This window comes from Bradyrhizobium jicamae (assembly GCF_018130695.1).
In the GTDB taxonomy this organism is placed as follows: Bacteria; Pseudomonadota; Alphaproteobacteria; order Rhizobiales; family Xanthobacteraceae; genus Bradyrhizobium; species Bradyrhizobium jicamae_B.
The window spans coordinates 1-99835 of record NZ_JAFCJX010000032.1 but is presented as its reverse complement, the minus strand read 5'-3'; the positions used below and the strand labels follow the sequence as shown (position 1 = coordinate 99835).

85 protein-coding genes, 2 tRNA genes, 2 pseudogenes and 1 riboswitch are annotated in these 99835 nt (G+C 64.2%); of the genes and pseudogenes, 48 read left to right on the top strand and 41 right to left on the bottom strand.

The window, feature by feature from the left end; all coding sequences use genetic code 11:
* The first annotated feature begins 430 nt into the window (after nucleotides 1-430).
* From JQ604_RS34190 to JQ604_RS34150, 9 genes are all read left to right on the top strand, one after another.
* On the top strand, nucleotides 431-1585 hold the full coding sequence (locus JQ604_RS34190; protein WP_212365130.1) for an iron-containing alcohol dehydrogenase: 1155 nt from the start codon (nucleotides 431-433) through the stop codon (nucleotides 1583-1585).
* Between the two features lie 17 nt (nucleotides 1586-1602).
* Nucleotides 1603-3153: an AMP-binding protein gene (locus JQ604_RS34185; RefSeq protein ID WP_212365123.1), complete on the top strand. Its 1551-nt coding sequence runs from the start codon at nucleotides 1603-1605 to the stop codon at nucleotides 3151-3153.
* Nucleotides 3154-3236: 83 nt separating this feature from the next.
* A complete protein-coding gene (locus JQ604_RS34180; RefSeq protein WP_212365122.1) occupies nucleotides 3237-3935 on the top strand; it encodes a DUF2270 domain-containing protein in 699 nt (232 codons plus the stop codon).
* A 33-nt stretch (nucleotides 3936-3968) separates the two neighbouring features.
* Nucleotides 3969-4856, top strand: a complete 888-nt coding sequence (locus tag JQ604_RS34175) for a TauD/TfdA dioxygenase family protein (protein WP_212365121.1) — start codon at nucleotides 3969-3971, stop codon at nucleotides 4854-4856.
* A gap of 199 nt (nucleotides 4857-5055) precedes the next feature.
* The gene (locus JQ604_RS34170) at nucleotides 5056-6651 is read left to right on the top strand and encodes an ABC transporter substrate-binding protein (protein WP_212365120.1); all 1596 of its coding nucleotides are present in this window, start codon (nucleotides 5056-5058) and stop codon (nucleotides 6649-6651) included.
* Nucleotides 6652-6746: 95 nt separating this feature from the next.
* On the top strand, nucleotides 6747-7694 hold the full coding sequence (locus JQ604_RS34165; RefSeq protein ID WP_212365119.1) for an ABC transporter permease: 948 nt from the start codon (nucleotides 6747-6749) through the stop codon (nucleotides 7692-7694).
* Between the two features lie 4 nt (nucleotides 7695-7698).
* Nucleotides 7699-8592 (top strand): ABC transporter permease, encoded by an 894-nt coding sequence (locus JQ604_RS34160; protein WP_212365118.1) that lies wholly within the window; start codon nucleotides 7699-7701, stop codon nucleotides 8590-8592.
* Nucleotides 8592-9605, top strand: a complete 1014-nt coding sequence (locus tag JQ604_RS34155; RefSeq protein WP_212365117.1) for an ABC transporter ATP-binding protein — start codon at nucleotides 8592-8594, stop codon at nucleotides 9603-9605. Before JQ604_RS34160 ends, JQ604_RS34155 begins: the two co-directional genes overlap by 1 nt.
* Nucleotides 9602-10597, top strand: a complete 996-nt coding sequence (locus tag JQ604_RS34150) for an ABC transporter ATP-binding protein (protein ID WP_212365116.1) — start codon at nucleotides 9602-9604, stop codon at nucleotides 10595-10597. Before JQ604_RS34155 ends, JQ604_RS34150 begins: the two co-directional genes overlap by 4 nt.
* A gap of 102 nt (nucleotides 10598-10699) precedes the next feature.
* Here JQ604_RS34150 and JQ604_RS34145 read toward each other — a convergent pair whose 3' ends face one another.
* The 9 genes from JQ604_RS34145 to JQ604_RS34105 all read right to left on the bottom strand — a co-directional run bounded on the left by JQ604_RS34145 (nucleotide 10700) and on the right by JQ604_RS34105 (nucleotide 22330).
* On the bottom strand, nucleotides 10700-12676 hold the full coding sequence (locus JQ604_RS34145; protein WP_212365115.1) for an acetyl/propionyl/methylcrotonyl-CoA carboxylase subunit alpha: 1977 nt from the start codon (nucleotides 12674-12676) through the stop codon (nucleotides 10700-10702).
* Nucleotides 12673-14289: an acyl-CoA carboxylase subunit beta gene (locus JQ604_RS34140; protein ID WP_212365114.1), complete on the bottom strand. Its 1617-nt coding sequence runs from the start codon at nucleotides 14287-14289 to the stop codon at nucleotides 12673-12675. Before JQ604_RS34140 ends, JQ604_RS34145 begins: the two co-directional genes overlap by 4 nt.
* On the bottom strand, nucleotides 14290-15888 hold the full coding sequence (locus JQ604_RS34135) for an AMP-binding protein (protein WP_212365113.1): 1599 nt from the start codon (nucleotides 15886-15888) through the stop codon (nucleotides 14290-14292).
* A gap of 141 nt (nucleotides 15889-16029) precedes the next feature.
* Nucleotides 16030-16896, bottom strand: coding sequence for a 3-keto-5-aminohexanoate cleavage protein (locus JQ604_RS34130; RefSeq protein WP_212365112.1), 867 nt, complete (start codon nucleotides 16894-16896; stop codon nucleotides 16030-16032).
* Nucleotides 16897-17001: 105 nt separating this feature from the next.
* Nucleotides 17002-17808, bottom strand: a complete 807-nt coding sequence (locus tag JQ604_RS34125; protein ID WP_212365111.1) for a helix-turn-helix domain-containing protein — start codon at nucleotides 17806-17808, stop codon at nucleotides 17002-17004.
* 131 nt (nucleotides 17809-17939) lie between these two features.
* Nucleotides 17940-18596, bottom strand: a complete 657-nt coding sequence (locus JQ604_RS34120) for a glutathione S-transferase family protein (protein WP_212365110.1) — start codon at nucleotides 18594-18596, stop codon at nucleotides 17940-17942.
* A gap of 14 nt (nucleotides 18597-18610) precedes the next feature.
* Nucleotides 18611-19822, bottom strand: a complete 1212-nt coding sequence (locus JQ604_RS34115; protein ID WP_212365109.1) for an acyl-CoA dehydrogenase family protein — start codon at nucleotides 19820-19822, stop codon at nucleotides 18611-18613.
* Nucleotides 19823-19858: 36 nt separating this feature from the next.
* A complete protein-coding gene (locus JQ604_RS34110) occupies nucleotides 19859-21019 on the bottom strand; it encodes an acyl-CoA dehydrogenase family protein (RefSeq protein WP_212365108.1) in 1161 nt (386 codons plus the stop codon).
* 156 nt (nucleotides 21020-21175) lie between these two features.
* Nucleotides 21176-22330: an acyl-CoA dehydrogenase family protein gene (locus JQ604_RS34105; protein ID WP_212365107.1), complete on the bottom strand. Its 1155-nt coding sequence runs from the start codon at nucleotides 22328-22330 to the stop codon at nucleotides 21176-21178.
* A gap of 202 nt (nucleotides 22331-22532) precedes the next feature.
* On the opposite strand from JQ604_RS34105, the gene JQ604_RS34100 reads away from it, so the two are divergent.
* The 3 genes from JQ604_RS34100 to JQ604_RS34090 all read left to right on the top strand — a co-directional run bounded on the left by JQ604_RS34100 (nucleotide 22533) and on the right by JQ604_RS34090 (nucleotide 26684).
* Nucleotides 22533-23732 carry an ABC transporter substrate-binding protein gene (locus JQ604_RS34100; RefSeq protein ID WP_349631179.1) on the top strand — a complete coding sequence of 400 codons (1200 nt, stop codon included), beginning with the start codon at nucleotides 22533-22535 and terminating at the stop codon, nucleotides 23730-23732.
* A gap of 65 nt (nucleotides 23733-23797) precedes the next feature.
* A complete protein-coding gene (locus tag JQ604_RS34095) occupies nucleotides 23798-25342 on the top strand; it encodes an acyl-CoA synthetase (protein WP_212365105.1) in 1545 nt (514 codons plus the stop codon).
* A 121-nt stretch (nucleotides 25343-25463) separates the two neighbouring features.
* Nucleotides 25464-26684, top strand: a complete 1221-nt coding sequence (locus tag JQ604_RS34090; RefSeq protein WP_212365104.1) for an ABC transporter substrate-binding protein — start codon at nucleotides 25464-25466, stop codon at nucleotides 26682-26684.
* 183 nt (nucleotides 26685-26867) lie between these two features.
* Here JQ604_RS34090 and JQ604_RS34085 read toward each other — a convergent pair whose 3' ends face one another.
* Nucleotides 26868-27635 carry a helix-turn-helix domain-containing protein gene (locus JQ604_RS34085; RefSeq protein WP_212365103.1) on the bottom strand — a complete coding sequence of 256 codons (768 nt, stop codon included), beginning with the start codon at nucleotides 27633-27635 and terminating at the stop codon, nucleotides 26868-26870.
* 201 nt (nucleotides 27636-27836) lie between these two features.
* On the opposite strand from JQ604_RS34085, the gene JQ604_RS34080 reads away from it, so the two are divergent.
* From JQ604_RS34080 to JQ604_RS34070, 3 genes are all read left to right on the top strand, one after another.
* Nucleotides 27837-30116 carry a marine proteobacterial sortase target protein gene (locus JQ604_RS34080; protein WP_433996311.1) on the top strand — a complete coding sequence of 760 codons (2280 nt, stop codon included), beginning with the start codon at nucleotides 27837-27839 and terminating at the stop codon, nucleotides 30114-30116.
* A gap of 125 nt (nucleotides 30117-30241) precedes the next feature.
* Complete coding sequence (locus JQ604_RS34075; RefSeq protein WP_212365102.1) at nucleotides 30242-30811, top strand: class GN sortase; 570 nt, start codon at nucleotides 30242-30244, stop codon at nucleotides 30809-30811.
* A 161-nt stretch (nucleotides 30812-30972) separates the two neighbouring features.
* Nucleotides 30973-33195, top strand: coding sequence for an acetate--CoA ligase family protein (locus JQ604_RS34070; RefSeq protein WP_212365101.1), 2223 nt, complete (start codon nucleotides 30973-30975; stop codon nucleotides 33193-33195).
* Nucleotides 33196-33433: 238 nt separating this feature from the next.
* On the opposite strand, the gene JQ604_RS34065 is transcribed toward JQ604_RS34070, so the two are convergent.
* Nucleotides 33434-34195: a S1 family peptidase gene (locus JQ604_RS34065; protein ID WP_212365100.1), complete on the bottom strand. Its 762-nt coding sequence runs from the start codon at nucleotides 34193-34195 to the stop codon at nucleotides 33434-33436.
* A 111-nt stretch (nucleotides 34196-34306) separates the two neighbouring features.
* Between JQ604_RS34065 and JQ604_RS34060 the strand changes: the two genes are divergently transcribed.
* The 8 genes from JQ604_RS34060 to JQ604_RS34025 all read left to right on the top strand — a co-directional run bounded on the left by JQ604_RS34060 (nucleotide 34307) and on the right by JQ604_RS34025 (nucleotide 44067).
* Nucleotides 34307-34939: an HAD-IA family hydrolase gene (locus tag JQ604_RS34060; protein WP_212365099.1), complete on the top strand. Its 633-nt coding sequence runs from the start codon at nucleotides 34307-34309 to the stop codon at nucleotides 34937-34939.
* A 74-nt stretch (nucleotides 34940-35013) separates the two neighbouring features.
* Nucleotides 35014-35328 carry a hypothetical protein gene (locus JQ604_RS34055; protein ID WP_212365098.1) on the top strand — a complete coding sequence of 105 codons (315 nt, stop codon included), beginning with the start codon at nucleotides 35014-35016 and terminating at the stop codon, nucleotides 35326-35328.
* A 149-nt stretch (nucleotides 35329-35477) separates the two neighbouring features.
* Nucleotides 35478-36425: an AAA family ATPase gene (locus JQ604_RS34050; RefSeq protein ID WP_212365097.1), complete on the top strand. Its 948-nt coding sequence runs from the start codon at nucleotides 35478-35480 to the stop codon at nucleotides 36423-36425.
* Between the two features lie 7 nt (nucleotides 36426-36432).
* Nucleotides 36433-37809, top strand: coding sequence for a vWA domain-containing protein (locus JQ604_RS34045; RefSeq protein ID WP_212365096.1), 1377 nt, complete (start codon nucleotides 36433-36435; stop codon nucleotides 37807-37809).
* 116 nt (nucleotides 37810-37925) lie between these two features.
* Complete coding sequence (locus JQ604_RS34040; protein WP_212365095.1) at nucleotides 37926-39149, top strand: DUF2235 domain-containing protein; 1224 nt, start codon at nucleotides 37926-37928, stop codon at nucleotides 39147-39149.
* 143 nt (nucleotides 39150-39292) lie between these two features.
* On the top strand, nucleotides 39293-41161 hold the full coding sequence (gene recQ, locus JQ604_RS34035; protein WP_212365094.1) for a DNA helicase RecQ: 1869 nt from the start codon (nucleotides 39293-39295) through the stop codon (nucleotides 41159-41161).
* 141 nt (nucleotides 41162-41302) lie between these two features.
* Complete coding sequence (locus tag JQ604_RS34030) at nucleotides 41303-43051, top strand: flavin-containing monooxygenase (protein WP_212365093.1); 1749 nt, start codon at nucleotides 41303-41305, stop codon at nucleotides 43049-43051.
* A 77-nt stretch (nucleotides 43052-43128) separates the two neighbouring features.
* Nucleotides 43129-44067: a metallophosphoesterase gene (locus JQ604_RS34025; RefSeq protein ID WP_212365092.1), complete on the top strand. Its 939-nt coding sequence runs from the start codon at nucleotides 43129-43131 to the stop codon at nucleotides 44065-44067.
* Between the two features lie 120 nt (nucleotides 44068-44187).
* On the opposite strand, the gene JQ604_RS34020 is transcribed toward JQ604_RS34025, so the two are convergent.
* From JQ604_RS34020 to JQ604_RS34010, 3 genes are all read right to left on the bottom strand, one after another.
* The gene (locus JQ604_RS34020) at nucleotides 44188-45402 is read right to left on the bottom strand and encodes a S1C family serine protease (protein ID WP_349631178.1); all 1215 of its coding nucleotides are present in this window, start codon (nucleotides 45400-45402) and stop codon (nucleotides 44188-44190) included.
* A 257-nt stretch (nucleotides 45403-45659) separates the two neighbouring features.
* A complete protein-coding gene (locus tag JQ604_RS34015) occupies nucleotides 45660-45905 on the bottom strand; it encodes a hypothetical protein (protein ID WP_212365090.1) in 246 nt (81 codons plus the stop codon).
* Nucleotides 45906-45992: 87 nt separating this feature from the next.
* The gene (locus tag JQ604_RS34010; RefSeq protein WP_212365089.1) at nucleotides 45993-47009 is read right to left on the bottom strand and encodes a 1-aminocyclopropane-1-carboxylate deaminase; all 1017 of its coding nucleotides are present in this window, start codon (nucleotides 47007-47009) and stop codon (nucleotides 45993-45995) included.
* A gap of 164 nt (nucleotides 47010-47173) precedes the next feature.
* Between JQ604_RS34010 and JQ604_RS34005 the strand changes: the two genes are divergently transcribed.
* On the top strand, nucleotides 47174-47638 hold the full coding sequence (locus tag JQ604_RS34005) for an Lrp/AsnC family transcriptional regulator (RefSeq protein ID WP_212365088.1): 465 nt from the start codon (nucleotides 47174-47176) through the stop codon (nucleotides 47636-47638).
* Between the two features lie 124 nt (nucleotides 47639-47762).
* On the opposite strand, the gene JQ604_RS34000 is transcribed toward JQ604_RS34005, so the two are convergent.
* The 3 genes from JQ604_RS34000 to JQ604_RS33990 all read right to left on the bottom strand — a co-directional run bounded on the left by JQ604_RS34000 (nucleotide 47763) and on the right by JQ604_RS33990 (nucleotide 51390).
* Nucleotides 47763-49325 carry a serine hydrolase domain-containing protein gene (locus JQ604_RS34000; RefSeq protein WP_212365087.1) on the bottom strand — a complete coding sequence of 521 codons (1563 nt, stop codon included), beginning with the start codon at nucleotides 49323-49325 and terminating at the stop codon, nucleotides 47763-47765.
* 156 nt (nucleotides 49326-49481) lie between these two features.
* On the bottom strand, nucleotides 49482-49853 hold the full coding sequence (locus JQ604_RS33995; RefSeq protein WP_249159074.1) for a c-type cytochrome: 372 nt from the start codon (nucleotides 49851-49853) through the stop codon (nucleotides 49482-49484).
* A 547-nt stretch (nucleotides 49854-50400) separates the two neighbouring features.
* Nucleotides 50401-51390 (bottom strand): tripartite tricarboxylate transporter substrate-binding protein, encoded by a 990-nt coding sequence (locus tag JQ604_RS33990; protein WP_212365086.1) that lies wholly within the window; start codon nucleotides 51388-51390, stop codon nucleotides 50401-50403.
* A 178-nt stretch (nucleotides 51391-51568) separates the two neighbouring features.
* Here JQ604_RS33990 and JQ604_RS33985 point away from each other — a divergent pair, with 178 nt between their 5' ends.
* The 5 genes from JQ604_RS33985 to JQ604_RS33965 all read left to right on the top strand — a co-directional run bounded on the left by JQ604_RS33985 (nucleotide 51569) and on the right by JQ604_RS33965 (nucleotide 53453).
* Nucleotides 51569-51751 (top strand): hypothetical protein, encoded by a 183-nt coding sequence (locus tag JQ604_RS33985; protein WP_212365085.1) that lies wholly within the window; start codon nucleotides 51569-51571, stop codon nucleotides 51749-51751.
* Nucleotides 51752-52111: 360 nt separating this feature from the next.
* Nucleotides 52112-52348 carry a hypothetical protein gene (locus JQ604_RS33980; protein WP_212365084.1) on the top strand — a complete coding sequence of 79 codons (237 nt, stop codon included), beginning with the start codon at nucleotides 52112-52114 and terminating at the stop codon, nucleotides 52346-52348.
* Between the two features lie 19 nt (nucleotides 52349-52367).
* Entirely contained in the window at nucleotides 52368-52535 is a 168-nt protein-coding gene (locus JQ604_RS33975) for a hypothetical protein (RefSeq protein WP_212365083.1), read from the top strand.
* 201 nt (nucleotides 52536-52736) lie between these two features.
* A complete protein-coding gene (locus tag JQ604_RS33970; RefSeq protein WP_212365082.1) occupies nucleotides 52737-52907 on the top strand; it encodes a hypothetical protein in 171 nt (56 codons plus the stop codon).
* Between the two features lie 48 nt (nucleotides 52908-52955).
* Nucleotides 52956-53453 (top strand): hypothetical protein, encoded by a 498-nt coding sequence (locus tag JQ604_RS33965; protein ID WP_249159073.1) that lies wholly within the window; start codon nucleotides 52956-52958, stop codon nucleotides 53451-53453.
* A gap of 186 nt (nucleotides 53454-53639) precedes the next feature.
* Here JQ604_RS33965 and JQ604_RS33960 read toward each other — a convergent pair whose 3' ends face one another.
* From JQ604_RS33960 to JQ604_RS33950, 3 genes are all read right to left on the bottom strand, one after another.
* On the bottom strand, nucleotides 53640-54167 hold the full coding sequence (locus tag JQ604_RS33960) for a ParB N-terminal domain-containing protein (protein WP_212365081.1): 528 nt from the start codon (nucleotides 54165-54167) through the stop codon (nucleotides 53640-53642).
* A 415-nt stretch (nucleotides 54168-54582) separates the two neighbouring features.
* A complete protein-coding gene (locus JQ604_RS33955; protein ID WP_212365080.1) occupies nucleotides 54583-56982 on the bottom strand; it encodes an SIR2 family protein in 2400 nt (799 codons plus the stop codon).
* A gap of 172 nt (nucleotides 56983-57154) precedes the next feature.
* A tRNA-Ser gene (locus tag JQ604_RS33950) sits at nucleotides 57155-57244 on the bottom strand.
* 196 nt (nucleotides 57245-57440) lie between these two features.
* Here JQ604_RS33950 and JQ604_RS33945 point away from each other — a divergent pair.
* The gene (locus JQ604_RS33945) at nucleotides 57441-57791 is read left to right on the top strand and encodes a hypothetical protein (RefSeq protein WP_212365079.1); all 351 of its coding nucleotides are present in this window, start codon (nucleotides 57441-57443) and stop codon (nucleotides 57789-57791) included.
* Between the two features lie 752 nt (nucleotides 57792-58543).
* Here JQ604_RS33945 and JQ604_RS33940 read toward each other — a convergent pair.
* The 3 genes from JQ604_RS33940 to JQ604_RS33930 all read right to left on the bottom strand — a co-directional run bounded on the left by JQ604_RS33940 (nucleotide 58544) and on the right by JQ604_RS33930 (nucleotide 62690).
* Nucleotides 58544-59992 (bottom strand): trehalose-6-phosphate synthase, encoded by a 1449-nt coding sequence (locus JQ604_RS33940; RefSeq protein WP_212365078.1) that lies wholly within the window; start codon nucleotides 59990-59992, stop codon nucleotides 58544-58546.
* A 364-nt stretch (nucleotides 59993-60356) separates the two neighbouring features.
* Complete coding sequence (gene otsB / locus JQ604_RS33935; protein ID WP_212365077.1) at nucleotides 60357-61196, bottom strand: trehalose-phosphatase; 840 nt, start codon at nucleotides 61194-61196, stop codon at nucleotides 60357-60359.
* Nucleotides 61197-61202: 6 nt separating this feature from the next.
* Nucleotides 61203-62690, bottom strand: coding sequence for an MFS transporter (locus tag JQ604_RS33930; protein ID WP_249159071.1), 1488 nt, complete (start codon nucleotides 62688-62690; stop codon nucleotides 61203-61205).
* A 184-nt stretch (nucleotides 62691-62874) separates the two neighbouring features.
* Here JQ604_RS33930 and JQ604_RS33925 point away from each other — a divergent pair, with 184 nt between their 5' ends.
* A complete protein-coding gene (locus JQ604_RS33925; RefSeq protein WP_212365076.1) occupies nucleotides 62875-63240 on the top strand; it encodes a DUF3175 domain-containing protein in 366 nt (121 codons plus the stop codon).
* A gap of 174 nt (nucleotides 63241-63414) precedes the next feature.
* Nucleotides 63415-64422 (top strand): annotated as a pseudogene (locus tag JQ604_RS33920) (IS110 family transposase); the annotation flags it as partial.
* Nucleotides 64423-64616: 194 nt separating this feature from the next.
* Here JQ604_RS33920 and JQ604_RS33915 read toward each other — a convergent pair.
* Nucleotides 64617-64814, bottom strand: coding sequence for a Trm112 family protein (locus JQ604_RS33915; RefSeq protein WP_212365075.1), 198 nt, complete (start codon nucleotides 64812-64814; stop codon nucleotides 64617-64619).
* 46 nt (nucleotides 64815-64860) lie between these two features.
* Nucleotides 64861-65403, bottom strand: coding sequence for a TetR/AcrR family transcriptional regulator (locus JQ604_RS33910; RefSeq protein ID WP_212365074.1), 543 nt, complete (start codon nucleotides 65401-65403; stop codon nucleotides 64861-64863).
* A 93-nt stretch (nucleotides 65404-65496) separates the two neighbouring features.
* Between JQ604_RS33910 and JQ604_RS33905 the strand changes: the two are divergent.
* From JQ604_RS33905 to JQ604_RS33875, 7 genes and pseudogenes are all read left to right on the top strand, one after another.
* Nucleotides 65497-65846 (top strand): annotated as a pseudogene (locus JQ604_RS33905) (hypothetical protein).
* Nucleotides 65847-65855: 9 nt separating this feature from the next.
* Nucleotides 65856-66659: a crotonase/enoyl-CoA hydratase family protein gene (locus JQ604_RS33900; protein ID WP_212365073.1), complete on the top strand. Its 804-nt coding sequence runs from the start codon at nucleotides 65856-65858 to the stop codon at nucleotides 66657-66659.
* Entirely contained in the window at nucleotides 66656-67078 is a 423-nt protein-coding gene (locus JQ604_RS33895; protein WP_212365072.1) for a PaaI family thioesterase, read from the top strand. Before JQ604_RS33900 ends, JQ604_RS33895 begins: the two co-directional genes overlap by 4 nt.
* A gap of 24 nt (nucleotides 67079-67102) precedes the next feature.
* Nucleotides 67103-67912 (top strand): SDR family oxidoreductase, encoded by an 810-nt coding sequence (locus tag JQ604_RS33890; protein ID WP_212365071.1) that lies wholly within the window; start codon nucleotides 67103-67105, stop codon nucleotides 67910-67912.
* Nucleotides 67913-68125: 213 nt separating this feature from the next.
* Complete coding sequence (locus JQ604_RS33885; protein WP_212365070.1) at nucleotides 68126-68404, top strand: PepSY domain-containing protein; 279 nt, start codon at nucleotides 68126-68128, stop codon at nucleotides 68402-68404.
* A 57-nt stretch (nucleotides 68405-68461) separates the two neighbouring features.
* The gene (locus JQ604_RS33880) at nucleotides 68462-69049 is read left to right on the top strand and encodes a cytochrome b/b6 domain-containing protein (protein ID WP_212365125.1); all 588 of its coding nucleotides are present in this window, start codon (nucleotides 68462-68464) and stop codon (nucleotides 69047-69049) included.
* A gap of 248 nt (nucleotides 69050-69297) precedes the next feature.
* Nucleotides 69298-71832 (top strand): bifunctional diguanylate cyclase/phosphodiesterase, encoded by a 2535-nt coding sequence (locus JQ604_RS33875; protein WP_212365069.1) that lies wholly within the window; start codon nucleotides 69298-69300, stop codon nucleotides 71830-71832.
* Nucleotides 71833-71849: 17 nt separating this feature from the next.
* On the opposite strand, the gene JQ604_RS33870 is transcribed toward JQ604_RS33875, so the two are convergent.
* Together JQ604_RS33870 and trxA are read right to left on the bottom strand one after the other, a co-directional pair.
* Nucleotides 71850-72524 (bottom strand): LON peptidase substrate-binding domain-containing protein, encoded by a 675-nt coding sequence (locus tag JQ604_RS33870; protein ID WP_212365068.1) that lies wholly within the window; start codon nucleotides 72522-72524, stop codon nucleotides 71850-71852.
* A 105-nt stretch (nucleotides 72525-72629) separates the two neighbouring features.
* A complete protein-coding gene (gene trxA, locus JQ604_RS33865; RefSeq protein ID WP_212365067.1) occupies nucleotides 72630-73553 on the bottom strand; it encodes a thioredoxin in 924 nt (307 codons plus the stop codon).
* Nucleotides 73554-74000: 447 nt separating this feature from the next.
* On the opposite strand from trxA, the gene JQ604_RS33860 reads away from it, so the two are divergent.
* Nucleotides 74001-74075, top strand: a tRNA-Gly gene (locus tag JQ604_RS33860).
* Nucleotides 74076-74140: 65 nt separating this feature from the next.
* Here the strand turns inward: JQ604_RS33860 and JQ604_RS33855 are convergent.
* Nucleotides 74141-75019, bottom strand: a complete 879-nt coding sequence (locus JQ604_RS33855) for an NAD-dependent epimerase/dehydratase family protein (protein ID WP_212365066.1) — start codon at nucleotides 75017-75019, stop codon at nucleotides 74141-74143.
* Nucleotides 75020-75304: 285 nt separating this feature from the next.
* On the opposite strand from JQ604_RS33855, the gene JQ604_RS33850 reads away from it, so the two are divergent.
* Together JQ604_RS33850 and JQ604_RS33845 are read left to right on the top strand one after the other, a co-directional pair.
* Nucleotides 75305-76597, top strand: a complete 1293-nt coding sequence (locus tag JQ604_RS33850; RefSeq protein ID WP_212365065.1) for a PQQ-dependent sugar dehydrogenase — start codon at nucleotides 75305-75307, stop codon at nucleotides 76595-76597.
* A gap of 171 nt (nucleotides 76598-76768) precedes the next feature.
* On the top strand, nucleotides 76769-77356 hold the full coding sequence (locus JQ604_RS33845) for a c-type cytochrome (RefSeq protein ID WP_212365064.1): 588 nt from the start codon (nucleotides 76769-76771) through the stop codon (nucleotides 77354-77356).
* 147 nt (nucleotides 77357-77503) lie between these two features.
* Here the strand turns inward: JQ604_RS33845 and panE are convergent, their stop codons facing one another.
* The 4 genes from panE to JQ604_RS33825 form a co-directional block, all read right to left on the bottom strand.
* Nucleotides 77504-78421: a 2-dehydropantoate 2-reductase gene (gene panE, locus JQ604_RS33840; RefSeq protein WP_212365063.1), complete on the bottom strand. Its 918-nt coding sequence runs from the start codon at nucleotides 78419-78421 to the stop codon at nucleotides 77504-77506.
* Nucleotides 78422-78529: 108 nt separating this feature from the next.
* Nucleotides 78530-79267 (bottom strand): SDR family oxidoreductase, encoded by a 738-nt coding sequence (locus JQ604_RS33835; RefSeq protein ID WP_212365062.1) that lies wholly within the window; start codon nucleotides 79265-79267, stop codon nucleotides 78530-78532.
* A gap of 2 nt (nucleotides 79268-79269) precedes the next feature.
* On the bottom strand, nucleotides 79270-79875 hold the full coding sequence (locus tag JQ604_RS33830; RefSeq protein ID WP_212365061.1) for a 2-hydroxychromene-2-carboxylate isomerase: 606 nt from the start codon (nucleotides 79873-79875) through the stop codon (nucleotides 79270-79272).
* A 76-nt stretch (nucleotides 79876-79951) separates the two neighbouring features.
* A complete protein-coding gene (locus JQ604_RS33825; protein ID WP_212365060.1) occupies nucleotides 79952-80557 on the bottom strand; it encodes a DUF2239 family protein in 606 nt (201 codons plus the stop codon).
* A gap of 139 nt (nucleotides 80558-80696) precedes the next feature.
* On the opposite strand from JQ604_RS33825, the gene JQ604_RS33820 reads away from it, so the two are divergent.
* The gene (locus JQ604_RS33820; RefSeq protein ID WP_212365059.1) at nucleotides 80697-81362 is read left to right on the top strand and encodes a glutathione S-transferase family protein; all 666 of its coding nucleotides are present in this window, start codon (nucleotides 80697-80699) and stop codon (nucleotides 81360-81362) included.
* Between the two features lie 117 nt (nucleotides 81363-81479).
* Nucleotides 81480-81815: a GIY-YIG nuclease family protein gene (locus JQ604_RS33815; RefSeq protein WP_212365058.1), complete on the top strand. Its 336-nt coding sequence runs from the start codon at nucleotides 81480-81482 to the stop codon at nucleotides 81813-81815.
* On the opposite strand, the gene JQ604_RS33810 is transcribed toward JQ604_RS33815, so the two are convergent.
* From JQ604_RS33810 to ggt, 4 genes are all read right to left on the bottom strand, one after another.
* Nucleotides 81743-83209: a serine hydrolase domain-containing protein gene (locus JQ604_RS33810; protein ID WP_349631177.1), complete on the bottom strand. Its 1467-nt coding sequence runs from the start codon at nucleotides 83207-83209 to the stop codon at nucleotides 81743-81745. The two genes, JQ604_RS33815 and JQ604_RS33810, sit on opposite strands and share 73 nt — an antisense overlap.
* A gap of 128 nt (nucleotides 83210-83337) precedes the next feature.
* Nucleotides 83338-84234 (bottom strand): SDR family oxidoreductase, encoded by an 897-nt coding sequence (locus tag JQ604_RS33805; RefSeq protein ID WP_212365057.1) that lies wholly within the window; start codon nucleotides 84232-84234, stop codon nucleotides 83338-83340.
* Nucleotides 84235-84441: 207 nt separating this feature from the next.
* On the bottom strand, nucleotides 84442-85737 hold the full coding sequence (locus tag JQ604_RS33800; protein WP_212365056.1) for an MFS transporter: 1296 nt from the start codon (nucleotides 85735-85737) through the stop codon (nucleotides 84442-84444).
* 196 nt (nucleotides 85738-85933) lie between these two features.
* Nucleotides 85934-87682: a gamma-glutamyltransferase gene (ggt, locus tag JQ604_RS33795; protein ID WP_212365055.1), complete on the bottom strand. Its 1749-nt coding sequence runs from the start codon at nucleotides 87680-87682 to the stop codon at nucleotides 85934-85936.
* A 120-nt stretch (nucleotides 87683-87802) separates the two neighbouring features.
* Here ggt and JQ604_RS33790 point away from each other — a divergent pair, with 120 nt between their 5' ends.
* Entirely contained in the window at nucleotides 87803-89197 is a 1395-nt protein-coding gene (locus tag JQ604_RS33790; RefSeq protein WP_349631176.1) for an MFS transporter, read from the top strand.
* A 103-nt stretch (nucleotides 89198-89300) separates the two neighbouring features.
* Here the strand turns inward: JQ604_RS33790 and purH are convergent, their stop codons facing one another.
* The 3 genes from purH to JQ604_RS33775 form a co-directional block, all read right to left on the bottom strand.
* The gene (gene purH / locus JQ604_RS33785) at nucleotides 89301-90893 is read right to left on the bottom strand and encodes a bifunctional phosphoribosylaminoimidazolecarboxamide formyltransferase/IMP cyclohydrolase (RefSeq protein ID WP_212365053.1); all 1593 of its coding nucleotides are present in this window, start codon (nucleotides 90891-90893) and stop codon (nucleotides 89301-89303) included.
* Between the two features lie 25 nt (nucleotides 90894-90918).
* A riboswitch (ZMP/ZTP riboswitch) is annotated at nucleotides 90919-91000 on the bottom strand.
* 58 nt (nucleotides 91001-91058) lie between these two features.
* Nucleotides 91059-92753 (bottom strand): heparinase II/III family protein, encoded by a 1695-nt coding sequence (locus JQ604_RS33780; protein WP_212365124.1) that lies wholly within the window; start codon nucleotides 92751-92753, stop codon nucleotides 91059-91061.
* Between the two features lie 179 nt (nucleotides 92754-92932).
* On the bottom strand, nucleotides 92933-94279 hold the full coding sequence (locus JQ604_RS33775; protein WP_212365052.1) for an RsmB/NOP family class I SAM-dependent RNA methyltransferase: 1347 nt from the start codon (nucleotides 94277-94279) through the stop codon (nucleotides 92933-92935).
* A gap of 191 nt (nucleotides 94280-94470) precedes the next feature.
* Here JQ604_RS33775 and JQ604_RS33770 point away from each other — a divergent pair, with 191 nt between their 5' ends.
* Together JQ604_RS33770 and JQ604_RS33765 are read left to right on the top strand one after the other, a co-directional pair.
* Nucleotides 94471-94680 carry a DUF1674 domain-containing protein gene (locus JQ604_RS33770; RefSeq protein ID WP_212365051.1) on the top strand — a complete coding sequence of 70 codons (210 nt, stop codon included), beginning with the start codon at nucleotides 94471-94473 and terminating at the stop codon, nucleotides 94678-94680.
* A 111-nt stretch (nucleotides 94681-94791) separates the two neighbouring features.
* Complete coding sequence (locus JQ604_RS33765) at nucleotides 94792-95355, top strand: thermonuclease family protein (RefSeq protein ID WP_212365050.1); 564 nt, start codon at nucleotides 94792-94794, stop codon at nucleotides 95353-95355.
* A 72-nt stretch (nucleotides 95356-95427) separates the two neighbouring features.
* On the opposite strand, the gene JQ604_RS33760 is transcribed toward JQ604_RS33765, so the two are convergent.
* Together JQ604_RS33760 and acs are read right to left on the bottom strand one after the other, a co-directional pair.
* On the bottom strand, nucleotides 95428-95943 hold the full coding sequence (locus tag JQ604_RS33760; RefSeq protein WP_212365049.1) for a L,D-transpeptidase: 516 nt from the start codon (nucleotides 95941-95943) through the stop codon (nucleotides 95428-95430).
* 319 nt (nucleotides 95944-96262) lie between these two features.
* Complete coding sequence (acs, locus tag JQ604_RS33755) at nucleotides 96263-98215, bottom strand: acetate--CoA ligase (RefSeq protein ID WP_212365048.1); 1953 nt, start codon at nucleotides 98213-98215, stop codon at nucleotides 96263-96265.
* 370 nt (nucleotides 98216-98585) lie between these two features.
* Here acs and JQ604_RS33750 point away from each other — a divergent pair, with 370 nt between their 5' ends.
* Nucleotides 98586-99743, top strand: a complete 1158-nt coding sequence (locus JQ604_RS33750; protein ID WP_212365047.1) for a DNA topoisomerase IB — start codon at nucleotides 98586-98588, stop codon at nucleotides 99741-99743.
* The last annotated feature ends 92 nt before the right edge of the window (nucleotides 99744-99835 follow it).

Below are 99835 nucleotides of genomic sequence, written 5' to 3'. Positions count from 1 at the left end.
TGTGCACATGGCGCACGGGACCGCGGGTGCGGCGCGCACCCGGTCTTCCCTGCGCCCTCGCTACAGAGCGAGGGCGGAACGACATGGAAAACTCGGACAAATCATGTCGCGAGAATGCGAAGCTATGTCCTCACACTCCACTGTCATCGCCCGGCTCGCCGCCTCCGCTGAAGCTACGGCGCGCCTGCGAGCGCAAGCCTCGTCGAAGCCTTGGCGTAGACGGGACCGGGCGACCCAGTACGCCGAGACCCATCGATTCCATCGCAAGCGTCTCTGGAATACTGGATCACCCGCATGCGCGGGTGATGACACTGAATTATGAGGCCGGCAAAGGCTGATGACGCCTCGAAATTCCTCCGCTAACCTGCCGCCCAACAAGGCCGGCAACCGGCTCAAGAGACCAAGCAAGATGTCCCGGGAGGACAAAAGCGTGCACAAGGGCCGTGTCGTATTTGGCGCCATGGACGAAGTCGTGTTCGGGCGGCCTGCAACGGAAGCGGTGGTCGAGCAACTGGACCGCCTTGGCGCCCAGCGTGCGTTCCTGATGGTGTCGGGAACTCTGAACCGCAGCACTGACGAGATCGAGAAGGTGCGCCGCGCGCTTGGCGCCCGCTGCGTCGGCACGTTCGACCAGATGCCCGCCCATACCCCACGCGCCGCCGTGATCGCCGCGACCGCACAGGCGCGCAACGCCAGGGCCGACCTGATCGTCACCATCGGTGGCGGCTCGATCACCGACGGCGCCAAGGCGGTGCAGCTTTGCCTCGCCAACGACGTCACCACGACCGACGGCATCGAGCGGATCCGCACCCATGGCGGCGTCTCGCCCGAGATGAAGCCGCCGACCGTGCGCCAGATCAGCGTGCCGACCACGATCGCCGGCGGCGAGTTTTCCTCGATCGCCGGGGTCACCAATGAAGCAAAGAAGCAGAAGGAGATGCTGCGCCATCCGCTGGTGATGCCGCGCGCCACCATCCTCGACCCCGAGCTATCCGTCCACACGCCGGAATGGCTGTTCCTCTCCACCGGCATCCGCGCCGTCGACCATTGCGTCGAAGGCATCTGCTCGCGCGAGGCGCATCCCTACGGCGATGCACAGGCGCTGAAGGGGCTGGAAATGCTGGCGCAGGGCCTGCCGCGGGTGAAGGCTGACCCGAAGGATATTTCCGCGCGGATGGATTGCCAGATCGGCACCTGGCTCTCGACCGGACCATTGGCCTCGGGCGTGCCGATGGGCGCGAGCCACGGCATCGGTTATGTGCTCGGCGCCGAGTTCGGCGTGCCGCACGGCTACACGTCCTGCGTGATGCTGCCCGCGGTGATGCGCTGGAACAAACGCGACAATGCCGACCGGCAGGCGCTGGTCGCAGCCGCGATGGGTCATTCCGGCCAGGATGCCGGTGATGTGCTCGATCAATTCATTCGTGATCTCGGCATGCCGCGCAGCCTCAGGGCGGTGCAGGTGGGAGCGGAGCATTTCGACCGCATCGCCGCGCAGTCGATGCGTACGCCCTGGGTGCCGCGCAATCCGCGCAAGATCGATGGGCCGGAGCAGATCCGCGAAATTCTCGATATGGCTGCATAGTGAGGAAGTGGAAATAGATGTATCCCGGCAAGCATGCTTACCTGCGTCCGCTGCAACCCGCCTTCATCATGGCGTCGACCGGCGAGATCGTCACCTATCGCGAGCTCGACGCGCGCAGCAACCGCCTGGCGCATCTGTTCCGCAAGCGCGGCCTGCAGCGGCTCGATCACTATTCGATCTTCATGGAGAACAACAACCGCTACCTCGAGGCCTGCGGCGCCGGCGAGCGCTCGGGCCTCTATTTCACCTGCATCAACTCCTTCCTCACTCCGGGCGAGCTCGCCTATCTCCTGACCAATAGCCAGTCGCGCATCCTGATCACCTCGAAGGCGAAGCTCGACATCGCGCGCGAGGCGCTGAAGGAATGCCCCAACGTCGCGCTCTGCGTCGTCGTCGACGGCGCGACCGAAAGCGAGCGCATCGTCAGCCTGCAGGATGCGACTTCAGGGTTACCGTCGACGCCGATCGCGGACGAAGCACTGGGGACCGCGATGCTGTATTCGTCCGGCACCACCGGCCGTCCCAAAGGCATCCTGCGCCCGCTGCCGGAGCAGCCGCCGGTGCAGAACCTGCCGCTGTTCGATTTCCTGATCGGAATCTGGAAATACCGCGAGGGCATGGTCTATCTCTCGCCGGCCCCGCTCTATCATTCGGCGCCGCAAGCCGCGGTCAATCTCACCATCCGGATGGGCGGCACCGCCATCATCATGGAGAGCTTTGATCCCGAGCGTTATCTCGAGCTGGTCGAGAGGTGGGGCGTCACGCATACCCAGCTGGTGCCAACGATGTTCTCGCGGATGCTGAAGCTGCCCGAAGCAGTCCGCAACCGCTACGATCTGTCGTCGCTGGAGATCGCGATCCATGCCGCGGCGCCCTGCCCGGCGCTGGTGAAGGACGACATGATCAAATGGTGGGGCCCGATCATCCACGAATATTACGGCGCCACCGAAGGCCTCGGCTTCACCGCTTGCGACAGCCAGGAATGGCTGGCGCATCGCGGCACCGTCGGCAAGGTGCTGCTCGGCGATCTGCATATCCTCGACGAGAACATGCAGCCGGCGCCGAAGGGCACGCCCGGCACTGTGTGGTTCAAGACCGGTTCGCCGTTTGAATATTTCAACGATCCCGCCAAGACCAGGGAGGCGCGCTCGGCCGACGGCAGCATGAGCACGGTCGGCGACGTCGGCTATGTCGACGACGACAACTTCCTCTATCTCACCGACCGCGCCACCTTCATGATCATCTCGGGCGGCGTGAACATCTATCCGCAGGAATGCGAGAATTTGCTGATCACCCATCCCAAGGTCGCCGACGCCGCGGTGTTCGGCGTGCCCAATGTCGACCTCGGCGAGGAGGTGAAGGCGGTGGTGCAACCGGTCGACGGCATCGCACCGGGGCCTGAGCTGGCCGAGGAGCTGATGGCGTTCTGCGCGACATCGCTGTCGCGCCAGAAGGTGCCGCGCTCGGTCGACTTCGAGGCCGAGCTGCCACGGCTGCCGACCGGAAAGCTCTACAAGCGCCTGCTGCGCGACCGCTACTGGGGCAACAAGACCTCGCGGATCGTGTGATGCAACTTGTGCTGGACTCGCCTCGTGCGGGTGGGCGTGCCTATAGTAGCGAATTGTCAGCCAACTTCGCCGGGAGGCATGTCATGCCATCATCCCAACCGCGCGAGCCGACGCCGCAGGCGGCCCGAAGGCTCGAATTCACCGCTGCAGAGATCGGCGCGATCGCCCATCTCTACCGCGGCGAGGTGTACCGCAGCACTGTCTGGCGCACGCGCCTCGACAGCTCCACCAACTGGGCGGTCGTCACCACGGGCATCGCGCTCTCGGCGACCTACAGCAGCGCGGTCGCCTCGCCCCTGCCGATGGTGCTGGTCGGCCTGCTGGTGACCGTGTTCCTGCTGTTCGAGGCCCGCCGCTACCGCTACTTCAATGTCTGGCGCGCCCGGGCCCGCCTGCTCGAGACCGATTTCTACGCGCCCATGATCCGGGGCGAAGATCTCGCGCTGGATTCGGGCTGGACCGAACTGCTGGCCGATGACTACCGCCACCCGCGCTACCACATCAGCTATGCGCGCGCGATCGGGCGGAGGCTGCGGCGCACCTATGGCTGGATCTTCGCGATCCAGGCCATCGCCTATTACGGCAAGCTCGCGATCCATCCGCTGCCGCTCATCCAGCTGTCGGAGGTGTGGGAGCGCGCCGCGATCGGCCCGATTCCCGGCACGATGGTCGTGCTCGCCGGCGTGGCGTTCCACGCCAGCTGGGCCGTATTCGCGCTGGTCACGCATCGCATCGAAGCGGCCAGCCACAAGCAGCGACAGAATCTGATCGCGATGGGTTAGCAGCAACAAGAAGAAAATCAGGGAGGATATCAGATGGACGTGATCCCGCTGGGTCTGGGTTTCGGCGCGGAGTTGCGCGGCGTGACGCTGAGCGACGTCGCCAATGACGACGCGGCCTATACGGCGGTGCGGGCGGCGTTCGAGGAACACTCGGTGCTCGTGTTTCGCGGCCAGGATGTCACCGACGACATCCAGCTCGCATTCTCACGTCGCTTTGGTCCACCGGAAGTCACAAAAGTCGGCTCGATGGGCACCGGCTCGCATTTCGTGATCCTCTCGACCTTCGGCCCCGACGGCAAGGTGGTGGCAGCCGATCACCGGCAATCGATGCGCGCCAAGGCCAACCAGCTCTGGCACACCGATTCGTCCTTCAAGCGCGTGCCGGCGCTGACCTCGATCCTGTCGGCGCGGATCATTCCCGAGCATGGCGGCGAGACCGAGTTCGTCTCGATGCGGCTGGCGTTCGAGCGGCTCGACAAGGCGCAGCAGCAGCGGCTGGAAAATTCCTTTGCCTGGCACTCCTACGCGCATTCGCGCAGCAAGGTTGCCGCGGGCCTGGCGACATCGGCGGAAGTCGACGCGCTGCCGCCGGTGTGCTGGCGCATGGTGTGGCGCAATCCCGTCAATGGCCGCGGCGCGATCTATCTGGCCTCCCACGCCTATGGCGTCGAGGGCATGGATGCCGCCGATGGCACGGCACTGATCGAGGAGCTGACTGCCGCGGCGACCGCGCCCGGCGTCAGCTATCTGCATCAATGGAAGCAGGGCGACGTCGTGATGTGGGACAACCGCGCCACCATGCATCGCGGCCGCCCCTGGCCCGCGCATGAGGGCCGCCTGATGATCCGCACCACGATCTCGGCAACGGAGGCCGATGGCGTCGGGACCGTGGCACCGCCCTCGTCGCAGGCGGCGGAGTAAACGAGGTCATTCTGTCGCAGTGCCATCAGTCGTTCCAGCCATCGCGAGTTCCGCGCATATTCCCACGATGTGGAAAGTCTTGCGGCGCAAGTCATCCTTATTGCCAATCCCCGCGCGGGCCGCGCGGGTTGCCCGCACCTCTCCCCGTGGTATCGTCGATGCCAATCGGCCATCGAGACCGAACATCGTGGAGGGGACCATGCGGAGCGTGCAAGCGCTGGCCGTCGTGCTGTTGTCTGTGCTGGCAATCGGCGATGCGTCGGCGGCGGGTGAAGGGAAGTCCGGCGGCATCTTCCGGATCTACCACCGCGACAGCCCCGGCAGCGCCTCGATCCACGAAGGCGCGACCTACTCGCTGAACGTGCCGTTCATGCCGATCTTCAGCAACCTCGTGATCTTCGATCAGCACATCGCGCAAAACAGCACCGACACGATCCGGCCTGAGCTTGCCGAAAGCTGGGCCTGGAGCGCCGACAACAAGACGCTGACCTTCAAGCTGCGCAAGGACGTGAAGTGGCACGACGGCAAGCCGTTCACGTCGGCCGACGTCAAATGCACCTTCGACATGCTGATGGGCAAGTCGCAGCAGAAATTCCGGCAGAACCCGCGCAAGAGCTGGTACGACCAGGTCAACGACGTCACCGTCAACGGCGACTATGAGGCCTCGTTCAACCTGAAGCGCCCGCAGCCCGCGCTGCTGTCGCTGCTCGCGTCGGGCTACACGCCGGTCTATCCCTGCCACGTCTCGCCGGCGGAGATGCGCACCAAGCCGGTCGGCACAGGGCCGTTCAAATTCGTCGAGTTCAAGGCCAACGAGTCGATCAAGCTCGTCAAGAACCCGGATTACTTCAAGAAGGGCCTGCCCTATCTCGACGGCATCGAGTTCACCATCATCCCGAACCGCTCGACCGCGATCCTCGGCTTCGTCTCCGGCAAGTTCGACATGACCTTCCCGACCGAAGTGTCGATCCCGCTGCTCAAGGACGTCAAATCGCAGGATCCCAAGGCGATCTGCGTGGTGGAGCCGAACAACGTCTCCACCAACATCATCGTCAACTCGTCGGCAGCGCCGTTCGACAATCTCGACGTCCGCCGCGCGCTGGCGCTGGCGCTCGACCGCAAGGCGTTCATCCAGATCATGTTCGAGGGCCAGGGCGATATCGGCGGCACGATGGAGCCGGCGCCGGCGGGACAGTGGGCGATGCCCAAGGAGATGCTGGAATCCATTCCCGGCTACGGCCCCGACGTGAACGCCAACCGCGAGGAGGCGCGCAAGCTGATGCAGAAGGCGGGCTTTGGCCCCGACAAGCATCTCGCGATCAAGGTCTCCACCCGCAACATCGCCGTCTACCGCGATCCCGCCATCATCCTGATCGACCAGCTCAAGAGCATCTATATCGACGCCGAGCTCGACGTCGTCGACACCGCGCAGTGGTTTCCGAAGGTCGCCCGCAAGGACTATACGCTCGGGCTCAATCTGACCGGCAATGCGGTCGACGATCCCGACCAGTCCTTCTACGAGAACTATGCCTGCGGCTCGGAGCGCAACTACACCAACTATTGCAACAAGGACATCGAGAAGCTGTTCGATCAGCAATCCGAGGAAACCGATCTCAACAAGCGCAAGAAGCTGGTCTGGGAGATCGACAAGAAGCTGCAGGAGGACGTCGCGCGTCCCATCATCTTCCACGGCCGCACCGGCACCTGCTGGCAACCCTATGTCAAGAACATCACGGTGATGTCCAACAGCTCCTATAACGGCTATCGTTACGAAGACGTCTGGCTGGATAAATAGCGTTTTCGAGCGAAGTGGACACCGGTTCGCGTGAAGAAACGCGTCAAAAAATAGATTAGTAAACCAGCCGACGCCGCATCAGGGAGAGAGCCAGGGTGTTTGCCTATATCGTGCGGCGGCTGTTCCTGATGCTGGTGACCCTGTTCGGGATCTCGGTCATCATCTTCGTGCTGCTGCGCGTCGTGCCCGGCAACATCGTCGACATCCTCTTTGATGCGGCCGGCTTCGTCGATCCCGCCGACAAGGCCAATCTGGAGAAGGAGCTCGGGCTGAGCCAGCCGATCGTGCTCCAGTATCTGCACTGGATCGGCGGCCTGCTGCGCGGCGATCTCGGCTATTCCTACGTCTCGGAGAAGCCGGCGCTGGAGGAGATCCTGCCGCGGATTCCGATCACGGCGCGGCTCGCAGGGCTGGCGCTGCTGTTCTCCGCCTCGATCGGCATTCCCTTAGGCGTGATCAGCGCCGTGCATCAGGGCTCGCGGCTGGATTATGCGCTGCGCGTCGTCAGCCTCAGCGGCTTGTCGCTGCCGTCATTCTGGCTCGGGCTTTTGATCCTGATGGCATCGGTGTCGATGTTCGGCACCATGCCGATCTACAATCCGAACCCGCGGACCTGGCTCGAGGCGCTGTCGATCTATGCCGTGCCGGCGATGGCGGTCGGCTTCCGCAGCGCGGCGCTGACCATGCGCATCACCCGCTCCTCGATGCTGGAGATATTGCGGCAGGACTACATCCGCACCGCGCGCGCCAAGGGCGCCTCCGAGGCGTCGGTGAACTATCACCACGCCTTGAAGAACGCGGTGCTGCCCGTGATCACCGTGATCGGCATCGAGGCGGCGTTCCTGATCGGCGGCCTCATCGTCACCGAGACCGTGTTCAACATCCCCGGCATCGCCCGCTTCCTGGTCGAGGCGCTGCGCTGGCGCGACTATCCGATCGTGCAGAACCTCGTGATGTTCATCGCCGTCGTTGTTGTGGTGGTAAATTTCACGGTCGACATGCTCTACGCCGCGATCGATCCGCGCATTCGGTTCGGAGACTGAGCCGATGGCGACGATCAATTTCGACAGCGAACTTCGCAAGGCCGGCGCCAACGCCACCGGCGGCTGGCGCCGGCTGGCCTTCCTGGCGCAGCGCTACATGCTCGGCACGGTCGGCCTCGTCATCATGCTGCTGTTCGTCTGGACTGCGCTGTCGGCCGACCTGATCAGCCGCTACGATCCGCTCAGCGTCGATTCCGCGCATCGGCTGGCGCCGCCCTCGGCGCTGCACTGGTTCGGCACCGATTCCTTCGGTCGCGACGTCTGGAGCCGCATCATCCACGGCGCGCGGATCTCGCTCGCGGTCGGCATCGGCTCGACCACGCTCGGTGCTACGCTCGGCGTCATCGTTGGCCTGACCTCCGGTTACCTCTCCGGCTGGGTCGACCTCGTGTTCCAGAGGATCACCGACATCCTGCAATCGCTGCCGCTCCTGGTGCTTGCGCTGGTGATGACCGCCGCGCTCGGCCCGTCGCTGCCGAACGTGATCATCGCAATCGCGATTCCGCTGATCCCGACGGTGGCGCGCGTGATCCGCGCCAACACGCTGGCGCTGCGCGAGCAGCCGTTCGTTGAAGCCGCCAAATCGATCGGCATGAGCGAGACCCGGATCGCACTGCGCCACGTGCTGCCGAACACGATCGCACCGCTGATCGTGCTCGCCACCGCCCAGCTCGGTTCGACCATCCTGACCGAGGCATCACTGTCGTTCCTCGGCCTCGGCATTCCCGAGCCCTATCCGTCCTGGGGACGCATGCTGTCGGAGTCGGCGGCCGAATATGTCCGCACCGCGCCGTGGCTCGTGATCTTCCCGGGCATTGCGATCAGCCTCGCCGTATTCGGCACCAATCTGTTCGGCGACGCCTTGCGTGACATCCTCGATCCGAGGCAGCGCGGCTGATGAGCGAGACCCGAGCGACCGAGATGGTTCTCGATGTAAAGAACCTTCAGACCGTGTTTTTCACGAATTCGGGTCTGTTCCGTGCGGTCGACGACGTCTCGTTCTCGGTCGGCCGCGGCGAGACGCTGGCGATCGTCGGGGAATCCGGCTGCGGCAAGAGCGTCAGCGCGCTGTCGATCATGCGCCTGGTGCCTGATCCGCCCGGCCGCATCGTCGGCGGCTCGGTGATACTCGAAGGCACCGACCTGCTCGCGCTCGACGACGCCGCGATGCGCGGCATCCGGGGCAACCGCATCTCGATGATTTTCCAGGAGCCGATGACCTCGCTCAATCCGGTGATGCGGATCGGCGACCAGATCATCGAGGCGGTGCGGCTGCACCAGAAGGTGACCAACAAGGAGGCGTGGCAGCGCGCGGTCGAGATGCTGCGGCTGGTGCGGATTCCCGAGCCGGAACGCCGCGCGCGCGAATATCCGCACCAGCTCTCCGGCGGCATGCGCCAGCGCGCGATGATCGCGATGGCCTTGGCCTGCCGGCCGGCACTGCTGATCGCGGACGAGCCGACCACCGCGCTCGACGTGACGATCCAGGCGCAGATCCTGGCGCTGATCGTCGATCTGCAGAAGACACTCGGCACCGGACTGATCCTGATCACCCATGATCTCGGCGTCGTCGCCCAGACCGCGCAGCGCGTGATCGTGATGTATGCCGGCAAGAAGGTTGAGGAAGCGACGGTCGAGGCGCTGTTCGAGAATCCGCGCCATCCCTATACGCGCGGGTTAATGGCGTCGATGCCGGCGGTGATCGCGCTCGGCGCACAGAGCGATGCGCGACTGACCGAGATTCCCGGCATGGTGCCGTCGCTGACGAACTTGCCGCCGGGCTGCGCTTTCGCGCCGCGCTGCAAGCTCGCAGTCGACCGCTGCCGCCAGGCCTATCCGCCGCTGGAGGAAGTCACGCCGAACCATTGGGCCGCCTGCTGGCGCGCGGGCGAACTGACGGGGGCGGTATGAGCGAGCAGCGCCCGCTTCTGGAGGTTACCGATCTCGTCAAGCACTACGCGGTGCGCGGCGGCATCCTGCGTCGGCAGATCGGCACCGTGCATGCGGTCGACGGCGTCAGCTTTGCGCTCGGCACCGGCGAGACGCTCGGCCTGGTCGGTGAATCCGGCTGCGGCAAGTCGACAGTGGCGCGCACCGTGCTGCGGCTGGTCGAGCCGACCAGCGGCGCGATCAGGCTCGATGGCGAGGATATCGCATCGCTCAGCAAGACGGCGCTGCGGCCGCATCGCCGCTCAATGCAGATCGTGTTCCAGGATCCCTTCGCGTCGCTCAACCCGCGCATGACCGCCGGCGATATCGTCGGCGAGCCCCTGAGCGTGCACGGGCTCGCGACGGGCGCGAAGCAGCAGGAGCGCGTCGCGGAACTGTTCCAGCAGGTCGGCCTGCGTGCCGACCAGATGAAGAATTTTCCACATCAATTCTCCGGCGGCCAGCGCCAGCGCATCTGCATCGCCCGCGCGCTCTCGCTCGGCCCGCGCCTGATCGTCTGCGACGAGCCAGTCTCTGCGCTCGACGTCTCCATCCAGGCGCAGGTGATCAATCTGTTGATCGACCTGCAGCGCAGGCAGAATTTCTCCTATCTGTTCATCGCGCACGATCTCGCCGTCGTCGCCCATATCAGCCACCGCGTCGCCGTGATGTATCTCGGCCGCATCGTCGAGATCGCCGACAAGGCCGCATTGTTCGCCAACCCGCGCCATCCCTACACGCAGGCGCTGCTGGCCTCGGTGCCGGTTGCCGATCCCAAGGCAAAGCGCCTGACGCCATTGATCGACGGCGATGTGCCAAGCCCGATCAACCCGCCATCAGGCTGCGCGTTTCATACGCGCTGCCGCTATGCGATGGACCGGTGCAAGGTGGACCGGCCGGTGCTGAAAGACGCCGGCGCCAAACATCAGGTGGCGTGCTGGCTGAATGAGGGGACCGGGCAGTCGGCCACATAACCAGTGCGTAGGGTGGGCAAAGCGAAGCGTGCCCACCATCACGAGCACGACACTTGATGGTGGGCACGGCGCTACGCGCCTTTGCCCACCCTACGCATCCCGTTATGCGGCTGCCTCGATCTCCACCACGATCTTCCCCATGGCCACCTGCTCGCCCTCGACAACGTCGATCGCCGCCACCGTGCCCGCGACGCCGGCGGTGTGGACATGCTCCATCTTCATCGCCTCCAGCGTCATCACCGGCTGACCGGCCGAAACCTTGTCGCCGGCTTTCACCAGCAGCGCGACGACACGGCCGTTCATGGCGGCGCGGACTTTGCCGTCACCGCCCGCAGACGCCGCGCTCTCCGGCGGCGCCAGCGTGAGATCGCGGACCGACAGCGTGACGCCGCGATGCAGGATGTAGAGCCGATCGCCGTCACGAAGGTATCGCGCGGAATCCATCAGTCCGTTGTTCCCGAAGCGGATCACGTCGCTGCCGAGGTCCTCGATTTCGAAGCGATGCTGGTCGCCATTGCCGACGGCATAACGACCGTCGCGCTCGCGAACGACCTCGATCTCCTGCACGCCATGACCGAGATCGATGCGCAGTCCGAGCGGAAATGTCGCGGCGAGCGATCGTCCGCGCCGCCATGGCGGCGCGTGGGGATTGGTGACGTAGAGCAGCAGCGCCGCCAGCGCGATGTCCCTGTCCTGATCGGCACGCGGCGCCAGCAACGCCTCGCGGTGCTGGCCGATGAAGGCCGTGGTCGCCTGGCCCTTCGCAAAGGTGGGATGGCGCAGGCAGTCGATCAGAAACCCCTGGTTGGTGGTGACGCCGAAGGCGGCGACCTGCTCCAGCCCGCAGATCAATTTTCCGCGCGCCTCGTCGCGCGTCGCGCCATGGCTGATGATCTTTGCGATCATCGAATCGTAGAACGGCGGGATCTCCGAGCCTGACTGCAGCGCGTGCTCGGCGCGAACGGTCTCCGGCATCTGCCACAGCGCCATCCGGCCGGATTGCGGCATGAAATCATGGCGGGCGTCTTCGGAGCACAGCCGCACCTCGATGGCGTGGCCGGAGAATTTGACGTCGTCCTGCTTAAGCGGCAGCGGCTCGCCGGCGGCAATGCGCAGTTGCAGCTCGACCAGATCCAGGCCCGTGATCGCCTCGGTGACGGGATGTTCGACCTGCAGGCGGGTATTCATCTCCATGAAGTAGAAATTGCCGTCGCGGTCGAGCAGGAATTCCAGCGTGCCGGCGCCCTCATAGCCAATCGCCTTCACCGCCTGCACCGCAACCGCGCCCATCCGTGCGCGCAGGTCGGCAGAGACCGCCGGCGATGGCGCCTCCTCGATCAGCTTCTGGTGCCGCCGCTGCACCGAGCAATCGCGTTCGCCGAGATGGATGGCGTTGCCGTGGCGGTCGCCGAACACCTGGATCTCGATGTGGCGGGGATCGACGATCGCGCGCTCGAGGATCACGGTCGCATCGCCGAACGCGCCCTGCGCTTCCGAGCGCGCACTACGCAGCGCATCCGGGAATGCCGCGGCATCAACGACCAGCCGCATGCCGCGTCCGCCGCCGCCGGCGACGGCCTTGATCATCACGGGAAAGCCGATCTTGCCTGCTTCCGCCAGCATCGCGGCATCGCCCTGGTCGGCGCCCTGATAGCCGGGCACGCAGGGTACGCCCGCCTTTTGCATGATGTCCTTGGCGCCCGCCTTGTTGCCCATGGCGCGGATTGCATCCGGCGACGGGCCGATGAAGACCAGCCCAGCGTCGCGGCAAGCTTGCGCGAACTCCTCGTTCTCGGCGAGGAAACCGTAGCCCGGATGCACCGCGCCGGCGCCGCTCGCCTTGGCCGCGGCGATGATCGCGGCGATGTTCAGGTAGGACTGCGCCGGCAGCGGCTCGCCGATCCGCACCGCCTGATCGGCCTCGCGGACATGCAGCGCATCGCGATCGGCATCGGAATAGACCGCGACCACGCCGTAGCCGAGCCGGCGCGCGGTGCGCATGATGCGCAGCGCGATCTCGCCGCGGTTCGCGATCAGGATCTTGAAGAACGGCGTTCGCTTCACAATTGCCCCGCTCATGGCCGCGCCACCGAGAACTGCATGCGTTGGGGCTCGCGTGCCCCGGCCTCACGACAGATCGAAAGCACCTCCGAAAGAACGGCGCGGGTGTCGCGCGGATCGATCACGCCGTCGTCGAGCACACGCGCGCTGGTCGAGAACACGTCCATCTGGCCATCAAACACGCCCGTGATCTGGGCCTTCATCGCCTCCAGCTTCTCCTTCTCGATCGGCTTGCCGCGCCGCGCCGCGGCGGCTTCGGTGACGATCGCCATGGTCTCGGCGGCCTGCTCGCCTCCCATCACGGCGGTCTTGGCGTTCGGCCAGGAGAAGCAGAAGCGCGGATGGAAGCCGCGTCCGCACATGCCGTAATTGCCGGCGCCGAACGAGGCGCCGCAATAGATCGTGATCTGCGGCACCGTCGCCGAGGTCACGGCCTGGATCATCTTGGAGCCGTGCTTGATCATGCCGGCCTCTTCATAGGCCTTGCCCACCATGTAGCCGGTGGTGTTGTTCATGTAGAGGATCGGTGTCTTCGACTGGCAGCAGGCCTGGATGAAATGCGTCGCCTTGTTGGCGCCGGGCACGTCGAGCGGGCCGTTGTTGGTGATGATGCCGATCGCCTGTCCCTCGATGCGGGCGTGGCCGCAGACGGTCGCGGGACCGTAATTCGCACTGAACTCGGTGAAGTCGGAATCGTCAATGAAGCGCGCGATCGCCTGCCGCATGTCGACGGGACGCTTGTGATCCATCGGCATGATGCCGAGCAATTCCTCCGCATCATAGCGCGGCGGCTTGAACGAGGCCTCGTCCTTCCGCTGACGATCCCAGGGCATTTTGGCCATGATGTCGCGCGCGATGCGCAGCGCGTCGCGGTCGTCCTCGGCGAGGTAGTCGCCGAGGCCGGAGATCGCGGTGTGCATCTCGGCGCCGCCGAGCTCCTCCTCGGTCGCGATCTCGCCGGTCGCGGCTTTGAGCAGCGGCGGCCCGGCGAGGAAGGCGCGGGTGCGGCCGCGCACCATCACGATGTAATCGGAGAGGCCGGTCTGATAGGCGCCGCCGGCCGTCGAGGAACCATGCGTTACGGTAACGACGGGAAGCCCGGCCGCGGACAGCCGCGCCAGATTGCGGAAGATGTTGCCGCCGCGAACAAAGTCCTCGACGCGGTAGCGCAGCAGATTGGCGCCGGCGCTTTCGACCAGCTGCACATAGGGCAACTTGTTCTCCAGCGCGAGCTCCTGCACCCGCAGCGTCTTGTCGAGGCCGTAGGGCTGCAGCGCACCGGCGTCGATGCCGGCATCATTGGCGCTGACCATGCAGCGGATGCCGGAGACGAAGCCGATGCCGGCGATCACACCGCCGCCGGGCACGCTCTTGTCGGCATCCGGTACATCGAACATGTAGCCGGTCAACGTCGACAGTTCCAGGAACGGCGAGCCGGGATCGAGCACCAGCGCGACGCGCTCGCGCGGCAGCAATTGTCCGCGCTTGTGAAAGCGATCCTTGGCCGCAGCCGAGGCCGCGCGCGTGCGCTCCTCCAGTGCACGGACCCGCGCGATCAGCGCGAGCATGCCGTCGCGATTGGCCTGGAAGGCCGCGCCGCCGGTTGCAATCGTGTTCTCGATGATGGGCACTTACGCACGCTCCGCAAAATACGCACTGTACTTCTGCCGCAGCTCGACCTTGCGCAGCTTGCCGGTCGCCGTCATAGGCATCTCCTCGACGATACGCACCAGTTTTGGCACCTGAAAGCCGCCGAGATGTTTTCGGCAATGCGCCTCGATCCCGGCCTCGTTCGCAATCGCGCCGGGCTTCAGCTTGACGAAGGCGGAGACCGCCTCGCCCCACTGCGGATGCGGCAGGCCGACCACGGCAGCGTTCTGCACGGCCGGATGCGCCAGCAGCGTCTCCTCGATCTTGACGGAAGCAACATTCTCGCCGCCGGACTTGATCATGTCCTTCTTGCGGTCGAGGAACAGCACCTCGCCCGTCTCGTCGATGACGGCGAGATCGCCGGTGTGGTGCCAGCCGAATTTGCGGGCCTCCTCGGTCGATTTGGGATCCTTGTAATAGCCCATCATCACGTTCGGGCCGCGATGCACGAGCTCGCCGATCTCGCCGCGCGGCAACAGGTTGCCGTTGTCGTCCATGATCGCGGTCTCGTTAACGATCAGCGACTCGCCCCAGTAATTGCCGAACCGATTGAGCTGCACCTCCGGCCGCGACATCGTGGTCGCCGGATACATCTCGGTCTGTCCGCTGGAGAGCACGAAGTTCGGGCAGAGATCGGCGATGGCGCGTTCCAGCAGCGGCTTACCCATCGGCGCCATGGTGTAGATGCAGCAGCGCAGGCCGGACAGATCGTAGTCGCGTCGGCGCGGATGATCGAGGATCGCCTGGTACATCAGCGACAATCCGACGAACACGGTAAGCCTGTCGCGCACGATTGCCTCCATGCAGGCGATCGGATCGAAGCCGCGCATCAGCGCCATGCGGCCGCCGACCGAGAGATAGCTCAAGAGCAGCACATGCCCGGCGCAGTGGAACAGCGGGAATTGCCCGGTGATCCCGTCGTCGCGCGACAGCTGCATCTCGATGCAGTTGCTCATCACGGCCATGACCACGGCGAGATGGCAATGCATCGCGCCTTTCGGGCGAGACGTGGTGCCTGATGTATAGATGATCATCGCGAGATCGCGATCGCCGATCTCGATCTCCGGCTCGACGTCAGACTGGCCCTGGAGCAGATCGTTGAAGTCTTGCAGACCCGTCTTTCCGATATTGCCGGTGAGGTCGATCGCGATCATCTGCAGCCCTCGCGCCTCCAGCGCGGCGCGGCGGTCGGGCTGGCCATGCAGATTGTCGTCGATGATGGCAAAGCGAACCTCGGCATGGCTGATGATGTAGTCCATGTCTGATGGTCCGAGCATGGTGTTGATCGGCACCCAGACGAGGCCGGCGCGATGGATGCCGAACAGCGCTTTGACGAACTCGACCGAGTTGTTGCAGACGGTCGAGATTTTCTCGCCCGGCTTCAGTCCGCGCCGCACCAGATGATTGGCAAAACGGTTGGCGTCGCGCTCGAGCTCAGTGAAGGTGACACGGCGGTCCCCGTCGGTCAGCGCGATGCGGTCCGGAAAGCGCCGCGCCGCGCGCTTCAGGAGATCGCCGATCGCGACCCGGCCGATGCGGCCCGGCCCGGTCACGCCGCCAGTTGCTGCGAGGTTGTCCATGCGTCCTCCTATTACGTCACGTGAGGAGCGGAGCGACGAAGCAATTCATCGCTCCGCATATGCTGCCCCATGGATTGCTTCCGCCTTCGCCAAAGGCTTCGGCGGACAAGTCGCTGCGCTCGCAATGACGATGCGGCAGGCTCAGTGCCTGACCCCAAAAATCTGCCGCGCCTCCGCTGGACTCGCGATCTCGCGTCCGGCATTCCGCGCGCACGTCGCCAACGCTTCGACAAGCTGCCCGTTCGACGTCACCTTGGTGCCGTCGCCGAGATAGAAAGTGTCCTCGAGCCCGCTGCGCAGGTGCCCGCCGAGATCGGCGGCGCACTGGTGCAAGGGCCAGATCTCGGCGCGACCGATTGCGGTGACCTGCCAATGCGCCTCCGGCACCTTCAGTTTCAACAGGATCGGCAACAAGTCGGGATCGGCCGGCATGCCCGAGGCGACGCCCATCACGAAATTATATTCGAGCGGCCCGGAATACATGCCGGTCTGCCGGTACATGCCGACACAGCGGACGATGCCGACGTCGAAGCACTCGAACTCAGGGATCGTGCCGGCGACCTTCATCACATCGAGATAGTCCTGCACCTTCTCGACCGCGTTGTCGAACATCATCGGCGGCCAGGCCCAGGTGTTGTCAGCCTTCACCTTCAGATAATTCAGCGAGCCGGCATTGCAGGCGGCGATCTCGGGCTTGGTTTCGCGCACGCAGTTCAGCGCGCCCTGATAGTTCGGGCCAGAGGTCCCCGTGGTGTGGTTGATGATCACGCCCGGGCAGGCTTCGCGGATCGCCTGCTGGATCTCCTTGCTGACGCTGACCTCCCAGGACGGCAGATGGCCCTTGTTCGGCTCCTGCTGGCGCAGATGGATGTGCATGATGCTGGCGCCGGCGTTGAAGGCGGCCCTAGCCTCGCGCGCCATCTGCTCCGGCGTGACAGGCACATTGTGCTGCTTGGGATCGGTCAGCACGCCGTTCAGCGCGCAGGTGATGACGGCCTTGTTGCTCATCAAACGGGTCCTGTTGGCGACGCGCAATGCCTCGCGTCTCGATGACCCATGATGTGAAATTTGTCGTCACGCTATCTTGCGTTGACTGGCTGTTTGCGGCGCTCCTTACGAAGCAGCCGCCTCCGTGGTCACCGCACCAGCCCGATAGATCGCGAGATCGCGCGAGCCGGAGAAGATCGCGCGCGGCTTCAGGCCGTAGAAGCGGCGGATCGAATGGCTGAAATGGGTCGAGTCGGGATAGCCGATATCCTGAGCGAGATGCGCGAGGTTGATGTCCTGGTTGGCGAAGTGCAGCAGATGCCGCGCGCGCTTCCAGGCGCGGAACGAGCGGAAGGAGATTCCCGTCTCTTCCTTGAACAGATGCAGGAAACGCGACGGCGACAGCCCGGCCTCCGCCGCGCAGCAGGCGGCGGTCAGCGGCTCGCCGGAGATCTTTCCGATGCGGCCGATCGCGCGCACCACGCGCGGATCGAGCGCGCGCTGCGGCAGCGCTTCGCCGAAGCACATGGTGTCGAATTCGGCATTGGAGATCGCATCGCGATGCTGCATCTCGGCGAGCGTCGCGTACGCAGCACGGATGCGGGTGACGAACTCGACTCCGTCGGGTCCCTGCAGCCGGCGGGCGAGCGCTTCCAGCACGCCGTCGGGCACGCTCTCCGGCTCGATCGCGACGCAGATCGCCGAGCGATATTCACTGGTGATGGTGTGGCGCTGGTTCGGCATGGTGACAGCAATCTCGCCGTGGGACTGGCGGCCGTCGCTGGTGGAGAGATGCAGGCCGTCGCGGAGCGCGACATAGACATGGCAGGCGCCGGGGCAACGCTCGCGCGGGCGGCCAAGCAGGCCGGCGTAGAACACCCGCTCCGGCGTGATCAGCATGCGATGACCGGATTCCAGGCCTTTATGATCCATGACAGATTCCTCGGCAGGCTCCTCCGCGCGCGCACCTCTTTGGGCCGCTGCGACGGCGAACACCATAGCGCAAATTCAAGACCTGTCACCGACAGCTTCGGTTAATTCCGGGACACATCGCCGCGACCGGATCAGGGCCGCGCGCGCGGCGCAACATTTTGTTCTACCCCGGCTTTTTGCTCCGCGGCGACCGCGCGCCTAAAACCGTCGCGCTGCTGCAGCCGTGCCCAATAAGCCGCCACATTCGGCCCAAAGTCCTTGGAGAGCCCGATGCTGCCGGCGAGCCGGAGCGCATAGCCATTGGCGATGTCGGCGGCGGTGAAGCGTCCCGCGCAGAGGAATTCCGAATTCGCGCTCGCGGCCTCGACCGCGCGCAGCCGGCCGAGGAACCACTTGGCATAGTCGCCGGCGACCTGCGGGTTACGACGCTCCTCCGGCTCGAGCTGGGTGTAGCGGAGCACCAGCGTCTGCGGAAAGGTCAGCGTCGCATCGGAAAAATACATCCAGTTCAGGAACGTACCGTAGGCCGGCTCGTCGGGTCCGACGATCAGCGGCGTCGGGCCATATTTGGTGCCGAGGTAATGGCAGATGCCTGATGACTCCGTCATCTTCGTCTCGCCATCGACCATGAACGGAATGGTGCCGAGCGGATTGATGCCGAGATACTCCTTGGCGAAGACGCGCGGCGGGAACGGCAGCATCTTGAGCTCGTAAGGAAGCCCAAGCTCCTCCAGCATCCAGAGCGGACGGAACGAGCGCGCGGCATCGCAGTGATAGAGCGTGATCATCGGGCGTTTCCTGTTCAACCGTTGCTGTGCTTGCGCAGCTCGAGGCGCGCGATCTGGTTGCGATGAACCTCGTCCGGGCCGTCGGCCAGACGAAGCAGCCGCGCCGTCGCATAGGCCGCAGCGAGGCCAAAATCATTGCCGGTGCCGCCACCGCCATGGGCCTGGATCGCCCAGTCGATCACCTGGCAGGCCATGTTGGGCACCGCGACCTTGATCATCGCGATCTCAGCCTTCGCGACCTTGTTGCCGACGGTGTCCATCATGTAGGCCGCGTTCAACGTCAGCAGGCGGGCCTGCTCGATCATGATACGGGATTCGGCGATGCGCTCCTGCGTCACGGTCTGCTCGGCCACCGCCTTGCCGAAGGCAATTCGGCTGCGGGTCCGCACGCACATCTTTTCCAGGGTCCGCTCCGCAAGGCCGACCAGCCGCATGCAGTGATGGATGCGGCCGGGGCCGAGCCGGCCCTGTGCGATCTCGAAGCCGCGGCCTTCGCCCAGCAGCATATTGCTCGCGGGAACGCGGACGTCAGCGAATACCACTTCGGAGGCGCGATCCGGCACGCCATAGAAGCCGAACACCGGCAGCGGCCGCAGCACCGTGATTCCAGGCGTATCCATCGGCACCAGGATCATCGACTGCTGGCGATGCCGATCCGGATTGTCAGGGTCGGTCTTGCCCATGAAGATGCAGATCTTGCAGCGCGGATCGGTGGCGTTGGTGGTGTACCATTTGCGGCCGTTGATGACGTAGTCATCGCCGTCGCGCACGATCGAGCTTTCGATGTTGGTGGCGTCGCTGGAGGCGACCGCCGGCTCGGTCATGGCGAAGCAGGAGCGGATCTCGCCCGCCAGCAGCGGCTTCAGCCAGCGCTGCTGATGCTCGCGCGTCGCGTAGCGCGCCAGCACCTCCATATTGCCGGTGTCGGGCGCCGAGCAGTTGAAGACTTCAGGCGCCAGATGCGAGCGGCCCATCACCTCGCAGAGCGGAGCATATTCGAGATTGCTGAGGCCAGCACCATGCTCGCTCTCGGGCAGGAACAGATTCCACAGCCCCTCCTGCTGCGCCTTCGGCTTCAGCTCCTCGACCACTGGAAACACCTTCCACGGGCCAAGCTCTTCCGCCTCGCGATAGTAACGCGCCTCGTTCGGATAGATGTGGCGGTCCATGAACGACTGAAGCCGGTGCTTCAGCTCGACGACGCGCTGGCTTTCCTGAAACAGCATCTCGACATCCACCCTGCTTGTACGACGCGCGCAGTCCTATTGCTTCTTGAGTCCGGGCAAGATGCCCATCATCTTGCACAACACCATCAGCATCACCTCGTCGGCGCCGCCGCCGATCGAGGTCAGCCGGCTGTCGCGATAGGCCCGGCTCACCGGCGTCTCGTTGGTAAAGCCCATGCCGCCCCAATATTGCAGGCAGGCATCGGTGAGCTCACGCCCGAGTCGGCCGGCCTTCAGCTTCGCCATGGTCGCAAGCCGCGTCACGTCCTCGCCCGCAACCAGCGCCTCGCCGGCACGATAGATCAGTGAGCGCAGCAGCTCCACCTCGGTCTGCATCTCCGCAAGCTTGAAATGCACCACCTGATTGTCGAGGATCGTGCCGCCAAACGCCTTGCGGTTGCGCGTGTACTCGATGGTCTCGTTGATGATGTATTCATGCGCCTTCAGGCAGGCGGCCGCGCCCCACAGCCGCTCCTCCTGGAACTGGATCATCTGGTAGGTGAAGCCTTGCCCCTCCTCGCCGATCCGGTTGCGCTTGGGCACGCGGACATTGTCGAAGAAGATCTGCGCGGTGTCGGAGGAGCGCATGCCGAGCTTGTCGAGTTTTCGCGCGACTTGAACACCCCTGGTCTTCATGGGCACGCAGATCAGCGACTTGTTGCGATGGACCTGGCCATCGCTGGTGTTGGCGAGCAGGCAGATCCAGTCGGCCTGGGTGCCGTTGGTGATCCACATCTTGCCGCCGTTGATGACATAGTCGTCGCCGTCGGAGCGGGCGTTCGTCTTGATCGAGGCGACGTCGGAGCCGGCACCGGGCTCGGAGACGCCGATGCAGGCGACCTGATCGCCGCTGATTGCCGGCACGAGAAACTCGCGTCGCACCTCATCGGAGCCGAACCGCGCCAGCGCCGGTGTCGCCATATCGGTCTGCACACCGATCGCCATCGGCACGCCGCCGCAGGTGATGGCGCCGAGCTCCTCGGCCATCATCAGCGCGTAGGAATAATCGAGACCCTGGCCGCCGAACTCGACGGGCTTGTTCAGGCCAAGGAAACCGAGATCGCCGAGCTTCTTGAACAGCTCATGCGCCGGAAAGATGTCCGCCTTCTCCCATTCGTCGACATGGGGATTGATCTCGGCGGCTATGAATTTCTGCAGCGCGCGGCGCGGTTCGTCGTGGTCGGCCGTGAAGAGCATTCTCTTTCCTCGTCATCTTCTCTCCTCACCTCCCCCTGAAAGGGGGAGGTCGGCACGCCCGGCAACGCCGGGCGGGCCGGGTGGGGGTCAAACTGTCAGTAGGACTCGCGGCTTGACCCCCACCCTGCCCTCCCCCTTTCAGGGGGAGGAATACCATCACAATCCCATCTGCCTTGACGCGAGATCCTTCATGATCTCCTCGGTGCCGCCGCCGATCGCATTGACCTTGACCTCGCGGTAGATCCGCTCGACCTTGATGCCGCGCATGAATCCGGCGCCGCCGAAGATCTGCACGGCTTCGGAGGCGCAATGCGCCATGGTCTGCGTCGCCTGGTTCTTCATCATGCAGATCTCGGCGACCGGGCTCTCGCCCTGGCCGAGCCGCCACGCCAGCATTTCCAGCATCGCCTGCGAGGCCGCGACCTTCTGCGCCATGTCGACGATCTTGTGGCGGATCACTTGGTGCTGTGCGATCGGCTTGCCGAAGGTCTTGCGCTCCCTGGCGTAGGCGATCGCCTCCTCGACGCAGACGCGGGCATAGGCGGTGCAGCTCGCCGCCATGCCCATCCGTTCGCTGTTGAAATTGTGCATGATGATCTTGAAGCCCTGGCCCTCCTCGCCGATCAGATTCTCGGCCGGCACGCGGCATTCGTCGAAATGCAGGGTCGCGGTGTCGGAGGCCCACCAGCCCATCTTCTTCAATTTCGTCCGCGACAAGCCCGGCGTATTGCCCTCGATCAGGAGCAGGCTGACACCGCCCGCGCCCTCGCCGCCGGTGCGCACCGCAACGGTCAGATAATCGGCGCGCACGCCGGAGGTGATGAACGTCTTCTCGCCGCTGACGACGTAATGATCGCCGTCGCGCCGCGCCTTGGTGCGCAGATTTGCCACGTCGGAGCCGCCGCTCGGCTCGGTGATGGCGAGCGCGGAAATCTTCCGGCCCGACAGCACTTCCGGCAGCACCCGCGCCTTCACCTCCGGCCGCGCCGCGCGGGCGATCGGTGGCGAGCCGATGGTGTGGCTCATCAGGCTCGACGAGACGCCGCCGGCACCGGCGCGCGCCAGCTCCTGCGAGGCCACGATCTTCATGAACTGGTCGGCGGCGACCCCGCCATATTCCTCGGGGAAGCCGAGGCCCAGCAGCCCGATCTCGGCCGCCTTGACATAGAGCTCGCGCGGAAACTCGCCGGCCTCGTCCCATTCATGGGCGTGAGGCTCGATCTCCTTCATCACAAAGCGCCGCATCACGTCGCGAAAGGCTTCATGCTCCGCGGTGTAGAACGGGTTTTGCGGTCGCGTGCGCTCCAGCATGGCATCCTCCTCAGGCGAATCGAAATTGCCCCGATTTGACGCTGGTCCACTTGCGTTAAGCCGCTGTCGAAATCGGCCAACGCGGTAACGCCAGCATGCCACGGTTGGCGGAGCGCCGCAGCCAGCATCTGAACACAAGACCGGTTCCTCGGCCGCGCTAGCATCCCTCCAAAAACTATCTGAATCGGGAGGACTTGCCTTGATCGGATCACGCCGACTTGCCTTCGTTGCCCTGTTGACGCTCGCGGCCTCGACGCCGGCGGCCGCGCAGCAGCCGGGGATCACGGACACCGAGATCAAGTTCGGCAACATCATGCCGTATTCAGGCCCGGCCTCCGCGCTCAGCGTCACCGGCAAGGCCTTTGCCGCCTATTTCGATTCCGTGAACGAGAAGGGCGGCGTCAACGGGCGCAAGCTCAACATGATCTCGCTCGACGATGGCTTCTCGCCGCCGAAGACGGTGGAGGCAACGCGGCGGCTGGTCGAGAACGACAATGTCGCCTTCATGTTCGGCACCATGGGCACCGCGCCGAGCTCGGCAACCGCAAAATATCTCAACGGCGCCAAGGTGCCGCACCTGTTCCTGATCAGCTCGGCCTCGAAATGGAACGATCCGCAGAACCAGCACTGGCTGATGGCGCTGCCCTGGGCGCCGAACTACATCGAGGAAGCCGGCATCGAGGTGCGCTTCGCGCTGTCGAAGAATCCCAATGCGAAGTTTGCGATCCTCTATCAGAACGACGACGCCGGAAAGGATTACCTGAACGGCGTCAAAAAAGCGCTCGGCGCCGACGCCGACAAGGCGATTGCGCTGGCGACGAGCTTCGAGGTCGCCGATCCCACGGTGGATTCGCAGATCCTGACGCTCGCCAACACCAAGGCCGACGTGTTCCTGATCTACAGCGTGACACCGCGCGCCTGCGCGCAAGCGGTGCGCAAGGCCTATGAGACCGGCTGGCGTCCGATGCGCTTCATCTCCTCCGGCTGCGCCAATAAGGAGACCGTGATGGTGCCGGCTGGGCTCGAGGCCTCCACCGGCATCATGTCGGTCGGATCGCTGAAGCCCTATGTGGCGGACTCCAAAGATGCCGACATGATCGCCTATCGCGATTTCATGAAGGCGCGACTGCCCAATGTCGACCCGGCCAATTTCGCCGCCGGCTACGGCTACATGGTGGCGCAGGCACTGGTGGTGGTGCTGCAACAGTGCAAGAACGACCTCTCTCGCGACAACATCATGGCCCAGGCCGCCAATCTGAAGGACGTGGCGCTGCCGCTACTGATGCCCGGCGTCAAGCTCAACACCTCGCCGACCGACTACCGCCCGATCAAGGACGGCTATATGGTCGAATTTCGCGACAACCAGTTCAATGTGATCAGCGAGTTGCTGCGTGGCTCCTGAACGGTTGGCGAGACGACGACGATCCATGACGCAGCGCACGATTGTGGCCTGAGGGAGAGAGCTGAATGTCGTCCGTGCGTTACTATGACTGGATCGCCCATCATTGCCGGCGCACGCCGGACAAGATCGCGATGATCGATCTCGCGTCCGGCCGCCGCTTCACCTACGCGCAGTTCGATGCGCGGGTGGCGCGGCTCGCCGGCCACTTGCGCGATGCGTTGAAGGTCGAGCGCGGCGACCGTGTCGCGGTGCTGGCGCTGAACACGACCGATACGATGGAGGTGCAGTTCGCCTGCTTCCGGATCGGCGCGGTGTTCCTGCCGCTCAACACCCGCCTCACCGTGCCGGAGTTGCAATATATCGTCGGCGACTCCTCGCCCAGGGTGATGATCCATGACGACGACCTCGCCGAGACGGCGCTCGCGGTCGCCAAGCTGTGCAACGTCGCCTCGGCCGTGAAGCTCGGTCCCGGCGGCTCCTATGAAGCGGGCATCGCATCGGCAACGCCGCTCGACAAGAGCGAGATCGTCACGCTCGATGACATCTCGACCATCATGTACACGTCGGGCACCACGGGCCAGCCCAAGGGCGCGATCATCACGCATGGGATGACGTTCTGGAATTGCGTCAATCTCGGCGGCCCCGCTTATATCTCGCCGTCATCGGTGCTGCTCACGGTGCTGCCGCTGTTCCACACCGGCGGGCTGAATTGCTACACCAACCCCGTGCTGCATTCCGGCGGCACGGTGATGATCATGCGCGCCTTCGATCCGGGCGAGGCGCTGCGGCTGATCAGCGATCCCGCCGAGCGCATCAACGTGTTTTTCGGCGTGCCCTCGATCTACCAGTTCATGGCGCAGCATCCGGCGTTCGCCACCGCGGACTTCAGCCGCCTGATCAATGGCGGCGTCGGCGGCGCGCCGATGCCGGTGCCGCTGCTGAAGACCTGGGAAGAACGCGGTGTGGCGCTCCAACAAGGCTACGGAATGACCGAGACGAGCCCTGCGGTGCTGACGCTCGATCGCGAGGATGCCGTGCGCAAGGCCGGCTCCTCCGGCAAGCCGTTGCTGCACACGGAGGTGCGAATCGTGCGGCCTGACGGCAGCGATGCCGCGGTCGGCGAACTCGGCGAGCTCTGGGTCAAGGGCCCCAACATCACGCCAGGCTACTGGAACAGGCCGGACGCCAACGCCGCCTCCTTCACCGACGGCTGGCTGCACACCGGCGACGCCACGCGGATGGACGAGGAAGGTTTTTACTACATCGTCGACCGCTGGAAGGACATGTACATCTCCGGCGGCGAGAACGTCTATCCGGCCGAGGTCGAGAGCGTGCTGCATCAGCTGACCGCCGTCGCCGAAGCCGCCGTGATCGGCATCCCCAACGCGCAATGGGGCGAGGTCGGCATGGCCATCATCGCGATCAAGCCCGGCCATTCGCTTGCGCCCGCCGAGATACATGCCCATTGTGAGGCCAATCTGGCGCGGTTCAAATGCCCGCGCCTGATCGAATTCGTCGAGGCCCTGCCGCGCAACGCGACGGGGAAGATTCACAAGCCGACGCTTCGGCAAACCTTCAGCCAGCCGAAGCCCACCGATACTGCGGCGTGATTTGGCGACAACGTTCGCCGAGCACATGCCGACATTGCGAACTGCCCCGTGGCCGTCTGCCGGGACCGACCATGGGTTTTGTGCCAGTCCCCAACAAGAATAACCCTGAGGAAACGTCTTTATGAACAACAAGAAATTGTCGCTGCTGGCCGCTGCCACGGCGTTCTGCCTGCTCTCCACCCAAGCCGCGTTCGCCCAGAAGAAATACGACACCGGCGCTTCCGACACCGAGATCAAGATCGGCAATGTCGAGGCCTATAGCGGCCCCGCTTCCGCCTACGGCATCATCGGCAAGACCGAAGAGGCCTATTTCAAGATGATCAATGACCAGGGCGGCATCAACGGCCGCAAGATCAACTGGATCTCCTATGACGACGGCTATTCGCCGCCGAAGACGGTGGAGCAGATCCGCAAGCTGATCGAGAGCGACGAGGTGTTCCTGGTGTTCAACGCGCTGGGCACGCCGACCCAGACCGCGGTCCAGAAGTACCACAACGCCAAGAAGGTACCGCAGCTGTTCCTCGCCACCGGCGCCAGCAAGTGGAACGATCCGAAGGACTTTCCCTGGACGATGGGCTTTCAGCCCAGCTACCGCGTCGAGGCGCGGATCTTCGCGAAGTATATCTTGAAGGAGAAGCCGAACGGCAAGGTCGTGATCTTCTACGCCAACGATGATTTCGGCAAAGACTATCTGGTCGGCCTGAAGGAGGTGCTGGAGAAGTCGAACGTCAAGATCGTTGCCGAGGAGAGCTACGAGACCACGGAGCCCTCGATCGACTCCCACATCGTCAAGCTGAAGGACACCGGCGCCGACGTGTTCGTCAACATTTCGACGCCGAAATTCGCAGCCCAAGCGATCAAGAAGATCGCCGAGCTCGGCTGGAAGCCGATGCATGTGATGACCGACGTCTCGATCTCGATCGGTGCTGTGATGAAGCCCGCCGGCCTGGAGGCCTCAGAAGGCGTGCTGTCGGCCGGCTATCTCAAGGACGCCTCCGATCCGCAGTGGAAGGACGACGAGGGCATGAAGAAGTTCATGACCTTCATCGACAAATACATGCCGGGCGCCAACATCTCCGACGCCAACCTCGTCTATGGCTATGCTGCGGCGCAGACCATGGTGCAGACGCTGAAGCAGGCCGGCGACAATCTCACCCGTGAGAATGTGATGAAGCAGGCGGCGAGCCTGAAGGATTTCACGCCGGACACGCTGATCCCCGGCATCAGAGTGAATACGTCAGGCACCGACTTCGCCCCGATCGAACAGCTGAAGATGATGCGCTTCAAGAACGGCCAGTGGGAGCTGTTCGGCGACATCATCAGCGCGGAGACGGGGGGATAGTTTCTTCTAGAGCGGCAATGGAAGTGCACCCTCTCCCCTTGTGGGAGAGGGTGGTTTCGATGCGAAAGCATCGAAACCGGGTGAGGGGTCTCTCCGCATACTCTCACGTTCTGAGTACGGGGATAGATACCCCTCATCCGGCGCTGCGCGCCACCTTCCCCCACAAGGGGGGAAGGAAGAAAGTTACCCCGGCAGGAAAATCGCGAACTGCTCGTCGACCGTGCGGCGCAGATGCTCGCGGTAGGCGGCGTGATTGGGATCGTCAGGCGGAATCCGCCCCAAACTCGGATTGACAATATTCTTCAGCGGCAAAAACGCGATCGGTGCCGCGATCGGCGTCAGCACCGAGCCGCGGCCGGCAAGCAGCGTCGTGATGATGCCGTACATCTCGCCGGAATTTCTTGGCCGCGACACCGTGATGACGCGGTGCTGGCCGTGGCGGTTGGTCACGAGATAGACGAAGCCGGATTCGTTCGGCACCGCCACTTCGCCGAACTGCGTGTAGTCGACGTCCTGCCGCTCGCCCTCGCGAAACACCAGCGATGACACTGCGTCGTCCCAGCTGATCACGGTGCGATAGGCATAGATCGCGTCCCGCTCGCCGAACGACGGCCGGACCGTGATGTAGGTGCCCTCGATCCGCGCCACCGCGCGGCGGGAGTAGGAGCCGAGGCTGTCGGGCGCGATCTCGCCATTGACGGCGGGCGGCGCCGGTGGCGCCGTGACGGGCGTCTTGCGCAGGGAGACACCGAGCGCCTGCTCCAGCCGCACGGTGGTGGCGAGCGTGAACGGACGGCGGCCGCCGAGCACCTTTTCCAGCGTGGACAGCGAGAGCTTGGCCTGCTCGGCCAGGGTCTGCCGCGAGATGCGGCGGCGGGCGATCTCCTCGCGAATCGTCTCCGCCACCTGCCGGCTCTGCTCGGCGGAAAGCTGCTTGTCCGGCGTCGACATCGATACCCCTGCGGCGAGTCCTGAACGAATGGTCCCAGTCTAGCAGACCGGACAATCCATCACAAAACCGCACAAACCCGCCCTGGCGGGCGGCGTGTGGCGCCGGGCGGCGGCCAATCATTGCCGATCATTCTGCTCGCGCCAAATCGCGCGCCGTCAGAGATTTCGGACAAGCGAAAGCCTCGCTTGGGAGCGACTGACATGACGACGATTTGCGATGAGATGGACAACAGCCGGCGGATGCGCCTGTCGCGCAAGGCGCGCATTGCGCTGTTCTTCCTGGTGGAGAGTGTGGTCGCGCTGGCGATCGGGTTCGCCGCGCTTTTTTTGAGCTTTGGACCGGGCTGGTCGGCCGAGCGGCCGCAACCGGCCGTGCTGAAGCCGAGCGACGCGCGCTCCGGCTCGCTGCTGCTCAAGACCGATGACGGTTACACGGATGCGCTGCGGCTCGGCGTCGATGTCGATCTCACCGTGTCGGGCCCGACGGTGCGCGCCCGCGTCACCCAGATCTTCCGCAACCCGACCCAGCAATGGATGGAAGCCACCTACGTCTATCCGCTACCGGCCGGCGGTGCGGTCGACACGCTGAAGATGGTGGTCGGCGATCGCATCGTGGTCGGCGACATCAAGGAGCGTCAGCAGGCCCGCGCGATCTACGAGCAGGCCAAGCGCGACGGCCAGAAGGCTGTTCTGACCGAGCAGGAACGGCCGAACATTTTCACCAACTCGGTGGCCAATATCGGCCCCGGCGAGACCGTGCTGGTGCAGATCGAATATCAGGAGCCGGTGCAGCAGAACGGCAACGAATTCTCGCTGCGGGTGCCGATGGTGGTCGGCCCGCGTTATAATCCTGCACCGGTGGTGCAGAGCGTCGACCTCCGTCCTGATGGCGGCGGCTGGGGCTCGACTGCGACCGATCCCGTTCCGGATCGCAACCGCATCGCCTCGCCCGTGCTCGACCCGGCCGAGAACGCCGCGATCAATCCGACCAACATCACCGTGCGCCTGCAGGCCGGCTTTCCGCTCGGCGAGGTCAAGAGCCACTTTCACCAGGTCAAGATCGATAGCCCGGATAGCACCAGGCGCGTCATCACGCTGGCCGAAGGCCCGGTGCCGGCGGATCGCGATTTCGAGCTGACCTGGAAGCCGGCGGCCGAGAAGGCGCCGTCGGTCGGCCTGTTCCGCGAGCACGTCGGCAATGCCGACTATCTGCTCGCTTTCGTGACACCGCCATCAGTCGAGCAGGCCCGCGAGAGGCCGATGCCGCGCGAGGTGATCTTCGTGATCGACAATTCCGGCTCGATGGGCGGCACCTCGATCATCCAGGCCAAGGCGAGCCTGCTCTATGCGCTCGGCCGCCTGCAACCGAATGATCGGTTCAACGTGATCCGCTTCGACGACACGATGGATGTTCTGTTCCCGACGCCGGTGGCAGCCAACTCCGCCAATGTTGCGAACGCCACCTCGTTCGTCAGCGCGCTGCAGGCCCGCGGCGGCACCGAGATGGTGCCGTCGATGCGCGCGGCGCTCTCGGACAACAATCGCGAGGATGCCGACTATGTCCGCCAGGTCGTGTTCCTGACCGACGGCGCGATCGGCAATGAGCAGCAGCTGTTCGAGACCATCAGCGCGCTGCGCGGCCGCTCCCGCGTGTTCATGGTCGGCATTGGATCGGCGCCGAACACCCATCTGATGACGCGCGCCGCCGAGCTCGGCCGTGGCACCTTCACCCATATCGGCTCGGTCGAGCAGGTCGACGAGCGGATGCGCGGCCTCTTTGCCAAGCTTGAGAATCCGGCCGTCACCGGCCTGACCGCAAAATTCTCCGAGGCCACCGCCGACATGACGCCGTCGGCAATCCCCGACCTCTATCGCGACGAGCCGCTGGTGCTCGCCGCAAAGCTCGACAAGCTCGCAGGCTCCGTCGAGATCAAGGGCCGCATCGGCGATCGTCCGTGGAGCGTGACCCTGCCGGTGGCGAGCGCCGCCGAAGGCAAGGGCCTGTCAAAGCTGTGGGCTCGCCGCAAGATCAGCGATGCGGAAGTGGCGCGCACCACGCGGCAGGCGACGCCGGAAGAATCCGACAAGACCATCCTGGCGCTGGCGCTCGAGCATCAGCTCGTGACGCGGCTGACCAGCCTGGTTGCGGTCGACAAGACGCCGAGCCGTCCCGAAGGCGAGCCGCTGAAGCTCACCGAGCTGCCGCTCAACCTGCCCGCCGGCTGGGACTTCGCAAAGGTGTTCGGCGAGCGTCCGCGCCTGCAGGTCGCGCCGACTGAGCGCCGCGCCGATGGCGGTGACGCCAGGGTGCAGGTGGCGTCGCTCAAGAGGTCGCCGGTCGTCACCACGCCGCCCGCCACCGTGCCGCTGCCGAAGACGGCGACCGACGCGGAGCTGAAGATGATCGCGGGTGTGATCTTCCTCACTGTCAGTTTGCTCCTGATGCTGTTCAACCGACGTCAGATGTCATCACCCCGTTGACGTCGGCTGAAGGGAGGAGGCCGCCCCCTACCTCCTCCTTCAAAGAGCGCGCGCGGCTTCCACCCGTCCCCCAAGGCCGCGCGCGCCATTTTTTCTCAAGACTTGTCACCGCGACACGCAAGCAGATGCCCCGCTTCCTCCCGCCTCTCATCTTCGCACTGATCGGCCTGATCCTGTTCGGCCAGGGCGCCTACATCCACGCCAAGGCACTGCTCGCGCAGGTGCTGCTGGAGCGCGCGTTCACGAAGACCATCGCGACCGGACATCCCGTCAAGCCGTGGTCGTGGGCCGACACGTGGCCGGTGGCGCGGATCGAGGTGAAGCGGCTGCATGTCTCGACCATCGCGCTGGCCGGCAGCAGCGGACAGGCGCTGGCCTTCGGGCCCGGCCATGTCGAGCAGACCGCGGACGCAGGCGAGCGCGGCGTTGCCGTCTACTCCGCGCATCGCGATACGCATTTCCGCTTCCTGAAGGACGTCGCTATCGGCGACGAGATCGACGTCACGCGCGGCGACGGCAAGACGTTCCGCTATCGCGCCGACGCAAGCTCCATCGTCCGTTTCGATCAATCCGGCATCGATCCCGCAGGCCACGGCCATGAACTGGTGCTGTCGACCTGTTGGCCGTTCGATGCGGTGACATCTGGCCCGGATCGCTATCTCCTGCACGCAACGCTCATCCCGGCAGGTTCCTGATCAGGAATTCTCCGCCGCCCGGGATATCGCGCGCGGCGACGGCCTGCCCCGCGTGGGCGTGTGTTGCCAGCCCCTTCCCCTCCTCCTAAAAGCAATCAAAGATCATGGCCCGCCGCGCGCGACGCCGCCGGCCAAAGGAAACAACAACGAGGGCAGGCTCCATGGAAGGTCACGCAAGCACGGCGTCGCATGCATCGCAGAAATGGGCGCCGCCTGCCGACGCCAGCGATGTCGTCAAGAGCATCCATGCGATGCTGCACCCGCGCAACATCGTGCTGGTCGGCGCGACCGATAAGCCCGGCAATTATGCCGAGCGGATCTGGAACAATCTGGTCAAATACGGTTATCGCGGCGGCCTGTTCCCGATCAACGCCAAGCGCGAATCGATCTGGGGCGTCACCTGCTACAAGGATTTCGCCAGCCTGCCCGAGAAGCCCGACCACGTGCTGGTGCTGGTGCCGGCGCGCTTTGCCGTGCAGGTGATCCGCGACGCGGCCGCGGCCGGCGCGCGGTCGGCGACCATCGTGACCTCGGGCTTCAGCGAGCTGCAGGATGAGGAGAGCCAGCGGCTCGCCGCCGAGCTGAAGCAGGCGGTGAAGGAGACAGGATTGGCCGTGACCGGCCCAAATTGCCTCGGCAACCTCAGCGCCGGCGAGAACCTGTTCACCAATATCGACGACCGCATCGTCACCATGGAGCAAGGCGCGGTCGCGATCGCCGGCCAGTCCGGCGCCATCGTGATGGCGATCCGCCAGGCGCTGGAGGATCGCGGTGTCGGTGTCGGCTACATGGTCACGACCGGCAACGAGACGGGCCTCGAGACACCCGACCTGATGGCCTATTTCGCCGCCGATCCCTCGATCCGCGTCATCGTTGTCTATCTCGAGGGCGTGCGGAATACGAAAGTGTTTCGCGAGGCCTGCAAGGCGGCGCGCGCCGCCGGCAAGCCGGTGATCGCGCTCAAGCTCGGCGCCTCCGAAGGCGGCCGCGCGGCGGCGATGGCGCATACCGGTGCACTCGCCGGCTCGATCGAAACGTTTGATGCGATCTCGACCCGCGAAGGCGTGATCCGCGTCCGCGGCCTCGACGAGCTGATCGAGACCACCGAGTGCTTCGTGCATGCCGATCCGCCCAAGGGCAATCGCCTCGCCGCGGTGTCTCTATCGGGCGGCAAGCGCGGCCTGCTGATCGACGCGTTCTATTCCGCCGGCATGAATTTCGCGCCGCTCAGCCCGAATGCGTCCGCGCAGCTGGCGCAGATGCTCGGCCCCGGCAGCATCGTCGGCAATCCGCTGGATGCCGGTTTCGCGGCGGTCGTCGATCCCTCCGTCTACATGAAGTCGATCAAGATCATGATCGACGATCCCGACACCGATATCGTGATCATCGACGCCGAGCTGCCGAAGGCGCCGCATGAATTGCGCGAACGCAATCTGCGCATCGTCAACGACATGGCAGGCCAGGCCAACAAGCCAGTGATCTATATCAGCGCGATGTCGATCGGCTTCACCGAGTTCACGAAATCGCTGCGCAAATCACTGCCTGATATCGCGGTGATGCAGGGCCTCGACCGCGCCGTCGGCGCGATCAAGTCGCTGATCGAATATGCGGGCCTGCGCAAGGAAGTGCCCGACATCGCGTCGAGCTCAAAGGCCTCCGCCCGCGCCGTGCTGGAGAAGACGCTGAAGAGCGCCAATGGCGCGGCGGCGCTCGACGAGGTCGCCTCGAAGAAGCTGCTCAAGGCCTATGGCATCCCGATCTCCAAGGAGGAGATCGCGCAGACGGCGGCTGAGGCTGCGAAGATCGCCAAGAGCATCGGCTTTCCCGTGGTGGCGAAGGTCGTCAGCCCGGACATCCTGCACAAGTCCGATGTCGGCGGTGTGGTGCTGAATCTCAACAGCACCGCCGAGGTGAAGAGGGCTTTCGACGACATCACCAGGCGCGTGGCGAGGCTGAAGGGCAAGCCGAAGATCGAGGGCATTCTGATCGCCCAGCAGGTCAAGGCCGATCTCGAGCTCGTGGTCGGCGCCTCCCTCGATGCCGAGATGGGCCCCGTCGTGCTGTTCGGCACCGGCGGCGTCGACATCGAGCTGCTGAAGGACGTCGCGCTCGCCGGCGCGCCGCTCGATGCAGCCGAGGCCAAGGAGCTGATCGCCAGGACCAAGGCCGGCATCAAGATGAAGGGCTATCGTGGCAAGCCCGCGCTGCATGAGCCGTCGGCGGTAAAGGCGCTGGTCGGGTTGTCCAATTTGATGTCGGATGCCGGCAATCGCATCGCGTCGATCGACGTCAATCCGTTCCTGATCAACAGCAAGGTCGGCGTCGCCGTGGATGGCTTGATCGTGCTGAACAATGCGGCCGCGAAGAAGGCCGCGGGGCATTGATCTCTTTCACCTCTCCCCGCCCTTTTGCGGGGAGAGGTCGACGCCGGAGCGCAGCGCAGGCGGCGGGTGAGGGGCATGGCACAGTGCCTCGACAAGTTCGCGATGCGCCGACTGATCGATCGAGGAGTCGGAGAGGCCAATTGTATGGCACGATCGTGCACGGCCCCTCACCCGGATCGCATCTTGCGATGCGATCCGACCTCTCCCCGCAAAAGGGCGGGGAGAGGTGAAGAGGTACTCAAAAACTCGCGCCCCATTGCCTTGCCGTCTGCATCACCCAATCCCGATACAGCGTCAGCGGGGTAACGCCGGTCATGCCGCCGCAGCCGGCGGTGCCGTTCGGCCCTGTCGACCAGCTCACCACGCCGACAATCGCGGGGCCGCCCTGCTTGTCCTCGTACACCGGCGCGCCGGAATCGCCGGTGCAGGCGCCGAGGCCGTCGCGCGTGCCCTGCCCGACCGGATCGACCAGGCGAATCTGCAACGTGCCGGGCTTGCCGGTTGCGGCCAGGCTCACCACGCGGATGGTGCCGCCGCTCTTGCCGTCGCCGCGGACAGTCACACCGACACCGGCAATGGTGAAGCGGCCGCCGACCTGGATCGGAATATTCGGCATGCCCAGCACCGACGGCGCCTTGCCGGCCGCGGGCGCCGCAAGCTGCAGCAGCGCGACGTCGGCGGTGGCGACATGGTTGATCATCGCCTGCATCTTGAAGGCGGGATGGATCGCGACCGTGCGCACATCCTGCAGCTTCGGCTGCTTGTCCGGACCGTAGTCGACGATCTTGTAATCGGCGCCGGGCTGCACGCAATGCGCCGCCGTCAGCACCACTTTCGGCGCGATCAGCGCACCGGTGCAGAAATTGCCGCGCGAGCCGACGATGGTGACGACGGAGCGCGCCACGCCGTCGGTCTGCGGCGCACCGCCGCCGACGATGGCCGAGGCGGGCGTGGACAAGAGCGACGCCAGCGCCGCCGATATGAGAACCGCTTTCTTCATCCGCGCAGCTTTAGCCCGCGCCGCTGACATCGCCAAGCGCCGGATCGGGCTGGTTTCATGCGCCAATCCATGTTAGCCGCAGCCCAAGCATCTGATACGGGCAGGAACAGAATGATCGAGGCAGTGATCTGGGATTTCGGCGGCGTCTTGACCACCTCGCCGTTCGAGGCCTTCATGCGCTATGAGACCGAGCGCGGGCTGCCGGCCGACATCATCCGCCGCACCAATGCCGCCAACCATCTGGAAAACGCCTGGGCCAAGTTCGAGCGCGCCGAGATCGACATCCACGCTTTTGACGAGCTGTTCGCCGTCGAGTCCAAGGCGCTCGGCGCCGAGGTACGCGGCAAGGACGTGTTGCCGCTGCTGTCGGGCGATCTGCGTCCCGAAATGGTCGAGGCGCTGAAGCGCATCAAGGCGAAATTCAAGACCGGCTGCATCACCAACAATTTGCCGGCCAATGCGATCGGCAGCCACAGCGGCCGCTCGCTCTATGTCGCCGAGGTGATGGCGCTGTTCGACCATATCATCGAGTCCGCCAAGATCGGCCTGCGCAAGCCCGACCCACGCATCTATCAGATGATGGTCGAGACGCTGCAGGTGAACCCGAAGAACTGCGTCTATCTCGACGATCTCGGCGTGAACCTGAAGCCCGCGCGCGAGATGGGCATGACCACGATCAAGGTGCTGAACGCCGCGCAGGCGATCGGCGAATTGGAAGCAGCCACCGGCCTCACGCTGAGGTGAAGCAGGTTCCCCCGGGGTATTCACAGATCGTTCAGGCGCTGAAATTTATGCGTTGACCTCCTCTGGAGGTCCTCATGTCACGCTCGCTCATCGCTCTCGCTGCTGCCGGAGCCATCCTGTTCTCGGCCGCAGCTTACGCGCAGACCACGCCCGCTCCGGCGCCGGCCGCATCGACGCCTGCCGCCGCGCCGGCGACCGCAGCGGCCCCTGCCACCGGTGCCAAGCGCGCCGCCTGCCAGACCACGACCGCGGCGCTGAAGGGCCAGGACAAGCGTGACCAGATGCAGCTCTGCATGGCGCAGGCGCATCTCGATTGCCTGAAGCAGGCGATCGACCAGAAGATCACCGGCCCGCAGCGCAAGGATTTCGTGAAGACCTGCGCGAACTGATCCCACGCTCTGCCCTGTATTGCGTTCAGCGGAAATACGCCGGAACCATGCGCTATCAGGCGGCTGTTGCGGGCCAAACGAGCCTTGTGCTTTGCCCGCAACGGGCGCAGAACAGTTCCAAGTGTTTGAGATATTTGGAGCTAAATCTCGTGGCTGACACCAGGCCCACCGCCTCGATCGAGGCCGTGGAAAGCGGCCTTGCCGCACAGGGCTATATCGCGAGCCGGCAGATCGCCACCGCGGTCTACCTCTCGCAGCAGATCGAGAAGCCGATCCTGGTCGAAGGCCCCGCCGGCGTCGGCAAGACCGAGCTGGCGAAAGCGATCGCCGCGTGGCGCGGCATGAAGATGATCCGCCTGCAGTGCTATGAAGGCCTCGACGAGGCCAAGGCGCTGTATGAGTGGAAATACGCCAAGCAGCTGCTCTACACCCAGATCCTGAAGGACAAGCTCGGCGAAGTCCTCGGCGGCGCGCAGACGCTGGCCGCCGCGCTGGACCAGCTCCACACCTTCGGCGACGTGTTCTTCTCCAAGGAATTCGTCGAGCCGCGCCCGCTGCTGCAGGCGCTGGAGCAGCCGGCCGGCTGCGTGCTCTTGATCGACGAGATCGACAAGTCCGATGCGGAGTTCGAATCGCTGCTGCTCGAAATCCTCTCGGATTTCCAGGTCACGATCCCCGAGCTCGGCACGGTCTCCGCGGTCGCGCCGCCGACCGTGATCCTGACCTCGAACAGCGAGCGCGATCTCGGCGACGCGCTGAAGCGGCGCTGCCTGCATCTGCATATCGGCTTCCCCGAGCAAAAGCTGGAGGAGCGCATCGTCGAGAGCCGCGTGCCCGGCATCTCGCAGACCCTGCGCAAGCAGATGGTCGGCTTCATCCATGAGATCCGCACGCTCGACCTGAAGAAGCTGCCCTCAGTCAGCGAAGCGATCGACTGGGCCAAGGTGCTGGTGCTGCTGCAGGCGAGCGAGCTCGACCACGAGATCGTCAAGGACACGCTCAACGTGCTCTTGAAGTACGAGGCCGATATCGAGGCCGCAATGCCGCAGGTCTCGACCTTCATCGCCAAGGCATCACGCCAGGGCGTGTTCAGCTAGGCCCCCGATGCGCGAGAACCTGCATCGCTTCTTCCGGGCGGCGCGGGGCGCAGGCGTCAGGGTCTCGCCCGCCGAAAGCATCGATGCAATGCGCGCGGTGTCCGCGGTCGGCTTTGCCGATCGCGCCATCCTCCGCGACACCTTCCTGCTGACATTGGCAAAAACCCAGGACGAGAAGCGCGCGCTGGGCGATTGCTTCGACCTGTTCTTCAGCCAGCCCGAGCCGGAGCAGGACAAGCCTGATCTGGACAAGTCCGACGACCAGGACAAGCAAGGCAGTAACCCTTCCGCCGATGCGCATGGCGACAGCGCCGGCGGCGCGCCCAACGACAATATCGGCCCGCTGGCGCAGATGCTGCTGTCGCAGGACCGCAGCGCGATCTCGACGGCAATCGCCAATGCGTCGAACGCGGCGGCGCTGCCTGATATCCGCTACTTCACCCAGCGCGGCATCTTCCAGAACCGCATTCTCGATGCGATGGGTCTGCAACGGCTGCGCGACGACATCGACAATGCGACCGCGAGCAATCCCTCGCTCGCCGAGCGGCTGCAGGACGCACTGAACGGCCTGCGCGGCACCGTGCGCGACGCGGTTTCGCAGGCGCTCTTGCTCTACGGCCGCGAGGAAGCCGAGAATTTGCGTAACGAGATCCTGCGCAACGCGCCGCTGGCACGGATCGAGCCGCGCCAGGTCGAGCAGATGCGCAATCTGATCCGCCAGATCGCGCGCCGCCTGCGCGAGCGCTACTCCAAGCCGCGCAAGCGGCAACGCCGCGGCCATCTCGACGTCCGCCGCACGCTGCGCCGTAACGCGGCCTGGGGCGGCGTGCCCTTCCTCACCGCCTGGAAGCGCAAGCATCGCGACCGACCGAAGATCGTAGCACTCTGCGACGTCTCGGGTTCGGTGGCGCGCGTCTCCGATTTCTTCCTGCTCCTGATCCACAGCCTGCATGAGGTGGTCGACGACGTCCGCTCGTTCGCCTTCTCCGGCCACCTGATCGAGGTCAGCGACATCCTGGAAAAGAAATCGCCGGAGGAGGCGATGAAGGAGATCATGGCCAAGGTCGGCTTCGGCTCGTCCGACTACGGCAATTCCTTCGCCGATTTCGAGGACGACTACATGAGCGCGATCACGCCGCAGACGACCGTGATCGTGCTCGGCGATGCCCGCAGCAACAATCTCGATCCGCGCGCCGACATCCTCAAGCGGATCGGCGAGCGCTCCAAGCGGCTGGTCTGGCTCAACCCCGAGGGCCGCATGGTCTGGGGCTTTGGCGATTCCGAGATGCCGCGCTACGCCACCTTCTGCAGCGTGGTCCGCCAATGCGCCACCGCAAAGCAGCTCGAGCGCGCGGTGTCCGATATCGTGGCGACGTATCAGTAGACCTTTCGCAAAACTGTCAACGCCGTTGTCGCACCCGCTCAATTGAAGATTGAATTTCGATCTCGTTCTGCCCTACGATAGCGTCACAGATTCACGCAACATTCGAGGGGACCGAGATGCCGAAAGACATCGTCATTTTGTGTGACGGCACCGGCAACGAGATCGGCACCAACATCTCGAACGTGCTGAAGCTGTTTCGTGTGCTCGACAAGGATGACCGGCAACGCGTCTATTATCATCCGGGTGTCGGCACCATCGGGCTGCAGAGCACCTGGGGCCGCTTCAAGCAGAAGGTGCGCGGCCTGATGGGCCTCGCCACCGGCGCCGGCCTCGACGAGGACGTCCTCGGCTGCTACCGCTTCCTCTGCAACCATTACGAGAAGGGCGACCGGGTCTTTCTGTTCGGCTTCAGCCGTGGCGCCTACACCGTCCGTGTCCTCGCGGCGTTCGCCCATGTCATCGGACTGCTGCCGGTCGACCAGCTCGACCTCGCCGGCTACGCGCTGACGTCCTACAAGCAGGCCAGTGCGGAGGGCCAGAAGGACGATGGGTCGTTCGACGACACCGCGCTGAAGGAAGCCTGGCATTTCAGCCAGATCGCCGGCGGCCGCAACGTCGATATCGAATTCATCGGCGTGTGGGACACGGTCGCCTCGGTGATCGTGCCGCGGCAGGACAAGTTCTGGTTCGATTTGCAGATGCTGCTGTTCACGCGCACCAATCCGAGTGTGAAGAAATTCCGTCAGGCGATGTCGATCGACGAGCGGCGGCGCATGTTCCGCCTCAACAAATGGATCGAGCCGCAGCAATATCGCACGGATCAATTCGATCCTGCGACCGGCGTGCCGCAGGACATCCGGCAGGTCTGGTTCGCCGGCGTGCATTCCGACGTCGGCGGCGGCTATCCCGAAGCGGAAAGCGGCCTGTCGAAATTCCCGCTGATCTGGATGATCGAGCAGGCGAGACATGCAGGCCTGCGCATGGATCAGGCGATGATCGATCATCTCGCCTGGGGCGTGCCGCTGCCGCCGCATCGGCACGACTATGTGCCGCCGAATGCCGCCGCCGAACTGCACGACTCCCTGACCGGCGCCTGGTGGATTCTGGAATGGCTGCCGAAGTCGGACAAATGGAAGGAGTGGCCGGCGCGGAAATCCTTCCTCGGCTACTATCTGCCGCTCGGTGAGCCCCGCTTCATCAAGGACGGCGTGCTGATCCATCGCTCGGTGCTGGACCGGCAGGCGCAGGTTCCAGACTATCGCCCGATCAACCTGCCCCAGAGCTACCAGATCGAGGAGATGAGCCCGGCGCCGCTGGCCCCGGGCGCGCAGGTCGCCTGATCGTGCGCGCTATCCGGTTGCGAGAAGCCGTTTCGCCGCTCGTATCGCGCTTTGGGCTGTTGTAATCTGCCGGCAGCATCATGCCGCGGACGATTCCGGTTCCACCGGACGCGCCCGGCGCGTCATCGGATACGCCCTCTCGCATGCCCATCTCTGCCGCCCGCGACCAGGAGCCCGATATCGGGGCCCGCGCCCTCTCCGTGCTCAACCACGTCTTCGGTCTGCCGGGCTTTCGGGGCGCGCAGGAGCAAATCATCCGCCACGTCGCCGAGGGCGGCAATTGCCTGGTTCTGATGCCGACCGGCGGCGGCAAGTCGATGTGCTACCAGCTACCGTCGCTCTTGCGCGACGGTTGCGGCGTCGTGGTCTCGCCGCTGATCGCGCTGATGCGCGACCAGGTCGCGGGGCTGGTCGAGGCCGGCGTCAATGCAGCGGTGCTGAACTCGACGCTGTCTTACGAGGAAGCCAACGAGGTCGAGCGCCGCCTGCTCGCCGGCGATCTCGACCTGCTCTATGTCGCGCCCGAGCGCCTCTTGACGCCGCGCTGCCTCAACCTGCTGGGTCAAGCCAACATCGCGCTGTTTGCGATCGACGAGGCGCATTGCGTGTCGCAATGGGGCCACGACTTCCGCCCGGAATATATCGGCCTCTCCGCGCTGGCCGAACGTTTCCCCGACGTGCCGCGCATCGCGCTGACCGCCACCGCCGATGCGATGACGCGCAAGGAGATCGCCGAGCGGCTTTCGTTGACGGACGCGCCGCAATTCGTCGCGAGCTTCGATCGCCCCAACATCCGCTACGAGATCGTTGACAAGCAGAATGCGGTGACGCAGCTGAAGAATGTGATTGCCGAGCGCCATGCCGGCGATGCCGGCGTGGTCTACTGCCTGTCGCGCGCCAAGGTCGAGGACGTTGCTTCTGCCCTGAGCGATGCCGGCATCACCGCCCTGCCCTATCACGCCGGGCTCGACGCTGGTGTGCGCGCCCGAAACCAGGATCGCTTCCTCAATGAGGACGGCATCGTGATCGTCGCCACGATCGCCTTCGGCATGGGCATCGACAAGCCCGACGTGCGCTTCGTCGCGCATCTCGATTTGCCCAAGAGCATCGAGGCCTATTACCAGGAGACCGGGCGCGCCGGGCGTGACGGCAAGCCGTCCACGGCATGGATGGCCTATGGGCTGTCAGACATCGTGCAGCAGCGCCGCATGATCGACGAATCGACCGGCTCCGACGCGTTCAAGCGCGTCTCGATCGGCAAGCTCGACGCGCTGGTGGCCCTGGCCGAAACCGTGCATTGCCGCCGGCAACGGCTGCTCGGCTATTTCGGCGAGACGCGGGACACCGGGAGCTGCGGCAATTGCGACAACTGCCTGACGCCGCCGAAAGTGCGCGACGGCAAGGTGCTGGCGCAGAAGCTGCTGTCCTGCGTCTACCGCACCGGGCAGCGCTTTGGCGCGATGCACCTGATCGACGTGCTGGTCGGCCGCCTCACCGAGCGCGTCCAGCAATTCAACCACGACAAGCTGTCCGTGTTCGGCATCGGCCGCGAGCTCAACGAGAAGCAATGGCGCGCGGTGCTGCGCCAGCTGGTGGCGATGGGTCATCTGCGCGCCGACAGCGAGGCCTTCAACGCGCTGAAGCTGACCGACAGCGCGCGCGGCGTGCTCAAGGGCGAAACGGCGGTGATGCTGCGCGAGCAGCCGGAGGGCGCGCGCAACCGCGCGGTCCGCGGCAAGTCGCGCCGCGGGGAGCTCGCGCCTGCAAGCGGCGCCCACAGCGCCGCGGCCAATCCGGCGCTGCACGCCGCGCTGCGCGCCTGGCGCTCCGAGGTCGCGCGCGAACGCGGCGTGCCGGCCTACGTCGTGCTGCATGATTCCACCATCGACGGCATCGCCGCCGTGCGGCCGGGCACGCTGAACGAGCTGCGCGGCATCGCCGGGATCGGCGACAAGAAGCTCGAGCATTACGGCGATCAACTGCTCACCCTGGTGCGGACGACGGACGGCTGAACCGTCCAGCCCGCGCCCCAATACCGCGGCTTTGCCCATGGCAGCATGGGAGCCATACCCGGCACGGCAGTCCGGTTGCTTGCGAGGGGCGACCTCGTCGCCCTAATCTTCCCGCAACAAACGATAGGGATGAAACAGGCCATGGCCGAGGGACGTGCTGCGCGCGGTCACGCGCGACCTGCCGAAAGCGGAGCGTTCGATGCCGTCGTGGTCGGCGCGGGTTTTGCCGGGATGTACATGCTGCACCGGCTGCGCGGGCTCGGCTTCTCGGCGCGAGTCTACGAGGCCGGCGGTGGGGTCGGCGGCACCTGGTACTGGAATCGCTATCCCGGCGCCCGCTGCGACGTCGAGAGCCTGCAATATTCCTTCTCGTTCTCCGAGGAGCTCGACCAGGAATGGAACTGGTCGGAGAAGTACTCACCGCAGCCGGAGATTCTCGCCTACGCCAACCATGTCGCTAATCGATTCGACCTGCGGCGCGATATCCGGTTCGACACCCGCGTCACCGCCGCGACCTTCGACGAGACGACGAACAGATGGCGGATCGAAACCGATCGCGGCGACGAGGTCACCGCACAATTCTGCATCATGGCGGTCGGCTGCCTGTCGGCGCCGAACCGGCCGGCCTTTGCAGGCATGGACGATTTCCGCGGGCCGATCTACCACACCGGCGAATGGCCGCATGACGGCGTCGACTTCACGGGCCTCCGCGTCGGCGTGATCGGCACCGGCTCGTCGGCGATCCAGTCGATCCCGATCATCGCGCAGCAGGCCAAGGCGCTCACCGTCTTCCAGCGCACCGCGACCTGGTCGGTGCCGGCGTGGAACGAGGCGCTGTCGGCGGAGTACCTGAAGGAAGCCAAGACCCATTATCCGGAGCTGCGCGCGAAAGCGCGGGCGCGGCCGACCGGGTTCTATTTTCCATTCAACATTCAGCCTGCGCTGCAAGCGAGCGCCGAACAGCGCGAAGCGCAATATGAGGCTGCGTGGCAACGCGGCGGGCTGCCGTTCCTCGGCGCCTACGGTGATTTGCTGTTCGAGAAGGCAGCGAACGACACCATCGCCGACTTTGCCCGGGAGAAGATCCGCGGCATCGTGAAAGACTCGGCGACGGCGGAGCTGCTGTGTCCGCAGAACGTCTTCGGCTGCAAGCGGCTCTGTGTCGATACCGGCTATTTCGAGACCTACAATCTGCCGCATGTCAAACTGGTCGATGTGTCGAAGACGCCGATCGAGCGCTTCACCTCCGATGGGATTGTCGTCGATGGCACCGAATACAAGGTCGATGCCATCGTCGCTGCGACCGGCTTTGCCGCGATGACCGGCTCGTTCGACAAGATTGCGATCACCGGTCGCGGCGGGCGGACGCTGGCGGAGAAATGGCGCGCCGGACCGCGGGCCTATCTTGGAATTGCGACCGCAGGCTTTCCGAATCTGTTCATGATCACCGGCCCCGGCAGCCCGTCGGTGCTGGCCAGCATGATCCAGGCGATCGAGCAGCATGTCGACTGGCTTGCCGACTGCCTCAGTCACATGCGCGATGTCGGCGCTGACACGATCGAGCCGGTGCGCGCGGACGAGGATGCCTGGGTCGCCCATGTCAACGACGTCTCGACGGTGTCGCTGCGCTCGACCTGCAGCTCCTGGTATGTCGGCACCAACATCCCCGGCCGTCCCCGCGTCTTCATGCCGTATATCGGCGGCTTCCCGGTCTATGTGCAGAGGTGCAATGAGGTGATGAACGCCGGTTACGAGGGCTTTGTGCTGGACGGTGCGCGAGGCAGCAACGCGCCACCCGCCGTGCGCTTCACCGAGCGCTGGCAGGTGCCGCTCGACATCGAGGTGATCTCGCCGGCCGCAGTCGCGGCCAGGCGCGTGCCCGTCGTCTGAAGCGTTCCGCCGCGATTGCGCGGGCGCGCGTCGCCCATGCTATGGTCGCGCCGGACGCAAGACGCTGACGACTGATCATGACGGACGACAATCTCGACACACTGATCGCGCGGATCGGCCACGATCACGTCGCGCGGCGGCTTGCGGTCGAGACCGAGCACGAGGCGCAGCTGTTCGGCCAGGGCACGCTGGTGTTCAATCTCGAAAACTGGCGCGTGGCGCCTGTGGTGGTCGACACCGCGCTGAAGCTCGCCGGCCTCTACGGCCGGGCGCGGCGCAACGCCGATCGCGTGCTGATCGAGCGGAACACCGTGACGTGCCCGCATCTGCCGCCGGGCTTCGACGGCTTCACCATCCTGCAGATCAGCGATCTCCATGCCGATATCAGCGTCGGCGCGATGCGGCATCTGACCAGTTTCGCCGGCGACATCGCCTATGACATCTGCGTTCTGACCGGCGACTATCGCGGCCGCACCTTTGGCTGGTTCGACAAGAGCCTCCTGCTGATGCAGGAACTGTGCGCGCAATTGAAGCCGCCGCTCTACGGCATCCTCGGCAATCACGACAGCATCCGCATGACGCCGGCGCTGGAGGCGATGGGCATAAGGATGCTGTTCAACGAATCCGAGTCGATCGCGCGCGGCGATGAGACGATCCATCTCGCCGGCATCGACGATGCGCATTTCTACCGCGCTGATGACATTGCGAAAGCTGCAGCGCGAATTCCGCGTGACACCTTCTCGGTCCTGCTCGCGCACACGCCGGAATCCTACCGCGAGGCTGCGGACGCCGGCTTCGACCTCATGCTGAGCGGCCACACCCATGGCGGCCAACTCTGTCTGCCCAGCGGCATCGCCATCAAGCTCGAGGCGCGGCTGCCGCGCCACATGGGTGCCGGCGCCTGGCGCCACGCACAGCTGGCCGGGTACACCTCCCGCGGCGCCGGCACCAGCCTGTCGCCGGTGCGGCTGAATTGTCCCGCCGAGGTGACGCTGCATACGATGCGGCGGGGGTGAGCGCGTCCGATCGCCCCGGAACAGGTGCCGTAGCCCGGATGGAGCGCAGCGTAATCCGGGTTTTGTCAAATGCGGCACGATTCCCGGATTTCGCTTCGCTCCATCCGGGCTACGAAATCCTCAATTCCCCGGCTTCTTCGCAGTCGCGCTCTGCTCGGCGACCTTGCAGGTGATCAGCAGCGTAAACGCACGCGCAGCCTTGGCAATGTCGGCGGTTTCCTTGCGCTCCTGCGTTTCGGCGAGACGATAGGGCACCGCGCTGTTGTCGAGGAAATCGCGCAGCGCGCCGGTCTTGATGGCGAAGTTGATGTTCTCGGGGATGTTGCCGGTCGCACGTGCGAATTTGATCGCATCAAGCTTGCCCGAGACCACGCCGGCAATCGCGCCATTGACATCGAGCAAGGGTCCGCCGCTGTTGCCTGGCTGGACCGCAGCGCTGGTTTGCAGGTAGCGCGTGTCATTGAGGATGCCGCTCAGCGAACTGACGATGCCCGTGGTCACCGTGAAATCCGATGTCAGCAGGCCGTGATAGGGATAGCCGATCGCGACGACGCCCTGGCCAACCTGAATGGAATTGGTCTTGATCACGGCATAGTCCTTGAAAGGGCTCGGCGCCTGCAGCAGCGCAAGATCATTGGTCTCGTCGCCCGACACCAACCGCAGCTTGACCGGCGCTTCGCCGTTCAGATTGCCCGAGATTTCGCTACAGCCATCGATGACATGATGATTGGTGACGATGTGGCCGCTGTTGCTGATCACGAAGCCGGTGCCGAAACCGCCGCCGGACTTGCGTTGGCCCTTGGGTGACGCATCAGGTGTGGCCTGCGACGGCGGCGCGGCCGCCGGCTTCGCCGCCACCGCAAACTCGCCGGCATTGGCGACACCGTTCTTCTTCACGGTCATGACGCAGTTGAGCAGCGCCGGCAGCAGTTGCGCGGTCTGATCCAGATTGAACTGAAACAGCTGCCCCTGGGCAAAGGCTGACATCTGGCGCGCCTTGCGAAACTGCGTGACCAGCGCCGACGTCACGGGCAGATCGACGGCGACGAGCTTTTCGGCAAGGGGCCTGCCGTAAACATTGAAAGCCGGTTGGCCGTCGAACGTCAGCGTCAGCGGAAAGGCTTCGCCGGGCGTCAACCGCCAACTGTCATGAGCAAAGCCCAATTGCCAGCCTCCGTTCTCGCCAATCGAGACCGCGAAATAAATGCCGCTCTGGTAGGACGTGCCGGCCGAGCAGTGGGTGAAGGCGCCGTTCTTGTCGTTGGTGTAGGCGCCGCCTTGCCACTTGCCGACGGTGATCGACCCGTAGGGACCGCGGGCCTCCGTTGCCGTCACGGACAAGACAAGCCACGCGGCCGCAACGACCGCCCAAATTCCAGTTCTCATCACGCGTTACCCCCCGGCCACGGCTCATCTTACGGGGTCACAAAATTCCCGCGCAAGTGGTGAGGCGCCGATTGACCTTCCCTCTTGCGCGAAACATCACCGCGGGACACGGAAGGCACCTGCACCCTAACCTGCACCCTCAGGTTACCGCACAATGTTCCCATTTTGTTCCAAGAATGTCAACGCGCGGTTGTACAGCGCTGAGCCTATTTTGACGGGTCGACTGACGAGGACGCCGCATCCCGCGGGCGCCGCAGATAGTTGAACCAGCACCAGAAGGCGACGGCGTGGGTGCCAACGCCGACCAGGAAGATGCCGACGTACAGTTCAAGCGGCATTTCCCAGGTGCGGACGCGCGAGAGCTGGGAAGGATCCTGGTAGGACCAATAGCCGTGCGCGACGCAGAGCAGCCCGATGCCGAGCGTGACGACAGCCCGGCCGAATGCGCTCATCATCCGCAAATGTTGCTCTCCCCGCCCCGGTTGGCGGAGCGAGGATAGCGACGCAACCTGACGTGGGCCTTACGGACGACGCAGCGGCTAGCCGTTGCGGAACGCGTAGGCGTAGCCGTTGAGCGCGGGCGCGCCGCCGAGATGGGCGTAGAGCACCTTGGAGCCGGCGGGGAAGTAGCCCTTCTGCACGAGGTCGATCATGCCCTGCATCGATTTCCCCTCGTAGACGGGGTCGGTGATCATGCCCTCGAGCTTGGCGGCGAGGCGGATCGCTTCCTTGGTCTCGTCCGACGGCACGCCATAGGCCGGATAGGCGTAGTCCTCGATCAGCACGACGTCGTCGGCGACGAGATCCTGGCCGAGCTCAACGAGCTTGGCCGTGTTCTGGGCGATCGACAGCACCTGCGCCTTGGTCTGCGCGGGCGTGAACGAGCCATCGATGCCGATCACCTTTCGCGCACGGCCGTCGGCGGCGAAGCCGACCAGCATGCCGGCATGGGTCGAGCCGGTGACGGTGCAGACCACGATGTAATCGAACTTGAAGCCGAGTTCCTTCTCCTGCGCGCGCACCTCTTCGGCGAAGCCGACATAGCCGAGGCCGCCGAATTTGTGCACGGAGGCGCCGGCCGGAATCGCGTAGGGCTTGCCACCGGCGGCCTTCACTTCCTCGATCGCCTGCTCCCAGCTCTTGCGGATGCCGATGTCGAAACCGTCATCGACCAGGCGCACATCGGCGCCCATCACGCGCGACAGCAGGATGTTGCCGACGCGGTCGTAGACGGCGTCCTCGTGCGGCACCCAGCTTTCCTGCACCAGGCGGCACTTCATGCCGATCTTGGCCGCGACGGCCGCGACCATGCGGGTGTGGTTCGACTGCACGCCGCCGATCGAGACCAGCGTGTCGGCGTTGGAGGCGATCGCATCGGGAATGATGTATTCGAGCTTGCGCAGCTTGTTGCCGCCATAGGCGAGACCGGAATTGCAGTCCTCGCGCTTGGCATAGAGCTCGACCTTGCCGCCGAGATGCTTGGACAGCCGGTCCAGCTTCTCGATGTGGGTCGGTCCGAAGGTGAGCGGATAGCGCGCGAATTTTTCCAGCTGCATGGCCTTTGCATCCCCGTTGATGGTGGTGTCGGCGGTGAGCCCTATCATCAATGGCGGAAGAGGTGCTCTCGAATTTCGCTCATAAACTTCGCGATCTTTATTCCACTCAGCCAATATGATAACTATTTCTCTCAAGATTTAGCTCAGAGGCGAAAGATTCTTCCATGGCCTCCCGACTCGACCGAACCGACCTCAAGATATTGCGATTGCTGCAGAATAACGGCCGGCTGAGCAACGCCGAGCTGGCCGAGCAGGTCGGCGTCAGCCCCGCCACCTGCCATCGCCGCACGCAAGCGCTGTTTGACGAGGGCTTCATCAGTGGCGTCCGCGCCATGATCGCGCCGCGCAAGGTCGGCAAGGGCACGCTGGTCATGGTCGGCGTCGTGCTCGACCGCTCGACGCCGGAAAGCTTTGCCAGCTTCGAGCAGGCCGTGGCGAAACTGAAATTCGTGCTCGACTGCCACCTCGTCGCCGGCGACTTCGACTATTTCCTGAAAATCCGCGTCGGCGACATGGAGGATTTCAACCGCATCCACGGCAACCCGCTGATCGCGCTGCCCGGCGTGCGGCAGACCCGCACCTTCTTCGTCATGAAGGAGGTGGTCGACAACGCGGCGCTGGAGTTCTAAAGCGCGATGAGGTTAGGTTGAATCGTCATCGCGCTTTAGGTTTTTGTTTGAGCATGATCTCCGCGCAAACGCGTTCCGCGTTTGTCGCGAGGGAAAACCGCTTCACACTTTTCCGGATCATGCTCTAGCCGCCCGACGTCCCGTCCGCCTGCGCCTCGCGTCCGTCCCGCTCCTTGCTGCGCAACGCGACCTTGTCGCCGTCGAAGGTAAGCGTCCATGTCGAGGCGTTGCCGCCGCCGACGAATTGCAGATCGATGACGAACGTGTGCTCGTCCTTCCACGTGCCCTTGGCGGCGCGAAGGCCGAGGATACCCGGCGCGCTCTTGCGGTACAGTCCATCGAGGCCGATCGGCCCGTCGAGGCGGCGGAGCGCGGGATCGCCGGCGGCCGTCTCCACGAGGTAATGCGGATTCTCGCCGGCGAGGTACAGCGTCATTGTCTTGATGCCCGACGCATTGTCGGAGAATTTGTAGGTCTTGCCCGAAATCTCGGCTTCGAGCGTTGGCACAGCGCCGACCGGCGTCGGTTTCTCCGTGGCGACGTCGGCGACCGCCTTGGCCAGTTGCTCCGCTGCGACCGTGTCGGCCGGCAACGCAGACTCGGATTTGACGGCGCCGGAAATCTCATCGGCCAGCCTGCCGAACTCGCAGAAATTGCTCGCCGTCATCACCGCGACGATGTCGCGCTCGGGCAGCACCATGACCACCTGGCAGTGATAGCCGACCGACATGAAGACGGGCTTGTCGGGAAGGGCCCAGAACTGGTCGGCGTAACGCAGCGCGGGCTCAAATCGCGCCTTCATGTCCACGGTGGCATGGTTGACGGCCGCGAGGAAATCCGCCGGCAGCAATTGCTTGCCGTCCCACGCGCCCTTGCGCAGATAGAGATAGCCGATCCTGGCCATGTCCCGCGGCCGCATCGCAAGGCCGAAGCCGCCGGTCGGAACGCCCTGCGGATCGCGCCGCCATGCCGGCCGCGCGATCCCGAGCGGACCGAACAGCTTTTCCTGCGCATAGTCGGCGGTGTTCTTGCCGGTGATCTTGCCGACGATTGCGGACAGCAGCTGCGAGCCGCCGCTGTTGTAATAAAACACCTCGCCCGGCGCATGCGCCATCGGGCGATCGAGGATGAACTGGACCCAGTCCGAACTCGCGGTCATGTCGCGCATCGATTGCTCGCGGCCGCCAACATAACCTTCGTCCCATTCGAGGCCGGACGTCATGTTGAGCAGATGCTGAACCGTGATCGCCTTCTTGCGCTCGTCGAGATTGGCGATGTTGCGATCGGAAAAGAAATCCATCGCCGGGTGATCGAGACGATCCAGGAGGCCATCCTTGTAGGCCATCGCCAGCAAGGTCGCGACCACCGCCTTGGTCGAGGAGTTGATCACATGCGGCATGTCGGCGGTGTACGGCGCGTAATAGGCATCGAGCACGATGCGGCCATGGCGCGTCACCAGCAGGCTGTCGAAGCTGCGCGGGATGCCGGATGCGACCAGTTTTTCCAATGCGGCCGAATCCATGCCCTGCTCTTCCGGCGTCGACGTCTGCCATTGCGCAGTCGGCCAGACCGTCTCGGCGCGCTGTGCGCTCGCGGTGCCGGAATGGATCGACGTGAACAGGATGAGCGCGCCCAACAGGGACTTGCTTCGTGACGAAAAGCCGACGACGAGATCAGCGACCTGCATGCTCTGCCCTGCCTGGGATTGTTGCGCGCAGGCCAATATCACGCGCGGAAATCGCTCGTTTGACAGAAATTGCTGAATTTGGGCGAAGGCCGATCGGCATGATCCACGTGCGGAGACGTCGCCGGCCGTGTTACAGATTGTTGCTGCGACGACCGATCATGGCCCGGACGATTTCAGGAACGCCACGATCTTCGCGCGATCCTCCGCCGAGCGCACGCCGGTGTAGGGCTTCATGCGATTGCCCGACACCATCGCCTCGGGATCCTCGATGAAGCGCGCGAGCTTGTCTTCGTCCCAGACGAAGTCGGCGGATTTCATCGCCTCGGTGTAGGCGAAGTTCGGCACGGTGCCGGCCTTGCGTCCGACGATCGCATGCAGGCTCGGGCCGGCGCGGTTGTCGCCCTCCTTGACCGTGTGGCAGGTGCGACAGGAATTGTTGAAGGCCTGCTCGCCCGCGCGCGGCTCCTGCGCCAACGATGGCGAAGCCATACCCATTGCGTACAACGTCAGAACCAGTGTCCATTTCATGCCGATGTCTCGCCAGGCTCGATTCCGTTCCAACGTCGTCGCGATCCGAAAGGTCCTCCGCAAAACTGCGGCTCAAAGCGTTTTCCGGCGAAGTGGGCACCGGTTCGCGTGAAGAAAACGCGTAAAAAAGAGAAGCTAGAGCTCTGTTCCGATTTCATCGGAACGGAGCTCTAGTGGCACAAAGCGCACAGCCCCTTGCGGGATAAGCATATCAGTTCCGCGAATCTTCGGCAGTTTGTCAAAACATCGGCGAGCAAGCCCGTACTGCTACGGGGCGGGCAAATCACGGTTACGCCGCAATGCGCCGCAGGATTACATTGTGGGGCGTGACTCTGTGGGACGGTAGCGTGGGGAGCGTACGATGCCGACGGGTGAACAGCGAATGCGCGAAGAAGTGACTTGCACATGTGAAGCCTGCGGACATCGCATGAAGCTGCTGGCCGCGTTGCCGGCGACGGCGAAGCACGAAGCGGTGCGGGTGTTTCGCTGCTACGATTGCAATGCCGTGAGGTCGGAGCGCGAGGCCGCCTGAGCGACGCGACGTCGTCTACTCCGGCTTGATGTTGGCCGATTTGACGATCGGCCACCATTTCTCGATCTCCGCCGCCTGATGCGCGCGCAGCGCATCACCACTCTGCTTGTCGGGCGCAGGAATTTCCTGCCCCAGCTCCAGGAAACGCTGCCGCACCGCGGGTTCGGCAAGCGCCGTGCGCACCGCGGCGCCGAGCGTTGCGACGATCTCGGCCGGCGTGCCCTTCGGCGCCCACAGGCCGTGCCAATAGGCGATGTAGAGCCCCGGCAATCCCGCTTCATCGACGGTCGGAATCTCCGGCGCCGATGGCAGGCGCGACGATGAGGTGACGGCATAGGCCTTCACCGTGCCGCTCTTGACCTGCGCCAGCGAGTTCGACGCCTGGTCGAACATGATGTCGATATGCCCGGCCATCAGGTCGTTCAGCGCCGGACCCGCGCCGCGATAGGGCACGAACGAGAAATTGGTATCGGTGAGCTGCTGGAAGAACACGCCGGCGACATGCGCGCCGGAGCCCGGGCCTGCGGTGCCCGCCGTCGCCTTGCTGGCATTGCTCTTCAGCCAGCCGATCAGCTCCTTCAGATTCTTCGCCGGCAGGTCGGGCCGGGCGATGATCAGCTGCGGGCCGCTTGCGATCAGCGCGATCGGCGCAAACTCGCGCACATCATATTGCAGCTGATAGATCGCGCCGTTCAGGCAATGCGTGCCCCAATGCCCGATCGTGATGGTATAGCCGTCCGCCGCCGCACGCGCCGCCCGCAGGCCCGCCACCGTACCCGAGGCACCCGTGATGTTCTCGACCACCACGGGATGGCCGAGGCTGCCGCGCATATATTCGGCGAGGATCCGCGCCAGCACGTCGGTCGGCCCGCCCGCCGCAAACGGCACGATGATGGTGATCGGCCGGGTCGGAAACGTGTCGGCACGCAGGGCACGCGAGACCAGCGGGGCAACGGCGGCGCCGAGCGCGAGTCGCAAGAACGGCCGGCGCGACACGTTGGGCATGTGTTTCTCCCATCAGGCTTTTCTTGGGTTTGTTCCGTATCACTCTACCCCGTCTTCGACGGCGGTCGAGGGCTGCAACGTTGAAAAGATGAGACAAGATCGGCGTCAGCTGCCGGTAAGCCGCAGATGCTATGGCAAATGCGGGGCGGGGCAGGTCCGAGCTGTAACGGAGAATGACATGGAAAGCGCCGCCCTGACGTTCTGCAGCATCCTCGCAGCCGTACTGCTCTATCGCGCCGGCTATCGCAGCGGATTCGAGACCGGTGTCGATGCGGTAACCGAACTCCTCTTTAAGGTGCCGCGACCATCGATTCCGCAAGCCGGCCGCAGTGAGATCAAGACGTCGGAGTCGATTGGCTAAGCCACGGATGGGCGCCGGGCCTGATACCCTCCACTGTGTCGAGCGCCCCACTTCAATCCGGTGCCGCGAGCAGCCAGGCCAGATAGGCGTAGTACAGCGTCGCGGTCAGCGCGATCGCGACCGCACAGCCTGCGATGATCTCCACCTTCGCGGACCTCGACAGTCTCATGCGCGGATAAGGCGAACGCGGCGATTTGGTTCCACGCCGCAACACGCGGCCCCTGTCAATTGCGAGCGTGCCGCGCGTCACACGCGTCCGCGCGTGGCGTGATGTCTCTCACAGCCGGGCGGGAATAAAGCCGGCAACCTGTCTCCCGGTTGCGGGGTGGTCCCGTGCCATCACATCAATGGAGCACTGACATGACGATTGTGAATGAGGATATGGCCCATCGCGAGCTCTCGATCGAGGAACTCGACCCGGTGGCCGCCGGCGAATGGAGCTGGAAGGGCTTTCTCGGAGCCGTCGCGGGCGGTGCCGCGACCGGTGCCCTGGGCGGCGCGGCCGTCGGCGGCGTCGGTGCCGGCCCCGGCGCGGTCGGTGGCGGCCTGACCGGCGGCATCGGCTACTGCATCAGCGCGATCATCGACCTGTTCTGATCGGTCCATGGAGACGGCGATGCAGAACATGATCAAGGAGCTGACCGGCGACGAGCTGGAAACCGTGAGCGGAGGCATGACCAACACCGGCAAGTCCGGATCGGACACGCTCTCCGACATCCTGCAATGGATCATCAAGCACATCACGGTGCCGGCGACGCTCGGTGGTACCAGCCAAAAACACTAGACCTTCTTCCAGCGAAGTGGCTACGAAGCGGGGCTCTCGAAAGAGGCCCCGCTTTTTTCATGCCGGAAGGCGCGCCGGCGCAAATAGTCCCGCGCCTCGCAGCCGGCGTGACCAAGCTCACAGCACGCCGCTCGCCGGCGCGGCATGGTGGCTCCCGGATGACGGGATCCTCCAGTCACCATGACCCCAATGGAGATTGCAATGACCTCGACTGCACACATCGCCCACGAGTTTCGCCTGCTCGCCGACGACGAGATCGCTGCCGCGTCCGGCGGCTGCCGTCCGATCGTCACCGTCGACAAGCACGGCAACATCACCATCACCTCGCCGACCACCGATCGCGGCAAGGGCAAGACCATCTCCGCCGACTAATCAGCGCCGTCTGAACTGACGGCGCGCACGTAAGAGCCGGCGTCGCGAATGACGCCGCTGCCTGGCCGAGCTCGCATCGTCGCGACGTATGCGAGCTCACCGGCGTCTCGACTTAAGTATGGGATCGCCCGACCGCTCCTGTCCGGCGGACATTGGAACCATTGCCGGATTTTCCCGTTGCTCTCGCAGGCTGAATTTCAGCAAGCGAGGTTTCGGATCATGCCGGTTTCCTTGTCCCTTTCCGAGGTGCCCTATGGCGCCGATCAAACCCTTTACCTGGTCATCGACGAGCCACGGCTGATGGAAAGTGTCGCCAGCCCCGCGAAGGTGGAATTCGCCGATCTCGAAGCGGTTCTCAGTGGCATGTTGGACGGCCCGCTGTTCGAACCAATTCAGGTCGTAGCCTTCAACACGCTCGAACACTGGATCGAGGATGTTTCCGCAACGGTCGCGCAGGAGCTACAAAGCCGCTGCGCCACCTACGGCGTCGAGCTGCCCGCCCATCTCGCGGATTTCGTCGAACGAAGTGTGGTTATTGCGCGCTAAAGCATGATCCGGAAAAGTGTGAAGCGGTTTTCCGAAAAGATCATGCTCAAACAAAGAGCTAAAGCGCGATGACGATTCAACCTGATTTCATCGCGCTTTAGCTGACGCAGGAGCCCACGGACGAGGGGGAAGCTTACGCCGCTGGAAGACCGCCGATACGCCGCGAGTCGCTGCATGTCTCAGCGATCAGTAGCGTCCTCCGTCGCGCTTTTGTTGCGTGATCCAATCCGACAGGGTTTTGGGCCTGGAAGCTTCCGACGGCCGCCCTGTCACCTTGAGACTGTCCCGACGCGCCTTCTCCGGTCGACCTTGCAAGCGATCCGACGGATTCGTTGCCTTGACGGCTCGCGCGCCTACGGCCAATTGCTCGGCCGCCTCCCTTTCGAGACGAAGTTTTTTCAATCGCGCGATCTTCTCGCGCTCGGCTTCCACCTCCGCACTTTCATGCAAATGGAGTTTGGTTGGGTGAGTATCCTCGGCCGCGACCAGCAATCCGATGATGGTCGCTTCACCCAGCGCCTTGCAGGCCTCGAACCGATGCAGCCCCTCGATCAGCACGAAGCGCTCCTCGTCGCGCCGGACGAGAATGGGCTCCTGTTGCCCGATCTCCATGATGCTCTCGGCGATCTCCTGAACCAGATCGGGCCTGAGCGCCTTCTTCCGCTTCACGGGAACGTAGATCTTGTCGATCGGGAAGCTTTCGGGTTTGGGCATGGGTGGAGTGTAGAGAGGAAGGGCGGTGAAGCCAAGGTAGTCTGCGCGGTTCCGCGAAAGACGGTGTCGTCGATACTCCGATGCTTCGCTTATTCGTCAACCGCCCGGACCAGGCGCCCCATAACGAAGCCGTACCGAAGACCCGATCCGCGCCGAGGTGAAAAGAAATCTGAATGCGTCGAGCAGCCGGACGAGATCGCCAAGGTGGCGGCGTTCCTGCCCTCGAACAAGGCGTCGTTCTTGGTGGGGATTGCGATGCTGGTGGAGAGAGGCACTTGGCGTGAGAGCGCCAAGTGCACGTCGGGACACTCAACACTGCCCTAGCGGCAACAAGGAATCCATTTCATAGAAGGATGGCAGCATCTACGCCGTCGGCTACATGCAGACCAAGCCGGGTTGAAGGTACATCGAAGGATCAATGCATCTTGGCGCGCACCGCCTCAAACCGTTGCAGCATCCGATCAAGATCGGGATCCATTATGAGCGCGCATCCTTCGCGCATGCGAGCGATGGCTTCATCCATGTATGCCGCGTTCTCTCCGCGCTTGTTGAGTTCAATCGCGACGTGGCATAGCTCCCGATACGAATACTTGTCCAATTTGTGCCGATCAATATTGGTCGTTGCAAGCTCGAAGGCTTTGCGTAGCAAAGCGAGCCTGTCACCAAGAGAAATACCCGGCGTTTCGCTTGATCTCAACACCAACAGTCTGACCCTATATCGATCAATCGGAGAGTCCGCGCCGGCCGCCTCGGCCGCATCTCGAATCAAGTATTCCGTTTCGACGATGTCATTCTGATCTAGCCTTTCCCGGATTAGTCGGTGCCACGGTATCCGTTCAGCAGGAACAATCGAAACAAGCCGTCGATACAGGCGTTCGCGGGTAGCGCCATCTCCGATCCGAGCGATCCCAAACTCTGTGTCGCAGATGGCCCGGATGCTTTGGAGCTCAAGTGGCTCGAGAGGATTGATGTTGTCGATAATTTGGTCGAAGAGCCTTGTTAGCTCGTCAACGTGCGAAAACTTGTATTCCGTAATCTTCTGAGCAATTACGAGATGCCGCGTTGACCATCCGTAGATACCCCGCGACGGCTTGATGTCAAATTCGTCGACAATACCCGACAATCCATTGAGCACCGCCGCGACTTCGCTCGCCGAGATGCCCAGCATCCGGAGTATGAGCTGCCGATGCACGCGTGTACCGACCGCCTCAAGAGCCGCCACAAATCGGTAATACTCTTGCAAGGGCTCAGCTAGGAGATCATACTCCTGCAGAAGAATTGTATCCAAATTCTCATTTGCAAATATGTTCTTCAAACAGACGAACATGTCTGCGCTACATTTTTGACGCAGTCGTTCAAACTGTTTGTTTCTAGTCTCTCGCTTAAATTCGGTCTGAACAAGGTCGGAAATCGGCTTGCTATTCTCCAATAGATTTAGAAGAGACCGCATTTCATTTTCACTCAAGCTCGACAAAACAATGTGCTGGCCACGAGCAAAGAAATTTCGAGTCTTGATGCGCGGCGTCCATTGAGCGGAATTAGCCGTGGCCAATATTTGGAGCGCAGGCTTGTCGATCGTTGATAGGGCATCAAGGAGGTTATTCACCTCCTTCATAAAGTGAGTACATTCATCCAAGACTAGCAGACCTCTTGCTCCGGACGAGCGCAATTGTGCCTCCGTCTCAAGCCAGGCTTTGTGCCTAAAGACGAACTCATTTTTATGCTCCCAAGCCGTATAGCCCAGCTTACGGAATCCAGATGCGATTTTCCTTGCTAGAGTCGTTTTGCCCACGCCCGCCGCTCCCGTTAGAATCGCGACGGCGATTTCAACGCTCGCAAATGCCTCCAAGACAGAGCGCTCGTGATCTCGTTCGAAGGTTAGATTTGCTGTGATATCTGAATAGGTGGCCGGACCACCGTTAAACATACGAACGACATTCGCTGGCTGCTCAACCTCAATGGAAACATCCCTTACGGTGCTGACCAGCCCCAAGGGTAGAAGCGTCTCGTTGTTGTCATCGACCTGCGTTGACGCCGGAATCACACTGCTTCCCTGCGCAAAGGCATGCATTAACTCGTCGATCCCACCAAATGCGACTTTGGCCCCCCGATCTTCCAGCATTTGAGCCCGCAGATCGTCTCGGTCATATGCCAGCAAGTACACCTGTCCTTCCGTGCCTTGGGCCTTCGACTTCAGAACCTCCTTCACCAAGTCTTGCAGATGACGATCTCTTAGCGATTGTCCGATGATCAAAACATCGGACTGTAGCAACGTTCTTTCCAGCTCTACGAAACTGGCCTGACGGAATGCCTTGTGATCGTCATAGTCATCTTCAGTCAAAAGCAGCGATGATTTGTCGCCATTCGACCGATCTTGCGAAATGCAGCCATGAATTTTGTAGAGGCGATGACCCGAAGCATCTTCTTTCCGGGTGAAATCATAATTTGAACGGAAAACCGTTAGCTGCTTATTGTGCCGGCGATATGCTGCCTCGACGAGTTGATCGAAGTCTGTGGTAAAGATTGCTCCCCACTCAACATTTGGGAGGCCAAGCAATCCGCCAGTAGGCCTTAGTGGGCGCAAGATATTCTTGATCTCCTCGACAACAGCTGATCTGCCGTGGCGACGACATAAGATGCTGGTCGTTTCCAAGAGATCGTCGCTGATGGGCTCGGAGTTTGCGACTTTCTTCCAAAGAGTATGTGCAAGAGCCGCACCTGTTGGAGCTCCTGAAGGGATTGAAGCACCGGCGCCAAGTAGGAGGGCCGGATCTTTCCTTAGAAAATCAACGAGTTCACCAAGAGGAATGGGCATATCCAACTTCCCCGCCAATAAAGCACCGCAACAATTTGGTGTCGAACAATCGATCGCAACCTAGGAGGGTATACGGCGAAGCAGCGCCCCTCAACGGGCGAGAACGGCCTACAAACAACTTTGACGATTGTTGGGGCTGTCCGATTGGCTTCCGCCGGACCGGGAGAAAGTCTGGCGGAGAGAGTGGGATTCGAACCCACGGTACGGTTTCCCGCACACACGCTTTCCAAGCGTGCGCCTTAAGCCACTCGGCCATCTCTCCGGAGGGCCTCTCTTGAAGGGCCGGGGCGGATTTTGCAAGGGAGCGCGGGGCTCGGGTCGGAAATTTCCACAAACGATTGAAAATATTGGATAATTATTGGCTACGGCCGGCGCGGCGACGGTCGCGGGTTGAACCGGACGGGCGGTTTGGCCGACGATTGGTCAATCGGCCGGCGCAAATCAGCGAGGGGAATGACATGACCACGATCCGGACGCTCATCGGCGCCATCCTGCTTGGCCTCGCGGCCGCCTCGGTATCCGCACCGGCGCTGGCGCAATCCTGCACCAAAGCGGGGGTCGACGTGAGTTGCGACGACGGGCGGCGCGGCATGCTCGCTGGCGATGCGATCATCTGGAGCGACGGCACGCGCTCGAGCACGGTCTCGCCGCATCCGAGCGTGATCATCGGCAACAAATCCTCCGTCGTGGTCGGGCAAGGCGTGTTTGTCGGCAAAGGCGACGGCAAGGGCATGGCGCCGATGGAGAACCCGAGCGATCCGCGCCGCGCGCGCTGTCCGGTGCTGGACGGGGTGTCGTATTGTTATTGACCCGGAAAGATTCCGTAGGGCGGATTAGCGCCAGCGTAATCCGCCATTCCTTGCCGCGATGCCGGTCGGCGGATTACGCCTTCGGCTAATCCGCCCTACGATTCCTCTTTTATTAGACCGCTGATTTGCCCGACGGCGCAAGGCCTCGACGCAAAAATATTTCGTCTTGTACAAAATTCTGATTATGCTATATATGCCCCATCCCACCCTCTGAGGGGCGTTGCGCAATGTCACGAACGTGGGCCGGGATGCGGTGGACGCTGCGCGTGCAATAGATGTGTGTGCGCAAGGCGTACGGCGAAGTCGTGTGGGCCTGCCGCCCCAATGCTGGTGGCAAGTTCGTGGGGGATGAAAATTCCCCGGGGATGACGGTGACACCCAAGCAGGTCTCGCCGGGGCGAGCACGTATAAGCCGTAAAGCCATCGCGCAGGGGAAGCCGGGATGCCTCCGCTTCGCCTGTATGCTCGTGCGCGCACTTCCTTGAGTTGCCATTGCGCGCGAGACCGCAGGTGCAAGCGTGCACCTGGCTTCCCCTGCGCCCTCTATCTCAAGAGAGGGCGGAACGAGATGGAAAACTCGGGCGGAATGCGCCGCGAGAATGCGGACGCATATGCGCATTGCTGTTTGATAATTGAACCAGAATCGTAGGGTGGGCAAAGGAGCGAAGCGACGTGCCCACCATCTGCGGCGTGATCGTGATGGTGGGCACGGCGCAAGCGCGCCTTTGCCCACCCTACGCAACGCCCTCGCCTCAATGATATCTCGCCGCCAGATCCGTCGCCCGTCGCGGCCACAGCGTCGGTGGTTCGTGCGCCACCGTGCCCGCCACCTGCGTGTCCTGCAGCGCCTCGATGAAACTGGCGAACCATTGCTGGATGGTACTGGTGTTGAGCTTGGCCATCATCGCTTCCCAGCGCATGCGCCGCTCGGTCAGCGGCATCGACAGCGCGGTGGCGATGCTGCGCGCCATGCCGTCGATGTCGTGCGGATTGACCAGCAGCGCCGCATCGAGCTCGTTGGCGGCGCCGGCGAATTTCGACAGCACCAGCACGCCGGGATTGTCAGGGTTTTGGGCGGCGACATATTCCTTGGCGACCAGGTTCATGCCGTCCTGCAGCGGCGTCACCACGCCGACCTGCGCGGTGCGATAGAGCCCGGCGAGCACCGCCTGGCCAAAGCCCTTGTTGAGGTAGCGAATTGGCGTCCAGTCGACCTCGCCGTGAATGCCGTTGACGTCGGTGACGAGCTTGGCGACCTCGCTCTGCAGATTGCCGTAGGCCTCGATCGCGCCGCGCGAGGGCGTTGCGATCTGCAGCAGCGACGTCGTGCGCTTCTGCTGCGGATACAGCGTCCACATCCGGTCGAACGCCTTGATGCGGTTGACCAGGCCCTTGGAATAATCGAGCCGGTCGACGCCGATCGCAAGCTTCTCGCCATTCAGGCTGCGGCGAAGCCGCGACACGTCGGGATGCGTCATCGCCTTGGTGGCCTGCTGGGCGAATTTGTCGGGATCGATCCCGATCGGGAACACCGCCGCGCGGGTCTGGCCCGACGACGAGGAGATCACGCCGTCATGCACGACGAGATCGAGATCGGCCTGCACGTAGCCAAGGAAGTTCTCGCAGTCTTCCTCGGTCTGGAAGCCGATCAGGTCATAGGCCAGCATCGCCTCGATCAGTTCGCGATGATTCGGCACGCCGCTTATCACGGCGCGCGCCGGCCACGGCGTGTGCAGGAAGAAGCCGATCGGCTGGCTGACGCCGAGATCGCGCATCTCCGCGCCGAGCGCGAGGAAGTGATAATCCTGGATCCAGAAAATCGAGTCCGGCTTGCGGAAACGCAGCAACGCGCGCGCCATGAAGGCGTTGACTTCGCGATAGCTGACGTAATCTTCCTGCGAGGCGCGGATCAGATCGGCGCGCGAATGCAGCGCCGGCCACAGCGCCGAATTGGCAAAGCCTTCGTAATAGCCGCCGTAATGCGCGGCCGGCAGATCGAGCATCGCCAGCGCGCCGGCGCCGAGCGCCTCGACTTCGGCGAACGGCTCCCTTGTATTTCCATCACGGACGCGACCACTGGAGCCCACCCAGATCGCTCCGGATTTTTCGACAACGGGCAGCAATGCCGCCGCGAGTCCGCCGGTCATCGGTTCATTTGGTTTTCCGCGCGAGACTCTGTTCGATACGACGACGAGGTTCACCAGGTCCCCTCCTGTTTCACTCGCGTATTAACAACCATTCATCAAGATGGTTCCGAGCGCCCCATTCCGAAGCTCGCGCCACCCTTGCGGCAGGCACTTGCGCGAGCTTCGGAAGGAAAGGGGCGCTCGCAAACTAGAATCTCGAGTGCCGCTGATCGATTTGAAGTTCCTACAGTGCCCGCTGCAGACTCTGAGGAACTTCAAATCGGCGGCACTCGACCAAGGAATCTCCCAATTGAAACCAAATTCTGGCGAATGCGTCAGGAACTCACGGGAACTCGCGAAAAGATAATTCCACGCGAGGTGCGCAAGACGACGCAAAAGAACCGCAATCGAAAATCGCGCGAGGAAACGCGTGAGTCGATTATGGCAATGCTACGACCCTTTCGTCATCGAGCAGATGCGCAAGGAACTCGCGCACATCACTCGGCGCATCGAAATGTCCGGCAACACCGGTGGCGCGGCGACCAACAGAGAAAGAAAGACCGTTGAGATCGGGCATGATCGCAAACACGGTTTCATCCGTGACGTCATCACCGATGAAGAACGGACGGCGTCCCCTGAACGGCGCATGCGTCATCAGTTCGCGCACGCCGCTCGCTTTGGTGAAACCGGAATGCTTGATCTCGCAGACGCTCTTGCCCGGCAGCACCTCGATCGGCGCATTCGGCAGGTCGGCGCGGATCAGCGACACCGCCTCATAGATCGCCTTCTCCGCATGCGGCGCCAGCCGATAGTGCAGCGCCAGCGAGTAGCCCTTGTCCTCGAGCAGAATGCCCGGGCTGAGCTTTGCGATCGCGGCGAGGCGCCGTTTCAACTCCTTGTCCATCGGCGGCGCATGCGCAGCGACCGCCTCGGCCTCCGCAGCAACATCGAGCCGCATCTCGGCGCCGTGACCGCCGACCGCGGGAAACACGTCGGGCGCGAAAATCAGATCGATGTCATTCAAGGAACGCCCGCTGACCAGCGCCAGCGCGCCATTGGTCCGCTCATGCAGCCGCTTCAGCGTCTTCGCCAGCCCCGGCGGCACCCAGACCTCGCGCGGCGTCGGCGCCAGATCGAGCAGCGTGCCGTCGATGTCGAGCAGCACAGCGGTCTGGCTCAGGTGCGGCACCAGCGAGGCCGGCACCGGTACGGCGTCCGGCGTCTGACCATCATCGGGGATTTCGTCATCCATGGGCAATTTGGCCACGCTCTGTTTCATCTCATCTTACTCCACACATGCCAGCGGTCGTGCGACAGTTTCGAGCGATTTTCGCTCTGCCGCCACGGCGTAGCGCCAGGCAACAACAGCCGCGACCATCATGAGCGCCGACCCCAAGAGGTAGCCGGCGAAAACCGAGTTGCGCGATCCGGTATCGATCAGCGCGCCGAACAGCGCCGGACCGATCACGCCGCCGATGCCGGTTCCGATCGCATAGAACAGGGCAATCGCGAGCGCGCGCACCTCCAGCGGAAAGGTCTCGCTGACGGTCAGATACGCGGCGCTCGCGGCGGGCGAGGCAAAGAAGAAGATCACCATCCAGGCGATCGTCTGGCTCTGCGCAGAGAGCACGCCGATCGAGAAGAGATAGCCGGACGCAGCGAGCAGCACGCCGGACACGCCGTAGGTCACCGCGATCATGGTGCGGCGGCCGAGCGTGTCGAACAGGCGGCCGAGCAGCAGCGGCCCGAGGAAATTGCCGGCGGCGAACGGCAGGATGTACCAGCCGACATCATTGGCGGGGATGCCGAAGAAGTCGGTCAGGATCAGCGCGAAGGTGAAGAAGATCGCATTGTAGAAGAACGCCTGCGCCACCATCAGCACGAGCCCGACCAGCGAGCGCTGCCGATAGGCCGAGAACAGCGTCGAGGCGACCTCGCGCAGCGGCGTGTGGCTGCGCATCCTGAGCTTGATCTTGTCAAAATCGTCGCTCGCCTGCGCATGGCCGAGCACGGATGTCTCGATGTCGTCGACGATCTTGTGCGCCTGATCGGGATGGCCGTGGATCATCAGCCAGCGCGGGCTCTCGGGAATCCACATCCGCATGAACAGCACGACGAGGCCGAGCACGGCGCCGGTGAAATAGGCGAGGCGCCAGCCATGGTCGGGCGCGAGCACCGCAGGATCGAGCAGCACGATGGCGCTGACTGCGCCGATCGCGGCACCGATCCAGAAGCTGCCGTTGATCACGAGATCGGTCCAGCCGCGATAGCGCGCCGGCACCAGCTCCTGGATGGTCGAATTGATCGCGGTATATTCGCCGCCGATGCCGGCACCGGTGAGGAAACGAAACAGCGCGTAGCTCGCGACATTCCACGACAGCGCGGTCGCAGCCGTCGCGGAGAGATAGACGGCGAGCGTGATGAAGAACAATTTCTTGCGCCCGATCCGGTCGGTCAGCCAGCCGAAGCCAAGCGCGCCGAGCACGGCACCGGCGAGATAGGCGCTGTTGGCAAGGCCGACGTCGAAGTTGGAGAACTTCATCGTCGGGCTCTCCTTCAGCGCGCCCGACAGCGCGCCGGCGAGCGTCACCTCGAGCCCGTCAAGGATCCAGGTAATGCCGAGCGCCAGCACCACGCGGGTGTGAAAGCCGCTCCAGGTGAGGTTGTCGAGCCTGAGCGGGATCGAGGTCTCGATGATGCGGTCGTTATCCTGCGCAAGCGCAATGGCGTCGCTCTCGGTCGCAGGGCTGCGCTGTGGTTGCAGAGAGGTCATCTATTCGAACCAATGGGAAAAGCCCCGGAACAGAACGTTCCAAGGTTCTCGCTCCCAGGATTGCGGCAAACGGGATGCCCGCCACGCCGAGATAACGCCGGGGGCGCGCTGCGGTTCCTGCAGTGCGGGATAGGAACAGAGCGTGAAGCGAGCGGTTTTCGACGGAAAATCGATGGAGCTGACCATGGCCGCAGGCAAGCATGCAACGCGCAAGACGGCGAAGAAGTCCGCGAAGACGCGAAGCACGGCGCGCCGGACAACCGGCACGCGGAAAACGTCATCGAAGCGCTGGTCACAGCGCGTGACCAGGGAGAGCGACGCGCTCGATCTCAAGCAAGGTGTATTCAAGCAGACCAGCGCGAAGAAGATCGCAGCGTCCCTGAAGCGATCCGCCGAGCACAGCGCGCGACGCAAGAGCGGCGCCTACCGCTCGGCGCTGTCGATGCTGACATTCTATATCAACCGAGCAGGCAAAACCCTGCCGAAGACGCAGCGCACGCGCCTGGAGCGGGCGAAGGTGGAGTTGAAGCACCAGTTTGGGCGGGATTGATTCCGTCGTCCTGGCGAAAGCCAGGACCCATTACCCCAAATGCAAAAGGCTGGAGCCTGATGGGGCCCCAGCCGTCGCAAAACAGAGCACGGTGGTTATGTTGGGGTGGACGGCCCCCGACGGCATCAGTGTGCCAGAATGAGGTCGGTAAGATCTCAGACAAGGGAGCCGTCCATGAGTGAGATTATCAGAGTTGGCATCGACACGTCCAAGAGTGTTTTCCAACTGCATGGTGTGGATGCAGCCGAGCAGCCGGTGCTGCGCAAGAAGCTGCGGCGGCGGGATTTTCTGAAGTTTTTCGAGCAGTTGCCGCCGACCAAGGTCGGCTTGGAAGCCTGCGGTGGTTCGCACCACTGGGGGCGCGAACTGATGAGGCTGGGGCACGAGCCGAAGCTGCTGCCGGCGCAGCATGTGAAGCCGTATGTCCGACGCAACAAGAATGACCGGCAGGATGCCGATGCGGTCTGTGAGGCCATGAGCAGGCCACGCATGAGCTTCGTGCGGATCAAGAGTGCGGAGGAACAAGCGGCGCAGATGCTGATGGCGATGCGCCAACGGCTGATCGACTACCGTACCCAGCTCATCAACACCATTCGCGGCCACGCGGCCGAGTTCGGTCTGACAGCCGCCAAAGGGCCCGCCCATGTCGAGCCACTGCTGGCGCGGATTGCCAAAGACGCAACAGTGCCCAAGCTTGCCAAGGACCTGTTCATCATGCACGGCCAGGAATACGACCGGCTGAAGCTTGAGTTGCGCGAGATCGAGACGAAGCTGAAGGCTTGGCATCGCGAGAGCGAGATGAGCCGTCGCCTTGCCGAGATTGATGCCATCGGCCCGATCGGCGGCTGTCTGCTGGCGATCAAGGTGGCCGATCCGCAGGCCTTCCGCTGTGGCCGCGACTTCGCCGCCTGGATGGGGTTGACCCCGAAGGATCATTCCACCGCCGGCAAGATGCGGTTCGGTGTCATTACCCGTGCTGGCGACGAAACCCTGCGCCGCACCCTTGTGCTCGGCGCCACCGCGGTGATCCAGCAGGTCAACAAAGGCAAGGCTCGCCCCTCGCCCTGGCTACGCGATCTGATGGCGCGAAAGCCGCCAAAGCTCGTCGCCGTGGCGCTCGCCAACAAGGTCGCGCGCATCGCCTGGAGGTTGATGGTCAGCGGCGAACGCTACGATGCGGCACGCGCCGCTTCATTCCACGCAACACCGACCTCGAAAAGCTCCCGACCCGCCGCTTTCGCCAGTCCATGGCCGCCTACAACAACACCCCACGCAAATGCCTTGACTTCAAGACCCCGGCGGAGGTCTTTGCTGCTCAACTGTTGCACTTCGAATGTGAATCCACCTCCTGGCTTTCGCCAGGACGACGATAACAATCAATCGATCTTCCGCGCTTCTTCCGGCAGCATGATCGGGATGCCGTCGCGGATCGGGTAGGCGAGCTTGGCGGAGCGCGAAATCAGCTCCTGCTTCGCGGCGTCGAATTCCAGCGGGCCCTTGGTGATCGGGCAGACCAGGATCTCCAGCAGCTTCGGGTCGGTGGTGATTTCGAGGTGATCGGGCGTCGAATTCATTGGTGTCTCCGGCTGGCCGTTCTCTAGCACATTCAAGCGCCGGAAGTCATGACGATGGCTTTGTCGCCATCGCCAGCAATTCGTCGAGCACGGCCTGCTGCTTCTCCGGTGACAGCGCCTGGTCGGACAAGGCCTGGCCGAGAAACGCCCAATAGAGGATCTGCGCACGGACGCCGGCGATGTTGGCCGCAACGCCGGCTTGCCGCAACAGGCCCTCGATATAATCGAGCCGGCGGCGGTCGATGGCCTGCAATGCCGCGCGCGCGGTCGTGTCATGAGCGGCCCAGCTCCGCACGGCCTTCTCCAGCGACAATTTTGCGCCGAAAGTGACGCGCAAGAGCTCGGCCAGCCGGTCTTCGCCCCTCGCCGCCTCGACGCGGGCGATGATCTGCTCGGCTGCGACCTCGCGCCATTGCTTGAGGATCGCGGCGTGGAAGGCGCCGATATCGGCAAAGTGCCAGTAGAAGCTGCCGCGCGAGACACCTATCGCCTTCGCCAGCGGCTCGGCCTTCAGCGCCGTGAAGCCGCTTTTCGCGAGTGTCTTCACGCCCTGATCGATCCAGTCCTGCGCCGAAAGCTGATCGGCCATGGTTCCCTCCGCCCTGTTCCACCATACACTTGTGTATTGACAGGCGCCAGCCACCGGAGTCATAACCATACAGTACTGTATGGAGACACTTCGATGCGTGATCTTCTGCTGCAAGGCGCCGGCGTCATCGCCATCATCATCAGCCTGATCCATGGCGTGCTCGGCGAGACCAAAGTATTCGCCCGCGCGACCGTCGAGCCGCCGCGACTTCGCCTGTTGCTTCGCCTGGTTTGGCAGGCCGGTACCATCGCCTGGATCGCCGGCGGGCTGCTGCTGATCGCGGCCCCCTGGATGTCGTCCGACATCGCGCGACACTGGATCGTTGCGACGTTCGGCGTCGTGTTCGGCTTCGCGGCCATCGCCAACCTGCTCGCCGTCCGCGGTCTCCACGCTGGCTGGATCGGCATGACCGCCGTGTCGCGCTCGCCATCGCCGGATACTAGGAGAGGACGATGGACGATCGTATCCGCCTGACCGTCGCCAACGGAATTGCCGATGTCCAACTGAACCGGCCCGACAAGCTGAACGCACTCGATCCCGCGATGTTCGTCGCGATCTCGGAGGCTGGCGCACGCCTGCGCGACGATCGTAGCATTCGCGTCGTCATCCTGTCCGGCGAAGGCGACGCGTTTTGCGCGGGCCTCGACATGGAGCGTCTGGTTGCCACGACTGAAGGCCAGTCGATCCTGCCCTTCGCCGACCTCGGCCGGCGCACGCACGGCATCGCCAACTGGGCGCAGCATCTGGTCTGGCTGTGGCGCGAGCTGCCGGTGCCTGTCATCGCCGCCGTGCACGGCATCGCATTCGGCGGCGGCTTTCAGCTGATGCTTGGCGCCGATCTCCGATACCTCGCGCCGGGCACGCGGTGCGCGATCATCGAAGCCAAGTGGGGCCTGGTGCCCGACATGGCCGGCACGCAGCTGATGCGCCATCTCGCACGCGAGGACATCGTGCGCGAGTTGACCTACACCGCGCGCATCTTCCCGGCCGAGGAAGCGCTGGCCTACGGGTTTGCGACCCGGATCGTGGACAATCCCCACGATGCAGCGAGACAAACGGCGCGCGCAATTGCGGACCGCAGCCCCGATGCCATCCGTGCCGCAAAGCGGCTGCTCAATCTCGCGGCCGAATGCGACGCCGCAACGGGCCTCGCGGCAGAGACGGACGCGCAGAAGGCGCTGCTCGGTACGCCCAACCATATCGAGGCTGTCCGTGCCAATCTCGAACGCCGCGCGCCGCAATGGAGTTTCGCATGACCACACAAAGCGGACTGACGCACCACGATCTCAACGCAGCGAACGCTTCGGCCGGCTTCAATCGGCTCGCCGGTTTCGAAGTCGTCGCGGCAGCCGATGGCGCATCCGAGCTGCGCATGCAGTGGCGCGATGACTTCACCCAATATGCAGGGCATCTGCATGCCGGGATGATCGCGGCCCTGCTCGACACCGCCTGCGGGTTTGCGGCCGCGACGCTGGCCGGCTCGGTGACCGCGTCGCACTTCTCGATGAACTGCCTGCGGCCCGCTGTCGGCCGCAGCTTCGTCGCGAAGGGCACCACGCTGCGCGCCGGCCGAAAGCAGGCGTTCGCGCGCGCCGAGCTGTTTGCGGAGAACGAGCAGGGCGAGGCGGTGTTGGTGGCGACCGGCGAGACCGTGCTGGTCCCGATCGGCGCCTGACCGGCCCATCACGGGAGTTCGAACATGTCAGCTGTTCTCGTCACCGGGGGCACCGGCCATCTCGGCCGTGATCTCGTCGATCGCCTCGTCCAGGCCGGCCACAAGGTTCGCGTGTTGGCCCGAACGCCACAGCCGCGCGCCGACGTCGAATGGGCGGTCGGCGATCTCGCAACAGGTGCAGGCGTGCATGCGGCGATGGACGGCGTCAGCATCGTGATCAATGCGGCGACCCACTCGCCGATCGCCAGGCGCGGCGGTTTCCGGCCGATCGACTTCTTCAGGTCACCGCCCGCGGTGGACGTCGATGGCACCGCACGGCTGCTTGCGGCTGCGCACGACGCCGGCGTCCAGCACTTCCTGCACGTGTCGATCGTCGGGCTCGACGACGCCACGCTGCCCTACGCCCGCGTCAAGCTCGCGGGCGAGCAGCTGGTGCGCCAGTCGCCGCTCCGCTGGTCAATCGTCCGCGCGATGCCGTTCTACTATCTGCTCGAGAATTTTCTGGCCCGCCTGTCCTGGTTGCCGGTTTGGCCGGTGCCGAAGGCGTCATTCAATCCGGTCGACACGACCGATGTTGCCGGCTATCTCGCGGCCTGCGCATTCGATGGCAACGCCGGCGACCGCGCCGAGATCGGCGGTCCCGAAGATCTCAGCTTCGTGATGCTCGCGCGCGAATATCAGGCCGCGCGTGGGCTGCGGCGGGCAATCCTGCCGTTGCCGCTATCGGAGAAATCGGCGCGCGGCATGGGCTTTGTCGTAAGCCAAGGCGTACGCGGCGGGCGATCCTGGATGGATTGGCTGAGCCGATGCCGTGACGACGGCGAAGCGTCCTGATCACGACTGAGACTTAAGGCCGCAGCACGCCGCCGAATCCAAATTTCGCTCGGACACTGCTGGCATTTTTTCGCCAGCTAGAACGAATCTAAAATAGTTCAGAACGAATCTAAAAATGTCGGTCGCTCCGCCGTGTTGACTTCATCGACTGCATCGCGTCCCTCGGTTTCGCTTCGCGCGGTATCTTGCGCGTGCGATACGGAGGAGATCATCGTGAAGGTTATTCGTACTGCTGTGTTGGCGTTGTCGATCGGTGTGTGCATCAGCTCGGCCGCCATGGCTGACGGCTTCAAGAATTGCACCAAGCTCGACAAGGCATCCTGGAAGCCCGCCAGCGAGGCTGAAGCCAAGGCCAAGGCGCTGGGCTATGAGGTGCGCCGATCCAAGATCGAGGGATCGTGCTATGAGGTCTATGGCGTCAAGGAAGGCAAGCTCTACGAGCTGTTCTACAGCCCGGAAGATCTCAGCCTGAAGCACACGATCGCCAAGTGATCTGACAAGTGATCCGAGCCGAAAAGTGATCCGAGCTGAAGAGTGATCCGAGCCTCAATGGAAGAGGCCGTGCCAGAGCCGCGCGGGACGCCTTCGGGACGTCCCGCGCAAAAAACCGTTGCGCGGATCGTGCAGGTCTGGGACCTGCCGCTGCGGCTCTGGCACTGGTCGCTTGCGTTCTGCGTCCTGGTCGCCTGGTTCACTCCCACCGTCTATGACCGCGTGCACCGGATCGCGGGCTACACCGTGATCGGCCTGCTGGTGTTTCGCGTGATCTGGGGTTTTTGGGGATCGCGCTATTCGCGATTCCGGATGCTGTGGGTCCGGCTGCGCGCCGCGCCACACTATCTCTGGAATCTCCGGCGCGGCATCACCGGCCGCTACATCGGGCTCAACCCCGCCGGTACCGCGATGCTGGTGGCGCTGCTCGTATCTCTCGCGATCTCGGCGGTGACAGGTGCAATGCAAGTCACCGTGACGTTCTTCGGTGTCTGGTGGGTGGAGGATACCCATACCTATTCATCCGACGCGGCCATCATCCTGGTCGTGCTGCACGTCGTCGGCGCCATCGCGATGGGCATCCTTCAGCGCGAAAATCTGGTGCGCGCGATGTTCACCGGACGCAAGCACATCCGCAATCGCTGACGCCGCGCAGTGGTGCGAAATTACCGAAGTTCAGCTTCGGTAAATGTCTGCGTCAATCTGCCTCCGTAAACATACTGCCTTCACTCAAGCGCGCGTCGTCGAATCGCAGTGCAGTTTATGGCGTCATCAATTTCGACAACGGAATCGACTTACACGCAGATAACTGTGCGACCAAAAGTTGTGAAAACTTAACGCGAAGAAAGTTCAATCGGACTATTCGTCGAGGCGTTCAATGAAGGGCCGACGACATGTTCCGCGTATTTACCTGCCTGACCGGAGCGCATGATTGGCGGCTCGTGCTGCTGGCCGGCCTGGTTTGCTTCGTCGCAAGCATTGCCGCGGTCAACATCTTCCATCGCGCGATGGCGGTGCAAGCCAGGACGCGTCTGATCTGGATTGCGATCGCGGGTGCTGCGATCGGTTACGGAATCTGGGCGACGCATTTCATCGCCATGCTCGCCTACGAGCCCGGCATTCCCACCGGATATGGCATCGCGCTCACCGCTCTCTCGCTTGCTGCGGCGATGGTCCTGACGTCGGTCGGCTTCGGCTTTGCCGCCAACGATCCCGGCCGATGGCGCGCGCCTGTCGGTGGCGCGATCATCGGCGCCGGCATTGCCAGCATGCACTATCTCGGCATGTGGGCGCTCCAGGTCCCGGGCCATGTGGTCTGGTCGATCGACCTCGTGACGGCCTCCATCGTGCTCGGAATGCTGTTCGGCTACGCGGCGCTCGCGATCGCGGTCCGTCACCAGGACCGCTGGATGACGCTGGCCGCAGCGCTGCTGCTGACGCTCGCGATCGTGTCGCATCACTTCACGGCGATGGGCGCGGTGGAGCTCGTTCCCGATCCGACGAGCGCACCTGACGTCCTGTCGCTCTCGCCGGCCTTCCTTGCCGTGGCGATCGCCGGCGTGGCGCTGACCGTGCTCGGGATGAGCCTGGTCGGTGTCTTGGCGGATCGCCGCCTTGCGCTTCGCACCAGCAGGTTCGAGGAGATCATCAGCCAGCTTTCCCTCGCCCGCGGCCAGGTCGAAGCATCCCAACGGGAGTTGCAGGAGCAGAAGTTCTGGCTGGATACGGCGATCAACCACATGGGCGAAGGCCTGTGCATGTTCGATGCGCAGAAGCGGCTCGTGGTTTGCAACGATCGGTACGCCGAGATGTACCGGCTGCCGCCCGAACTGGTGCAGGCGGGCGCGTCGCACCGCGACATCATCACGCACCGGATCGCGAGCGGCATCTTCAAGGGCGACACCAGCGAGAGTGCCGCGGCACAGCGGCTCGCGACCCTGAACGCGCTGTCGACCACCGAGATATCGAGCCGGATCGACGAATTGTCGGATGGCAGGCTGATCCGCGTCACGCGACAGCCGATGGCGGGCGGCGGCTGGGTGGCGACGCATCTCGACGTCACCGAGCAGCAGCGCTCCGAGGCCAAGATCACCCACATGGCGCAGCACGACGCGCTGACCGACCTGCCGAACCGCATGCTGCTCCGGGAGCGCATGGAGCACGCGCTCGCGATCACGCGCCGCGGCGGGCCGAGCCTCGCGGTGCTGATGCTCGACCTGGATCGCTTCAAGGAGATCAACGACACGCTCGGACATCCCGCTGGCGATGCGCTGTTGCAGGCGGTCGCCGCACGGTTGCGCCGCTGCGTCAGCGAGACGACGCTGGTCGCGCGGTTCGGCGGCGACGAATTCGCCGTGATCGACTACGTCACCGATGCCGCCGCGGAAGCGGGCATCCTCGCTGGCAGGATCATCAGGGCGCTGTCCGAACCGGTCGATCTCGGCCACCACCAGGTGATCACGGCCACCAGCATCGGCATTGCGATCGCGCCGCGCGACGGCGCCGATTCGGACGAGATCCTGCGCAGCGCGGATCTGGCGCTGTACGCGGCCAAAAGCGGCGGACGCGGCTCGTTCCGCTTCTTCGAGCCGGAGCTCGATCAGCTGTTGCACGCACGGCGCAACCTCGAGCGCGACATGCGCAGCGCGCTGGTCAACGGCGAATTCGAGCTGCACTATCAGCCGTTCGTCAATGTCGCGAGCGGCGAGATCTGCGGCTTCGAGGCGCTATTGCGCTGGCATCATCCGCAGCGCGGCATGGTGCCGCCGGCGAAATTCATCCCGCTCGCGGAGGAGACCGGCCTGATCGCGCCGCTCGGCGAATGGGTGCTGCGGACCGCCTGCATGGAGGCGGCGAAATGGCCCGACGATTTCAGGATCGCGGTCAATTTGTCGCCCGCCCAGTTCAGGAGCCAGGAGCTGGTTCCGGTCGTCGTGAGCGCGCTGGCGGGTGCCGGAATTGCGCCGCACCGGCTCGAGCTCGAAGTGACCGAGACGGCCATCATCCACGACAGCGCGGCGGTGTTTGCGGCGCTCGGCCGGCTCCATGAGCTCGGGGTGCGGATCGCCCTCGACGATTTCGGCACCGGCTACTCGTCGCTGAGCTTCCTGCAGAAGTTTCCGTTCGACAAGGTCAAGATCGACCGCAGCTTCGTCCACGAATTGTCGGCCACGGCGGAGGAGGCACGCCGGTTTGCCCGCGCGGTGGTCCGATTCGCCGTCAGCCTTGGCAAGGCGACGACCGCCGAGGGCGTCGAAACCCAGGACCAGCTCGATGTCCTCTCCGCCGAGGCCTGCCTCGAAGCGCAGGGCTTTCATTTCAGCCATCCGGTGACGGCCGCGAAGGTCGCGCAAATGATCAGGAAGGAAATCCGGATGACGGCAAGACGGCGACTGACCAGCCTCGCGGTGGCCGGCAACGGCCACTGACCACGGAAGCGGCCAACTCACTGCAATGGCGGGTCGCCGCTGGTGCGCTTCTTGGCGAGGTCCATCTCGGTGACCGCGATCAGGATTTCGGCACGGGTCTTCAGGTCGGGCGCTTCCAGCATGGCCTGCTTCTCCGCCGGGCCATAGGGCGACATCATCGCCAGCGCATTGACCAGCGCCTCGTTCGGCGCGGCCTCGATGCCTTCCCAGTCGACCTTGAGATTGTTGGCCTTGAGGAAGTCGGTCAGTACCGCGAGCAGCGCCTCGCGATCGACGGCGTCCTCGCCCTTGCGCGCGGTGAAGTCGTCGACAAAGGAGAAGAAGTCGACCTTGCACTGGCGATAGGCGGTCTGCACCGCCAACTCCTCGACCACCTTGAAGCGCGCCACGCCGGTCAGCTCGAGGATGTAGCGGCCGTCGCCGGATTCGGCGAGCTGGGTGATGCGGCCGACGCAGCCGACCTTGAACAGCATCGGCTTCGCCTCATTATGCGAATGCGTCACGTCGGGCTGGATCATCCCGATCAGGCGATGACCGTCGCGCAGGGAATCATCGACCATCGCCAGATAGCGCGGCTCGAAGATGTTGAGCGGCATCTGGCCGCGCGGCAGCAGCAGCGCGCCGGGCAGCGGAAACACCGGAATGATCTCGGGAAGCTCGCCGGGTCCGCGATATTCGGCATTGATCGGCATTGGCGGCCCCGGTGCTGTTACATGAGCATGATCCGGAAAAGTGTGTCGCGGTTTTCCGACAAGATCATGCTCAAAAATGAAACCGAAGCGCGATGTTTTCGCGCTTTACGAGAACAGGATCGTCGACAACCGCTTGCGTCCCTCGACGGTTGCTTCATCGGTGCCGCCCCACGCTTCGAAGAACTGCACCAGCTGTTTGCGCGCGCCGTCGTCGTTCCACTTGCGGTCGCGCTTGACGATGGCGAGCAGCTGCTCGGTCGCCTCGACGCGCTTGCCCATCGCGTTCAGCGCGGTGGCGAGATCGAATCTCGCCTGATGATCGAGCGGGTTTGCGGCGACTTTCTGTTCCAGCTCGACGATCGGGCCGACCGATTGCGCCTGCTCGGCGAGATCGATCGCGGCCTGCACCGCCTTCACTGCGGCATCGTTGCGCTTGGATTCCGGCACCATGCCGAGCGTCTGCTTGGCCTGCTCGATCGCGCCCGAGGTGACGTAGCATTTGGCAAGCCCGGCAAGCGCTGCGATGTTGGTGGCGTCGAACGCCAGCACCTCGGCATAGATCTGCGCGGCACCGGCGGCGTCGCCTTCGGCGAGCACGGCTTCGGCTTCCTGCAAAATCTCGGCGATGTTCGGTTCGCCGGGCGCGGTGACGCCCTTGGTGATCTTCTCGATGAAGGCGTTGACCTGGCTCTCCGGCACCGCGCCCATGAAGCCGTCGGCCGGCTGGCCGCCGACGAAGGCGATCACGGCCGGGATCGACTGGATGCCCATCTGGCCCGGAATCTGCGGATGCTCGTCGATGTTCATCTTGACGAGCTTGACCTTGCCCTTGGCGTTGCGGACGGCCTTTTCGAGGACCGGCGTCAGCTGACGGCAGGGCCCGCACCACGGCGCCCAGAAGTCGATCATGACCGGCTGACGCTTCGATTCCTCGATGACGTCCTTCACGAACGTCTGCGTGGTCGTCTCCTTGATCAGGTCGGCCGCTGCCGGCGGCGTCGCCGCGCCGCCTTGCTCCATTATCGTCACGATGTCCTCGCCTGGTCTTGCGCGTGAGAGGTCGGAAAAATCTGGAGGCGTTCTAGCACGCTCCGATCGGCCGGTTCAGCCGTCCATTGGGGCTAAATGGCGGTCCGCCGGTAAATTTCAATCGTTGGCCGACAGGTACGTTCCCATGGGAGAATCGGGCGAGCCATCCTGTGGGGTCTTGGGCTGACGGCGCCAGCTCGGCCGGACCTGGACGCCCGGTTCGAGGGCCCGGCTCGAATCGCCATGAGGCGATGGCGAGCCGAGGCCGGTTCCGGGGCTGGCAGGCAAAGATTTATTGCGGCGCCCCCGTTTCGGGCCGATTCCGGGATCATTTTTAAGCAATTCGGGCGATTTCGCCGGTCCCGGACCGCGCTCTTGTGTTGCATTCGCTGATGGCTTTTGGCATAGGTCTGCCGTTGCCGGCGAGCGATCGCCGCCATCTCGGATGCGGGTGTAGCTCAGTGGTAGAGCACGACCTTGCCAAGGTCGGGGTCGAGGGTTCGAGCCCCTTCGCCCGCTCCAGATGTCTCGCCGACCGAGCTGACAGGATGATGAAGGCCCGCCCGTTCGTGCGGGCTTTTTGCTTTTCAGGGCAAGTTGGCGATCTCGGGCTCCGGATCGAGATGACTCGGGCGCCAGCCCAGCTCACTCCGCGCCTTTGCCCCGCTCAAGTGTTGATCGCGACCGTAACCTCGCGCCCATTCGCCAAGTTCGGTGGCGATCGTGTCCGTCGAGACGATCTCCGGCGTTTGTGGTCCGCCAAATCGTTTTGCGAATGCACTGGCGATTTGGCCGACCGGGTAACTCTCGATCGCGGCGCCGATATAGCTTGACCCTGCCGGTGCGTGCTCGAGCGCCAGAGCGTAGAGCGCGGCCAGGTCTTCGCTGTGCACCAGCGGCCAGCGGATCTGCTCGCGGCCAACGATGCGGATCGCGCGGCCTTCCTTCGCGTCGTGCAGAAAGCGGCGGAAGACGCCGCCGGCCGGCTCGTAGACCATCGCGGGGTGGATGACGATGCCGTGCACGGACTGCGACGCCAGCACGCGCTGCAGCTGCGGCACCATCCATGCGAATGCCGGGAGCGGGTCGAATGGCGTTGCTTCGGTGACCACGGTGTCATCGGTTGCACCGAACAGCCAGCAGCCGCCCGTCGTGATCAAGCGCACCTTGTTTGGTTGTGCTGCAAGCGCTGGTAGCAGCACGTCGAGCAAGTGGCGCTCGATCGCGCCCATGTCGGATGCAAAGTCGCAGGCGGTATGGATGACGGCGTCGATCGCCGGCAGCCGGGTCGCCCAAAGCTCGGGCAAAGCGATGTCGCCCATCATCGGAATTGCGCCGCATGCGGCAATGCGAGATGCGGCTCCCTCCGACCGCGCCAGGCCGATGACCTCGTGGCCGCGCGCGATCAGCTCCCGCACGACGGCCGAGCCGATTGCGCCAGTCCCTCCTGTTACAAAAATGCGCAACCAATGCTCCAACCATGATCGCGAGCAGTGCGGAATACGGAAACCGTTGGCTTCATCTGATTATTGCGTTGCAGCGCGGCACGCACTTTCCATTGCGTCTGAATTTTTCTCTTCAACTTGTTTTGACTACGGCGCAGCATGTTGCCCGCGCTTCTCTCCCGCAAATCATGTGCTACCATTTTGCCGTCTGACCCACCTTACAGACCGCCAAAATTCGTCTTCATCAAGGGCGTGAACAATAAACAACGGCGCAAGCTGCAACGGCTTGCATAGGGGAGTGACGCGATGAAATCGATGTTCAATCGATCAGTGCTTGCCAATCGATCCATACTTGCGTTCGCGGCGATCGCGCTGCTGGCGGGGACCACCTTTGCCAGTGCGCAACAGGCGGACAAGAACCGTCCGCTGAAGAAATATGAATCCGGCACGAAGGAATTCTGGACCCATCCGCCGGACGACTGGTTCCTCGGCGACGAGACCGAGGCGCAGAAGGGATTGGCGCCGCCGTCGGGACCGCCGACCGGTGCCTCCGATGCCGAACTTGCGGCGATGATGAAGAAGATCAAGCTGCCGCCGGGATTCAAGATCGAGGTCTATGCCTCCAACGTGCTCGCCGCGCGCCAGATGGCATGGGGTGACAAGGGCACGCTGTTCGTCGGCTCCTTCGGTCTCGGCAACGTCTATGCGATCAAGGACAACAACGGCAAGAAAGAGGTCAAGACCATCCTCAAGGGCCTCAACATGCCGACCGGCCTGACCTTCAAGGACGGTGCGCTCTACGTCATCGCGGTCGACAAGCTGATCAAGTACGACAACGCCGAAGCCAATCTCGACAATCTCGGCCAAGGCAAGGTGGTGTATGACGACATGCCGTCCTACGCGGCGCATGGTTGGAAATACATCACGGTCGACAAGGACGGCTGGTTCTATCTGCCGTTCGGCCCGCCCTTCAACGTCGGCATTCCCCCGACCAGCGTCTCGCAGATCCGCAGAGTCGATCCCAAGACCGGCAACGCGGAAATCTGGGCGCTCGGCGTGCGCAACTCGGTCGGCGGCGACATCGATCCCCGCACCGGCAAGTACTGGTTCACCGAGAACGCCCGCGACTGGATCAGCGACGATCTGCCGAGCGACAAGCTCAACATGATCTCGAAGATCGGCGAGCATTTCGGCTATCCCTACTGTCATCAGGGCAATCTGCCCGACGACAAGTTCGCAATGGGCCACAAGTGCTCGGAGTTCACCCCGCCGGTGTTCAATCTCGGCGCTCACGTGGCTCCGCTCGGCATGAAGTTCTATACCGGCAACCAATTCCCGGCCGAGTACAAGAACAGCATCCTGATTGCCGAGCACGGCTCCTGGAACCGGCATAAGTACCAGGGTGGCCGCATCGTGCGCATCACCGCCGGACCCGATGGCAAGAATGCCAAGCAGGAGATCTTCGCCTCCGGCTGGATCGAGGGCGACCAGGGCTATCTCGGCCGTCCGAACGACATCCTGCTCGACAAGGATGGCTCGATCCTCGTCGCCGACGACTGGGCCGGTGCGATCTATCGCATCAGCTACAGCAAGAAGTAGCGGCTGAGAACGAATGTGAGGCTGCGGTGGCCGATGAGGCGGCCGCAGCCTCATGTTTTTGCAGGCGCGCGCTCGCACCGGGCCTGGAGCTCACACGCGTCAATCGGAATTATCGCTCGGGCTGCGCGCGGCGCGGGCCGCAAGAAAAATCCTCGCGAAAGCGCTTTTCCCATGCTCAGACAATTTGGTTCGCGTGCCCTGCTCGGCGGTGCCCTCGTGCTTGCGGTGGCGCCGACCCGCGCTGCCGATATCGCCGCCGGCAAGGAGAAGGCCGAGATGTGCGTCGGCTGCCATGGCGAGAACGGCATCTCGCAGATGGAGAACATCCCCTCGCTGGCGGGCCAGCTCGATCAATTCGTGCAGTGGCAGCTGGTGTTCTTCCGGGCCGGCGCGCGCAAGAACGAGCAGATGCAACCGATCGTCGAGCAGCTCAACAATGAGGACATCCGCAATCTCGGCGCCTACTTTGCCTCGCTGACGCCGCCCAAGGGGCCGAAGGACGACGATCCGGATCTGTCCGCCAAGGGCAAGCAGGCCGCCGCCGGCCGCCGCTGTGCCTCATGCCACACCGACACGTATGTCGGCACCAAGGCGGTGGCGCGGCTCGCCGGGCAGCGCGAGGAATATCTGGTCAAGGCGCTGCATGATTACAAATCCGGCGTGCGCTCTGGCGGCGCACAGGCGGTGATGGCCGACGTGGCCTATCCGTTGAGCGAGGAGGAGATCACCGCGCTCGCGCATTACCTGGCGCATTTGTAGCCACACAAATGTGTCGTCCCGGCGAAGGCCGGGACCCATAACCACAAATGTCGATTGCGTTTGCCGCGCTGGAACGACGAGTCCCGTTCGCAACATCTGCTGCGGCGTATGGGTCCCGGCCTTCGCCGGGACGACGCGGAGAAATATCTATGCTCGCTGCTTCTCATACGCCTTGAGATGCGTGTACGCCGTGCGCAGCTTGGGCACCGGGATTTTCGCCGCATCGGCGCGCACGATCAAATCGCCGATCACGTGATCGGCCTCCACCGGGGCGCCCGCCTTGATATCGCGGAACATCGACGCGGTCATCGGCGATCCCTCGGCGGTCAGCATGCCGCGCGCGCGCTCGAAGAACGGGCCGCCCGGCTTGTGGCCGGCATCGGCCGCGATCGCGCTGCATTCGTCGAGGATGCCGAGCAGGAAATCGCGTCCGCCGAGCGCGGCGAGGATGTTGCCGACCGAGGTGCGCATCAGCGAGGTCGATGCGGCGAGCGAGGCCAAAAACACCCACTTCTCCCACATGTCCTGCATGATGTGCTCGCTGGCGGCGGCGCCATTGATCACGGAGAAGGTGTCCGCGATCGCACGCACGCGGTCCGACATGCCGCCGGCGCGCTCGCCGAAATTCAGCGACTGCATCGGCGCGAGCTGCACCACCTCGCGCGCCTCGTTCAATGTCGCGGCGATCGCGCAGAGCCCGCCGAGCACGCGCGGCGCGCCGAACTTCTGATCGAGCACGCCCAAATGCAGCATGCCGTTGAGCACGGGGATGATCGCGGTCTTGTCGCCGACGGCGGGCGCGAAGGACTTGATCGCATCCTCCAGATCGAAGGCCTTGCAGCTCAGCAGCACGACATCGAACTTGTCGGCGATCTTGTCCGCCTGCACCGTCGGCGGGTTCTTCAGCGTGACATCGCCGTTCGGGCTCTTGATCACGAGGCCGGCGGAGGCGAGCTCGGAGGCGCGTTTCGGGCGGACCAGGAAGGTGACGTCGCGTCCGGCCTGCAGCATCCGGCCGCCGAAGTAACCGCCGATCGCACCGGCGCCGACCACGAGAACGCGCATAGTTTCATTCCTTTTGTTGTTGTTTCGGATCGCGACTGGCGAATAGGGAGTAGCGAATAGTAGGACGTCAGCGCGCCATTCGCTACTCTCGACTCGCTATTCGCCGACTCACCATTTCTCTCCGAACGGGCGAATCTCCATCTCGAACGTCCAGGCGCTCTTCGGCTGCCGGTAGAGCTGCCAATAGGCGTCCGCGACGGACGCCGGCGGCATCAGCAGATCCGGATTGTCGAGCGCCTCCTTGCCCCACATCTGCTCGCGGCGTTCGCGCACCCAGGCGGTGTCGACCCCGGAATCGATGATGAGATGCGCGACATGGATGTTCTTCGGACCCAACTCGCGCGCCATCGCCTGCGCCACGCCGCGCAGGCCGAACTTGGCGCTGGCAAAGGCCGCAAAGCCGCTGCCGCCGCGCAGCGATGCGGTGGCGCCGGTGAAGAAGATGTGGCCGCCGCCGCGCGGCACCATCAGCCGCGCCGCCTCGCGCCCGGTGAGGAAGCCGCCCCAGCAGGCCATCTCCCAGACCTTCCGGAACACGCGATCGGTCGTCTCAAGAATCGGGAAATTGACGTTGGCGCCGACATTGAAGATGCAAACCTCGAGCGGCGCATGCTTGTCGGCGTCGTTGAGGAAGGAGATCACCTCCTCTTCTTTGCGCGCATCGAGCGAGCGGCCGAAGATCGCACCTCCCGCGGCCTCGACCTCCTTCACCAGCGGCTCCAGCTTCTCGCCGTTGCGGCGGCCGGCGAACACGGTGAAACCCTCGGCGGCGAATTTCTTGGCGATCTCGGCCCCGATGTAGTCGCCGGCGCCGACCACGGCGCAGGTGGCGTTTCGTCTTTGCATGGTCATTTCCCCGACACCATTTCCTCGACTTCGCGCAGCTGCTCCTTGCCGAAGAAAATCTCGCTTCCAACGAAGAAGGTCGGCGAGCCGAACGCGCCGCGCGCGACGGCGGACTGCGTGTTCTCGATCAGCCTGGCCTTCACGTCCGCATCCTGCGCCCGCGCGAGCAGTTTTGCCGCGTCGAGGCCGGAGGCGGCGAGGGCTTTGCCGGCGATCTCAGGATCGTCCATCTTCTTCGGCTCGACCCACATGTGGTGGAAAGCGGCTTCGACGTATTTTTCGAACACGCCTTCGAGCTGGGCCGCGACGGCTGCGCGCATCAGGTTCAGCGTGTTAACCGGGAAGAACGGATTCCAGGTGTAGGGCTTCACCTTGAAGCGCTTGACGAAGCGCTCGGTCTCGATCTTCTGGAACTCCGGCTTGTTCTTGATGCCGGCGAGCGTCTCGGCCGGCGATCTGTTGTTGGTGGCCTTGAAGATGCCGCCGAGCAGGATCGGCACATAGGTGAATTTCACGCCGGTGCGCTGCTCGATTGCCGGGATCGCCTCGTGGCTCAGGAAGGCGTTCGGGCTGCCGAAATCGAACAGGAATTCTGGGCTTTGGCTCACGGCGGTCTCCCTGACTGGATAGCTCTTATATGATCCCTATCATTTCAAGTGACCCTAGCCGCTGATTCCTGCCGGATCAACCGGTCGTGACCTCGCCGCGGAACGCGCGGCCTGCGAGTTCAGCGGTATGGTCGCGAATGTCTGCCGGCCATTCCGCGATCAACTTCTCGAACCGGGCTCTGTCGGGCGCAAACAGCGCGCGGATCGCCTCCTCGAAATGCGGCCGGTTGCCGGCCATGGCCGACATGAAGCGGTAGGCCGCCTCCTGGGCGTGGCGGATCCGATCCTTGTCCTCGCTGACGCGGCGGGCTTCGTCGACCAGCCGGCGAATCGCAACGGAAGCACCGCCCTTCTGCTGCGCCAGCCAATCCCAGTGCCGCGGCAGCAGCGTGACCTCGCGTGCGACCACGCCGAGCTTGGGACGGCCGGGTCCGCGCGGTATGGCCACGGGTTCCGCGGCGGTCTCCGTCGCCGGCACATCCGGCTTCGGCAGCCGGGTCAGCACTTCGTCGATCGAGCCACGGAAATCGATGTCGATGACACCGGAGGTGTTGCCGTCGAAGATCAGGATCGCGGCGTCCTTGCGCTTGTCGAGCAGCGCCTTGGCCGCGCGCGCGATCTCGCCGAGATCGCCGGCGGCGATGCGGCGCTCGCCCTCGAAGGCGACATAGGCTGCAGTCATCGTTGTTGTCTCCAGACGGCTCTCATATTGCCCGGGTAAATCGAGCGTGTCACGGGGGTGCGCCTTATGCTCATCTCGACTTTGTCGCGCAGGGCTGGCACCAACCAATGTTTGATCTTGAGTATTCCGGGGGACGCCTATGCTGACGGTTCATCATCTCAACAACTCACGCTCGCAGCGCGTGCTGTGGCTGCTCGAAGAGCTCGGCGTGCCCTATGAGATCGTGCGCTATCAGCGCCAGCCGGACATGCGCGCGCCGAAGGAGTTGCGTGCGATCCATCCGCTCGGCAAATCGCCCGTGATTACCGACAATGGCAATACGGTCGCCGAGTCCGGCGCGATCATCGACTACATCATCGCCACTTACGGCAACGGCCGGCTGATCCCCGCGCCTGATACCCCTGAGCGGCTGCGCTTCACCTATTGGCTGCATTATGCCGAGGGCTCGGCGATGTCGCCGCTGCTGCTGAAGCTGCTGTTCACGCTGATGCCGAAGCGCGCGCCGGCACTGCTGCGGCCGCTGGTGCGGAAGGTGTCGAACACGGCGCTGACCACGCTGGTCAATCCGCAGCTCAAGCAGCACATGGCCTATTGGGAGGGCGAACTCGGCAAGAGCGAATGGTTCGCCGGCAACGAGTTCTCGGGCGCCGACATCCAGATGAGCTTCCCGCTCGAAGCCGCATCCGCGCGGGGCGGGCTGGAGGACGGACATCCCAAGTGCATGGCGTTCCTCGAGCGCATCCACGCACGCCCGGCCTACGCCCGGGCGCTGGAGAAGGGCGGCCCGTACCAGATCGGAAGGTAGGACGCCCGATATCGGCTCGGATTTCGACCAAGGCATCCAATAGTTATACCCGGACGATATTGCGTTGTCAATATTATCCGGGTATAAAATCCCCAGTTCGCCACTGAGGGAATTGCCATGAAGGCCGAGGCCCGAAAGCTCGCCATTGCCGACTATAAGAAGCGCCCGAGCATCGCCGGCATCTTCGCCATCCGCTGCGCGCGGACCGGCGAGGTCTGGGTCGGCCAGACTTACGATCTCGACAAGATCCAGAACCGCATCTGGTTCTCGCTGCGGATGGGCGACCATAAGAACGCCGAGCTGCAACGCGCCTGGACCACACATGGCGAGGCCAGTCTCAGCCTCGAGGCGGTCGAGAAGCTGAAGGAAGAGGAATTGCCTTACGTGCGCGACGCGATCCTGAAGGAGCGCCTCGCGCATTGGCGCGCGACGTTGGGCGCGCAAGCTGCGTAGCTCAAGGCTGCACCGCTGCGATCACTTCTTTCACCAGCCGTGTAAGGCCGCGGATATCTCCGCTCGGATCGACGCTGTCGCCGAGGCGGACGATGACAAGCCGCTGCGTCGGCATGATCACGGATGCGCTGGCCGAGATCGCCGGACGCGAAATAGGAATCGCGGGGCATACCCGCGCGCACACGGCCCCTGGCGTTCGGATGCTCGCTGCGATTGGTCCAGAAGCCCGCGCCGTAATCGGTGTCGAGCGTCGCTGCAGCAGAGTAGTCGACCCAGTCCTCGTGCAGCATGCGCTTGCCCCCGACCACGCCGTCGTTGAGGAACAGCAAGCCGAACCTGGCCCAGTCGCGCGCGCTGGCGAGCATGTAGGTCGAGCCGAGCAGCGTGCCGGCCCCGTCGAATTCGAGCGTGACATTGCGCATGCCGAGCGGATGGAACAGCTCGCGCCAGGCATAGGCGAGCGACTTCTCGGGGCCGCCGGTCGCGTCGCGGATGATCCGCGCCAGGATCTGTGTCGTCGGGCTGGAATAGTGCCAGCGCTTGCCGGGTGGCGCGATGCTGGGTGCGTTGACGGCAAACGACGACGTGTCGCGGTGCAGGTAGATCATCTGGCTCGCGGGATCGAAGCCGGTGTTGGTCTCGTCGAGCGCAAGGCCGGAGGTCATCTTCAGGAGATGCCCCACCTCGATCTCGCGCCGTGGATCGGTGGCGCCCTTCCATTCCGGGATCGGCGCCGGAAGCGACGGCGAGGTCAGGCCTTGCTGCGTCATCACGCCGATCAGCGCGTTGACGACCGATTTGGTCATGGAGAAGCCGAGCAGCTGTGTGTCGACGCCGACGCCCTCGGCGTAACGCTCGGCGATCACCTTGCCGTCGTGCACGACGACGACTGCCTTGGTGCGCCGGAACGGCGGCGCAGCCGGCTCATCAAAGGCATGATCGAGCGCGGCCTTCAGCGCGGGATCGGCGGGGATGACGAGCTCGGGCCCCGCGATCTCAGGCAACAGCGGCGGCGCCTTCGGCGTCTTCAGCGCCTGCAGATCGACCTTCAGCAGATAGGGCGGCTCCGTTCCGTTCAGCAGCACGCAGCCGACGCCTTCATGAAAGATGGCGCGGCTCGCAAATCCCAGCGCGGATGCATCGACAGTCCAGGATGCACGGTCGATGTGATAGCTGAGGACATGGCGGAGCCGGCGCAGGCCGTCGCGCTCGATCATCTCGGCAAACACGGTCTGCGGATCGAAGCCGGAGACAAACGTCTTGGAACAGACGTTGTGCGCGACCACGCCGGTCGCGACCCGGATCGCGCGATCGGCGCGGAAATAGACTGCGGCCGACGTCGGCACCGCAATCAGCCCGGCCACGGTGATCGCCGTCCACGTCTTCCAGCCCACGCTTATCCCCCTCCCGGATTGCGCGGCGTTCTAGAATCCCATTCCGACTAAATCGGAATGGGATTCTAGATTCTTGTTTTGACGCGTTTTCTTCACGCGAACTGGCCTCCACTTCGCTCGAAAACGCCTTAATGCGACGTCTGCGCGCTGCCAACCGAAGGGAGGGGCTGCACGGTGACGCCCGGCGGCGGCACGTCGTCATCGGGAACGAAGAAATCAGACATCAGCGGCACCGAGCGGTCGACCCGATACGGCTCGAAGTCGCGCACGCCGCTGGCATAGAGCACCTTGTCGTCGATGCAGAAATGTCCGGTGAATTCGCGCGACGGTCTCGTGAAGATCGCGTGCGCCGCATCGCCCATGATCTCCGGCGTACGGCTGGCGCGCATCATGGCGCCGCCGCCGAGGAGATTGCCGACCGCGGCGGTCGCGATCGTGGTGCGCGGCCACAGCGCATTGACCGCGATGCCTGCGGATTTCAGCTCGCCGGCAAGGCCGAGCACGCACATGCTCATGCCGTACTTCGCCATCGTGTACGCCGTCGAGTGCTCGAACCACTTGGTCTTCATGTCGAGCGGCGGCGACAGCATCAGGATGTGCGGGTTCTCCGCCTTCCTCAGATGCGGGATGCAATATTTCGACACCATGAAGGTGCCGCGGGTGTTGATGCCCATCATCAGATCGTAGCGCTTCATGTCGGTGGCCTGCGAATTCGTCAGGCTGATCGCGCTGGCATTGTTGACGCAGATATCGATGCCGCCGAATTCGGCGACGGTCTGCTCGATTGCGGACATCACCTGCGCCTCGTCCCTGATATCGCAGACCACAGGCAGCGCCTTGCCGCCGGCCGCGCGGACGTCGTCGGCCGCCGTATAGATCGTGCCCTTCAGCCGCGGATGCGGCTCGGTGGTCTTCGCCGCGATCGCGACATTGGCGCCATCACGCGCCGCCCGCAGTGCGATCGCCAGCCCAATGCCGCGGCTCGCACCCGAGATGAACAGCGTCTTGCCTTTGAGGGATGTCATCTGACCACTCCGTTATGGACGCACATCTGTCGGACTCCCTCTCCCCTTGTGGGAGAGGGTTGGGGGTGAGGGGTATCTCTCCAATCGGCACACTGTGCGCGGAGAGATACCCCTCACCCGGATCACATTCCGCTTCGCTGCATGCGATCCGGCCTCTCCCACAAGGGGAGAGGCGAAGCGGAGCAAGCCGCACCAAGTGTACTCACATCACCCATCCGCATGCAGCACGCGCCCGCGCGTTTCCGGCAGCGCGTAGGCCGCCAGGAAGAATACGCCATACGCCGCCACCGCGAAGATCGCGATCGCATTCGCCAGCGACGTTGTGGTCGAGAGCGCGCCGACCAGGAACGGGAACAGTGCGCCGACGCCGCGGCCGAAATTGTAGCAGAAGCCCTGGCCGGAGCCGCGCAGGCGGGTCGGATAGAGCTCGGTCAGGAACGCGCCCATGCCGGAGAAATAGCCGGACGCGAAGAAGCCGAGCGGGAAGCCCAGCACCCACAGCACTTCGTTGGACAGCGGCAGCTGGGTGTAGAGCAGCACGACCGCGATGGCGCCGAGCGAGAAGATCAGGAACAGGTTGCGGCGGCCGATGCGGTCGGCAAGCCAAGCGCCGACGAGATAGCCGACGAACGAGCCGATGATCAGGGTCGCGAGATAGCCGGTCGAGCCGACCACCGACAGCTTGCGTTCGGTGGTGAGGAACCGCGGCACCCAGAACGTGATGGCGTAGTAGCCGCCTTGCATGCCGGTGCCGACCAGCGAGGCCAGCAGCGTGGTCTTCAGGATCGAGCCGTGGAAGATTTCCCACAGTGCGGGACCGGTGCCGGCGGCCTGGTGCTGCGCCCGCGCGGCGGCGGAGATTTCCGGCTCGGTGACGTAACGGCGGAGATAGAACACCAGCAGCGCCGGCAGCGCGCCGATCACGAACATCCAGCGCCACGCGCTCTCCGCCGGCAGGAGCGAGAACAGCACCGCCTGCGACAGCACAGCGAGGCCCCAGCCGACCGCCCAGCCCGATTGCACCGAGCCGACCGCGCGGCCGCGGTACTGCGCGCGGATCGCTTCACCCATCAACACCGCGCCGGCCGCCCATTCGCCGCCGAAGCCTAAGCCCAGCAGCGCACGGGCGATCAGCAGTTGATCGAAGTTCTGCACGACGGCGCAGACCAGCGAGAAGAACGAGAACCAGAGGATCGTGAGCTGCAGCGTCTTCACCCGGCCGATGCGGTCGGAGAGATAGCCGCCGAGCCAGCCGCCGACGGCGGACGAGAGCAACGTCACGGTGCCGGCGAGGCCCGCGGTGCCGGCATCGACCTTCCACAGCGTGATGATGGAGCCGATCACCAGCGGGTAGATCATGAAGTCCATGCCGTCGAGCGCCCAGCCCGAGGCGCAGGCCCAGAAGGTGCGTCGCTCCTGCAGGTTCATGTCGCGATAGAAGGCGAGGAGGCTGGTGTCCTCGATTTCGGCGATGTCCATCGCCTTCGGCTCGGTCGTGCTCATGCGCGTTTCCCCGCAACGTCTTTAGCGCCGGCTTCTTGCAGCACGCGGCCGGCTTGGCGCGAAGAAGCAGCTTAGCGCGGTGCCGTAGGGTGGGCAAAGGCGCGTTTGCGCCGTGCCCACCATTCCCGGCGTGCTCGCGATGGTGGGCACGCTTTCCGCCTTCGCCAAGGCTTCGGCGGGACAAGCCGCTTTGCGCTTACTGCCCCGCAGCTTCCGTTCCGCGGGTGCGCGGGTCCGGTGCACCGAGCAGGCCGTGTGGCGTCACCGCGATCGAATTGGCGGAGGAGTAGCCGAGACCCTCGACCAGCTTGTGGCCCTTCGCTCGGAGTTCAGTGAGCACGTCGCCGGGAATGCCTGTCTCGTAGCGCACCTCGTCCGGCAGCCATTGATGATGGATCCGCGGCGCCGCGACGGCGGCCGCGACGTCCATCCTGTAATCGATGACATCGACGATCACCTGCGTCACCGCGGAGATGATGCGGCTGCCGCCCGGCGTCCCCGTCACCAGCACCGGCTTGTTGTCTTTCAGCACGATGGTCGGCGACATCGACGACAGCGGCCGCTTGCCGGGGCCCGGCAGATTGGCCTCGAAGCCGACCAGGCCGAAGGCATTCGAAGCGCCAACCGCTGCGGTGAAATCATCGAGCTCGTTGTTGAGCAGCACGCCGGTGCCCTCGGCGACGAGACCGACGCCATAGGGGAAGTTCAGCGTGTAGGTGTTGCTGACCGCGTTGCCGCGGGAATCGACGACCGAATAGTGCGTCGTGTTGCTGCCTTCGCGCGGCGCCGCCTTCGCCACCAGCAAGTCGGCCGAGGGCGTGGCACGGGCGAGATCGATGCCGGCGCGCTGCTTGGCGGCATAGTTCTTGGCGAGCAGCAGCTGTGTCGGCGCGTCGACGAAGGCGGGATCGCCGAGATAGCGCGCACGGTCGGCATAGGCGCGCTTCATCGCCTCGATCATGACATGCAGCGAGGCCGCCGAGCCCTGCTTCATGTCGGCCATCGCAAAACCCTCGAGGATGTTGAGGATCTCGATCAGCACGATGCCCCCGGAGGACGGCTGCGGCATCGAGACGATGTCGTAGCCGCGATAGCTGCCGCGGACCGGCGTGCGAATGACGGGTTGATACGCTTTCAGATCGTCCGTCGTCATGATGCCGCCGGCATCCCTGACAGCCTTGACCAATTTGTCGGCGACCGCACCCTCGTAGAAACCGCGCGGCCCCTGCTCGGCGATCGCCAGCAGCGTTGTTGTCAGGTCGCCCTGGACCAGCCGATCACCTTCATGCAACGGCGTGCCGTCGGTGCGTGAAAATGTCTTGGCGGAATCCGGCCAGCGCGACATCCGCTTGTACATGTCGGGCAGCGTGTCGGCGATGTCGTCGGTGACAACAATGCCGTCGCGTGCGAGATCAATTGCCGGTTTGAGGATTTGTGCCAGTGTGAACTGTCCGGAGCCGTATTTCGCCAGCGCCAGCGCAAGCCCCGCGACCGTGCCGGGCACCCCGATGCCGAGCGCGGAGTTGCGCGACTTGTCATTGTCGGGCTTGCCGTCGGCGCCGAGGAACATATCGCGCGTCGCGGCCTGCGGCGCGGTCTCGCGATAGTCGATTGCGATGTCTTCATTGTGCTCGGCGAGATGGATCACCATGAAGCCGCCGCCGCCGATATTGCCGGCGCGCGGATAGGTCACCGCCATGGCAAAGCCGGTGGCGACCGCGGCATCGACGGCGTTGCCGCCCTGCCGCAGGATGTCGGCGCCAATCCGTGCCGCCAGCTTCTCCTGCGCCACCACCATGCCGTTTTCGGCGGGAATGCCATGCACGGTGTCGAGCGGCGGCGGCGCATAGAAGCGGCGCTGCTCCTGCGCGGTTGCAGGCCAGGCGGCGAGTGCGACCAGACCGAGTGCGACAAAGGTCCTGCGGGAAAGTGCAATCGCTGTCATCAAAATCCTGCCCGACGCCGATGTGATCATTCGCAAAACGCTCACGAAGGATGCCCATGCTATATGGGAACCGATTCGGCGGGCAAAACGCCTGTTCGTGATTTTGACGAGAGATCATTGGTGGCAGTGATTACGAACGAGGCGAATGCGGGGCAGGCACGTACCTATCCGGGCCGGGCGGCCGTCATCAGCTGGATCTTCTTCGATTGGGCCGCGCAGCCTTACTTTACGCTGATCACGACCTTCGTGTTCGCGCCCTATTTCGCGAGCTTCGTTGCGCCGGATGCGGCGAGCGGGCAGGCGATGTGGGGCTTTGCCACTGCGGCAGCCGGCCTTGCGATCGCGCTGCTGTCGCCGGTGCTCGGCGCGATTGCGGATGCCAGCGGTCGCCGCAAGCCGTGGATCGCGACGTTCGGCGCGCTGCTGGTGTGTGGCGCCAGCGCGATGTGGATTGGCAGGCCCGGCGATGCCGGCATCATTCCGTGGCTGCTACTGTCTTACGCCATCGCCAGCGTCGGCGTCGAATTCGCCACCGTCTTCAACAATGCGATGATGCCGACCTTGGTGCCGCCGGAGAAGATTGGCCGGCTCTCCGGCACCGGCTGGGCGACAGGTTACGTCGGCGGCATCCTCAGTCTGGTGCTGGTGCTCGGCTTCCTCGCGGCGAATGCGCAAACCGGCCGCACGCTGTTCGGCCTGACACCGCTGTTCGGTCTCGATCCCGTCATGCATGAGGGCGACCGCATCACCGGGCCGCTGACGGGTCTCTGGTTCATCATCTTCGTGACGCCGATGTTCCTGTTCACGCCGGACTATCCGGCCAAGCGGCCGGTGCGTGAGGCGGTGCGCGAAGGTTTGCGCGAGCTGAAGCAATCGCTCGCCGAGTTGCCGCAGCAGAAATCGCTCGCGCGGTTTCTATTGGCGAACATGATCTATACCGACGGCCTGGTGTCGCTGTTCGCCTTCGGCGGCATCTATGCGGCCGGCACGTTCGGCTGGGACACGATCCGGATCGGCACCTTCGGCATCATCCTCGCCTTCGCCGGGACGTTCGGCGCCTGGCTCGGCGGCAAGCTCGACGACGCACTCGGGCCGAAGCGCGTGATCACCGGCAGCATGCTGATCCTGCTGCTGTCAGTCGTGGCGATCCTGCTGGTCGACAAGGACAGGATCCTGTTCGTGAAGGTGGCGCCGCCCGTGCCCGATGGACCGCTGTTCGGTGCTGCTGCCGAGCGCGCCTATCTCCTGCTCGGCTGCCTGATCGGCGCCGCCGGCGGGCCATTGCAGGCGGCCTCGCGGACGCTGCTCATCCGTCTCGCGCCAAAGGATCGCATCGCGCAATATTTCGGCCTGTTCGCGCTGACCGGAAAGGTGACGTCCTTCATTGGCCCGCTCCTGATCGGCGCCATCACCGCGGCGACGGCGAGCCAGAAAGCCGGCATGGCCGTGCTGGTGGTGTTCTTCGTCGCCGGCCTCGCCCTGCTCGCGCGGGTGCAGGAGTGGGATAACTCGTAAGGGCACCCGTAGCCCGGATGAAGCGAAGCGCAATCCGGGGCACTGCTCCCGCGGAGTGACTTTCCCGGATTTCGCTGCGCTCCATCCGGGCTACGAAGTCAACTCAATGCCTGAAATGCCGCGTCCCGGTGAACACCATCGCGATGCCGTGCTCGTCGGCGGCCTTGATCACCTCGTCGTCGCGCATCGAGCCGCCGGGCTGGATCACGGCGGTGGCGCCGGCTTCGATGCAGGCGAGCATGCCGTCGGCGAACGGGAAGAACGCATCTGAGGCGACCACCGAACCCTTTGTCAGCGGCTCCGCGAGCTTGAGCTCAGCGGCGGCATCCAGCGCCTTGCGCGCGGCGATGCGGGCGGAATCGACCCGGCTCATCTGGCCGGCACCGATGCCGACGGTGGCGAGATCCCTGGCGTAGATGATGGTGTTCGACTTCACATGCTTGGCGACGCGAAAGGCGAATTTGAGATCGCGCAGCTCGGCGTCGGTCGGCGCACGCCTGGTCGCGACCTTGAGGTCCATGGCGTCGATCACGGCGTTGTCGCGGCTCTGCACCAGGAGGCCACCGGCCACGGTCTTGGCGGTGAGGCCGACCGCGCGCGGATCGGGCAGGCTGCCGGCCAGCAGCAGGCGCAAATTCTTGCGCGCGCCGATGATCGCGATCGCTTCCTCGCTGGCGTCGGGCGCGATGATCACCTCGGTGAAGATCTTGGTGATCTCGCGCGCCGTGTCGGCGTCGAGTGCGCGGTTCATGGCGATGATGCCGCCAAAGGCCGAGGTGGAATCGCAGGCCAGTGCCTTGCGATAGGCGCTGACGAGATCGGAACCCTCGGCGACGCCGCAAGGGTTGGCGTGCTTGACGATGACGCAGGCCGCGGTGCGCGCCGGGTCGAACTCGGCGATGCACTCATAGGCGGCGTCGGTGTCGTTGATGTTGTTGTAGGACAATTCCTTGCCCTGCAGCTGCCGCGCGGTGGCGACACCCGGCCGCTTCTCCGGCGTGGCGTAGAACGCAGCGGTCTGGTGCGGGTTCTCGCCATAGCGCAGTGACTGGATCAGTCGGCCGCCAAAGGCGCGGAAGTCGGGTGCGGTGGTCTCGAGCTGGGTCGCGAACCAGTTGGAGATCGCGGCGTCATAAGCGCCGGTGCGCGCATAGGCTTTTGCGGCGAGACGCCGACGCAGCCCGAGCGAGGTTGCGCCCTTGTGCGCAGTGAGCTCGTCGAGCACGGACTGATAGTCCGTGGCCTCGACCACGACCGCGACATCATCATGGTTCTTCGCGGCGGCGCGGATCATGGCGGGGCCACCAATGTCGATGTTCTCGATGCACTCCTCGAAGCCGGCGCCTTTGTCGACGGTGGCCTCGAACGGATAGAGATTGACCACCAGCAGATCGATCGGCGCGATGCCGTGCGCTTGCATCGCCGCCGCGTGTTCCTTGTTGTCGCGGATCGCGAGCAGGCCGCCATGGACTTTCGGATGTAGCGTCTTGACCCGGCCGTCCATCATCTCGGGGAAGCCGGTCAGCTCGGAGACGTCCTTGACCTTCAACCCCGCCGCCGCGATCGCCTTCGCGGTTCCGCCGGTCGAGACGAGCTCGACGCCGTGGCCGGCGAGGGCGGTTGCGAATTCGATCAGTCCGGTCTTGTCGGAAACGGAAAGCAGGGCGCGAGTGACGGGGCGGAGATGGTCAGCCATGGGCAAAGATCCTCTGTGTCGGGAGTACCTATGCCCAGGCGCGCGGCAGCTATATCCCGCGCTTCCCGATGGTGCTCCATCCAAGGTCGCCAGTTGCGCGAGCGAGGGCTCGTTACCAGCTTTCGGCGCCTTTCACAACGGCCGCAAAAGAACGAATTGTGCGCGTTACAGCGGCAGTTCCGGCTCGCGACGGGCATTGCGCCTTGCATTGGTGGCGGCGGCTGAGGTCGAGGAGCGCACGAAACTCCAGCGCACCGAGGAGGCCTGGCGGGCGTCCTGCCGGATCACGATCTGGGAGGTGCGGCGCGGGCCGTCATTGCCGGCCAGGAACACGCTATCCTCCAAATCGACCTTGTCGTCCATCGCCTCGAAGGTCCAGACGTCGCGGTTCGGCAGCACCAGCATGACGCCGCGCGCATCCGACAGCCGGCTCGCCTTCACCGACGGATGCAAATGAAAGCGCAGCGCAAAGTCGGCGTCGGCGCCCTTGATGCGGCCGCCCGGCGCCGGCGACAGCGTGTCCTCGCCTTCGAGCCGGGTGCCGTCATGCGATGCCATCAGCACGCGGCGGTGGATCACGCCGAAGCGGGAGAGATAGCCGTCATGCGAGGTCGTCAGCAAATCGCCGTTGGTGACGGCCTCGCGGTAGTTCTCGACATTCGCCGGCCCGCTGGTGATGGGCGCGCCGCGCAACAGGCGCTTCATCGCCGACAGCTCGACGAACTGGCACGACGAGGCCTCGTGATAGGTCAGCGTCGAATGCGCGGCGGTCGAGCGCGCGAACGGGCGCCAATTGTCGCGGCCGGTGGTCGGCATGCCGCAATTGACCACGATGCGGCAGATGCCCGCGGAGAATTCGAACGACAGGCAGCCGGCATGCGCGTCCTGGCTGACACTCGGCGGCGGCGGCGAGCCGGTGTCGACGATCACGGTCATGGCGCCGGCGTCGAGTCGCTGGAAGCCGGTATGCGGCATGTTCGCCATCGGCACGCCGTGGGTATCGTCATAGGCGAGCAGCGTGGCGACGAGATCTGATGGCGCGGTGCTCATGCCGTTGAACAGCGCAAAGCTGCCGTCGCCGTGACGGAAGAAGCGCAGCATCGGCATCATGCGGTCGATCGCATTGAGCAGTGCCGGCGGCGGCGCGATGTTCCGTGCGGCAAAGGTCTGGCGCAGCGGCAGCAGATCGCTCAGCAGTTCCACCAGCGCGCCGGGATTGCGCGAGATGTGTCCGCCGTCGGGCAGGATCTGGCGCTGCAATTCGTCCGACAGCTTTCGCGAGGCCGAGCGGATGTTGCGCGCCTGGTTGGCGAGGCACAGCGCGGCGTAGCACAGCGCGATCAGCACCTGCAGCCGCGGCACGCCGTCGGCATTGTCGAGGGTGGTGTAGCGGAGATAGCGGATCTCGCGCGCCAGACCGCGGAGGTATTTGCGATAGAACTTGCCGTCGGTGTCGCCGAGCACCAGCGGCGCCTGCGACAGCAGCGAGATGACGCGGCGCGCGCGCACGTCGGCGCGGCGCTCCAGCGGACGCTTGCGCGATTGATTCGAGATCCAGTCGTCGACCAGCGAGCGCGCATTGGCGCGGGTCAGTGCGGTGTCGGCGGCACGCAGATGGCGCAACCAGCCGAAGCCGAGCAGGGCGGCCTCCCAGTCCTCCGACGGCGGCTCCAGGTCGAAGATCGAGCGGCCGTGGCAGGTGACGATCTTGCCGGCGAACACAAAGCGGCCGGCATAGATCTCGGCGGCGCGGGTGGCGTCGGCGGTACGCAGATCGTGCGGGGCGATGATCAGCCGGTCGGTGCGGCCGGGCCACAGCCGCGACAGCGCGACCGTGCCGCCGCTCGCACGCGCGATCATGCTGCGTGCGAACCGGCCAGCGATCAGCGTCGAGATGCGTCTGCGTTGAGCGACCGACACGCCTTGCCTTGTGGGGAGGGATATTGCCGTAAGCGAATCCTTTTAATCCGGAAACGCTCCCAAGACACCATCTTGAAAGCGTGCGAATCAGGGCGAGGCTAAAAGATTCCGGTTTAAAATCAGGATTTAACCAGCCGCGCGGCGTAAAACCCGTCCAGCCCGCCCAGCCGCGGGTCATCATGGGGCAAATGGCTGGGCAGGGTGCGCAAATCGCCCTCTTGGGTGACGATTTCGCCGAGGTCCGCGACCTCGCTCTTCCCGATCGGCGCACGCCTTAGGCCCGATTCGGCAGCCAGGAGCGCGGCGATGGCGTGCTCGCCCTCCTCGGGCTCCAGCGAGCAGGTGCAGTAGACCAGGGTGCCGCCTGATTTCAGCAGGCTCACCGCCCTCTGCAGCAGGCGCTTCTGCAGGGTGGCGAGGGTTGCGATGTCGGCCTCCTGCCGCAGCCAGGCCACGTCGGGGTGGCGGCGGATCGTACCGGTCGAGGTGCAGGGCGCATCGAGCAGGATGCCGTCGAAGCCTTCGCCGTTGCCCGGCCATTCGACGGCGTCGCTCGTGACCTGGTCGGCGGCGAGCCCAAGCCGGGTGAGGTTGTCCCGCAGCCGCACCATCCGGGCCGGCGAGCGGTCGACCGCGGTGACGCGGGCGCCGGCCAGCGCGAGCTGCGCGGTTTTGCCGCCGGGCGCGGCGCAGAGGTCGACGACCGCCTTGTCCTTGATATCGCCGAGCAGGCGCGCGGGCAGGGCTGCTGCGGCATCCTGCACCCACCATTGTCCTTCGGAGAAGCCGGGCAGCATGGTGACCGAGCCCTGCAGCAGCGTGCGCACGGTTCCGGTCGGCAAGGTCTCGCCATGCAGACGGGTCGCCCATTGCGCGGCGTCGGATTTCACCGTGAGGTCGAGCGACGGCTCGTGGCCGACCGCGAGCGCCATCTCGCGCGCGGTGGTCTCGCCGTAATGCGCGCTCCAGCGCGCCATGAGCCATGGCGGCAGATCCAGCGACTGGGTCTTGACCTCCTCGACCAGCGCCAGCCCTTCGCGCGCGCAACGGCGCAGTACGGCGTTGACGAGGCCGGCATATTTCGCCGCGCGGCGGTCCGATTGCACCAGCCGCACCGAGAGATCGACGGCGGCGTGATCGGGCACATCCATCCAGAGAATCTGGGCCGCACCGATCAGCAGCGCACTCTGCGCGCGCGGCGCATCGGTCGGAATGCCGCGATCGAGCAAACGCGACAGCACATGGCCGAGCGTGCCGAGCCGGCGCAGGATGGTCGACACCAGCCGCCGCATCAGCGCGCGGTCGCGATCGGCGAGCGATTTCAGGCCGGGATGCGCGCCGGCGCCGTCGAGCTGGTCGTCGAGTGTGCGATGCTTGTGCAGTACGCCGTCGAGGATGTCGGCGGCGATGCGGCGTGCCGCGAGACCGGGCACTTCAGCGGGAACTGCAAATCTTGAAGGAGGCATGGAGCGGGATTATTCTTCTGAAGGTGCTGAATTACTTTCGGCTCATGCCTGTGACAGCGGAAAACACCTGTGGCATGCGAATATGCCAAATGTAAGAATCGCTGCCGCGAATTTCGCGATCGTGATGTGATCACGTTCACTAGAGAGACGACCTTCTCTGTAGTACGTTTTGCGTCCCAGAAGGTTTTACCATGACCCACGATTTCTCATCTCTCACGGAACTCGCACCGCGCAAGGTGCTGACGCCGGCTGCGCAACGTGCCCTCGCGGAAGCGGAGGCGCGCCGCAAGGCAGCGGAAGACAGCGCAAGAGCGCGGCCGAAGGAATTCCAGGGACCCAAGGGCCTGGAGCCGACCCGCTATGGCGATTGGGAAAGCAAAGGCATCGCGTCGGATTTTTAAGCTTTGCCGCTGAGGCTTGCCTGATCGAACCGACTCAGGGCTCTATGTCTTGACGCGTTTTCTTTACGCGAACCGGGGCCGCTTCGCTCGAAAACGCTATGGCTCGACGGCATGTCCTCGTCCGACAGAATAAATCCCTATCGCGCCTCGCGGAGACGCTTCGCGTCCGCGCTGCCTTGGGTGTTCATTGTCGGCGTAACCGCAGGCGTGATGCTGTTCCGGCAGTGGGTGCATTGGCCGATCTCGCAAACCGAGAGCCGCTCGCCCGAAACTGAGTTGATCCTGAAGCATTCCGGCAGCGCCGACGTCAGGCATCCCGTCGATGTGCTCTGGACCATCGATGGCGACACGTTCGAGGCGCGCGTGCACTTGCCTGACGGTCTCGACGTCGCAACACGCGTGCGGCTGCGCGGGATCGATGCGGCGGAACTGAAAGCGTCCTGTCCGGAGGAATTGCAGATGGCGCAAGCTGCAACAGTTGCGTTGCGCGGCCTGCTCGGCCAGGGCGCAGTCGCGATCTACAATATCGGTCCCGACAAATATCAGGGCCGCGTCGTTGCTGACGTTGCGACGAAGAAGACGGAGAATGTCTCGGCGGCGATGCTCGCGAGCGGTCACGCGCGCGCCTACAATGGCGGCCATCGCGGCGCCTGGTGTGCGAACGCGAGTCGTTGAGGAGTGACGCAACGCATGCAACAAAAAGCCGCGCTGCTGCGCGGCTTTTCATTTCAGAGAGAGAGATGAAGCTCAGCGCGTGACGACCACGGTCGTGCCGACCGAGACGCGCGAATAGAGATCGGTGATGTCCTGGTTGAGCATGCGGATGCAGCCGTAGGACACGAAGCCGCCGACCGAGCCCGGCATGTTGGTGCCGTGGATGGCGTATTCGCCGCCGGCGAGCGTCATCGCCGCGACGCCCATCGGGTTGCGCGGCGATCCGCCCGGGATCACGTCCGGCATGCTCGGCTTGTCGCGCTTCACCTCGGCGGGCGGCGACCAGGCGGGATTGGTGTACTTGCCGTCGATGCGGGTGGTGCCGGCCCACTGCTTGCCGGACTTGCCGACGCCGACCGGGTAGCGCATCGCATGGCCGGAATCGAGGATGAGATATAGCCGCCGCTCGTTGGTCTTCACCACGATCGTGCCCGGCGAATAGTTCTCGCCGCGGAGCCCGACCATTTCCGGCCGCGCCTCGGCCGCCGATGACATCAAAACGCCTGCCCCGATGGTGGCGGCCAGCGCCACCGCAATCCTCATCGACATCAACCTCTCCACTTCCCAACGGCCCCTCGCGGGGCCTCAAAACGAAGGTGCAAACCCCTCAAAAATCGGGTCCGCTGGTCTCACGCACGCAACGTTAACCGCGTGTCTTAACCGGCTGGTTTCCAAGCCGGCCGCGAGACGCCTCTGGATGGGGGGAACAAAGGAAATGTTCGAAATAAAGTAAATGACTTGAAAACAACACTCGGCCGCCAAATATGCGGCAATCGGCCAAAGGCCCTGACAATCGCGTGAAACGACAAGGGCCGCGGCGATTTTCGCGCGCGGCCCTGCCTCTTTTCTGATGATCAGCCGGCGGCAATTACGCCGGCGCGCCCTTCTTGTTCTGCCGGTTCTGCACGAGATCATCGACCACGGCGGGATCGGCGAGAGTCGAGGTGTCGCCCAGGCTGGACGGTTCGTCCTCGGCGATCTTGCGCAGGATGCGGCGCATGATCTTGCCGGAGCGGGTCTTCGGCAGGCCGGGCGCGAACTGGATCAGGTCTGGCGAGGCGATCGGGCCGATGTCCTTGCGCACCCAGGCGACCAGCTCCTTGCGCAGCGCCTCGGTCGGCTCCGTGCCCTTCATCAGGGTGACATAGGCGTAGATGCCCTGGCCCTTGATGTCGTGGGGGTAGCCGACCACGGCGGCCTCCGAGACCGCCTCATGCGCCACCAGCGAGCTCTCGACCTCGGCCGTGCCCATGCGGTGACCACTGACGTTGATCACGTCGTCGACCCGGCCGGTGATCCAGTAGTAGCCGTCGGCATCGCGCCGGCAGCCGTCGCCCGTAAAATACTTGTTCTTATAGGTCGAGAAGTAGGTCTGCTCGAACCTGGCGTGGTCGCCATAGACCGTGCGCATCTGGCCCGGCCAGGATTTGGTCAGACACAGATTGCCTGATGTCTCGCCCTCCAGCGTCTTGCCGTCGGCGTCGACGATCTCCGGCACCACGCCGAAGAACGGCCGTGTCGCCGAGCCCGGCTTCAGTTTGGTGGCGCCGGGCAGCGGGGTGATCAGAATGCCGCCGGTCTCGGTTTGCCACCAGGTATCGACGATCGGGCAGCGGTCGTCACCGACCACGCGGTGGTACCACTCCCAGGCCTCCGGGTTGATCGGCTCGCCGACCGAGCCAAGCAGGCGCAAGGATGCCCGCGAGGTCTTCTTCACCGGCTCGTCGCCGCCCTGCATCAGCGCGCGGATCGCGGTCGGGGCGGTGTAGAAGATGTTGACCTTGTGCTTGTCGATCACCTGCCAGAACCGCGAATTATCCGGGTAGTTCGGCACGCCCTCGAACATCAGCGTGGTCGCGCCGTTGGCCAGCGGTCCATAGAGGATGTAGCTGTGGCCGGTGACCCAGCCGACGTCGGCGGTGCACCAGTAGATGTCGCCGTCGTGATAGTCGAACACGTATTGATGCGTCATCGAGGCGAACACGAGATAGCCGGCGCTCGTATGCAGCACGCCCTTCGGCGTTCCCGTCGAGCCCGAGGTGTAGAGGATGAACAGCGGATCCTCGGCGTGCATCGGCTCGCACGGGCATTCCGTCGTCACCACCTTGGCCGCGTCGTGGTACCAGAGGTCGCGGGTCGGGTTCATGTCGACGGCGCCACCGGTGCGCTTGACGACGACCACCCAGTCGACGCCGCCGGTCTTGGCAATCGCCGCATCGACGTTGGCCTTCAGCGGCACCTTGCGGCCGCCGCGCAGGCCCTCGTCGGCGGTGATCACGACCTTGGAATCGCAATCCTTGATACGCTGGGCGAGGCTGTCGGGCGAGAAGCCGCCGAACACCACCGAATGGATGGCGCCAATCCGGGCGCAGGCCAGCATCGCGTAAGCCGCCTCCGGGATCATCGGCAAATAGATCGTGACGCGGTCGCCCTTCTTGACGTTCCTGGTCCGCAGGATGTTGGCCATCTTGCAGACTTCGTCGTGCAGCTCCTGATAGGTGATGTGCCGGGATTCGGAGGGATCATCGCCCTCCCAGATAATCGCGGTCTGGTTGGCGCGCTTCGCCAAGTGCCGGTCGATGCAGTTCCAGGCGACGTTCAGCACGCCGTCCTCGAACCATTTGATCGAGATGTTGCCCGGCGCGTAGGAGACGTTCTCGACCTTGGTGAAGGGCTTGATCCAGTCGACCCGCCTGGCCTGCTCGCCCCAGAAGCCGTTCGGGTCCGACACCGAGCGCGCATACATCTCGCGGTATTTGGCGTCATCGACATAGGCGCGCTTGGCCCAATCGGCCGACACGTCGTAGATCTTCTCGGACATCGTTCCCTCCACTCGACTCGTTGCGCGCTTTGGGCGTCGCAAAGCCATCCCGGTTGTTATCGTGATTATGCGTCGCGCGACAGCGGGCGGACAAGCGGCCGGTCCTAGGACCTTGGTTGGTCCGCCCCCGCGACTGATATTGCGACCCTATGACGGGGTCCGCGGGCCCGCTTTGAGCCGGCTCAAATCAACGTTAGCGAGCGAATGGCACCTATGAACGGTATCTAATAACCGTCAATGACTGATTCGCGACTCGCAATGTCCCGCCATACCCCCTAAATGGCTTCCCCGGGGCCGGACGGCCCTACCGGAACCAAGCCACAAGAAACGGCATTACCGGGAGAACAGGCAGGACAAGGCGTCTGGACAGATGATGGATCAGCAGAATTTCGCGGCTGAGCGGCCCGTTTCCGCCGATCCTGCTGTTGCGCTCGCAAAAGCGCTCGGTCAGTGGCCCAAGCAGCCGCCCGCCAGAGCCAGGATCGCCGGTCCCGTGGTCGCCAAGACCTCGGTCGAGGACCTCGCCCGCGACATCGGGCTGCGGCTCGGCGATCAGAACGAGCTGACCATTCGCCGCATCAAGCGCGGCAAGTCGTATTCATTCGTTCGCGCCAACGGTTCCCGCATCCGCGACGCCAGGACGATCCGTCGTCTGCATGCGATGGCCATGCCGCCGGCCTATCGCCAGGTGCGCTACTCCAACGATCCGAGTTCGCATCTGCAAGCCGTCGGGCTCGATGCTGCCGGCCGGCTGCAGTACCGCTATCATGCCGATTGGGAAAAGGTCCGCGAGCAGCGCAAGGCGCATCGGCTGGCCAAACTGGTCGCCGCGCTCCCGAAAATCCGGCGCAAGGTTTCGGCGTTCCTGTCGGGCGACGAGCCGACCCGCGAGTTCGCGCTGTCGGCGGTGATCGAGCTGATCGCGCGCACCGCGATCCGCCCCGGCAATGAATCCTATGCCCGCCTCAACGGCACCCGCGGCGCGACCACGATGCTCAAGTCCAACGTCACGATCGAAGACGACAGCATGGTGCTGACCTTCAAGGCGAAGGGCGGCAAGGCCGTGCGCAAGGAATGCGATGCGGCCAAGCTGGTGCGTGCCGTCGGCATCCTGCGCACCGTGCCGGGCAAGCGCATGTTCCAGTATTACGACCGCTCCGGCGTCGTGCGTGCCGCCTCGACCACGGCGGTGAATGCGTTCCTGCGCGAGATCGCCGGCATCAAGATCTCGCTGAAGGATTTCCGCACGTTGATGGCCTCCGCCGTCGTCGTGGAATCGTTGTCGCGGATCACGCCGGCCACCAGCCAGCGTGGCCGCAAGAAGCAGGTGCTCGACGCGATCCGCGCCGCCGCCGACCAGCTCTCCAACACGCCCGCGATCTGCCGCAAGAGCTACGTCCACGACACCATCGTCACCGCGTTTGAGGACGGCATCCTCGAGCGTTTCGCCGCGACGATGGGTGGCTACCGCACGCAGAGCAAGCGCGAGCAGCTGCTGGCGCAGGTCGTGACGGCGGCGGGGGCTTAGAAATTTCGCTGGCTTCGTAGAGCCTGAGAGCCAATTCGTTTTGGCGTTCGACATCAAGGAGCGTTGGCGCCCCTTGATGTCAGAGCCAACGG

Coding starts and splice junctions, on each gene's coding strand:
- JQ604_RS34110 (WP_212365108.1), bottom strand. CDS start 21,019: ATGCTCTTCACGGCCGACCACGACGAACCGCGCCGCGCGCTGCAGAAA.
- JQ604_RS33880 (WP_212365125.1), top strand. CDS start 68,462: ATGGAAGAGGCCGTGCCAGAGCCGCGCGGGACGCCTTCGGGACGTCCC.
- JQ604_RS33980 (WP_212365084.1), top strand. CDS start 52,112: ATGACGATTGTGAATGAGGATATGGCCCATCGCGAGCTCTCGATCGAG.
- JQ604_RS34160 (WP_212365118.1), top strand. CDS start 7,699: ATGGCGACGATCAATTTCGACAGCGAACTTCGCAAGGCCGGCGCCAAC.
- JQ604_RS33965 (WP_249159073.1), top strand. CDS start 52,956: ATGACGCCGCTGCCTGGCCGAGCTCGCATCGTCGCGACGTATGCGAGC.
- JQ604_RS34175 (WP_212365121.1), top strand. CDS start 3,969: ATGGACGTGATCCCGCTGGGTCTGGGTTTCGGCGCGGAGTTGCGCGGC.
- JQ604_RS33930 (WP_249159071.1), bottom strand. CDS start 62,690: ATGACCTCTCTGCAACCACAGCGCAGCCCTGCGACCGAGAGCGACGCC.
- JQ604_RS34055 (WP_212365098.1), top strand. CDS start 35,014: ATGTCACGCTCGCTCATCGCTCTCGCTGCTGCCGGAGCCATCCTGTTC.
- JQ604_RS33945 (WP_212365079.1), top strand. CDS start 57,441: ATGACCACGATCCGGACGCTCATCGGCGCCATCCTGCTTGGCCTCGCG.
- JQ604_RS33850 (WP_212365065.1), top strand. CDS start 75,305: ATGAAATCGATGTTCAATCGATCAGTGCTTGCCAATCGATCCATACTT.
- JQ604_RS34090 (WP_212365104.1), top strand. CDS start 25,464: ATGAACAACAAGAAATTGTCGCTGCTGGCCGCTGCCACGGCGTTCTGC.
- JQ604_RS33890 (WP_212365071.1), top strand. CDS start 67,103: ATGTCAGCTGTTCTCGTCACCGGGGGCACCGGCCATCTCGGCCGTGAT.
- JQ604_RS34125 (WP_212365111.1), bottom strand. CDS start 17,808: ATGGATCATAAAGGCCTGGAATCCGGTCATCGCATGCTGATCACGCCG.
- JQ604_RS34120 (WP_212365110.1), bottom strand. CDS start 18,596: ATGATCACGCTCTATCACTGCGATGCCGCGCGCTCGTTCCGTCCGCTC.
- JQ604_RS33990 (WP_212365086.1), bottom strand. CDS start 51,390: ATGCCCAACGTGTCGCGCCGGCCGTTCTTGCGACTCGCGCTCGGCGCC.
- JQ604_RS33765 (WP_212365050.1), top strand. CDS start 94,792: ATGTCCTCGTCCGACAGAATAAATCCCTATCGCGCCTCGCGGAGACGC.
- JQ604_RS33815 (WP_212365058.1), top strand. CDS start 81,480: ATGAAGGCCGAGGCCCGAAAGCTCGCCATTGCCGACTATAAGAAGCGC.
- JQ604_RS33995 (WP_249159074.1), bottom strand. CDS start 49,853: ATGAAATGGACACTGGTTCTGACGTTGTACGCAATGGGTATGGCTTCG.
- panE (WP_212365063.1), bottom strand. CDS start 78,421: ATGCGCGTTCTCGTGGTCGGCGCCGGTGCGATCGGCGGTTACTTCGGC.
- JQ604_RS33805 (WP_212365057.1), bottom strand. CDS start 84,234: ATGACATCCCTCAAAGGCAAGACGCTGTTCATCTCGGGTGCGAGCCGC.
- JQ604_RS34115 (WP_212365109.1), bottom strand. CDS start 19,822: ATGCTGTTTCAGGAAAGCCAGCGCGTCGTCGAGCTGAAGCACCGGCTT.
- JQ604_RS33835 (WP_212365062.1), bottom strand. CDS start 79,267: ATGCAAAGACGAAACGCCACCTGCGCCGTGGTCGGCGCCGGCGACTAC.
- JQ604_RS34135 (WP_212365113.1), bottom strand. CDS start 15,888: ATGGACAACCTCGCAGCAACTGGCGGCGTGACCGGGCCGGGCCGCATC.
- JQ604_RS33800 (WP_212365056.1), bottom strand. CDS start 85,737: ATGAGCACGACCGAGCCGAAGGCGATGGACATCGCCGAAATCGAGGAC.
- JQ604_RS33985 (WP_212365085.1), top strand. CDS start 51,569: ATGGAAAGCGCCGCCCTGACGTTCTGCAGCATCCTCGCAGCCGTACTG.
- JQ604_RS33895 (WP_212365072.1), top strand. CDS start 66,656: ATGACCACACAAAGCGGACTGACGCACCACGATCTCAACGCAGCGAAC.
- JQ604_RS33925 (WP_212365076.1), top strand. CDS start 62,875: ATGGCCGCAGGCAAGCATGCAACGCGCAAGACGGCGAAGAAGTCCGCG.
- JQ604_RS34070 (WP_212365101.1), top strand. CDS start 30,973: ATGGAAGGTCACGCAAGCACGGCGTCGCATGCATCGCAGAAATGGGCG.
- JQ604_RS33875 (WP_212365069.1), top strand. CDS start 69,298: ATGTTCCGCGTATTTACCTGCCTGACCGGAGCGCATGATTGGCGGCTC.
- JQ604_RS34080 (WP_433996311.1), top strand. CDS start 27,837: ATGACGACGATTTGCGATGAGATGGACAACAGCCGGCGGATGCGCCTG.
- JQ604_RS33955 (WP_212365080.1), bottom strand. CDS start 56,982: ATGCCCATTCCTCTTGGTGAACTCGTTGATTTTCTAAGGAAAGATCCG.
- JQ604_RS33910 (WP_212365074.1), bottom strand. CDS start 65,403: ATGGCCGATCAGCTTTCGGCGCAGGACTGGATCGATCAGGGCGTGAAG.
- JQ604_RS33915 (WP_212365075.1), bottom strand. CDS start 64,814: ATGAATTCGACGCCCGATCACCTCGAAATCACCACCGACCCGAAGCTG.
- JQ604_RS34185 (WP_212365123.1), top strand. CDS start 1,603: ATGTATCCCGGCAAGCATGCTTACCTGCGTCCGCTGCAACCCGCCTTC.
- JQ604_RS34040 (WP_212365095.1), top strand. CDS start 37,926: ATGCCGAAAGACATCGTCATTTTGTGTGACGGCACCGGCAACGAGATC.
- JQ604_RS33975 (WP_212365083.1), top strand. CDS start 52,368: ATGCAGAACATGATCAAGGAGCTGACCGGCGACGAGCTGGAAACCGTG.
- JQ604_RS34005 (WP_212365088.1), top strand. CDS start 47,174: ATGGCCTCCCGACTCGACCGAACCGACCTCAAGATATTGCGATTGCTG.
- JQ604_RS34095 (WP_212365105.1), top strand. CDS start 23,798: ATGTCGTCCGTGCGTTACTATGACTGGATCGCCCATCATTGCCGGCGC.
- JQ604_RS33845 (WP_212365064.1), top strand. CDS start 76,769: ATGCTCAGACAATTTGGTTCGCGTGCCCTGCTCGGCGGTGCCCTCGTG.
- purH (WP_212365053.1), bottom strand. CDS start 90,893: ATGGCTGACCATCTCCGCCCCGTCACTCGCGCCCTGCTTTCCGTTTCC.
- JQ604_RS34105 (WP_212365107.1), bottom strand. CDS start 22,330: ATGCTGGAGCGCACGCGACCGCAAAACCCGTTCTACACCGCGGAGCAT.
- otsB (WP_212365077.1), bottom strand. CDS start 61,196: ATGAAACAGAGCGTGGCCAAATTGCCCATGGATGACGAAATCCCCGAT.
- JQ604_RS34015 (WP_212365090.1), bottom strand. CDS start 45,905: ATGAGCGCATTCGGCCGGGCTGTCGTCACGCTCGGCATCGGGCTGCTC.
- acs (WP_212365048.1), bottom strand. CDS start 98,215: ATGTCCGAGAAGATCTACGACGTGTCGGCCGATTGGGCCAAGCGCGCC.
- JQ604_RS33760 (WP_212365049.1), bottom strand. CDS start 95,943: ATGTCGATGAGGATTGCGGTGGCGCTGGCCGCCACCATCGGGGCAGGC.
- JQ604_RS33770 (WP_212365051.1), top strand. CDS start 94,471: ATGACCCACGATTTCTCATCTCTCACGGAACTCGCACCGCGCAAGGTG.
- JQ604_RS34085 (WP_212365103.1), bottom strand. CDS start 27,635: ATGTCGACGCCGGACAAGCAGCTTTCCGCCGAGCAGAGCCGGCAGGTG.
- JQ604_RS34060 (WP_212365099.1), top strand. CDS start 34,307: ATGATCGAGGCAGTGATCTGGGATTTCGGCGGCGTCTTGACCACCTCG.
- JQ604_RS34030 (WP_212365093.1), top strand. CDS start 41,303: ATGGCCGAGGGACGTGCTGCGCGCGGTCACGCGCGACCTGCCGAAAGC.
- JQ604_RS34150 (WP_212365116.1), top strand. CDS start 9,602: ATGAGCGAGCAGCGCCCGCTTCTGGAGGTTACCGATCTCGTCAAGCAC.
- JQ604_RS33780 (WP_212365124.1), bottom strand. CDS start 92,753: ATGATCGCGCGTGCGAGCGGCGGCACGGTCGCGCTGTCGCGGCTGTGG.
- JQ604_RS33900 (WP_212365073.1), top strand. CDS start 65,856: ATGGACGATCGTATCCGCCTGACCGTCGCCAACGGAATTGCCGATGTC.
- JQ604_RS34155 (WP_212365117.1), top strand. CDS start 8,592: ATGAGCGAGACCCGAGCGACCGAGATGGTTCTCGATGTAAAGAACCTT.
- recQ (WP_212365094.1), top strand. CDS start 39,293: ATGCCCATCTCTGCCGCCCGCGACCAGGAGCCCGATATCGGGGCCCGC.
- JQ604_RS33870 (WP_212365068.1), bottom strand. CDS start 72,524: ATGCCGATCAATGCCGAATATCGCGGACCCGGCGAGCTTCCCGAGATC.
- JQ604_RS33960 (WP_212365081.1), bottom strand. CDS start 54,167: ATGCCCAAACCCGAAAGCTTCCCGATCGACAAGATCTACGTTCCCGTG.
- JQ604_RS34010 (WP_212365089.1), bottom strand. CDS start 47,009: ATGCAGCTGGAAAAATTCGCGCGCTATCCGCTCACCTTCGGACCGACC.
- JQ604_RS34065 (WP_212365100.1), bottom strand. CDS start 34,195: ATGAAGAAAGCGGTTCTCATATCGGCGGCGCTGGCGTCGCTCTTGTCC.
- JQ604_RS34170 (WP_212365120.1), top strand. CDS start 5,056: ATGCGGAGCGTGCAAGCGCTGGCCGTCGTGCTGTTGTCTGTGCTGGCA.
- JQ604_RS34180 (WP_212365122.1), top strand. CDS start 3,237: ATGCCATCATCCCAACCGCGCGAGCCGACGCCGCAGGCGGCCCGAAGG.
- JQ604_RS34000 (WP_212365087.1), bottom strand. CDS start 49,325: ATGCAGGTCGCTGATCTCGTCGTCGGCTTTTCGTCACGAAGCAAGTCC.
- JQ604_RS33970 (WP_212365082.1), top strand. CDS start 52,737: ATGACCTCGACTGCACACATCGCCCACGAGTTTCGCCTGCTCGCCGAC.
- JQ604_RS34075 (WP_212365102.1), top strand. CDS start 30,242: ATGCCCCGCTTCCTCCCGCCTCTCATCTTCGCACTGATCGGCCTGATC.
- JQ604_RS33820 (WP_212365059.1), top strand. CDS start 80,697: ATGCTGACGGTTCATCATCTCAACAACTCACGCTCGCAGCGCGTGCTG.
- ggt (WP_212365055.1), bottom strand. CDS start 87,682: ATGACAGCGATTGCACTTTCCCGCAGGACCTTTGTCGCACTCGGTCTG.
- JQ604_RS34045 (WP_212365096.1), top strand. CDS start 36,433: ATGCGCGAGAACCTGCATCGCTTCTTCCGGGCGGCGCGGGGCGCAGGC.
- JQ604_RS34145 (WP_212365115.1), bottom strand. CDS start 12,676: ATGAGCGGGGCAATTGTGAAGCGAACGCCGTTCTTCAAGATCCTGATC.
- JQ604_RS33750 (WP_212365047.1), top strand. CDS start 98,586: ATGATGGATCAGCAGAATTTCGCGGCTGAGCGGCCCGTTTCCGCCGAT.
- JQ604_RS34025 (WP_212365092.1), top strand. CDS start 43,129: ATGACGGACGACAATCTCGACACACTGATCGCGCGGATCGGCCACGAT.
- JQ604_RS34130 (WP_212365112.1), bottom strand. CDS start 16,896: ATGAGCAACAAGGCCGTCATCACCTGCGCGCTGAACGGCGTGCTGACC.
- JQ604_RS33825 (WP_212365060.1), bottom strand. CDS start 80,557: ATGACTGCAGCCTATGTCGCCTTCGAGGGCGAGCGCCGCATCGCCGCC.
- JQ604_RS33775 (WP_212365052.1), bottom strand. CDS start 94,279: ATGCCTCCTTCAAGATTTGCAGTTCCCGCTGAAGTGCCCGGTCTCGCG.